General features: G+C 61.2%; 81 protein-coding genes, 5 pseudogenes and 2 riboswitches. Of the genes and pseudogenes, 49 read left to right on the top strand and 37 right to left on the bottom strand.

Annotated elements, in window-relative coordinates; all coding sequences use genetic code 11:
- Positions 1-8: 8 nt before the first annotated feature.
- Positions 9-479, bottom strand: coding sequence for a MarR family transcriptional regulator (locus tag MA07_RS19235; RefSeq protein WP_036345719.1), 471 nt, complete (start codon positions 477-479; stop codon positions 9-11).
- 142 nt (positions 480-621) lie between these two features.
- Between MA07_RS19235 and MA07_RS19230 the strand changes: the two genes are divergently transcribed.
- The 3 genes from MA07_RS19230 (at position 622) to MA07_RS19215 (ending at position 4,929) form a co-directional block, all read left to right on the top strand.
- Positions 622-894 carry a hypothetical protein gene (locus MA07_RS19230; protein WP_036345701.1) on the top strand — a complete coding sequence of 91 codons (273 nt, stop codon included), beginning with the start codon at positions 622-624 and terminating at the stop codon, positions 892-894.
- Between the two features lie 9 nt (positions 895-903).
- The gene (locus MA07_RS27980) at positions 904-1,596 is read left to right on the top strand and encodes a D-Ala-D-Ala carboxypeptidase family metallohydrolase (protein ID WP_052003333.1); all 693 of its coding nucleotides are present in this window, start codon (positions 904-906) and stop codon (positions 1,594-1,596) included.
- A 1,122-nt stretch (positions 1,597-2,718) separates the two neighbouring features.
- Positions 2,719-4,929: an alpha-glucosidase gene (locus MA07_RS19215; protein ID WP_052003332.1), complete on the top strand. Its 2,211-nt coding sequence runs from the start codon at positions 2,719-2,721 to the stop codon at positions 4,927-4,929.
- A 181-nt stretch (positions 4,930-5,110) separates the two neighbouring features.
- On the opposite strand, the pseudogene MA07_RS19210 reads toward MA07_RS19215, so the two are convergent.
- Positions 5,111-6,431 (bottom strand): annotated as a pseudogene (locus MA07_RS19210) (IS1182 family transposase); the annotation flags it as partial.
- A gap of 487 nt (positions 6,432-6,918) precedes the next feature.
- Here MA07_RS19210 and MA07_RS19205 point away from each other — a divergent pair.
- Entirely contained in the window at positions 6,919-9,975 is a 3,057-nt protein-coding gene (locus tag MA07_RS19205; protein WP_200879399.1) for an aminotransferase class III-fold pyridoxal phosphate-dependent enzyme, read from the top strand.
- Between the two features lie 33 nt (positions 9,976-10,008).
- Here MA07_RS19205 and MA07_RS19200 read toward each other — a convergent pair whose 3' ends face one another.
- Both MA07_RS19200 and MA07_RS19195 read right to left on the bottom strand, forming a co-directional pair.
- Positions 10,009-10,452, bottom strand: coding sequence for an Lrp/AsnC family transcriptional regulator (locus MA07_RS19200; RefSeq protein WP_036354915.1), 444 nt, complete (start codon positions 10,450-10,452; stop codon positions 10,009-10,011).
- A 580-nt stretch (positions 10,453-11,032) separates the two neighbouring features.
- The gene (locus tag MA07_RS19195) at positions 11,033-11,776 is read right to left on the bottom strand and encodes a GntR family transcriptional regulator (RefSeq protein WP_348270411.1); all 744 of its coding nucleotides are present in this window, start codon (positions 11,774-11,776) and stop codon (positions 11,033-11,035) included.
- 130 nt (positions 11,777-11,906) lie between these two features.
- Between MA07_RS19195 and MA07_RS19190 the strand changes: the two genes are divergently transcribed.
- From MA07_RS19190 to MA07_RS19170, 4 genes are all read left to right on the top strand, one after another.
- Positions 11,907-12,863: a ribokinase gene (locus MA07_RS19190; protein WP_244445291.1), complete on the top strand. Its 957-nt coding sequence runs from the start codon at positions 11,907-11,909 to the stop codon at positions 12,861-12,863.
- Positions 12,864-13,174: 311 nt separating this feature from the next.
- Positions 13,175-13,525, top strand: coding sequence for a hypothetical protein (locus MA07_RS19185; protein WP_036354909.1), 351 nt, complete (start codon positions 13,175-13,177; stop codon positions 13,523-13,525).
- Entirely contained in the window at positions 13,522-13,965 is a 444-nt protein-coding gene (locus MA07_RS19180) for a hypothetical protein (protein ID WP_152568930.1), read from the top strand. The genes MA07_RS19185 and MA07_RS19180 overlap by 4 nt, the downstream gene beginning before the upstream one ends.
- A gap of 582 nt (positions 13,966-14,547) precedes the next feature.
- Positions 14,548-15,030 carry a hypothetical protein gene (locus MA07_RS19170; RefSeq protein WP_152568929.1) on the top strand — a complete coding sequence of 161 codons (483 nt, stop codon included), beginning with the start codon at positions 14,548-14,550 and terminating at the stop codon, positions 15,028-15,030.
- Between the two features lie 706 nt (positions 15,031-15,736).
- Here the strand turns inward: MA07_RS19170 and MA07_RS19165 are convergent.
- The gene (locus MA07_RS19165; RefSeq protein WP_052003330.1) at positions 15,737-16,381 is read right to left on the bottom strand and encodes a LysE family transporter; all 645 of its coding nucleotides are present in this window, start codon (positions 16,379-16,381) and stop codon (positions 15,737-15,739) included.
- A 99-nt stretch (positions 16,382-16,480) separates the two neighbouring features.
- A complete protein-coding gene (locus tag MA07_RS29740; protein WP_152568928.1) occupies positions 16,481-16,759 on the bottom strand; it encodes a hypothetical protein in 279 nt (92 codons plus the stop codon).
- 690 nt (positions 16,760-17,449) lie between these two features.
- On the opposite strand from MA07_RS29740, the pseudogene MA07_RS19155 reads away from it, so the two are divergent.
- Positions 17,450-18,123, top strand: a pseudogene (locus MA07_RS19155) (IS6 family transposase).
- 162 nt (positions 18,124-18,285) lie between these two features.
- On the opposite strand, the gene MA07_RS30225 reads toward MA07_RS19155, so the two are convergent.
- From MA07_RS30225 to MA07_RS19140, 4 genes are all read right to left on the bottom strand, one after another.
- Complete coding sequence (locus tag MA07_RS30225; RefSeq protein ID WP_160195459.1) at positions 18,286-18,426, bottom strand: hypothetical protein; 141 nt, start codon at positions 18,424-18,426, stop codon at positions 18,286-18,288.
- 400 nt (positions 18,427-18,826) lie between these two features.
- Positions 18,827-18,961, bottom strand: a complete 135-nt coding sequence (locus tag MA07_RS31230) for a hypothetical protein (RefSeq protein ID WP_280114249.1) — start codon at positions 18,959-18,961, stop codon at positions 18,827-18,829.
- A 210-nt stretch (positions 18,962-19,171) separates the two neighbouring features.
- Positions 19,172-19,429 (bottom strand): hypothetical protein, encoded by a 258-nt coding sequence (locus MA07_RS19145; protein ID WP_036354895.1) that lies wholly within the window; start codon positions 19,427-19,429, stop codon positions 19,172-19,174.
- Positions 19,426-20,325 carry a DNA/RNA non-specific endonuclease gene (locus MA07_RS19140; protein WP_036354892.1) on the bottom strand — a complete coding sequence of 300 codons (900 nt, stop codon included), beginning with the start codon at positions 20,323-20,325 and terminating at the stop codon, positions 19,426-19,428. The genes MA07_RS19145 and MA07_RS19140 overlap by 4 nt, the downstream gene beginning before the upstream one ends.
- A gap of 542 nt (positions 20,326-20,867) precedes the next feature.
- Here MA07_RS19140 and MA07_RS19130 point away from each other — a divergent pair.
- Both MA07_RS19130 and MA07_RS19125 read left to right on the top strand, forming a co-directional pair.
- Positions 20,868-22,325, top strand: coding sequence for a serine protease (locus tag MA07_RS19130; RefSeq protein ID WP_036354885.1), 1,458 nt, complete (start codon positions 20,868-20,870; stop codon positions 22,323-22,325).
- 154 nt (positions 22,326-22,479) lie between these two features.
- A complete protein-coding gene (locus tag MA07_RS19125) occupies positions 22,480-23,064 on the top strand; it encodes a thermonuclease family protein (protein WP_244445290.1) in 585 nt (194 codons plus the stop codon).
- Between the two features lie 21 nt (positions 23,065-23,085).
- Here MA07_RS19125 and MA07_RS31225 read toward each other — a convergent pair whose 3' ends face one another.
- On the bottom strand, positions 23,086-23,208 hold the full coding sequence (locus tag MA07_RS31225; protein WP_280114248.1) for a hypothetical protein: 123 nt from the start codon (positions 23,206-23,208) through the stop codon (positions 23,086-23,088).
- 202 nt (positions 23,209-23,410) lie between these two features.
- On the opposite strand from MA07_RS31225, the gene MA07_RS19120 reads away from it, so the two are divergent.
- Positions 23,411-23,995: a hypothetical protein gene (locus tag MA07_RS19120; RefSeq protein WP_036354879.1), complete on the top strand. Its 585-nt coding sequence runs from the start codon at positions 23,411-23,413 to the stop codon at positions 23,993-23,995.
- A 9-nt stretch (positions 23,996-24,004) separates the two neighbouring features.
- On the opposite strand, the gene MA07_RS19115 is transcribed toward MA07_RS19120, so the two are convergent.
- Positions 24,005-24,766 carry an IclR family transcriptional regulator gene (locus MA07_RS19115; protein WP_244445292.1) on the bottom strand — a complete coding sequence of 254 codons (762 nt, stop codon included), beginning with the start codon at positions 24,764-24,766 and terminating at the stop codon, positions 24,005-24,007.
- Here MA07_RS19115 and MA07_RS30950 point away from each other — a divergent pair.
- The 12 genes from MA07_RS30950 to MA07_RS19060 all read left to right on the top strand — a co-directional run bounded on the left by MA07_RS30950 (position 24,704) and on the right by MA07_RS19060 (position 35,917).
- Complete coding sequence (locus MA07_RS30950) at positions 24,704-24,841, top strand: hypothetical protein (protein ID WP_244445293.1); 138 nt, start codon at positions 24,704-24,706, stop codon at positions 24,839-24,841. The two genes, MA07_RS19115 and MA07_RS30950, sit on opposite strands and share 63 nt — an antisense overlap.
- A 194-nt stretch (positions 24,842-25,035) precedes the next feature.
- On the top strand, positions 25,036-26,055 hold the full coding sequence (locus MA07_RS19110) for a TRAP transporter substrate-binding protein (protein WP_036354876.1): 1,020 nt from the start codon (positions 25,036-25,038) through the stop codon (positions 26,053-26,055).
- Positions 26,056-26,168: 113 nt separating this feature from the next.
- Positions 26,169-28,040, top strand: a complete 1,872-nt coding sequence (locus MA07_RS19105; RefSeq protein WP_036354873.1) for a TRAP transporter large permease subunit — start codon at positions 26,169-26,171, stop codon at positions 28,038-28,040.
- A 90-nt stretch (positions 28,041-28,130) separates the two neighbouring features.
- A complete protein-coding gene (locus MA07_RS19100; protein ID WP_036354870.1) occupies positions 28,131-29,300 on the top strand; it encodes an acetyl-CoA acetyltransferase in 1,170 nt (389 codons plus the stop codon).
- The gene (locus tag MA07_RS19095) at positions 29,297-30,934 is read left to right on the top strand and encodes an acyl-CoA synthetase (protein ID WP_036354867.1); all 1,638 of its coding nucleotides are present in this window, start codon (positions 29,297-29,299) and stop codon (positions 30,932-30,934) included. The genes MA07_RS19100 and MA07_RS19095 overlap by 4 nt, the downstream gene beginning before the upstream one ends.
- Before the next feature lie 55 nt (positions 30,935-30,989).
- Positions 30,990-31,784 carry an SDR family NAD(P)-dependent oxidoreductase gene (locus tag MA07_RS19090; protein WP_036354863.1) on the top strand — a complete coding sequence of 265 codons (795 nt, stop codon included), beginning with the start codon at positions 30,990-30,992 and terminating at the stop codon, positions 31,782-31,784.
- An 11-nt stretch (positions 31,785-31,795) separates the two neighbouring features.
- The gene (locus MA07_RS19085) at positions 31,796-32,338 is read left to right on the top strand and encodes a gamma carbonic anhydrase family protein (RefSeq protein WP_036354860.1); all 543 of its coding nucleotides are present in this window, start codon (positions 31,796-31,798) and stop codon (positions 32,336-32,338) included.
- A complete protein-coding gene (locus tag MA07_RS19080; RefSeq protein ID WP_036354857.1) occupies positions 32,338-32,892 on the top strand; it encodes a hypothetical protein in 555 nt (184 codons plus the stop codon). Before MA07_RS19085 ends, MA07_RS19080 begins: the two co-directional genes overlap by 1 nt.
- The gene (locus tag MA07_RS19075; protein WP_036354853.1) at positions 32,885-33,277 is read left to right on the top strand and encodes a PPC domain-containing DNA-binding protein; all 393 of its coding nucleotides are present in this window, start codon (positions 32,885-32,887) and stop codon (positions 33,275-33,277) included. Before MA07_RS19080 ends, MA07_RS19075 begins: the two co-directional genes overlap by 8 nt.
- A 61-nt stretch (positions 33,278-33,338) precedes the next feature.
- Positions 33,339-34,142 carry a glucose 1-dehydrogenase gene (locus MA07_RS19070; protein ID WP_036354850.1) on the top strand — a complete coding sequence of 268 codons (804 nt, stop codon included), beginning with the start codon at positions 33,339-33,341 and terminating at the stop codon, positions 34,140-34,142.
- Positions 34,143-34,154: 12 nt separating this feature from the next.
- Entirely contained in the window at positions 34,155-35,063 is a 909-nt protein-coding gene (locus tag MA07_RS19065; RefSeq protein WP_036354847.1) for an alpha/beta hydrolase, read from the top strand.
- On the top strand, positions 35,060-35,917 hold the full coding sequence (locus MA07_RS19060) for a DUF296 domain-containing protein (protein ID WP_036354845.1): 858 nt from the start codon (positions 35,060-35,062) through the stop codon (positions 35,915-35,917). The genes MA07_RS19065 and MA07_RS19060 overlap by 4 nt, the downstream gene beginning before the upstream one ends.
- A 193-nt stretch (positions 35,918-36,110) precedes the next feature.
- Here the strand turns inward: MA07_RS19060 and MA07_RS19055 are convergent, their stop codons facing one another.
- Both MA07_RS19055 and MA07_RS19050 read right to left on the bottom strand, forming a co-directional pair.
- On the bottom strand, positions 36,111-37,979 hold the full coding sequence (locus tag MA07_RS19055) for a TRAP transporter large permease subunit (protein WP_036354842.1): 1,869 nt from the start codon (positions 37,977-37,979) through the stop codon (positions 36,111-36,113).
- A 63-nt stretch (positions 37,980-38,042) separates the two neighbouring features.
- Positions 38,043-39,098, bottom strand: coding sequence for a LacI family DNA-binding transcriptional regulator (locus MA07_RS19050; protein ID WP_036354840.1), 1,056 nt, complete (start codon positions 39,096-39,098; stop codon positions 38,043-38,045).
- Between the two features lie 105 nt (positions 39,099-39,203).
- Here MA07_RS19050 and MA07_RS19045 point away from each other — a divergent pair, with 105 nt between their 5' ends.
- From MA07_RS19045 to MA07_RS19025, 5 genes are all read left to right on the top strand, one after another.
- Positions 39,204-40,220 carry a TRAP transporter substrate-binding protein gene (locus tag MA07_RS19045; RefSeq protein ID WP_036354838.1) on the top strand — a complete coding sequence of 339 codons (1,017 nt, stop codon included), beginning with the start codon at positions 39,204-39,206 and terminating at the stop codon, positions 40,218-40,220.
- A 94-nt stretch (positions 40,221-40,314) separates the two neighbouring features.
- Positions 40,315-40,854, top strand: a complete 540-nt coding sequence (locus MA07_RS19040; protein WP_036354835.1) for a VOC family protein — start codon at positions 40,315-40,317, stop codon at positions 40,852-40,854.
- Between the two features lie 68 nt (positions 40,855-40,922).
- Entirely contained in the window at positions 40,923-42,128 is a 1,206-nt protein-coding gene (locus tag MA07_RS19035; protein ID WP_348270410.1) for a RuBisCO large subunit C-terminal-like domain-containing protein, read from the top strand.
- A gap of 14 nt (positions 42,129-42,142) precedes the next feature.
- Entirely contained in the window at positions 42,143-43,429 is a 1,287-nt protein-coding gene (locus MA07_RS19030) for a four-carbon acid sugar kinase family protein (RefSeq protein ID WP_036354828.1), read from the top strand.
- 118 nt (positions 43,430-43,547) lie between these two features.
- Positions 43,548-44,244 (top strand): IS6 family transposase gene (locus MA07_RS19025; RefSeq protein WP_200879398.1). Its coding sequence is split into 2 segments (ribosomal slippage): positions 43,548-44,137 and positions 44,136-44,244, totalling 699 coding nucleotides; the frame shifts between segments, so codons are not numbered across the junction.
- A gap of 287 nt (positions 44,245-44,531) precedes the next feature.
- On the opposite strand, the gene MA07_RS19020 is transcribed toward MA07_RS19025, so the two are convergent.
- The 4 genes from MA07_RS19020 to MA07_RS19005 form a co-directional block, all read right to left on the bottom strand.
- Entirely contained in the window at positions 44,532-45,623 is a 1,092-nt protein-coding gene (locus MA07_RS19020) for a TRAP transporter substrate-binding protein (protein ID WP_244445289.1), read from the bottom strand.
- On the bottom strand, positions 45,607-46,407 hold the full coding sequence (gene thiD / locus MA07_RS19015; protein WP_036354825.1) for a bifunctional hydroxymethylpyrimidine kinase/phosphomethylpyrimidine kinase: 801 nt from the start codon (positions 46,405-46,407) through the stop codon (positions 45,607-45,609). The genes MA07_RS19020 and thiD overlap by 17 nt, the downstream gene beginning before the upstream one ends.
- Positions 46,404-47,069, bottom strand: coding sequence for a thiamine phosphate synthase (gene thiE, locus MA07_RS19010; RefSeq protein WP_152568925.1), 666 nt, complete (start codon positions 47,067-47,069; stop codon positions 46,404-46,406). The genes thiD and thiE overlap by 4 nt, the downstream gene beginning before the upstream one ends.
- Positions 47,066-47,854, bottom strand: a complete 789-nt coding sequence (locus MA07_RS19005; RefSeq protein WP_036354819.1) for a hydroxyethylthiazole kinase — start codon at positions 47,852-47,854, stop codon at positions 47,066-47,068. Before MA07_RS19005 ends, thiE begins: the two co-directional genes overlap by 4 nt.
- A riboswitch (TPP riboswitch) is annotated at positions 47,845-47,950 on the bottom strand. It overlaps the preceding gene by 10 nt.
- 93 nt (positions 47,951-48,043) lie before the next feature.
- A riboswitch (TPP riboswitch) is annotated at positions 48,044-48,151 on the top strand.
- A gap of 54 nt (positions 48,152-48,205) precedes the next feature.
- Here MA07_RS19005 and thiC point away from each other — a divergent pair.
- The 6 genes from thiC (at position 48,206) to MA07_RS18975 (ending at position 55,658) form a co-directional block, all read left to right on the top strand.
- A complete protein-coding gene (gene thiC / locus MA07_RS19000) occupies positions 48,206-50,053 on the top strand; it encodes a phosphomethylpyrimidine synthase ThiC (protein ID WP_036354812.1) in 1,848 nt (615 codons plus the stop codon).
- Positions 50,054-50,602: 549 nt separating this feature from the next.
- Positions 50,603-51,430: a metallophosphoesterase gene (locus tag MA07_RS18995; RefSeq protein WP_036354808.1), complete on the top strand. Its 828-nt coding sequence runs from the start codon at positions 50,603-50,605 to the stop codon at positions 51,428-51,430.
- Positions 51,427-52,581, top strand: coding sequence for an ABC transporter ATP-binding protein (locus tag MA07_RS18990; RefSeq protein WP_036354806.1), 1,155 nt, complete (start codon positions 51,427-51,429; stop codon positions 52,579-52,581). The genes MA07_RS18995 and MA07_RS18990 overlap by 4 nt, the downstream gene beginning before the upstream one ends.
- Complete coding sequence (locus MA07_RS18985) at positions 52,574-53,509, top strand: sugar ABC transporter permease (protein ID WP_036354803.1); 936 nt, start codon at positions 52,574-52,576, stop codon at positions 53,507-53,509. Before MA07_RS18990 ends, MA07_RS18985 begins: the two co-directional genes overlap by 8 nt.
- A complete protein-coding gene (locus MA07_RS18980) occupies positions 53,506-54,342 on the top strand; it encodes a carbohydrate ABC transporter permease (protein ID WP_036354800.1) in 837 nt (278 codons plus the stop codon). The genes MA07_RS18985 and MA07_RS18980 overlap by 4 nt, the downstream gene beginning before the upstream one ends.
- Positions 54,343-54,392: 50 nt before the next feature.
- On the top strand, positions 54,393-55,658 hold the full coding sequence (locus MA07_RS18975) for an ABC transporter substrate-binding protein (RefSeq protein WP_036354796.1): 1,266 nt from the start codon (positions 54,393-54,395) through the stop codon (positions 55,656-55,658).
- A gap of 259 nt (positions 55,659-55,917) precedes the next feature.
- On the opposite strand, the gene MA07_RS18970 is transcribed toward MA07_RS18975, so the two are convergent.
- The gene (locus MA07_RS18970; RefSeq protein WP_036354793.1) at positions 55,918-56,133 is read right to left on the bottom strand and encodes a 4-oxalocrotonate tautomerase family protein; all 216 of its coding nucleotides are present in this window, start codon (positions 56,131-56,133) and stop codon (positions 55,918-55,920) included.
- A 109-nt stretch (positions 56,134-56,242) separates the two neighbouring features.
- Entirely contained in the window at positions 56,243-56,983 is a 741-nt protein-coding gene (locus MA07_RS18965; protein ID WP_036354790.1) for an SDR family oxidoreductase, read from the bottom strand.
- Positions 56,984-57,084: 101 nt separating this feature from the next.
- On the opposite strand from MA07_RS18965, the gene MA07_RS18960 reads away from it, so the two are divergent.
- The 3 genes and pseudogenes from MA07_RS18960 to MA07_RS29075 all read left to right on the top strand — a co-directional run.
- Entirely contained in the window at positions 57,085-57,978 is an 894-nt protein-coding gene (locus tag MA07_RS18960; protein WP_036354937.1) for a LysR family transcriptional regulator, read from the top strand.
- A gap of 14 nt (positions 57,979-57,992) precedes the next feature.
- Positions 57,993-58,552 (top strand): annotated as a pseudogene (locus MA07_RS18955) (YggS family pyridoxal phosphate-dependent enzyme); the annotation flags it as partial.
- Between the two features lie 218 nt (positions 58,553-58,770).
- Positions 58,771-59,098, top strand: a pseudogene (locus MA07_RS29075) (MFS transporter); the annotation flags it as partial.
- Between the two features lie 11 nt (positions 59,099-59,109).
- Here MA07_RS29075 and MA07_RS18950 read toward each other — a convergent pair.
- From MA07_RS18950 to wrbA, 3 genes are all read right to left on the bottom strand, one after another.
- The gene (locus MA07_RS18950; RefSeq protein WP_036354787.1) at positions 59,110-59,499 is read right to left on the bottom strand and encodes a hypothetical protein; all 390 of its coding nucleotides are present in this window, start codon (positions 59,497-59,499) and stop codon (positions 59,110-59,112) included.
- A gap of 72 nt (positions 59,500-59,571) precedes the next feature.
- Entirely contained in the window at positions 59,572-60,771 is a 1,200-nt protein-coding gene (locus MA07_RS18945; RefSeq protein WP_052003327.1) for an MFS transporter, read from the bottom strand.
- Positions 60,771-61,397 carry an NAD(P)H:quinone oxidoreductase gene (wrbA, locus tag MA07_RS18940; RefSeq protein ID WP_036354784.1) on the bottom strand — a complete coding sequence of 209 codons (627 nt, stop codon included), beginning with the start codon at positions 61,395-61,397 and terminating at the stop codon, positions 60,771-60,773. The genes MA07_RS18945 and wrbA overlap by 1 nt, the downstream gene beginning before the upstream one ends.
- Positions 61,398-61,501: 104 nt before the next feature.
- On the opposite strand from wrbA, the gene MA07_RS18935 reads away from it, so the two are divergent.
- Positions 61,502-62,419 (top strand): LysR family transcriptional regulator, encoded by a 918-nt coding sequence (locus MA07_RS18935; protein ID WP_036354781.1) that lies wholly within the window; start codon positions 61,502-61,504, stop codon positions 62,417-62,419.
- A gap of 615 nt (positions 62,420-63,034) precedes the next feature.
- Here the strand turns inward: MA07_RS18935 and MA07_RS18930 are convergent.
- Positions 63,035-63,337 (bottom strand): annotated as a pseudogene (locus MA07_RS18930) (transposase); the annotation flags it as partial.
- Positions 63,338-63,389: 52 nt separating this feature from the next.
- Here MA07_RS18930 and MA07_RS18925 point away from each other — a divergent pair.
- The 4 genes from MA07_RS18925 (at position 63,390) to MA07_RS18910 (ending at position 66,856) form a co-directional block, all read left to right on the top strand.
- Positions 63,390-64,100 carry an IS6 family transposase gene (locus MA07_RS18925; protein ID WP_036354775.1) on the top strand — a complete coding sequence of 237 codons (711 nt, stop codon included), beginning with the start codon at positions 63,390-63,392 and terminating at the stop codon, positions 64,098-64,100.
- 154 nt (positions 64,101-64,254) lie between these two features.
- Positions 64,255-65,133, top strand: coding sequence for an ABC transporter permease (locus MA07_RS18920; RefSeq protein WP_036354931.1), 879 nt, complete (start codon positions 64,255-64,257; stop codon positions 65,131-65,133).
- Positions 65,130-65,951, top strand: a complete 822-nt coding sequence (locus MA07_RS18915; protein WP_036354773.1) for an ABC transporter ATP-binding protein — start codon at positions 65,130-65,132, stop codon at positions 65,949-65,951. Before MA07_RS18920 ends, MA07_RS18915 begins: the two co-directional genes overlap by 4 nt.
- A gap of 2 nt (positions 65,952-65,953) precedes the next feature.
- Complete coding sequence (locus MA07_RS18910) at positions 65,954-66,856, top strand: ATP-binding cassette domain-containing protein (RefSeq protein WP_036354928.1); 903 nt, start codon at positions 65,954-65,956, stop codon at positions 66,854-66,856.
- Positions 66,857-66,955: 99 nt separating this feature from the next.
- On the opposite strand, the gene MA07_RS18905 is transcribed toward MA07_RS18910, so the two are convergent.
- Positions 66,956-68,155, bottom strand: coding sequence for an aminotransferase class V-fold PLP-dependent enzyme (locus tag MA07_RS18905; RefSeq protein WP_036354769.1), 1,200 nt, complete (start codon positions 68,153-68,155; stop codon positions 66,956-66,958).
- A 127-nt stretch (positions 68,156-68,282) separates the two neighbouring features.
- Between MA07_RS18905 and MA07_RS18900 the strand changes: the two genes are divergently transcribed.
- Complete coding sequence (locus tag MA07_RS18900) at positions 68,283-69,089, top strand: IclR family transcriptional regulator (RefSeq protein WP_036354766.1); 807 nt, start codon at positions 68,283-68,285, stop codon at positions 69,087-69,089.
- A gap of 20 nt (positions 69,090-69,109) precedes the next feature.
- Here the strand turns inward: MA07_RS18900 and MA07_RS18895 are convergent, their stop codons facing one another.
- The 7 genes from MA07_RS18895 to MA07_RS18865 form a co-directional block, all read right to left on the bottom strand.
- On the bottom strand, positions 69,110-69,598 hold the full coding sequence (locus MA07_RS18895) for a RidA family protein (protein ID WP_036354763.1): 489 nt from the start codon (positions 69,596-69,598) through the stop codon (positions 69,110-69,112).
- Positions 69,595-70,578 (bottom strand): oligopeptide/dipeptide ABC transporter ATP-binding protein, encoded by a 984-nt coding sequence (locus MA07_RS18890; RefSeq protein WP_036354760.1) that lies wholly within the window; start codon positions 70,576-70,578, stop codon positions 69,595-69,597. Before MA07_RS18890 ends, MA07_RS18895 begins: the two co-directional genes overlap by 4 nt.
- Positions 70,575-71,588 (bottom strand): ABC transporter ATP-binding protein, encoded by a 1,014-nt coding sequence (locus MA07_RS18885; protein ID WP_036354757.1) that lies wholly within the window; start codon positions 71,586-71,588, stop codon positions 70,575-70,577. The genes MA07_RS18890 and MA07_RS18885 overlap by 4 nt, the downstream gene beginning before the upstream one ends.
- A complete protein-coding gene (locus MA07_RS18880; protein WP_036354754.1) occupies positions 71,585-72,805 on the bottom strand; it encodes an amidohydrolase/deacetylase family metallohydrolase in 1,221 nt (406 codons plus the stop codon). Before MA07_RS18880 ends, MA07_RS18885 begins: the two co-directional genes overlap by 4 nt.
- 4 nt (positions 72,806-72,809) lie before the next feature.
- Positions 72,810-73,673: an ABC transporter permease gene (locus MA07_RS18875; RefSeq protein ID WP_036354751.1), complete on the bottom strand. Its 864-nt coding sequence runs from the start codon at positions 73,671-73,673 to the stop codon at positions 72,810-72,812.
- Positions 73,673-74,614, bottom strand: a complete 942-nt coding sequence (locus MA07_RS18870) for an ABC transporter permease (protein ID WP_036354749.1) — start codon at positions 74,612-74,614, stop codon at positions 73,673-73,675. The genes MA07_RS18875 and MA07_RS18870 overlap by 1 nt, the downstream gene beginning before the upstream one ends.
- Positions 74,615-74,681: 67 nt before the next feature.
- Complete coding sequence (locus MA07_RS18865) at positions 74,682-76,205, bottom strand: ABC transporter substrate-binding protein (RefSeq protein WP_036354746.1); 1,524 nt, start codon at positions 76,203-76,205, stop codon at positions 74,682-74,684.
- Between the two features lie 296 nt (positions 76,206-76,501).
- Between MA07_RS18865 and MA07_RS18860 the strand changes: the two genes are divergently transcribed.
- Complete coding sequence (locus MA07_RS18860; protein ID WP_244445288.1) at positions 76,502-77,311, top strand: AraC family transcriptional regulator; 810 nt, start codon at positions 76,502-76,504, stop codon at positions 77,309-77,311.
- Positions 77,312-77,346: 35 nt separating this feature from the next.
- Positions 77,347-77,754: a DUF2000 domain-containing protein gene (locus MA07_RS18855; protein WP_036354737.1), complete on the top strand. Its 408-nt coding sequence runs from the start codon at positions 77,347-77,349 to the stop codon at positions 77,752-77,754.
- A gap of 203 nt (positions 77,755-77,957) precedes the next feature.
- On the opposite strand, the gene MA07_RS18850 is transcribed toward MA07_RS18855, so the two are convergent.
- The 3 genes from MA07_RS18850 to MA07_RS29735 all read right to left on the bottom strand — a co-directional run bounded on the left by MA07_RS18850 (position 77,958) and on the right by MA07_RS29735 (position 79,672).
- The gene (locus tag MA07_RS18850; RefSeq protein WP_036354735.1) at positions 77,958-78,512 is read right to left on the bottom strand and encodes a DNA-3-methyladenine glycosylase; all 555 of its coding nucleotides are present in this window, start codon (positions 78,510-78,512) and stop codon (positions 77,958-77,960) included.
- 46 nt (positions 78,513-78,558) lie between these two features.
- The gene (locus MA07_RS18845) at positions 78,559-79,050 is read right to left on the bottom strand and encodes a ferritin-like domain-containing protein (RefSeq protein ID WP_036354733.1); all 492 of its coding nucleotides are present in this window, start codon (positions 79,048-79,050) and stop codon (positions 78,559-78,561) included.
- A gap of 91 nt (positions 79,051-79,141) precedes the next feature.
- Positions 79,142-79,672 carry a hypothetical protein gene (locus tag MA07_RS29735; RefSeq protein ID WP_152568923.1) on the bottom strand — a complete coding sequence of 177 codons (531 nt, stop codon included), beginning with the start codon at positions 79,670-79,672 and terminating at the stop codon, positions 79,142-79,144.
- On the opposite strand from MA07_RS29735, the gene MA07_RS18840 reads away from it, so the two are divergent.
- Together MA07_RS18840 and MA07_RS18830 are read left to right on the top strand one after the other, a co-directional pair.
- A complete protein-coding gene (locus tag MA07_RS18840; protein ID WP_152568922.1) occupies positions 79,637-80,428 on the top strand; it encodes a hypothetical protein in 792 nt (263 codons plus the stop codon). The two genes, MA07_RS29735 and MA07_RS18840, sit on opposite strands and share 36 nt — an antisense overlap.
- Positions 80,429-81,198: 770 nt before the next feature.
- Positions 81,199-81,702: a MucR family transcriptional regulator gene (locus MA07_RS18830; protein ID WP_036354726.1), complete on the top strand. Its 504-nt coding sequence runs from the start codon at positions 81,199-81,201 to the stop codon at positions 81,700-81,702.
- Positions 81,703-81,766: 64 nt separating this feature from the next.
- Here the strand turns inward: MA07_RS18830 and MA07_RS18825 are convergent, their stop codons facing one another.
- Positions 81,767-81,955, bottom strand: coding sequence for a hypothetical protein (locus MA07_RS18825; protein WP_036354723.1), 189 nt, complete (start codon positions 81,953-81,955; stop codon positions 81,767-81,769).
- Positions 81,956-82,062: 107 nt separating this feature from the next.
- Complete coding sequence (locus MA07_RS27975) at positions 82,063-82,443, bottom strand: hypothetical protein (protein WP_052003326.1); 381 nt, start codon at positions 82,441-82,443, stop codon at positions 82,063-82,065.
- A 184-nt stretch (positions 82,444-82,627) separates the two neighbouring features.
- On the opposite strand from MA07_RS27975, the gene MA07_RS18815 reads away from it, so the two are divergent.
- Positions 82,628-82,939: a hypothetical protein gene (locus MA07_RS18815; RefSeq protein ID WP_036354720.1), complete on the top strand. Its 312-nt coding sequence runs from the start codon at positions 82,628-82,630 to the stop codon at positions 82,937-82,939.
- Positions 82,940-84,028 lie beyond the last annotated feature (1,089 nt).

Here is an 84,028-nt window from a genome sequence, read left to right as displayed (position 1 = left end):
GCGGAAGACTATTCTAGAAAGCTGTTGAGGCTGTCGCGCAGTCGGATGAGTTCATCCCTGAGCGCCTGGATCTCCTGGGCTGAGCGGCCACTGGCGCAGACCACGTTGTGCCGCGCCTTGGCGGCCTGCTCCTTCAGGCTGTGACCCTTAGGCGTGAGAATGATCCGCACTTGTCGCTCATCCTCAGGATCCCGCTGGCGGCGCACGATGCCGGCAGCTTCCAGTCGCTTCAACAGCGGGGTCAACGTGCCTGAGTCGAGATGAAGCCGCTCGCCAATGTGCTTCATCATCTGGTCGTCCTGCTCCCAAAGCACCAGCAGCACAAGGTACTGCGGGTAGGTGAGGCCGACCTGGTCCAGCCCCGGCTTGTACACGCGGTTGAAGGCCTGCGACAGGGAATAGGCGGCAAAACAAAGCTGCCGGTCGAGCTTAAGGCCATCTTCAAGGGTGGCAAGGTCAAGCGGCTGCGGTTTGGCCAAGGTGTACTCCTGGAGCAATGATGTTCGTTAGCGTACCACTGAATAGCCCGTTAGTATAGTTGCGCGTCATTCAATTGCTCGGTAATGAATTTGAACCTGCACACCAGGGCAGGCCTCCACCCCAGCTTCCTGAGAGCCTGCCATGACCCGCATCCCCGCTCCCTTCCTGAGAGGCGTCGCTGTTTTGACCATCGGTGTCGCATTCCTGATCAGCCACGCAGCTCTTGCAGCGCCTCAGACGGGTGCCAAACCTGAGGCATCGATGCAGATGGCTGCCGTGGAGAACCATGACGGCGAGGAGAGCCTGCAAGATGTGCAGGGCCTCGCGTTGGCCGAGAACTGCTACCTCGAAGTGCAGAAGCATCGCACGCCTCAGGGCAAGGTCGTGTCCCGCATCGTGCATGAATGCGACTGAGGTGATGCGATGAACCGGATCCTCACCATGCGCAACCGCACACGTCGACCTGCGAACTACTTCAGACCTCCGGAGCCGCCGGACAGGGTCGAGACCGCTGCTCGTGTTCTCAGCGCCTTACTGTTGCTGGGCACAGCGGTGAGTGGAGGAGCCTTGTTCCTCCAGACCGCTGCCGCCCACGCAGAGCGGGAGACCGTGCAGGCTTCAGCGGTGCCGCAGGCCAACCCAGGCAAGTTCATCAAGCCAAATGCTGTTGCGGCGAACCCCTCCAGCCCCCGCCGCGTGTGGGTGGATCCGCCGCCGCTGCCAAGCCCGGAGCAGACGGCGAGCACAGCCACCCCGGCTAAACTGGTGTCGGAATCTGCTCCTGTTGCTCAAGTGGCGTCTGGCGGAGCACCCGCAGCGCCAACCGACTGCCTGCCCGCTGGCCTGCGCTCCGTACTGAAAGACGTTGAGGCGCACTTTGGACCGGTGGCGCTGGTGTCCACGACCGTATTGCACACTGACAACCACAGCCGCGGCAACGTGCGTCACAAGCTGCATGGCGCCTGCCAGGCGGTAGACTTCAAGGTCCAAGGCAACAAGCAGGCCGTTGTCGCATACCTGCGCACCCGGCCGGAGGTCGCCGGAATCAACAGCTATGGCAACAACGGTGTGATCCACATCGATCATGCCACGCCGCGGCAAATCACCCAGCGCTAGGGAATGCCCCACATCGGGATGAGCAGTGCCGCAAACCCCAGCCAACGTTCATCTGACAGCAGGAAGGGGCTGGTGCGATGGAGTGGCGCGCAGTCAGTGCATCAGCAGTGCTCTGTTTCTTCCCTGGTGATTTCTACTCATGAGCTTCCCTGAGGGTTCAGGGCTGGCTGGGGCTTCCTGCCTCAACTGTCTCACGCCGCTGCGTCGCCTCAGTCGGTAACTTCGGCGTCGCTTGAGCCGCAGGCGGGCTCCTTCGAGGTGTCGAGTTCAGGATGATTACGGACCAGCTTTTCGCGATCCGCGGCTAGATTATCCCAGGTTCTGGCCATCTCCAGAAGCTGAACGCGCTGCTCCCCCGCTGGCACCTGTTGGGCGAGTGCTCGGCACTCTCGCGCGTGTTGTCTGTACTCTGATGCTGTCTTCATGATCCGCTTGGCACTCGTTACGCGGAGCATTTATGGGTGAGATCAACCGGATTACAAGCGCTTCCTGCCTCGTCCCTTCCTTCCGCATTCCGCGCACTCATGGCCGCCTTCTCAGGAGATCGCATTAATCGGCCGGCGGCCTTTTGGAAAGCAAGGTCTGCAAGATTGCAAGGACAACGGTGATGTAATCGATTACAAATATAAGATGAGCACCTACGACCGTAAACTGTCTGCGAAGATGCAGAAGTTGGAAAGCATTGAGGCTCGGCTGGCGCAGCACGGGCGGACGCCTCGCTACAGCGTGATCTGGCTTACCGCGCTTGCGTCCGTGATCCTCGCCATGTTGACGTACAATTTAGTCCGTTTGTAGCGCCACCAAAGTGGTCTCGGCTTTGTTCCTGACACCCACGTCCTTCTCAGGCTTGTGGGAGCACCTCCGAGCAGGTCCTCGCCAATCCATATGACCGATTTTTGGATAGATGCGATTGGCGCCTAGACTACGTGCTCGTCACCTTTAGACGTCGTGCAAAGGTCTGGTCCTGGCACTCCCCGGACCGAAGAGCTTGGTCCGCTTCAGCGCGTAAAAACCGACATTCATTGCGACGTCGGAACCGGATTGTTTGACCCGATGCAGTCATTCCTTGGGAGTTCGACACGTGAGATAGTGGCTGCCTGAAGACCTGAGAAAGGATATCGCATGAAGCGTCGTGATTTCCTCACGATAGGTGCGGGTGCGCTTGCCGTGACCACATTGCCCAACGCCGTCGCTGCGCAAGCCTCGGCCGTCGAGATGCATTCGCTCGGCAGCTTCCTTCTCACCCGGACAGCAACAGGCTTGCAGGTCGCGCACAAGAATGCACCAGACCGGGTCATCTGGGACACCGTGGCCGATGGTGACTTCCTGACCGCCGAAATTGCCACCGCAGACATCCGCGAATTTGGCACACCGGAAGGATCCTTCGAGATTATCGATGCCGTATCGACCTCCTTCACGCAGCCCACAATTGAGACCATCGCGGTCGATGGTAATACAGCGTTGGTGACAGGAAAGCTTAGAGGGGCCGCCCGAACCATCGGTTACCAGCTAGCCTTCGAGCCGGTGTCCACCGCTCACCTACGCTTCATCATCACCGTGGATGCGGCAGACGTGAACCGCATCCGGCTCGTTACTGGATCGGTCGCCGATGAGGCCGTCTTCGGCTTTGGCCAGCAGCTCACTCATTTCAATCAGAAGGGCTTTGTCCTACCCATCCTGGTGCAGGAGCACGGTGTCGGGCGTGGGCAGCCGATTCTGACCGAGATCATCGACCATATGGCCAATCGGGGCGGCGGCACTCCCTTCGTCACCGAAGCCCCGGCTCCCCATTACCTGACGAGCCGTCTGCGCTCGCTCTTCCTGGAGAACACCGAATACAGCACCTTCGACATGCGTCAGCCCGACCAGATCGCGATCAAGGTCTGGGCCGCGACTATGACTGGCCGCATCCTCTATGGACAAACACCGCTCGAGCTGATCGAGGCGTTCGCCGAGTACGCTGGCCGCATGCGTATCCTGCCAGACTGGATCCATGAGGGTCTCATCCTCGGAACACAGGGCGGCACCGAGGTGGTGCGCGGCAAGATTGACACGGTGAACAAGGCCGGCATTCCGCTCGCTGGCGTTTGGCTCCAGGATTGGCCAGGGGTGCGCGTGACCTCCACCGGCCGACAGCTCTGGTGGAATTGGCAGCTCGACGAGACCTACTATCCAGGCTGGAAGCAACTCGTTGCTGACCTCGAACGCCAGGGCGCGCGCATGCTGACCTACATCAACCCCTTCCTGTCGACAGAGGAGGGCCATAACAGCCTCTACACGGAGGCTCTCACCCGGGGATACCTCGTCCGGAAGGAAGACGGGACGCCATTCCTCAACCGGAACACCACCTTCTCCGCAGCGCTTGTCGACCTGAGCAACCCTGAGGCCCGCGCCTGGATCAAGGGCGTGATGAAGAAGGAGATGATCGAGAAGGCAGGTGCCTCGGGATGGATGAACGACTTCGGTGAGGCGCTACCCTTCAACGGCAAGCTCCATAACGGCGCCGATCCGGCGGTCTGGCACAACCGGTACGCCCAGGAATGGGCGCGCGTCGCCCGCGACGCAATCGAGGAGGCAGGGCGGGGCGACGACATCGTGTTCTTTGACCGCTCAGGCTTTACGCGAAGCCCGGGCGCGGCGACGCTCTTCTGGCTCGGTGACCAGATCCAGAACTGGAGCGAGTACGACGGCATCAAGACCGCCGTTGTCGGTATGCTGTCTGGAGGTATGTCGGGAGCCAGCCTGATCCACAGCGACACCGGCGGCTACAGCGCCTTCAAGTTCGATGTCGCCGGGCGGGAAATCCCGATCATCGCACGCTCGCCGGAGCTGCTGATGCGGTGGAGCGAGCTGAACGCCTTCACGGCCGTCCTGCGCAGCCATGAAGGTCTCATTCCGGCAATCGCGGCCCAGGTCGATTCAACTCCGGAACTGCTGGCGCACACTGCACGTTTTGCTAGGGTCTACAAGGGACTGGCGGCCTATCGCAAGCGCCATGTCGCGGCAGCGGCGGCGCATGGTTATCCGCTGACCCGTCACCTCTTCCTCCACTATCCCAATGACCGCAATACCTACGGCCTACGGTATCAGTACCTGCTTGGCCCTGACCTCATGATTGCACCGGTCGTGGACAAGGGCGCCACATCGGTGGAGGTCTACTGGCCGAAGGGTGCGGAGTGGACCGATCTCTGGACGGGTGCTGGTGCGGGCAAGGCCGGTGAGTGGACTCGGGCGCCTGCGCCCCTGGGCAGGCCCGCGGTGTTCCTGCGCAAGGGAGCCGAGTCGGCGAATGAAATCATCGGCGGGCTAAGAGGTACCAATGTTCTCAACTGACAGAGCTGATCCTTTGATTCATGCGGGTTGGAAGGGCAGCTTCTGGCAGATTTTTATTGATTTAGTCGGGCAGATGGGAGCGAAGACGGTCTGCTCCGAGCTTTTCAGAGCTGCGGGATAGCTGTGTTTGCCTGACCGCTCCGGCTCTGGAGCCGGGTTCGGGCTGGTTGAAGGCACATCGTCATGATCCTGCCCCGGCGAAGGTAGACATGGGCCGCAGCTTGGCAAGCCTCCTCGGGTTCTGTGCCGTGGCCGCCAGCAGGAACTCGTCTCTGGCTCCACTTGGCCCGCGTAGCCTAAGATGAGCCAGCTTCAAGACGCGTTTGAGGTGGGCAAACAGCATCTCGATCTTCTTGCGGGAATGACGAGAACGCTCGAAGGCTGGTGTGCCGGCCAAGGCACGGGCCACATCGCGTGCGTCCTCATCCTGGCTGCGTGGAATGCGGCGCCGGGGCGTATTGGGACAGCAGCGCGCCTTCAGGTCACACAGCTCTGGCAGTCGGATTGCTTGGCCCGGTAGAACCTGATGCCGTCTTTGGTGACGCCTGAGCGCTGGTTGGTGAGGTTGCGGCGGTACTGCACCAGACGTCTGCCACCCAGGCAGGTGTAGTGATCTTGCTCCCGATCATAGACAAAGTCAGATCGTGAGATTGTGCCGTCAGTACGGTCTGCCTTGTCGATGACCGGGACAAGGGGCGCGATCTTCTTTTCCTTGACCAGCCAGGTGAGGTTGTCAGCCGAGCCAAAGGCACTGTCAGCGGCCAGATGCTGCAACTTAAGACCGAAGCGCTCCGGCCGTGCGGGCAAGCATGGTGTTGGCAGCCCCGACCTCCGCCTGCCGGATGGCACGCGTCGCCTCCAAATCGAGGATCACCGCGCGCTGAGTGTCGATGGGGTAGTTCGTGGCATAGGCAAAGAAGGCTGGGCTCCGCATAGCGCCAGTCCATTGCGCCGCCGGATCAGAGGGTGAGACGAACTTTGGCTCAACGTCGGTGGCCGCACCCCAGGCAGCCTCATCAAGAGTGGCAAGATACTCCTGGACGGCGCGGCTGGCCTCTGGGCCATGATCCTGAGCCCTCCACGTGTCGCCTGGGATGGAGCGCTGCTTGTTGGCGTCAGCCGCGATCAGGCTGGCATCGACTGCGAACCCTTCGCCTCCGACCAGACCCTCCGCCAGGCACCGCTCGACCACGCCCTCAAAACAGGTGGCGCAGGATGTCGCTCTAGCGGAAGCGGTCGTGGCGGTTGCGTGAGAAGGTGGAGTGGTCCGACACCTTGCCGTCCAGGCCCAAGCGTCAGAACCAGTGATAGGCTAGGTTGAGGTGAACCTCCCCGCACAGGCGCCGCTCCGAGCGCAAGCCCATGCAGTAGCCGACAATCAGCATGCGCATCATGAGCTCGGGATCGACAGACGGGCGTCCGATGGAGCTGTAGAAGCGCTTGAGCGCTGTGCGGACGCTCCCCAGGTCAAGAAGGCGGTCGATGCGGCGCAGCAGGTGATCGTCCTGCCCTCCGCAAAGCGCCAGGAGAATGGAATCACGCCAGCACGGCTCAACCAATGCCAGACTAAATCAACACTATCGGCACGAGGCTGACCCTAGACGTACTTCCGCGATGCTCGGACGTGCGGACCTTCGCACGGACATACGCTACTACTCGGTTTGGCCCAGTTCAGACTTTCCCTCGTCGAATTCCCGCGCCCGGCTCACACCGGGATCATCTCCGGGATGTTCAAGAAAACCGTGTTCACCTCAAGCAGGGTGGGCCAAGCCGCAGTCCATCGCCTCCTGGTGATGTCGGTTTCGGGTTGAACTCGGCCGGCATAATGGCGGTCGAGTTCAGCAAAGTGACGGCCTGTCGGCGAATCCTGCTTGGCGACCGCCGCCTGGGAGGGGACTAATGTGCTCCGACCATGTCGCATCTGAGAACTCGGCCCGCGACGCCGGGGATGTCGGACCTGCGAGCAGGATCGTAAAGAAGGAAATGAACATGCCGGAGGCATCGTCGATGTGTCCCGTCCAGGCGGACAGCGCAACCTGGTGGGCGAATGTGCTCCTGGAGCATTATGGCATCCGGGCCTCCCTCACTCCCCTGGACGGGGAATACGACATGAATTTCGCCGTGCATCAGGACGGAGGGAGAACCCATGTCCTGAAGGTGATGCGGCCCGGATGCGAGAGCTCGCTCATCGAGGTGCAATGTCAAGCGCTCAACCACGTCGCGCAGCACGGTCCGGAGGTGGTCGTGCCTCGCGTTGTGAGGCCACGGGATGGTTCCCTGTTCGTGTCCGCTCCCGATCGGGACGGTCGGGAGCGGCTGGTTTGGCTCATCACGAACCTTCCCGGCCGGGTCTACGCGCAAACCAACCCGCAGCCGCTGTCGCTGCTGCGCGAGATCGGCGCGACCCTGGCGGCCATGGATCGGGCTCTCGAGGGCTTCGCCCATCCTGCTCTCGGACGGGAGATCAAATGGGATCTCCGCCGATCGGGATGGATCCGCGGTTCAATCGGCCTGATCGACGGTGCCGACAGGCGGGCGATCGTCGAACGGATCGTCGCCGAATTCGAGGGCGGCCTGATGGGGCGCCTGACCGCGCTTCCCAGCACCGCGATCCACAACGACATCAACGACTACAACATGCTCGTGGATGCGGGCACGGGAGAGCCGCGGCTCTCGGGCATCATCGACTTCGGCGACATGATCGCTGGCCCGGCGGTTGCGGAACTCGCGATCGCCGGAGCTTACGCGGTTCTCGGCCAGGAGCGGCCCATTGCGGCCCTTGCGGCGCTCGTCGCCGGGTACGACAGCGTCCGGCCGCTGAGCGATGAAGAACTCGCCTTGATCTATCCTCTCGTCCTGACGCGACTTGCTGTGAGCGTCACGAACTCAGCCATCGTCAAACGGGAGAAGCCCGACGACCCCTATGTCACGGTGTCCGAGCAACCGGCCTGGAACTTCCTGGAGACGAGCTCCGGCCTTCCGCGCGATTGGGTCCTGTCATGCCTTCGCGTCTCGTGCGGGCGCCCCGGACATCCCCGTGCCGACGCCGTGATGGGCTGGATCGCAAGCCGACGGGGCCGGTTCGCGCCGATGTTCGGGCGGAGCCTGGACGGGATTCCGGTCATCGACCTGAGCGTCGCCAGTCCCGCATCGCCGCGCAACCCGTTCGCGCTCGATCCCGACGACCTGGACGGCGCGGTCGCGGAAGCGATGAGGGGCGCGGAGGCAGGACTCGGCCGATATGGCGAGCCGCGTCTCATCTATACCGGGCCCGAGTTCAGGAAGACTCCCTATGCAGGATCCCACAGGCGCTCCGTTCACATCGCCGTCGATGTGTTCATCGACGCCGACACGGAAGTCCGAGCACCCTTGGACGGGATCGTCCACGCCGTAGAACTGCGGACCGCGCCGCTCGACTACGGCGGCGTCGCGGTCCTGGAGCATGCGACACCGGAGGGCGACAGGTTCTACACGCTCTACGGTCACCTGGCAGCGGACGTCACTGCGCGGCTTTGCCCTGGACAGGCCGTGGTCGCCGGGGAGGTCATCGCCCTCATCGGCGACCGGGCGGAGAACGGCGGCTGGACCCCTCACGTCCATTTCCAGCTCGGCCTGACCACGCTGGGTCGCGGTGCGGATTGGCCAGGCGTCGCTGATCCCGACGAGTCCGCCGGATGGATGGAGCTGTTCCCGAACGGGGCGGCCCTCCTAAACCTGGCCGACGAGGCGACCGCCGCCGTCACCATCGACTCTGGCGAGCTCCTGCCCCAGCGCACAAAGCGCTTCGCGGGAAACCTGAAGCTCTCCTATCGCGCGCCGCTCACCCTGCTTCGTGGATATCGACAGTTCCTGTTCGACCAGCATGGCCGGACTTACCTCGACGGGTACAACAACGTGCCGCATGTGGGTCACTGCCACCCGCGGATCGTCACCGCGGCAGAGCGGCAGAACCGACTGCTAAATACCAACACGCGGTATCTCCACCCGGCGCAGGTTGCGTATGCGGAGGCGCTGACGTCGCGGCTCCCCGATGAGCTGAGCGTCTGCTTTTTCGTGAACTCGGGAAGCGAGGCGAACGAACTCGCCCTGCGGCTTGCGCGGGCCCACACCGGGGCCATTGACACGATCGTCATGGAGGCCGGCTACCACGGCAACACCAACACGGCGATCGATATCAGTCCGTACAAGTTCGACGGTCCCGGGGGACGGGGCGCACCGGACTGGGTTGAGGTCGTGCCTGTCGCCGATCCCTACCGGGGTCCGTACAAGGGAAGCGATCCGGAGGCCGGGCGCAAATACGCCGATCACGTGCGCGCCGCCGTCGAACGGATCCACGCGCGTGACCGGAGGGTCGCAGCCTTCATCTGCGAAATCTTCCCGAGCGTCGGCGGCCAGCTCATCCCGCCGCCGGGCTACTACCTCCATGCCTACGAGGCCGTCCGGTCAGCGGGGGGCGTGTGCATCGCCGACGAGGTGCAGACCGGACTCGGCCGCATCGGCACCCACCAATGGGGTTTCGAGACGCAAGGCGTCGTGCCCGACATCGTCGTCCTGGGCAAGCCGATCGGAAATGGGCATCCGATCGGCGCCGTGATCACGACGCCGGCGATTGCGGCCTCATTCGCGAACGGGATGGAATTCTTCAGCACCTTCGGCGGAAGTACGCTTGCTTGCGTGATCGGCCGCGAGGTCCTTCGCGTCGTCGACGACGAGGGCCTCCAGGCACAGGCCCTGGACGTCGGCACGTTCATGCTGGATGGGCTGCGGGGGCTTCAGGCCGAGAGCGCGATTATCGGCGACGTCAGAGGGTCGGGGCTGTTCATCGGCGTGGAGCTGGTCCGGGATCACGTCTCCCTGGAGCCTGCGCAAAAGGAAACCTCCTACATCGTGAACCGCCTTCGCGAGCACCGGATCCTGATCGGGACCGATGGCCCGTTCGACAACGTGCTGAAGATCAGGCCTCCTCTCTGCTTTACCCAGGAGGACGCGTCCCATCTCCTGCATCGACTTGCAGCGGTGCTCAGGGAGGATCCCTGCCGCCTGTAGGAGAGGCAACGTCACGAGGTGGGGCCCCGTGTCTCAGGAGAATACGGTTCTAAAATTGGTGGCCAAGACCATGTGGGTCCGCACGTCGGCGACCCCGGACATGGTCGAAACCCGATCCCGAACCCTGTTTAGGGTCTCGACCGCGTCGGCGGCAATATCCAGGACGAGGTCGATGTCGCCGGCCACGGACCGGCATTGGATGACCTCGTCGATCTGCCTGATGGCATCGACGACGCCGTACGCGGGCGTCCTGTCGAGCTTCACGAGCAGGACGGCCTGGTTCGGCCTCGGCGAGACGCTGTCGGACAGGATGGCGCAATAGCCTTGAATGAATCCCTCCCGCTCTAGACGCCGAAGACGAGCCGTCAAGGTGCTGCGGGACAGGTCGACGGCTCTTGCCAGTTGCTTCAAGGGTTCGCGACCGGAACGTGCCAGGATCGCGAGGATCTGGCGGTCGGTTTCGTCGAGAGATTTCATGATGTTGCTCTAGCTCTGGTCATCGCACGAGAGGCGTTCAATGCAACTGCCAAGTCATTTGATCGAGCCGAACAAATCAAGGGTCATCGGCAGCCGGAGCGCGTCCAGACGCGATTTCCATAGGTTGGACAGACGCTCGGGCAGATCTTCGATTGTGCGGTCAAACCGACAATTATTATGGTAGCCCGAACCTCGACCACAATTGCGAAGTCGGGCTGCATGCCAGATTGGTTATGGGGCATTTGGCAAGCAACGGCTGCTAGGCGGCATCCTACCGGCGTTCGTTGATGTGTCTAGGAACGCTGCCGTTCCCAGACGTGCTCGATCCGAGGACCTGGGCATTCACCGACTGACCGAGGGATGTCGGCTCATGGCACCACGCTGACCTTGGCTGTATTTCTGCATTGCGTGGACAAGCGGACCTTTCATAGCCATCGGCGGCCTTTCTGGTTTGAGCCACAGCATTCATTGCCATCCTCGCGTAATAGTTGCACTCGCAACGGTTCAGACCGGTTTCGCTTGTTCATCTGGGGCATTGAACAAGCTCATGATAGCTGTGTTCCGGATGGGGAAGCAGCCGTTACGTGCCGAGCCTGAGCCGGTAGCTGTAGGTATCGCCTCGGAACAGCCCCTCCACATACTCCATCATAACTTCACCATGCGTGTAGCTGCGACGCTTGATCAGCAGGCACGGGAGTGGCTGGGCGAACCCGAAGATCTCGCACTCTTCCTCATTCGCCATCGTCGCCTCGACCGTCTGATCGCAGTAGGTGAGTGGGACCCCGCAGCGCTCGGCCAGATAGGCGTATACCGATCCAGACAAATCCCCGTGCTCCAGATCTGGCGCTGCTGACAGATTGTACCATGCGGTTTCCCGTGACAGCGGCACACCATCACCATAGCGCACCCGCACGAGCTTGAGAAAGCGGGCCGGGGACGGCAGGCCGAAGATCGACGCGATGGAGCGGTCACTCACCACCTTGCGCTCCAGAATGCGGGATGAAGGCACCTTCCCGAGAAGGCGCATCTCCTCCGTAAAGCCCTTGAGCCGGTCCATGCCTGGATGCAGCCGCGGACTAGCGCCCTGGATTAGAAAGCCCAGCCGGCCCTGTGCCGCCACTAGGTCGCGTTGCCGAAGAGTGTGGTAGGCGCGCTGGACAGTTGCCCGGCTCAGCCCCAAACTCTCTGCAAGCTGGCGCTCTGCCGGCAGGACCGTGCCGGCGGGCAAGGTCCCGTTCCTGATCAGATTCTCAAGCTGCTGTTCGAGTTGCTGGTACAGCGGCATCGCCGTGTCGCTCCGCAACTGCACAAGATCGGACAGCAACGGTCTTCCGATTGACCTCCTCGTCTGAGGGATCTGGGCGGAAGGTGCGGGCGCGTCTACACTGCGCGGTCCACCTGTCGCGCGTTGTTTTGGCGGCTGCTTCTGCTTTTTCACAATGGTTTATTCTACCATGGACCAACCTGCTTCACTCTTTGTCCTCGGCAGCTTTGTGGTCGCCTGCAGCGCCAAGGTCCCCCATCTCCCCCGGCCTGGCGAGTCCCTGCGAGCTGAAGCCTTCACAGCCGAGCCTGGAGGCAAGGGTCTCAACCTGATTCTTGGGGCACACCGTCTGGGGGCGAAAGTCGACGGAATATTTTCTATTGGAACTGACTTGTTCTCGCAACTGGCACACTCATCCTTTGCACAGGCGGGGCTCTCACCGTCCATGCTGCGCCAAGTAGACGCAAAAACGGGGAGCGGCATTGGCTTTACGGACTCGCACGGCGAGAACTGCCTTGCGGTCTGTCCTGGCGCGAACTTGCTCCTGTCTCCACAGGATATCCGCTCAGTGGAACAGGCGGTTCGAGGGGCGGGCCTCGTGCTGGCTCAGTTCGAGATCGGGGATGAGCCGATCCTTGAAGCCTTCTCTCTGGCACATGATGCTGGTGTTCAGACTTTGCTCAACCCTTCGCCCTTCCGCTATATCAATCAGCGCATGCTTGAACACACGTCGGTTCTGGTCCTCAACCGGGTTGAGGCCGCCCAACTTGCCGAGGCTTTTGGTTTTGGAGGTCAAGGGCCGCTAAAGAGCCTGGATGACATGGCCCCCACACTTCTGGAGCAAGGCCCTGAGCTGATTGTGGTGACGCTGGGCAGCGAAGGCGCGGTCGCCTACCGAAGAGGAGCCCCGCCGCTCCACCAGCCCGCTTTTCAGGTCAATGTGGTCGATACGCTCGGAGCAGGCGATGCTTTCACAGCAGGTCTCGCTGTCGGACTGCTTCAAGGTTGGCCCTTGCAGGAGTGTCTCAGGCAGGCCGCCGCCTGCGGGGCCATTATGTGCATGGATGTCGGCGTTTTCGATGTTCTGACGAATGTTGAGCAACTAGAATTCTTCTTAGCCGCTCAAGAAACTAGACGACAATGGTAGTCGGCCCCTTTTGGACTGTTTTTGGTATTGCCAACTCTAGACCAAAGGGTAAACTGAAGTCATTGGTTGAGTCGGCGTGGGCGCTGACGGGGATCACACCGTCAGATCGCCAACTGATCACTTTCTCCAAACCTCATCGTGCCTCCGCGCAGAGCCTAAGGTGCTCGGAGGCGAAGATAGCCTTGCGCGTAAAGTCACTCGTAGTGGATTAAAGACGCCGATCATCCCTGATCAGCAGGTCGACTTCTGCTCATACAAGCGGTCCTGAACATCGCTGCGTACTTGTGCATACATCAGAAGGAGCCGAACAAATGGAACGTGCGTTCATAGTTGCTGCTCTTGGTATGGGGATGTCGCTGTCGGGATTGCAGGCTGCCGAACCGGCGTTTGACAGCGAAGCGGAATGCAGAACAATCTCCGAGGCTGCCGTGCCCAGTTGTCGGTGCCAGGGATTGTACTTCGCAAACAAGTTCGGCACTGACGAAGGCGCCGCTGCGCTGCATCTTATTGGCCGCAGCTATGTATCGGAGCCTCAACTCCCCGTAGCTAATCTCTACGACCGCTTCCGGGCCGCCAAACTCGACAAAGTCGCACAGAAAATCCTCGAAACACGAGGCGAGGTCATCTCGTACTGTCCATTCAGCACGCACCTCGATGATTGATCATGCCGATCACACTATCCGATGCCGCTCTGGGCGTGTTCACCTTGTGCAACAGGGCTCGGATATTCGTCTACCTGCCGCAGATCTTTAAGATTGGCCGCGACACGCAAGGTGCGGCCGTCATCTTCTACACCACATGGGCTCTGTTCGGTGTGTCCCATCTCTCCACCGTCGCCTATGCAATCCTTGTGGTGGATGACTGGCGTATGGCGGCGGTCTTCGCCGCAAACACGCTCTGCTGCTTCGTCATTCTGGGCCTCACCGCCTGGAAGCGCGCTGTGTTCAAGGCAACCCTGAAGGTGCTCGAAGCTGCCGTGCCATCAACTGAGCATGCTGATCATGCTGATGCGCCGAGAAGGACTGGGACAACGCTGACTAACAGCTCCTTTTCTTATCCATTCCGGCTAGGAGTGGTGAGCGAGCGAAGCGGGCCATCATAGGATAGTCGCCGATCTCGTTGATCATTGAGAGTGAAGGAGATCCCAAATATGCATGGCACGCGGTGCACACATGGCACCTGAGCGAAAAGCGGGCGTCTGGAAAGGGAACACAGCGTTCAACTGACGAGGACAACAGCCATGATGCTGAGCTGGATTGACGTTATAGGCTATGCAGCCTCCGGTCTGACGCTTGCTACCTTCGCACAGCGATCGATGCTGCCCATGCGCATCCTCGCGCTCGGGGCTAACGTCTGCTTCATCGGATATGGAGCCATGGGCTGGTTCATGCCTGTCCTCGCTCTGCATCTCGTTCTTCTTCCGATTAATTTGGTTCGGCTCAGCACACTCCTTGGTCAGTCTGGCTCAGCAATGGCTCGGCCAAGTCAAGATTCGGGCGACGAAGTTACCACAGCAGGGTGTTCTAACGGATTGTTGTAAAACGCTTTCCGGCAGAGGAGAGCCTCGCTGACCGTTAGAAGAGATCAGTCTATGGGGGTCCATAAAGCTACATAATATGGAGGAACGCCTATGGCCTATGCTCCGCCTCACGTGGCAAGCAGGATCTTGCCTCAGCCGGTTCGCATGGCTGGGATTCTCTATAACATAGGCAATGTGCTGTTGCTTCTGACACCCCTAGTGATGGGACAGGAAGTTGCGCTTGCCGCTACCTTCGTCAACAACCCGCTGCCGCCCGTGGCTGCCTGCTTGTTCTTCATGTCAGGGATCATCTATTCCTTAAACAGCTTTCGCATTGGGAACCGATTGTCTGCGACGGCCGCTGTCCTGCTGGCAATTGACCTGTTCATGCGCGGGCAACTTGTAGCAGGAACAACGGTTTTGTTGCTTCATGCGGGCGGGAAATTCATTGGCTCCTTCCCTGAGTTCTTCAGCCGCTTGCTGGGAGATCGCACCCCAAGCCGCGCTTCCGGTTTTGGCCCCATGCTCAGCCGCATCCCAGTTGCAGCCGACGTGGCTTGGAGCGGAAATTGGCTACTGGGGATCGCGTGCATGTTGTGGCTTCTGGCAGACCTGTGCCTATCCAATTCCGACAATTCTGATAAATAGATTAGTTGTCAGAAGCGCCTTCTACATCAGTCCTAGCACTAAGCACTAAAGGTTCGAAGAGCGATGTAGATGAGATCTGGACGTCCTTTCTCGGCACTTCTCGGAAGTAGAGCGCACTTCAACATAGCGGCTGTGAGCGAACATTCGGAAAGCTGTAGCCTACCAGACGAACTGATAGAGCAGAGCCGATCGATCAAAACTGTGGATGGGATTAACCGCTCCGCATATGATAATAATGCGCAAGCAGCAGGCAAAGTACGCTCGGAATTCTACGCCATCATTTGCCGGGCAACCCAAGATGCTCACTGCCACGCCTAGGACAGGTCCAAGATCAGCTTCCCGCCCCGACTTGGATATGCGGCGCATCCTCTCCTCGATGGCTGATGTCGCAGTTGGGCGGAGTTGCCGCCGCTGATCAGCAGGACCGGTTTCGTTTGACAGCCAAGAACAGTGAGGTCGTGCACTTCACGGCATCGGGCAATGCACACAGGCTACCCATCTTATGAAAGCAGCAACCCAGGAGAAGATCCAGGACCTGCACACATGGGGGCTCGTGCAAGTGGGAATAGCTACCCTTGACAACGCCGATCCTCGCGCGCTCTGGACCAGAGCGCGCGAGGATCTTTCGCCATCTGCGTGAAGCTGCTGTCAAAAACGTGGGTCGCTGCATGCCGTAGTAGCAAGTAACAGGAGCAAGCTTAGATGTTCAGTTCGGCCGAAGGCCCAGTGCGTCGGCAATCATCAGGCACCCGAGAACCGCGAAGACACAGCCCGCTGCCTTGTTTGCAAGCGTCAGGCGATGTTCTGGCAGACGCGCCCGGAAAACCGCTACGGCGGCGCTAAGGATGAAGAACCAACCGGCAGCACCGGCAAAAATGCCGAACGTGAGGAACGGCAGCTCCAAGTGCTGATCGGCTGATGTGAGCGCTGGGAACGCCGCAAAGAACAACACAATCGTGAGGGGGTTTGTGAACCCACAGACCAGCGCGTCTCGATATGACTGCAGCAGACACAACGGCCACAACGGCTTGCCAGCATCAGCGCTTTCTAAGACGACCTTGCGTCGGAACGTACGCACCGCGAACCAGAACATAATGGCGGCGCACGCTAGGGACAGCACACTAGCACCCGCACTGATGTGGGCTGTGATCGTTTGGCTGTAGCCAAATCCGGCCAGGATCCCGTAGGTAACATGAACCGTGGCAGCCGCCATCCCGGTCGCCACGCCCGCAAGCAAGCCGAAGGCAAGCGTCTTCTGGATGCAGAGAACCCCTATGGGGCCTATCGGAACGGCCACCGTCAGACCGACCCCAACACCCGCCAGAAACGTGGCGACCGAGACACTCATCATGCGCAAGAACCCTCTACCTGAGGCACGGAGATTCGCCTCGGCCGAAACAGTTTGAATGTCATTCAGTCGACGTCTGGTTCTTGCCAGACTGCTCGCCTGCTAAGGGCTGCCGACCATCCGATACGCAAACGTATCTTTCTCGGCATCGCCCGTGCTGATGCCGATCATTGTCGCACGGGCCCGCGAGCGGCCGAAAATTGAGATTGGTTGCTCCGCGTCATCGGAAGCGCAGATCAGCCCGAAGGTGTCCTTCTCCGGCTCTCCGGTAGGAGTACCCATTTGCACCGACTGCTGCGCGGGGCCACAGCTTGCGATTGCCGGGTATCCCCCACACAGAAACAGTGCTGCAGTAGCAACTACGGTTGCAGGCACGCGCATGGTTCTTCTCCCTTGAAGCTGGAATGATCAGCCAACGGAAGATGCGCCCGTCGGCTACGGCTCGACGCAACACCGACTTAACGTTCGTTCTGCGGGAGGACCCACGGAACACTCGCACAAGGAGGACTTGAATTGAGGCTTCGGCTGATACAGTCCTTAGTCTCTCGCCTTAGTCCTCAGATTACTCCTGTCGGCTAACCAAAACAAGTCCATACACAGTCCAGAATAGCTCGGTCCGCCCAGGCGCTTGGTTGACGCGCCGCCAGTCTGCACCGATCGCTGCTTGGCTTCGCAGGCGAACGGGGGCACCTAGGGATCAGACTTGGCTCGCTGGCCAGCCGGGGGAGCTAAGGCTGGCGTCTGTCATCGCCGCCATGACCTATGCAACGCCGCTCTTCGCCTATCTGTTATGCTGTGGCGCCATTCGCTCTGACAAAGGACCGCTCACCCACGCCCGCCTGCTGTGGCGCTCCCCCGGGTTATCTCATGGACTTCGGTTCAGGGCTGCCGTCACTGTTGACGCCATACAAATCATCTAATGTCTCAGATCTAGGATGGGCCGCGGCTGGCACTAGGCGGTCCTTGCCCGAATTTCCGAAATGGCGGCGTGAGCGGACATTCATCTGATGATACCAGGGCACCGTATCCATCCAAATTCAGCCGAAGGATGATTATTCGGCAGAGTACTTCATCGATGCCGGATCATGTCAGCTACCAAAGCAGTGGTACTGCAAGTACGGGATCAGCTACCTTGATTTGGCTGAGATGATGCAGGAGCGCGGTGTCGAGGTCGACCCGTCCACGATCTTTCGATGGGTGCAGCGCTATGCGCCCGAGATCGAGAAGCGGACCCGTCAATTTCAGGAGCATCGCTCGGGCTCATGGCGCGTGGATGAAACTTATGTTCGAGTGAGTGGCCAGTGGAAGTACCTGTTCAGGGCGATCGACAAACATGGCCAGCTGATCGAGTTCATGCTGTCCGAACATCGCAACACCCGAGCGGCGTATCGTTTCCTGCGTAAAGCCCTGAAGATAATGAGCGAGTGTCCTCCATCAACGATCACCACCGACAAACTCGCCTCCTATCCGAGAGCAATCTGCCGGCTGAAACGGGAGGGCTGCCTGACGCACCACGTCGCGCATCGGACATCAGAATATTTGAACAACATCATCGAAGCGATCATGGGGCGCCTAAACGCGTGATTCGGCCGACGCGTGGCTTCCAGAATATGAGGACATCCTCCGTGACCCTGAAGGGCTTTGAGGTCATGCGCATGATCCGCCGCCGTTACTGCATCCTGACACAGCCCGGCGTGACAGGCGAAATCCGTCTCATCAATCAGCTCTTCGGCTTTGCGGCCTGAGTGACCCAGCCGAACAGGTTCATTGCGCCCTTTTCAGGTTAATGCAACAAAGCCAGACCAAGTCACAGGACTAGTTCAGGACCAGACATCCGCACGACGATACCAGAGACATCAGCGCTGCTGCCAGAAAGGAATACACGATCTCTGTGCTCGTTGCGACGATCAGGTCTCAGGGCTGCGACGTCCCGCAGTCACTCGAAGGGAGCCGTCGGCGCCGGCGATCTTGGGCTGAGCGAACTTGAGGTTGCCGAGCTTCCAGGATTTCAGCATCACCGAGGTGTCACCAACCGACTTTGGCTTCACCCCGCCTTCCGTGGTGCGCTCAATCGTGAGAGCCTTGCTGGTCCAGGCAAGCAGGAGGCGGTCGTCCGGCCCAAAGCCTGCCTGATCTCATAGCTCTCGCGGCAGGCGGATGGAGGTGTGGAACCGGTCTGAGCGCCTAACGTCCGCAATGGACTTCACCACCACCGCAGCGGATGCAATCGAACCCGCTTCCTCCTTGCTCTGGCGCTTAACCAGAGCCTGCAGGAGCGGTTCCTGCACGTTCGGCTCTGGTACAGACGCAGGCTCTGCATCAACGGGTCGCATCTGCTCGGGGCTGGCCTGAGCCTCCGCCGCAGGCTGCGGATCCTTCTGAGGGAGGGGCCGATGCGGGATCGCTTGGATTGCATTGGCAACCTGCCGGAGACCACCTGAGAGGCCCTCAGTCGATTGTAAGGAGGGCAGGGGCTAAGCCCGCGATTGCTTCGATCTGCTGGCCACCGAGCGCCACCAGCTTGCCCATCTGCTCCGCCATGAGCTTCATGGTCGAGCGGAGGTCCTTCAGTTCTGCGGCCATTCCCGTTAGCGCCAGTTCCACCTCGCGTGACAGGAATCGAACTCTACGAAAACCAATCACGAGTTGTGGAAGCTCTCGAACCCTAGCTCCAGCGAAAGCGGCAACGCGGCTATCTGCTGCGAAGCGGGTGGGAACAGGAGTGTCTCAGGGACGTTCAGTTCATTGGCCGCCTTCGAAGCGGAGCCCCTCTCCCACGCTACTTTGATAGACTTATGCAAACGGGTTCTTAACTTGCTGCGGTTCCTCTGTGGGACCGCTGTCATCAAGCAAGGCTTTATCCTGATCCAGGGCCCTCACGATCGCGTCAACCGCTGCTTTCAGCGCCCTTGCTTGTTTGAGGCCGCTCTTGTCGCGCGTCACGTCGAGTGAGCCATAGAGGACCACTTTGTCGGTGCCATTCTCAATAGTGAACCCGCCTACGCTGAGGGACGCGCTGTCATTTGAGAACGGCTGAAACTTCTTCGTCATGGGTTGCGTCCAAACTGATCAATGGCCTCAAGGATGCCTCCAACGAACCTATCCTGTGATGGGTCAGACGGCTGTTGTTGAACATCTGCTTGAGGGGGAGGTCTGCGGGTATTCCTTCCGGGTCCTTTCGACCTTCGGAGTTGGGGATGAGGCAGGTTCAGGATGGTTTGCTTGATGTCTGGTGACAGCTGAGGGAACGGGTCGATGCCCGACAACTGCTGCAGTTCAGCAAGCGAGATAATCCTGTATTCGTTACCCTCCTGGTTGGGCGTAAGATAGGCCGCTCCAGCGTTCAACCTCGGATCATAGACAGCCTTCGCGATGTGGGTTGGTACCAGCACACGTCCCTTGAGAGCCTGGAGATTTTCACCCTGGAAGATCGGGCCGGTCACTACATAGATTTCCTGCCGCTCTGAGTAATCACGCACGGCGCGTTCTATGCTCTCCCACAGATTACGGTTGTTGTCGGAGTTCTGCGGCACCATGTTGGCCAACGAGAAGGACTCATCCATTCCTTGGGGCGTGGTCATGTCTCCCGCTGGAGCCATGTGGCCGCGATCAAAACCACTGCGGACATAATCGGACAGTTCAGCTCTCTCGTCGGGAGGAAGGTTGGGGTCGGTGTGGAAGTTGTTGACCCGGTTCAGCGCACGAGCGCCGCTTGCTCGCCTAGGGGTGAGATGCTCAGCCACCCAAAGAGGTGTGCGGGTCAGCCCGGAGTGGAGCAACGCGAACTCCGTGTAGCAGATCTGCCGGGTCCTGGGCGTGAGCTTCGGATTGGCGAGAGCGGGAGCGGTGCCGCTGAAGAAATGCTGAGGGCAAGCTGCCACTGCGGCGTCGGGGGCGACGAGAAGCACCAGCAGAACAAGGGCAGGAAAGGGGTTGGGCAGTCTCACGGTACCCTCATGACGCGAGCGAGTCTGGACAGGAGCATCGCCGGCCCGTTCCACACGAGCAAAGCGTGCTTCTTGAGGCCAATGACGTCTCCGCCACTCTGTCCTGCAGGAGTGTTCCGCTTGGAGACAGGGATCCGGCGAAGCCCATAGCGCTGCAACTCAGCCTCGCTCAGGATCCGCTTAGGGCTCCGGCGTGAGCGCGGCCTCAGCGGGTTGTCCTTGCTCATCGAGGCACCTCTTTCGCAGGTGAATACCGTCTTCTTAGGTTCTCAATGCTCCACTTCAATGAGCGCAACCCTATTGATGCTAGGCTCGGGGCCAAATTAAGCCTAAAGCGGCCATCAAAACAATAGAACATAAGAGAGGTTTGCCGCTTCCTCGGTGAGCACAATTTCAACTGCTGCGGTGCCCGAATTAACCAGGATTCCTCAAATCAGACTCTGACCGCGGGTAAACAAGTGACTGTGCCACCAAAGCTATAGTGCCTCAAAGCCGAAATATGGCAATCTGGTGGCAAGTTTTGCCGGGCAAGGATGTTTGTGATGCGTTGGGTTCTTCTGGTGATCGCCTTCATTACCATGGCGGAACCAGCGGTTGCTCAACGTCGCCCTCCTGGATACCAGCAGGCCGAGCAGAGTTTCTCCCAACTGACGGTCGACGAGCGGATCAAAGTTCAGGTCCTGCTCACAGCCAACGGCTACTGGCCGGCCGTTCCGAACGTGAACTTCAGCAACCGGCTCTTCGAAGCCGTGTCGAACTATCAGCGGGACTACGGGCGCATTCAGAACGGTGCCGTTGATGCAGACCTGTTTGGGCAGGTGCTCAACAGCGCAATGCCTCTTCTCCAGACGTGGAACATCCGTGCCATCCCGCACCCGACCCAAGGCCATCCGATCTGGGTGCCGCTCGGCCTTGGACTGGTTGCCAAGAGAGACGAGAACGGCATTGCCTGGTCGGATCCCCAGGGCAGGGCATCCTTGGTCTACTCGTACTTCGGCGGCACGACCCTGGTGGCAAACTACCAGAGCATCCTCGACAAGGTTCTGTCCGAGGGCGGCAGGGTTCACTACAAGATCCTGAAGCCGGACTTCTTCGTCGTCTCGATGTCAACGGCCAATGGGCTTGATGCCTATATCCGGTTCCATGCGGATGGGCGTGGAGTGCTGGGCTTCTTCCTGTTCTGGAAGGGTAGCGAAACCCGCCTTCACATGGAGCGGGTGGCAACCCTCATCTCCGGGTCCTTCTGGGCAACCATGACGGGGGCTCCCTTCACCGAGCCCCCGACGATGACCTCACCTCAAGAGAAGGTGGCGGTCGCTCGCCTCGAAGAGCCCAAATCTCTCAGGCCAACTCCGAAGTCGGAGTCTGACGAAAAGGGGCCATCCTCCGGTACCGGCTTCTTCGTTTCCCCGGACGGACATGTGCTGACGAATGCCCATGTCGTGGATCGCTGCTCATCCATCAATGTGAAGGCTGATAACGGTGACGTGGTCTCCGGGAGGGTTCTGGCCAAAGACACCACCAATGACCTTGCTCTCCTCAGAACGCCACTCAGGCCCAGCAAGTTAGCAGGTGTTCGGTTGGGCATTCGGCTCGGCGAAGGAGTAGCCGCATTCGGTTTCCCACTGACTACGCTACTGTCCAGTTCAGGCAACTTCACCCTCGGGAATGTCACGGCCCTCTCTGGGCTCAAGGACGACAGCCGATACCTTCAGGTCTCCGCCCCGGTGCAGCCGGGGAACTCGGGCGGTCCGCTCTTTGATCAGAACGGCAATGTCGTGGGTGTCGTCTCAGCCAAACTCAACGCTCTCAACGTGATGGTCGCAACGAATGGGGACATTCCGCAGAACGTCAACTTCGCCATCAAGGGATCAATGGCAGCCAGCTTCCTGGAGAGCAATCAGGTCGCCATTGAGGAGGGCACCGCGAGCCAGGTCATGGCTCCTGCTGACCTTGCTGACCAGGCCAAGCAGGTCAGTGTGCTGATACGGTGCGAATAATCAGAAGCAGAAGATCAGTCGATCCACTCATTACAATTCAAAGATGCTATCTGGAGAAATAAATTTGCTTTGCGCTGTACTTGCTCTTGCCGTCATCGCTTTGGTAACACCGGTGATGGCTCAGTCCCTCTCGGGCCAAGCCGATGTTGTCGACGTGGACACCATTGCCATCCAAGGCGAGAAAACCCGCATCCGCCTGTATGGCGTTGACGGCCCGGAAAGCCAGCAGACCTGCAATGATGCTTCTGGAACTCGGTATCTCTGCGGCTCAAAAGCCGCTGATGCACTCGCGTCAATCATCGGGCGCAACGGGCGGGTGACATGCAAGGAGCAGGACCGGGATCGTTACAGCCGCATTGTCGCCACCTGCGAGGCCAATGGCCGGGACATTGCCGGTGCGCTGATCCGGCAGGGCTGGGCGGTCGAATACACTCAGTACTCCGACGGCCGCTACTCTGATGAGGAGGAAGAAGCCCGTCGGGCCAAGCGTGGTCTGTGGGCGGGCACCTTCGTCAAGCCGTGGGACTGGCGCCGTGGCGAAAGGCTGCCTAACGAGGCTTCAGTCGGTTCGGACCGCAAGTGCGCCATCAAAGGCAACATCTCCGGCTCGGAGCGGATCTACCATCTACCGGTCAGTCGCCACTATGCCCGCACGACCATCGATGAAGCAAAGGGCGAGCGCTGGTTCTGCTCTGAGGATGAAGCCAAAGCCGCCGGTTGGCGGGCACCAAGAGGGTAGGGGGAGAACGCAATGCTGAAATCACTTGTCCTTGGGCTGGTATTGGCAGGAAGCCAACTCGGATCCGCTCTCGCCTTCGATCACCCTGGCTCGTCGCCCCTCTTCGACAGGCTGGAGAACCTGCGACCCTTCCAGGTCGCTCAAGCAAGATCCTGCAAGGCAGCCAGCACATGCCGGGAAGCTGTTCAGATGTGGTGCGGCGGCTATAGGCGTGCCGATGGCGACAGTGACGGGATCCCTTGCGAGAACGTCTGTCGTTCACGCTCGGAAGTCGAGAGGATCAAAAGCGAGATCGGCTGCTAGGGTTTTTGTTCCAGTGCAAGCTGGACTAGAACACATACTGACCATGAGCGGTGCTGTATCGCCGGATCTCGGCCGCCAACCCAACCACATGCCGGAGGCTGAGGTGGCCCTGCGGCTGGCCGAGTTTATCCTATCGCTTCCCGGCTCGGGCGCGATGGCTAGCGTCGCGATCGATGGGGCCAGCATCAAGGTCGGGGACGCCGTCATCTTTGACATCGGCCGCTTCATGGCTGCCACTGGCTGGGAGCAGATTAAGGAGCCGCAGGTCGGCCGCAACGTCTGGACCGGCACCTACCGGCGTGGCGACAAGACAATCCGGGTGCACTCGCGGCCGGGCGAAGGCGACGTTGTCGCGCTAGTCGACGGCCGACGCATCGTCGCCGAATGCAAGAAGGGCCCGCTGGTCCGAAAGCCCGGAAATCCGGAGTACCCGCTGCTCAAGATGGCGCTCGGCCAGGCGCTCCTGTTCGACGTCTCCGCCGACGATATCGTGGTCACCGCGGTGCCGGACACGCCTGTTCTTCGCAAGCTCGCGGAGACCTGGCGGAGCCGTCCGCTCGTCCGGCGGGCCGGCATCAGGATCGCCCTCGTTGCCCATGACGGCTCGGTCTCCGGGCTCAACCTGTGACCGGCAAGGCTATCTGGCCTTCTTCCTCGACGGCTTGTCGGCGGTCCCGACCTCGCTCAGGCGCATCTCTATCCAGGTTGCTTCCTTCTTGAGGAGCGAGGCGATCTCTCGCTGGCGGGTTTCGCTCAAACGACTTTCGATCGCAGCAATAGAGAGCGCACCGACAGGTCGGCCATCCACTCCACGGATGGGAACGCCGACACCCCAGGAGCTCGGGAGTATATGGCCTGGATTGAGCGCGTAACCCTTCGCCCGGGTCTCCTGAACGAGCGTGCGGAGTACGGGTGGCGAATGATTGGGATATTTCTCAGCTAAGACGTCCGCGTTCGCGGCCAGGACTTCCTCCACCTCGTGGTCCTGAAAGGCAGACAACAGGGCAAGACTTCCGGCACCGACCCCCAAAGGGTGGCGGTCGCCGGCGTGAAGCGCATGGACACGGATCGGGTACGGCCCTTCCTCGCGATGGACGCAGATGGAGTAGATGCCTCGAGGGACCGAAAGGAAGGCTGTGTCGCCAGTCTCCTGGCTCAGCCGCACGAGAGAACGGAGCGATATCGGATGTATGCCGAAACGAGTGCTTGCGAGAGTGCCCAGAACGTAGATCTCAGGCCCGATGTAATAGCGTCGTGTTTCCGGATCTTGGTCGAGAAGGCCTGCTCTTACGAGGGCGAGAAGCATCCGCCGGACAGTCGGCTTAGGAAGATCGCATTGCTCGACAATCTCCGAGAGGCGAGCGCCGAACGGCCCCGCTCGACCTACGAGGAGGAGCAGGGTGGCGGCACGGTCGATGCTTTGAGCACCGCCGGCAGCGGCATCGCCGATCACCTGCACGGCCTTTCGGGCTGACGTGCTCCTTGGATGTTCCATTATGTGGACCCTTCAGGCTCGGCTAACGTGCTGTTCCTAGGGAGAACACTAACTGTTTGACAAACCGCAATCTAACGTTCCTGTTAACCCGAGAAAACAAGAAGGTCCATCTCATGGACCCTAAAAGATCTAAGGAAACGCAAAGGTCCCGTGAGACCTGCCAGGAGGTTTACATGATCATCTCTCGTCGCCGTCTGCTCATCGCCGGCTCAACCGCATTCGCAGGCGGGGTTGTAGGGGCGCCGTTCATCGCACGCGCGCAGCAGGCCGAGTTCACTTACAAATACGCCAATAACCTGCCCATAACCCATCCAATGAACTTGCGGGCTCAGGAAATGGCTGCGGCGATCAAGGCTGAGACCAATGGCCGTTTTGAACTGCAAATCTTTCCCAGCAGCCAGCTCGGCTCCGATACTGACACGCTTAGCCAGGTACGCTCGGGCGGCGTCGAGTTCTTCACTCTGTCGGGCCTGATTCTGTCGACGCTTGTGCCGGCCGCCTCCATCAACGGGGTGGGTTTCGCCTTCCCGGACTACGCATCGGTCTGGAAGGCCATGGACGGGGACCTGGGCGCTTATGTCCGCCAGCAGATCGCCAAGGTGAACCTCGTCGTCATGGACAAGATATGGGACAACGGCTTCCGCCAGACCACGTCGGCGACGAAGCCGATCAACACGCCGGAGGACCTGAAGGGCTTCAAGATCCGGGTACCGGTCTCACCGCTCTGGACGTCCATGTACAAGGCGTTCGAGTCTGCGCCCACCTCGATCAACTTCAACGAGACCTACACCGCGCTTCAGACCAAGGTCGTCGACGGTCAGGAGAACCCGCTGGCGATCATCTCGACCGCGAAGCTGTTCGAGGTGCAAAAACACCTCTCAATGACCAACCACATGTGGGACGGCTTCTGGTTCCTGGGCAACCGGCGCGCCTGGGAGCGGCTGCCCCAGGATGTCCGCACCATCGTGGCCAAGCACATCAATGCTGCGGCCGAGAAAGAGCGCGAGGACGTGGCCAAGCTCAATGCCAGCCTTCAGCAGGAGCTTGCCGCGAAGGGCATGGTGGTCAACCAGCCTGATCCGGCGGCATTCCGCGACAAGCTGCGCCAAGCCGGATTCTATGCCGAATGGAAGGGCAAGTACGGTGACGAGGCCTGGGCGATCCTCGAGAAGTCCGTCGGCACCCTGGCGTAAGGCGTCAGAGTCAGCGATCACGCCGCTGATTCAAAGGTCGCAGGGTCGTCCCGTCCGCGGATGACCCTCGCTCCACCGGACGTGATCACCACAAATCCGTAGGAACATTGGATATGGCTTCCTCTGCACACGTACTCGCCGCGCCGGAATCCTTGCCCGTCGCCGAAAGCGACGTCCGGCAGGGCTCCCGCCTTCTCAGGCCCTTCGAGATCGTTTCGTCGGCGCTGCTCGTGGCCATCATTGTCCTGCTGCTGGCAGGCGTCATCTCCCGCTATGTATTCTCGCTCCCGGTGGTGTGGATCGATGAGGTCGCATCGCTGTGCTTTCTGTGGCTTGCGATGCTCGGATCCGCGATTGCACTCGACCGCAACGAGCACCTCAGGCTGACGCTGTTCCTCAACATGATGCCGGAGCGGACACAGCGGTTCGTGGAGACCTTCGGGCTTCTGGTGATCGTCTCCTTTCTTCTGTCGCTGGTCGCCCCGGCCTTCGACTATGCGATGGAGGAGTGGTACATCACCACCGCCGCACTGGAAATTCCGAATACCTTCCGGGCGGCCGCCATTCCCTTCGGCATGATAGCGATGCTTGGTATCGTTCTCGCGTATGCCCTCCGGACTTCAACGTGGCGCGACTTGATCATCTCTGCTCTCGCAATTGCCGTGATCGCAGGCTTGCTGTGGTATTTCTCGCCTTCGCTCGTCAGACTTGGCAACGCCAAGATCGTTCTCTTCCTCGTCATATTCGTCGCCGCATGTCTCGTCGCCGGCGTTCCGATCGCGTTCTGCTTCGGCATCGGCACGCTGAGCTACCTTGCCTTCGCGACGCAGGTTCCGACCTTCGTCATGATCGGCCGTATGGATGAGGGCATGTCCGGCCTGATTCTGCTGTCGGTTCCGATCTTCGTCTTCCTGGGCTGCATCCTAGATGCCACCGGCATGGGCAAAGCCATCATCGATTTCCTGGCCTCCCTGCTCGGCCATGTCCGCGCCGGCATGTCCTACGTGCTGCTCGGCTCGCTGTTTGTGGTCTCCGGCATCTCCGGCTCGAAGGTCTCGGACATGGCCACGGTCGCTCCGGCGCTGTTCCCGGAGATGAAGCGGCGCGGCCACAGCCCGCGGGAGATGATCGCGCTGCTGGCTACCGGTGCCGCCATGGCCGACACCGTGCCGCCCTCGATCGTGCTGATCGTGCTGGGATCCGTCGCGGGGGTCTCAATTGCGGGCCTGTTCACCTCCGGCATCGTTGTCGCCATGGTCCTGCTCGCGGTCTTGGCGATCCTGGCTCGTTGGAAGAGCCGGCACGAAGACATGTCCAAGGTGCGCCGGGCGCCCGTCTCTTTGATGGGGCGCACCCTCCTCGTTGCCGCGCCTGCCCTCGTTCTGCCGTTCCTCATCCGCAGCACGGTGGCCGGCGGGGTAGCGACGGCAACCGAGGTGTCGACCATTGCGGTAATCTACGCATTGTTCGTCGGCATTGTCCTCTATGGGGGCATCGGCTGGCGCACGTTCTACGCCATGCTCGTGGAGACGGCGGCCCTCACCGGATCGATCCTGCTGATCCTCGGAACCGCCCTTGCAATGGCATGGGCGATCACGCAAGCCGGCGTTGCCCAGAGCCTCGCGACATTCATGACGGGACTGCCCGGCGGCTGGCTCTCGTTCATGGCCGTGACCATTGTGGTCTTCCTGATCTTGGGCAGCGTGCTCGAGGGCCTGCCGGCCATCGTGCTCATGGCTCCGCTCATGTTCCCGATCGCGAAGAACCTCGGAATCAATGACATCCACTACGCAATGGTCATTGTGACGGCGATGAACATCGGCCTCATGGCTCCGCCGATTGGGGTAGGCTTCTATCTCGCCTGCAAGATCGGCAGCGTCCCGCCGGATGAGGCCATCGGCGCTATCTGGCCGTACCTCGTCGCGCTGCTCGTGGGCCTCATCATCATTGCTACAGTGCCTTGGATCTCAGTCGGTCTCCTCTGACGATCACCGTCGGACAGTCCGCAAGGGCTGCCCAGCCAGGATAGTTACGACATCGCTTTCAAACGATCACACATTGAAGGAATTGCAGATATGGCACGTGCTTGCATCGTCGGTTGGGCCCATACGCCCTTCGGCAAATTGGAAGATCCCGATGTCGAAAGCCTGATGGCCAGAGTTTCGGGCGAGGCCCTCGCTCACGCTGGGGTTGGAGCTGAGGAAGTCGATGGGATCTATGTCGGCGTCATGAACAACGGCTTCTCGAAACAGGGATTTGAGGCTGCACAGGTTGCGCTCGATCAGCCGGTTCTCGCCCACGTCCCGTCGACCCGTCTGGAGAATGCTTGCGCGACCGGGTCGGCCGCGATCTACGCGGCTCTCGACTTTATCGAGAGCGGACGCGGGCGCATCGCTCTCGTCGTCGGGGCTGAGAAGATGACTGCCAAGCCCGTAGTCGAAACCAGCGATATCCTGCTGAGTGCCTCCTACAGAAAGGAAGAGGCCGATATCAACGGCGGCTTCGCCGGGGTGTTTGGCCGGATCGCTCAGACCTACTTCCAGCGTTACGGCGACCGCAGCGAGGAGCTTGCCCGCATCTCCGCCAAGAATCACAGGAATGGTGTCGCGAATCCCTATGCGCAGATGCGACGCGACTTTGGCTTCGAGTTCTGTAATGCGGTCTCCGACAAGAACCCCTATGTGGCGGCCCCGCTGCGGCGGACGGACTGCTCACTGATCTCGGATGGGGCAGCCGCGCTCGTCGTGGCCGACGAGGAGACGGCCGAACGGCTCCAGCAGGCAATCGCCTTCCGCACCCGCCAGCATGTCAATGACATTCTGCCCCTATCGCGACGCGACCCGACGGCCTTTGCCGGTGCACGTATGGCCTGGGACAAGGCACGGGCTCATGCAGGTGTAACACTGGACGACCTCGATCTGGTCGAGACCCATGACTGCTTCACCATCGCTGAGCTCATTGAATACGAGGCGATGGGATTGGCCTCGCCGGGCGATGGCTACCGTGTTGTGCGGGAGGGCATTGCCGAGAAAGACGGTCGCCTGCCGATCAATCCATCCGGCGGCCTCAAGTCGAAGGGCCACCCAATCGGCGCCACCGGCGTGTCGTTGCACATCATGGCCTGCCTCCAGCTCATGAACCAGGCTGGCGACATGCAGATCCCAGACGCCAATCTTGCGGGCGTATTCAACATGGGCGGCGCGGCCGTCGCCAATTACGTGTCCATCCTGGAACGGCGCAAATGACGAGTCCCGTTCAAGCTCCCATCGGCGGTGTTGCACCCGTCTCCAAGCGCGTCATGAACCTCTCCCACTTCCTGCGTCAGGTGGCGCGGCGGTACGGCGGCGAGATCGGCTTCGTCCGAGGGGAGGATACCTGGACCTGGGCCGAGCTCGATCGCCGTGTGGATGCCATGGCAGCGGCGCTGGCCGCCCGGGGCGTGAAAAAAGGCGACCGCATCCTGGTGCAGTCCAAGAATGGCAACCAGATGTTTGAGTCGATGTTCGCCAGCTTCCGGCTCGGTGCAGTCTGGGTGCCGACGAACTACCGTCAAACCCCGGGCGAGGTCGCCTACCTTGCCCGCTCGAGCGGTGCCTCCGCGATGATCTGCCATTGCGATTTCCCGGAGCATGCCGCAGCCGCCCGTGAGGCCGCTCCGGATATCCGCTTCGTCATCTCCATCGGGGCATCAGAATTGGGCGATGATTACGATGCCCTCGTCGCACAGCACTCCGGGCAGAGCGTACCGATGGCGTCCGTCGAGCACGATGATCCGTGCTGGTTCTTCTTCACGTCGGGCACAACGGGACGTCCCAAGGCCGCCGTTCTCACCCATGGCCAGATGGCCTTCGTGATCACGAACCATCTCTGCGACCTGATGCCGGGCACCACGCACCGGGACGCCTCTCTGGTCCTGGCGCCGCTCTCGCACGGGGCAGGCATTCATCAGCTCGTGCAAGTGGCGCGGGGTGTCAAGACCATTCTGCTCAAGAGCGATCGATTCGACGCCGACGAGGCCTGGGGGCTGGTCGCGCATTGGCGCGTCACCAACATGTTCACTGTCCCCACCATCGTTAAGATGCTGACGGAACATCCTTCGGTCGACGCGCATAATCACTCGTCGCTGCGCTACGTGATCTACGCAGGCGCACCCATGTACCGGGAAGACCAGAAGCACGCGCTGAAAAAGCTCGGAAAGGTCCTAGTCCAATACTTTGGGCTTGGCGAGGTCACCGGTAACATCACCGTGCTTCCGCCGGCGCTCCACGAAACCGAGGATGCACCCGGCGTGAAGGTGGGCACCTGCGGCTACGAGCGCACGGGGATGCAGGTCTCGATCCAGGACGACCAAGGCCGCGAGCTCAAGGCAGGCGAGACTGGCGAGATCTGCGTCTGCGGTCCGGCCGTGTTCGCCGGCTACTACGACAACCCGGAAGCCAACGCGAAGGCCTTCAGGGACGGCTGGTTCAGGACCGGCGATCTCGGCCACCTCGACGAGGAAGGATTCCTCTACATCACCGGACGTGCCTCCGACATGTACATCTCCGGCGGCTCGAACATCTACCCGCGCGAAACGGAGGAGAAAATCCTAACGCACTCGGCCATCGCGGAGGTCGCAATCCTCGGCGTGCCGGACAAGACCTGGGGTGAGGTTGGCGTGGCGGTCTGCGTGCTGCGGCCGAACGCAACGCTCAACGAGCCGGAACTCCTAGCATGGCTGGAGGGCAAGGTCGCCCGCTACAAGCTTCCAAAGCGGGTGTTCTTCTGGGATGCCCTGCCTAAGTCTGCCTACGGCAAGATCACCAAGAAGGATGTCCGGGCCGAACTCGAGGCGCGCGGCTGTCTACCCCTTGACCGACCCGCTCAGGCCTCCGCCTGAGCCGAGGCGGCATACTTCCCCGAAGGACGACTGGACCACAGCAGGAGAGGCGGACATGGTTCAAGTACAGACGGTACTGGTGACCGGAGGAGTGTCTGGCATCGGCCTTGCGATCGTCGAGGCGATGCTCGCCGAGGGTTGGCGCGTTGTCGTCGCGGACCTGGATCGGGAAAGCCTCAGTTGGTGCCGCGATGCGCTCGGGGCACCTGACGACCGCGTGCGGTACGAGCAGATGGACGTCGCGGATGAGGACGCTGTTGTGTCCAGGATCGCGGCCTGCGAGGCGGAGTTCGGCCCTCTTACCGGGGTCGTTAATTCCGCCGGCATCGGGCGCGACGTTCCGGCACTCGACACGAGCGTCGATCTCTTTCGGAAGATGCTGGAGGTCAACCTGATCGGCAGCTTCGTGGTCTCGCGGGAGGCGGCCAGGCACATGCGCGAGCGCGGCGCAGGCTCAATCGTTAACATCGCGTCCGTTTCGGGGGTCATGGGCAACAAGGGACGCGTCGCATACGGCGCCTCCAAGGGGGCCGTGATCACCATGACCAAGGTCATGGCGGTCGAGCTGGCGGCACTCGGCATTCGGGTGAATGCGATCGCTCCCGGTCCGATCGAGACGCCGCTCGTGCAGGAGATCCATACACCGGAGGTACGCGCCGCCTGGATGGCGACCGTGCCGCAACGGCGCTATGGATCGTCGGCTGAGATCGCTGGGGCAGCCACTTTCCTCCTCGACAATCGCAAGTCCAGCTACATCACTGGCCAGACGATTTGCGTCGATGGCGGGTTCACGGCCGCAGGCATCATCGGTAAGCCGTCTGCCGCTTTCGATTCGCCTGTCCAGCCATAGAAGGCTCAAACATGACTCATGTGTTCTCGCTTGCTGAAACGGCACCTGCCCTTCCTCCGGAGGGCGAGTACTGGATTGCCCCAGGTGCCGTTCTAATCGGCAACGTTCGCCTCAAGCGCGAGGTCAGCATCTGGTTCGGCACGGTGTTGCGAGCCGACGACGACATCATCGAGATCGGCGAACGCAGCAATGTCCAGGACGGCTGCGTGCTCCATGTCGATCCCGGGTTTCCGCTGACGATCGGTGAGGACTGCACGATCGGTCACAAGGTGATGCTACATGGCTGTACAATCGGGTCGAACACCTTGATCGGCATGAACTCGACCATCCTCAACGGTGCGCGGATCGGCCGGAACTGCCTGATCGGCGCGAACACGCTGATCACCGAGAACAAGGTCATCCCCGACAACTCCTTGGTCATGGGCGTCCCGGGCCGCGTTGTCCGGGAGGTCGATGACGCCGGCGTGCGGAACCTGACCGAGGGTGCGGCTCTCTACGTCAGGCGCTGGCGCCGGTACGTGTGTGAGCTGGCATCTGCCTCAGGAGGTTTCTGATGAAGCGGGTCGTCACGACGCAGCTGCCCCGGCCGCGTACCCTGATCCACCCCGGCCGGTTCAACCCGGTCCGCATCCAAAGCCTTCGCTCTTCCAAGGGGCGGCATGTCCGACTGGCCCTTTTGCCCGGCGTGAGCCTTTTCGATGGCCTCGTGAAGCCACTGGCGGATATCGGGATCACGTTTGCCTCGACGACGATCCTCGGAGGCTATTTTGAGGGTGTTCAGTATTGCGTCGCGCCTCCCGATCAGCAGGGGCGGGCCGTGATTGCCTATTCCAAACCGATCCCCGCCGGTCACACGTATATGATCTTCGGCAATGCGACGCTGGGGAAGAGCATCAATGGCTCGCCGCTCGTACATTGCCATGCCGCGATCTGCACCGAAAGCGGTGAGGTCAAGGGTGGTCACATCCTAACGGAGACCTGCATCGTCAGCCGCAATCCGATCCCGGTTCTCGTCACCTCGCTCGATGAATTCGAACTCCGGCAGGCCTACGATCCCGAGACGAACATTCCGCTTCTTCAACCATACAAGGAAACGATCAATGGGTGAGACGATCGCTGTCGAGAACGGCTCAATGGGTCGCGTGGCATACGCGAGGATCGCTCCCAACGAGGATCTCGTCCAGGGCGTGGAGAAGCTGTGTCTCGCCGAAGGTTTCAGAAATGCATTCGTGCGTGGTGCGCTGGGCAGCCTCGTGGATGCCTGCATGGGCACGATCGATGGCAAGTACCTCCAGATCCCGGGTCCCGCCGTGGAAATCGTCAGCTTGGCGGGTGAGGTTCGCCCGGGCGAGGACGGCTCACTCAGGGCAGCCCTCACGGGTGTCGTGGCGGACCCGGAGGGGAATGTCTACGGCGGACCTTTCGTCGCCGGCTTGAACCCGATCTGCATGACGTTCGAGGTCACCCTTGAGGAGTGGCTTCCTGTGAAGTGAACGACGAGCGCCGCGGCGGTAGCACCTGCGGCATTGATCCTGGGAAATGGAGCGGAGATCAATGGCTGATCGTCTGAAGGGCAGGACTGCCATCGTGTTCGGGGCAGGGTCCTCGGGGCCGGGATGGGGAAACGGCAAGGCCGCTGCCGCCGCCTATGCACGGGAAGGGGCTCAGGTTGCCTGCATCGACCTGGTCCAGGAAGCCGCGGAGGAAACCGCATCCATTATCGCGGGTGAAGGCGGCGGGGCCATAGCCGTTGCAGCGGACGTTACTGACACAGGCTCGGTTGAGAGAGCGGTAACGCAGGTCGTTGAGCGTCTCGGGGGCATCAGCATCCTGCACAACAACGTTGGCGTCACCCATATGGGCGGGCCGGTCGAGCTCAGCGAGGAGCAATTCGAGGCCGCGCTCAAGTTGAACATCGGCCCCATCTACCGCACGGCGAAGGCCGTCATCCCGCATATGCTGCGTCAGGGCGGCGGCGCCATCGTCAACATCTCCTCCCTCGCGGCGATCCGATGGACGGGCTATCCCTATTTCGTTTACTACGCCACCAAGGCGGCGGTGAACCAGGCCACCGTGGCGCTCGCCATGCAATATGCCCGCCAGGGCATCCGCGCCAACTGCATCATGCCTGGCCTAATCGACTCCCCGCTGATCTACCGGCAGATCTCCGGGCAGTATGCCTCGGTGGAGGAGATGGTGGCGGCGCGCAATGCCGCCGTTCCCCTAGGCCGAATGGGAACGGCCTGGGATGTGGCCAATGCTGCCGTGTTCCTGGCCTCCGATGAGGCGCAGTTCATCACGGGCGTCTGCCTGCCTGTGGATGGTGGGCAGAGCTGCGCCGTTTCCGAGTTTCGTTGAGGGTGACTTTCAATGGCCTTTGTGACCACGAGCGACGGTATCCAGCTCTTCTACGAATCCGCCGGAACGGGCACGCCCATCGTGTTCGTCCACGAGTTCGGCGGAAATTATTGGAGCTGGGAGCCTCAGGTCGGCTACTTCTCGCGCAGGCACCTTTGCGTCACCTTCTCGGCTCGCGGCTATCCGCCGTCGGACATTCCCGAGAATGTGGAGAAGTACTCCCAGGCCCACGCGGCCAATGACATCGTCGACGTCATGAACGCAGCCGGCATCGACAGGGCCCATGTAGTCGGTCTCTCGATGGGGGCTTTCGCCTGTCTGCACGCCGCTCTGCGCTATCCCGATCGCATTCGGTCCGCCGTCATCGCGGGAGCGGGATATGGCTCGGAGAGGGAACATCAGGAGTTTTTCCGCCGCAATTCCGAGCAGGTGGCGCGAGGCTTCGAAGAGCGTGGCGCGCGGGCGTTTGCTCCGGTCTACGGTGAGAGCGCCTCGCGGGTGCAGTTTCAGGAGAAGGACCCACGGGGCTGGCAACTCTTCGTAGAGCGGATGGCGCAGCATTCCGACAGGGGTGCCGCCAACACCATGCGCGGCGTCCAGATGCGACGGCCGTCGCTCTATGACCTAGAGGCCGAGTTGGCGGCTCTTGAGGTGCCGCTACTCATCCTGGTCGGCGACGAGGACGATCACTCGATCCAACCAGGTATCTTCCTGAAGCGGACGATCCCGCGCTCCGGTCTCGCCATGCTTCCGAAATCGGGCCACACCCTGAACCTTGAGGAGCCGGCGCTGTTCAACCAGCTCCTGACAGAATTTTTCACACGGGTGGAGGCGGGGCGCTGGGGCGCGCGGGATTCGCGAGCCGACCCAAACCAGATCATGCGGACCGATTTGGAGCTGCGGGAGGAGGACCAGTCATGAGACACATCGATCATCCTGGTCAGGCTGCTCCGGAGCGTTTTGCCGCCGTGCCCGGCGAGGCGGTGCCGATCCGGTTCGTGCTGGAGCCCGGTCTGACAATCGACGAGGCAGTTGGGGCAGGCATGAGGGGGAGTGGCTGCATCGGCGGCTTCGTGGAGTTCCGGGGCGGCCGTTGCGACCCGTTCCGATATGTAATGCCTGCCGCATCATCCGACCCGCGCTATGTGGCCTGGTACAGCGAGACCTTCGAACCGGACGGGCCGGTAAATGTGACGCGCGCCTGCGCTATAGTCGGCGTGCGGGACGGAAAGACCTTTCTCCATTGCCACGGCGTCTGGGACACGAGCGAGGTGCGGCGAATGGGCCACATGCTTGCTCCCTTGTCCAGAGCCGCGGAGCCCATCGAGGTGGCGGGCATCGGGTTCAGGGATGCGACCTTCGAGGCCATGCCCGACGGGGAGACGAACTTCACCCTCTTCGAACCGGTTCAATATGCTGGAAAGGGCTCCTCAATGACAGGCAGGCAAGTGCTGCTTGCGAAAGTGCGCCCCAATCAGGACGTCAGCCTTGCCATCGAGGAGATCTGCCTACGGCAGGGAATAGAAAGAGCCAATGTCTACGGGATTGGCAGTTTGAATGGCGTGCGCTTCGTCGACGGAACGCGGGTGGACTCACATGCCACCGAGGTCCAGATCCGCGACGGCCACTTCAACAGGGACGACGGGCGCGGGCAGGCGCGGCTGAACCTTGATGTCGTTGACATCAACGGAGTGATTACCTCTGGGCAGATCTCCCGTGGTGAAAATCCTGTATGCATCACTTTCGAGCTTGTGATTGAGGAAATCGGGCAGTGAAACAGCTGTTGGTGCTTTGAGTTCTCGCTTCTGAAAATTCTCGAGAATGACTTCTCCGGCTTGCAATGTGAGCAGAGATAATTGCTGCCTACCGGAAGATCTACGGAGTTCGATCCTGAGCGGATCTCTTACAAACACCCGCGCCAACATGCTGCTGCCAAGTGGCAGCAGCATGCGGCCTTTGCTTCAAACCTTAGAGATAGGCAGTCGACAGCGCCGGGATCATCGCGATGACGAGGAGCCCGACGAAGAGCGCGCCGATATAGGGCCAGATGGCGCCCATGGCTTCATCCGGCGAGACGTTGCCGATCTTGCAGGCGATGTAGAACCCGATGCCTATGGGCGGCGCCATCAGGCCGATATTCATGGCCGTCACCACGACCATCGAGTAGTGGATATCGTTGATCCCAAGGGTCTTCGCGATCGGGAACATGATGGGTGCCATCAAGACAATGGCCGGCAACCCCTCAAGCACGCAGCCGAGCACCATGAAGACGGCAATCGTCACGAGCATGTAGGTGACCCAGCCGCCCGGCAGGTCTGTGACCAGTGCGGCCATCTTGAAGGCGAAGCCAGTCTGGGTGAGTGCCCAGGCCATCGCAGAGGCCGTGCCCAGGATAATGAGGATCGCGCCCGAGAGAGCCGCCGTCTCGACCAGCATGTCATAGATCTTGCCGGGACGGATGCCACCATAAAGGACCATGCCTATGATCAGGGCGTAGAGGACTGCGATTGTGGAGACCTCCGTGGCCGTCGCCACGCCGCCGCCGACCGCGCTGCGGATCAGGAAGGGTAGCACGAGGGCCGGAGCGGCCACCGCCAGCGCCTTGCCAATAGCCCGAAGGGGAGCCCGACGGATCCCTTCCATGACTTCGCCGCGCGCCTTCCAGCGTGCGAGAATGGCGAGCACCGCGAGCAGCACCATGGCGATGACGAAGCCGCTCGTGAACAACCCGGCGATCGACACGCCGGCGACCGAGCCGAGCACGATCAGCACAATTGAGGGCGGCACGGTGTCGGCCATGGCCGCACCGGTGGCCAGGAGCGCGATCATCTCCTTGGGCTTGTGCCCGCGCCGCTTCATCTCCGGAAACAGCGCAGGAGCGACCGTGGCCATGTCCGAAACCTTCGAGCCGGAGATGCCGGAGACCAGAAAGAGCGAGCCGAGCAGCACGTAGGACATGCCTGCCTTCACATGCCCGAGCAGGGAGGCCAGGAACTCGACGATGGCCCGGCCCATGCCGGTGGCGTCCAGTATGCAGCCGAGGAGCACAAAAATCGGCACCGACAGCAGGATCAGGCTCGACATGCCCTCATCAATTCGACCGATCATCACCATGGTCGGGACCGAGCTAGTAAAGGTCAGAAAGGTGAGCGCACCGAGACCGAAGCAGAAAGCAATTGGCACGCCAATGGCGAGAAAGAAGGCAACAAAACCCACGAGGAAGATGAGAATATTGATATAGCCGAGCGAGGGCAGGGACGGGGAAGCAAGCCACAGTAGTGCACCTGCACCTGCGATGACAGCCGCGGCCAGCGAGATTTCAAACGCCTTGGCAGCACGCACCGTCTCTCTGAGGGCTAGGAGCGCCATCAGGCCGATGCCGACCGGAAGAGCGGCCACGCGCCAGCTCATGGGAATATTGAGTGCCGCCGAGGTGATGTAGGACTCCTCGATCACATACTCGATGGCAGGCCACAGCATGCCGATCAGAAAGACAGCAACGAGAAGCGGCCCAAGCGCACCGAAGAAGCCACGCAGCTTCTCTGGGAGCATATGAAGGAAGAGGGTCAGACGGAGGTGCTCATTGCGATCGATGGCGATGACTGCGCCGAGCATGGCAAGCCAGAGGAAGCAGAACGCGGCCGCCTCATCGATCCAGACGATGGGGAGCGAAAGGACATAGCGCGAGGTGACGCCCATCAAGAGAAGCCCGATGATCACCACCAAGATGACGGAAGCAATCATCTCAATGGGCTTAAGGAGCGCCGACCCGCTTTTCAGACCGGTCGGCATGTCCTCAATTTCACCGACGCCGATGCTTTCTGTTGCCATGGTCATTGTCTCCTCCGTCGCTCTTGGCTCAATTAAGCTATTTTTGTTCAATGTTGTGGGTGCTCGCTGTCAGGGCAGATTCTCCCTGAAGACGACTTCGACGCGCATCGGATCGGGCTGCTTGCCAGGCTTGTGCCCCTCCCGCAGGTCGCGGAACAGGGCAGCGCATTTGGCGATGGTGTCTTCGGCACTTTGGGTGATCACTGCATCCATTGTTCCATCGAGCAGGAACTCGCGGGTATCGCTGGTCAGCCCATGGCCGACGAACACGACGTCCTTCTCGCGCCGTGCATCCTTGAGCGCGCGGCCGATGCCGGAAGCGCCACCACCGATATTGTAGATCCCGTCCAGATCAGGATGATGGGAGAGAAGCGCCCGCATCTGCCGGTAGTTGAGCGCTTCGTCGTCATGTCCTTCGCGCAGGCCGACTACCTCAATGTCAGGATAGAGTTCCTGCAGGATGTCTAGGAAGCCCATCTCGCGCTCCCCATGAGCGCGGTAGCTGAGACTGCCGGCGATCATGGCAACCTTGGCCGGCCGTTTGGCAATGAAGCGTGCGAGAAGATAGCCTGCCATGCGCCCCGCAGCCCGATTGTCGAGGCCGAAATACGCGGTCCGCGTCGGACTGGCGACATCGGAGATCAGCGTCACCACGGGCTTCCCCGCAGCGGTGATGCGATTGACGGCTTCGCGTACCACGGGGTGCTCAATCGCCATGAAGGCAATACCGTCCGCATGTCTGGCATGGCGGTGCAGCGCCTTCGCGAGCAGGTCCGGATTGAAGCTGTCGATATACTCGACTGTAGGCTTGATCGAGAAGCGCTCCAGCTGTGGCGCCATCTCGCTGATCATGCGGCCGAGCATGGTGATGTAACGGTTCGTTCCCTGAGGTAGAATGAACGAGATCTGGGCGAGCGGCCGCACCTCGCGGATCCGCTCGTCGCTCTCGTCCACGTAGCCGAGTTCAGCTGCGGCCTTCATGACCCGTTTGACCGTCGCCGCCTTCACTCCCTGACGGCCGTTCAGAACCCGGTCGACAGTGGCGGTAGAAACATCGGCGAGGCGCGCGATGTCCACGATGGTGACACGCCGGTTGAAGGACGGAAGATCCGCGAAAATGCTCATGTTGTTACATCAAAGTACATCAAAATTATGATTTGACCGCATCATTTGTATGACGGATTTTTTCACTCGGAAAGAGCAAAACATCTTTTCGGGAGAAATGACGCCATGACCATCAGCCGAAGGACGCTTCTCAAAGGCATCGGAGCTGCTCCGGCCGCCGTTAGCCTCTTCTCGATTCCACGCTACGCTCATGCAGCCGAGATTACGCTGCGCTATGGCAACAACCTGCCGCTCAGCCATCCTCTGAACATCCGGGCCAAGGAAGCTGCTGACAGGATCGCCAAGGAGACGAACGGGCGCGTTGAGATGCTGATATTCCCTGCCAACCAGCTTGGCGGCGATACGGATATGCTCTCCCAGGTGCGCAACGGCGCTCTGACCTTCTTCACCCCTTCGGCGCTGGTGATCGCGACCCTTGTTCCGGTCGCGGCGATCAACGCTGTGGGCTTCGCGTTCAAAGACTACAATCAGGTCTGGGCTGCTATGGATGGCCCCGTTGGTGGCTTCGTACGCAAGGCGATTGCCGACTCCCGGTTGCACGCGCTGGAAACCATGTGGGACAACGGCTTCCGCCAGATGACCACGAGCGGTACGCCGATTCAGAGCGCCGATTCGATGAAGGGCTTGAAGATCCGGGTTCCGGTGAGCCCGATCAGCATCTCGATGTTCTCCGGTCTTGGCGCTGCGCCGGCCAGCCTGCAGTTCAGCGAGGTTTACACCGCCCTCCAGACCAAAGTGGTCGACGCACAGGAGAACCCGCTGCCGATTATCCAGGTGGCGAAGCTCTACGAGGTGCAATCCTCCTGCGCGCTCACCAACCACATCTGGGACGGCTACTGGTTCATCGCCAACGGGCGCCAGTGGGCGGGAATGCCGGGAGAGGTGCAGGAGATCGTCTCACGTGCCATCAACGAGGCGGGTCTGAAGCAGAGGCAAGACATCAAGACTCTCAACGAGTCAGTGCAGGCGGATCTCCAGAGCAAGGGGCTGTCGTTCAACCAGTGCGAGACGGAAAGCTTCCGTGCGAAACTGCGAGAAGCCGGGTTCTACAGGGAATGGAAGCAGAAGTTCGGCCCAGAAGCCTGGAGCCATCTTGAGAGCGTCGTTGGAACGCTCGCCTAACCCTTGTCGTGCGATCCGACGGAAAGCATCGGATCTTCATCTTCCTCGGGCGCGGATAAGTAAGCCGCGCCCTCATCAGATATGCAGGTAAGGTATGAGCCGATTTTTCGGAGAAATCAGGCAGGCCGGCTATGTCGTCGACGACATTGAGGCCGCCATGGACTATTGGTCGCGCGTTCTCGGCGTGGGACCTTTCTTCTATAAGGAACAAGTTCCGATCGAGAACTACATGTATAGGGGTGAGACCTATCGACCGCATAATTCCGTGGCGCTCGCCAATTCCGGCCCGCTCCAGATCGAGCTTATTCAGACCCGCAACGATGCTCCCTCTATGTACCGCGACTTCAAGCAAGCCGGTCACACAGGCCTGCAGCATGTAGCCTACTGGACCGAGAGTTACGATGCCGATCTGGAGCGGCTGATGACGCAGGGCTTCGTTCCAGTGATGAGCGGTGAGGTCGGCGAGCGCGGACGCTTCGTCTATTTCGACACCGAGTACCATCCCGGCACAGTCATCGAGCTGTCGGAAGTCGCCGGGCCGAAGGGCAAGATGTTTCAGCTGATCAGGGAGGCATCTGAAGGGTGGGACGGACGCGAACCGGTCCGGCCATTCCCTGATCTTTCCCGGCTTTGAGGTCCCTCATGGCGGAAGCACATTACGAGGCCACCTATCTGGTCGAAACGCCCCTGCCGCTTGAGGCTGTGGCCGAGGTGATGGCAGGCGAACAATCCTGCGGAACCTTCACCCGAGTCGAGGGCGAGACCGACGAACTGCGCGAGCGGGCCCGTGCTCATGTCATCGCGATCCGGGATCTGGGTGAGGTCGCACAGCCCTCCGTCCGCAGCTCCTGGCTTGACCGCAAGGGCTTATCGGCCCCCTCGCGCCGTGGCGAGGTGGTCGTGCGTTTTCCGGTCGCGAATGTCGGGGTTAATTTGTCGACGCTTGCCGCGACTGTAGCCGGCAACCTCTTCGATCTCGGCGAGGTGACCGGCCTGCGGCTCGAAGCCCTTAAGCTACCCGGCGCCTACCGAAAACAATATTCTCTGCCGAAGCATGGCGTCAAGGGAACACGACGCCTGACCGGGGTTGCTCATGGTGCACTGATTGGATCGATCGTCAAACCGAATGTTGGACTTCGTTCCGAGGAGATTGCGTCGCTGGTGGAACGCCTGTGCGACGCCGGGCTGGATTTCATCAAAGATGATGAGATTGCAGCCAATCCGGTCCACGCGCCCCTGTCGACCCGCATTCCAGCCGTCATGGCTGCTGTGCGTCGGCACCAGGATCGAACCGGGAAGCATGTCATCGTCGCCTTCAACATCACCGACGAGACGGATGCTATGCGACGGCATGCGGACTTGGTGGCGAGAGAGGGTGGAACATGTGTCATGGCCAGCCTGAACTGGTGCGGATTCTCTAGTATCGAGACCCTGCGGGGCAGCAGCGATCTGGTAATTCATGGCCACCGTAATGGCTATGGCGCGTTCTCGCGCCATCCAGCGCTGGGTATCGGCTTCCATGCTTACCAGACGCTCTGGCGCCTCGCCGGCGTCGATCACATGCATGTCCATGGCTTAGCGGGTAAGTTCGCTCAAGCCGATGATGAAGTGGTGGAGAGCGCGAAGGATTGTTTGACATCGCTCTGTGAGGTGGAGGATCGGGTCATGCCGGCTTTTTCTTCTGGTCAATGGGCTGGAACGGTCGAGCAGACCTATCGGGCCGTGAACACGTCCGACCTTCTCTTTATGGCAGGCGGTGGGATCATGGCTCATCCAGGCGGGCCAGCGGAAGGCGTCGCGAGCATTCGTGAGGCCTGGCGGGCTGCGGAGGCTGGCGAAAGCGTTGAGGGCGCACGTATCAAGCATCGCGCACTTGCGGATGCGCTCGGCTTCTTCTCAAAGCATTAAGGGATGCAGCTGCCATGACACCGTCCTATGGGTGGTATGGAGACGATTTTACTGGCGCGACGGATACCCTCGCGACTGTGGCACGCCTCGGTCATCGAGCCTTTCTCTTCCTGCGGGTTCCGGAGCCTCAGCAGCTGGCGCGCGTCAAAGATCTCGAAGCTGTTGGTATCGCGGGTGCAGGCCGCACGATGGCCCCCGCTGAAATGTACGCCGAACTAGCGCCCGTCGGGGCTTTTTTTCGCGATCTCGGCGTCCGCATCTTTCATTACAAGTGCTGCTCGACCTTCGATAGCGCGTCGGCGCGAGGCAACATCGCGGTGGCGACTGAGATCCTCCGTCAATACGCGGCCCATGAAACCGTTGCCATCATCGGCGGTCAACCATCCCTCGGTCGATACTGCGCATTCTCCAATCTGTTTGCGTCATTCGGCACCGATGGAGGCGTTTTCCGGCTCGATCGTCACCCGACCATGAGCGTTCATCCTGCAACACCCATGACTGAAGCCGATCTACGGCACCATCTCACCGCCCTCGGTTTGAAGGACATAGGAGCGATTCACTGGCCTGTGCTGGCTGGCAATCCAGAAGTCATTGCCGGCGAATGGCAGCGTCTGTCGAAAGCAGCATCCGCAATTCTACTCGATGTGCTGGATACAAGGCATATAGACGCCATCGGCCGCTTGCTTCGAACGGAAAGCCGGCAGCATCCCTTGTTGGCGGTGGGACCTAGCAGCGTCGCCCAAGCCTTCTTCGAGAATGGCGAAATGCAGGCGGGATCTCCGCTGAGGTCTATCGATGGGCCTGTGCTTGCCTTTGTGGGGAGCCTTTCTCCCACGACGAGAGTTCAGGTGGCAGCCGCGCGATCCTACTTGCGCTTGGCCGTGGATGCCGACGGTCTTCTTTCGAGTTCAGAAGCTCGAGAACAGATCATCGAGGAAGCCGCGGCTGCGTTGGCTCAGGGTAAGCATGTCATGCTCTCGACGGCTCCTGAGGCAGGCGAGGTTCCTCATTCGGTAACGGCCGATCTCGCAACCGCGAGCGCCTCCCTGGTCGACGAGGTCCTCAAACGTCATCCTGTTCGGAGACTGGCTGTTGCCGGCGGTGATACATCGAGCCGGATTGTCGATCATCTCGGCTACTGGGGTCTGGGCTATCATAGCCAGATCAGCAATGGAGTTGCGGTCAGCTTGGCGCGGAGCGATGACCCATCCCGTGATGGGATGCTTGTGATGCTCAAAGGTGGCCAAATGGGCCACGAGGATTTATTTGAGACATTCCTGGACGATGAAGCGGGTCCGTGAGCGATGGGACTCGGCCTCACCTTTGAGCAGGTGGAAGAGAAGATCTGCAGCTCTGTCGCAAATCCTTTGTTTCAGAGTTTCAGCTACAGCTCTACCGGCTTAAGGGACGGAGGGCGGCGTGTTCAAGGGTAGGCATGTTGATCGATCCGTCATCCTGGTGTGCGTGCGGTGGTACCTCGCTTATAGCCTGATTCTGCGGGATCTCGAAGAGATGATGGCTGAGCGAGGCATCTCGGTCGATCAGGCCACGGTGGGCCGCTGGGTGGTGCGCTACTCACCAGAGCTTCTCGAGCGGTTCATTCGACGCAAGCGACCTGTCAGCCGGAAATGGCACGTGGATGAGACTTATATCAAGGTGCGCGGCCGATGGACGTACCTTTACCGCGCTATCGCCAGCAATGGGGACTCCGTTGAACTCTGCTTTAGCGAGCGGCGCAATCTGGCTGCCGCCAAACGGTCCCGGAGCCGAGCCCTCAAGCGGCATGGCTGGTCTGAGCGGATCGTCATCGACGGCAGCCAGACGAACTGGGAGGCGATCCTATCCTTTGATACGACTAACCGGCTGCAGGAGCGATCACGACGGGAGTCGAAGCCGATCCGGATTCGGCAAAGTCGCTACTTGAACAATCGGATCGAAAAGGATCACCGTGCCGTCCAAAGACGTGTCCGGCCAATGCTCGGGTTCAAGTCAATGAACAGCGCTCGCGGTCTTGAGCGGCATGGAAATGGTGCACATGATGCGCAAAGGGCAACCGAAGTACCCCGGCAATCGGCACCCCTCAATCGCTGAGCAGTTCGAGCGACTCGGTGCATGACAGTCGTGGGAGATTCGCTTCTGTCCTGCTATTCCAGTTCCAGAGTTGCGACAGAACCAGATGTGCAACTGGTACATCTGCGATGTAAGACCTTGGTCAGCCTTGGCTGGTCAGAGCTGACATTCGTTGAGCGGCCGGAATGTGAACGTCTGGCACTTCTCGGAAGTAAGACGAATGTCGACTCAGGGCAGGAACAGCGGACGTTCCTGAGGGGGGAGGGGATCGTCAGTGCGTGACCCCAAGCTGGCCTTGCTGCTCTCCGATCCGGAAGCCATTGCCGCTCCCCATCACCGCGTCGGCGGCGATAAGCGCGTGTTGGCTCGCGCCATGTCGGCTGCGAGAGCCGACCAACCCCGCAGATCCTCCAGGGCGCTCCTGTAACTCCCGACAATTCGCTCCGCGAGAGGAGAGCTGGCTGAAATCTCGGTGAGAAGCTCGGACGAAGCTTTTTGAGCCGCTTCCAAGACAGAGCGGGGAAAAGCCTCCAGGGTCACCGGGTACTTACCGAGGATCTCGGTGAGGGCCGCCGCATTAGTTTGGTGCGCATCGGCCAAGCCAAGAGCATGCTCGGCCCGGCAGGCTTCCGTGACAACGCTGCGAAGGTCAGGGCTGAGTGTCTCCCAAACCCTCAGCGAGATCAGGAGTTCGCTTGCGCCATTTGGCTTGTTAAAGCCGGGAGCGTAATAGAAGGGGGCGTATTTGGGCAGACCCGTTTCCAGATCGGTCGCGGGTGCCAGAAACTCCGCCGCATCGATGGAGCCCTTTTCAAGGGCTGGAAGGAGATCCCCGGCAGAAACCGTCATCGGCACTGCCCCGAGCTTTGCATAAACCTCGGCTCCCAAGCCCTGAACACGCAATCGCATGCCGCGCAGATCGTCGAGGCCGTTCAGCTTGCGCCGAAACCATCCCCCCATTGAGGGACCCGTGTTGCCCGCGAGGAATGCGCGGATACCATGAGGCTTGTAAAGCTCGTCCCACAACGCCTGTCCATCCCGCAACTCGATCCAGGCCTGATGCTCGATAGGGCCGAGACCGAAAGGAACACTGGTGAAGAACCCAGCCGCTGGCATTCGGCCCTGCCAATAGAGTGATGCCGTGTGACCCATCTCAACGGTGCCGTTCGAGACGGCATCGAGTACAGCAAAGGGCGGCACGATCTCGCCTGCTGCGAAGAGGTCGATCTGGAGCCGCCCGCCGCTCATGGCAATGATGCGCTCAACGATCCTCTGGGCGGAGACGCCAGGACCAGTGCGGTTCTTCGGCCACGATGTGACCATGCGCCAGCGAACCGTCTGGGCCCGGCTGACGGTCGGCGCGGCAAGAGCAGCAGCCCCGACACCGAGCGCCGCGCGGCGCGAGAGCTTAGGACCAATGGGCATGGAAGTGATGCACGGGCCCATGCCCGTGTCCAATGTGAAGTTGAGTGGAAGCGTCGATCGCGGCGCTGATGAAGTCCTTGCCGGCCGCGACAGCATCCGTGGGCGTAAGGCCCTTGGCGAGGCCGGCGGCGATGGCGGACGACAGGGTGCACCCGGTGCCATGCGTGTTGCGCGTCTCAGTGCGGGGGGCTGAGAAAAATCGCACACCCTGCGCATCCATGAGAATGTCCGTGCTCTCACGGCCTGTGCCGTGGCCGCCCTTTACCAGAACCGCTTTAGGACCTAAGGCAAGGATCCGCTCGGCCTGTCGGCACATGGCTTGTTCATCCTCGGCTTGCGGCTCGTCGAGGAGGGCGGCGGCTTCGGGAAGGTTGGGTGTGACAAGCAGCGCCCTGGGAAGAAGCACATGGCGTAATGCGTCGACGGCCTCTGGTGCGAGCAGCCGGTCGCCACTGGCCGCGACCATCACGGGATCGAGGATAACCTTCGTTTGGCTATAGCGTTGGAGTCCCTCTGCCACAGCTTCAATGACGGCGGGTCGGGAGAGCATGCCGATCTTCACCGCCCTGACCTCCAGATCGGAGAAGACGCTATCGATCTGCTTTGTTACAAAATCAGGAGGCACATCGTGAATGCCCTGAACCCCCACGGTGTTCTGCGCGGTGAGTGCCGTGATGATGCTGGCGCCATAAACGCCCAGAGCCGAAAAGGTCTTGAGGTCCGCCTGGATTCCGGCTCCGCCGCCCGAGTCTGAGCCTGCGATGGTGACTGCAATCACCGTCATGCAACACCTCCTCGGACTGTCAGGGCCTGATCCACGATGCCTCGCAATCTTCGAGCTTCGGCCTGCGGATCGGTTGCCATGAAGAGAGCCGAAATCACCGCGATGCCGTCGGCACCGGCCGCGATCACAGCTTGCGCGTTCGATGCATCGATTCCGGCAATGGCGCCGACGGGCCCGCGGTATGCGAGCCTGGCGCGTGAGAGGATCTGGCGAAGCCCGTCGAGGCCAACGGACGGAGCGGGGTTGTTCTTGCTCTCAGTCGCAAAGACACCGCCAATGCAGCCGTAATCGACCGGCATGTTCGCCATTTGATAAGCCTGCTCCGGCATCTTCAGCGTCAATCCGATAATCGCACGTGGGCCGAGCAGCTCGCGTGCATCGTTGGGATGCATGTCGTCCTGGCCGAGGTGAACGCCGTCGGTGCCTGCGGCCAGCGCGATGTCGACGCGGTCGTTGATCAGGAGCGGTACGCCGGTTCCTTCCAGCGCCGCCTTCAGGGCGCGGGCCAGTTTCACAAGGCGGCGGCCCTCCCCAAGCTTGTCCCTGTACTGGATGAGAGTCGCGCCTCCGGCAACAGCTTGCCGGACTAGCTCGATGGGATCTCGGGCGCCGGTCCGCTCCGGATCGATGATGCCGTAGAGCCGAAGATCGACTGGGTTCATGAGACTCTCCCGCAGGTGACGAGGGTGGCCGAATCGAGATGAAAGAGCGCGTCGAGGAAGGCTGGTTGGAACGTGCCTGGCCCGTTTGCCTCATTCGCGGCGATTTCACCTGCCACGCCAGTGACGAGCAGAGCCGCGGCGGCAGCCTCAATGGCGCTGCCGTGCAGGGCCGCAAAGGCTGCAACGAGGGCGGTTCCGGCACATCCCATGGCGGTCACTCGGGTCATGAGCGGGTGTCCGTTCTCCACGCAGAGAACGTTGTTGCCGTCTGAGATCAGGTCCACCACACCAGTCAGAGCCACGACTGTCCCGTGATCTTTTGCGAATGCCTGAATGGAGCCTGGCGTTGGTTCATCCCCGGCAAGAGCGGTGAATTCCTTGGCATTGCAGCGCAGGACATGCGGCTTTCCCGCGAGGCAAACGCGGGCGAAGTCGAGACGGGTCGGGGAGGCTTCGACGAAGACGGGATCGAACACCCACGGCTTGGCGTTGGTGCGTGCGGTGGCGATAGCCTCAGGAACTGCAGCCCGGCGGTCGCTGTCGAGCGTGCCCAAGTTCACAAGCAGCGCAGCGGAGCGGCTTGTGAAGGCGGGAACCTCCTCTGGCGCAACGGTCAGGGACGGAATGCCGCCGGCGGCGAGCAGAAGATTGGCCGTGAAAGTCTGTGCTGCTGCGTTCGTGATTGCATGCACGCGGATGCGTTCAGCACGAAGGCGTTCAAGCAGAGAGCCAGCCAGAGCGGGAAGATTAGAAGCGTCCAGGATGGACGTTGGTGCACTCGTCATCTCGCAATCCCTCCGCCGGCATGATCCGGATCAGGTTCGATGGGTTGGTCTCACAAAAAGACCTCTCAGCCCGGACGGGCACCCCATGGAGATACGGATCAGATAATCCGCCGGCCTTCGCAAAGCAAGGACCGATCTCACCCGTTTGCTGAGCCAATTGACAGCGGCGGGGGTGTCGAACAGTATCGGCGCTGTTCCGAGGGGAGCCCTGTGAGGGGCTGAGAGTCGGCTGATCCGCCGTGACCCTTGAACCTGATCCGGGTCGTACCGGCGGAGGGACTGGAACTTTCGAGCATAGAATCCCTCAGCTCGCTTTGCCCGGATCTCCCTTTGTCACAGAGGAGAGATCCATTGACCGTCCACGTCGACAAGCCCAAAGGCCTTCCCCAATCTGTCACCACCGGCCCCATCCAGGGCTCGCGTAAGGTCTATGCCACTCCGGAAGGGCGGCCGGATATCCAGGTGCCTTTCCGTGAGATCGTTCTGACGGATCCCGATGAGCCTCCGGTCCGCGTCTACGATCCGTCAGGGCCCTACACGGACGCCGATACGGCCATTGATCTCGGCAAGGGACTTCCTCTTGTGCGTGAGCGCTGGATTGGTGCCCACAGGTATGAGGTGATTGAAGCCCGGCCGGTGAAACCGGAAGACAACGGGCACGTTCCCGCGGACAAGCTAGTCGCACCATGCCCGGCCGAGCGGGTGGTGCGCCGCGCTGCACCAGGCCAGATGGTGACTCAATACGAATTCGCGCGGGCAGGGATCATTACCGATGAAATGATCTACGTCGCGCATCGCGAGAACCTCTGTCGCGAGGCCCTCCTGGCCCAAGCCGGGGCGAAGATCGCCGACGGCGAGAGCTTTGGGGCCTCGATTCCGCCCTTCATCACGCCGGAGTTCGTGCGCCAGGAGGTGGCCCGTGGGCGCGCCATTATCCCGGCTAACATCAACCATCCCGAGCTTGAGCCCATGGCGATCGGACGCAACTTCCTGGTCAAGATCAACGCCAATATCGGCAACTCGGCGGTGGTCTCGACAGCGGCAGACGAGGTGGAAAAGCTCGTCTGGGCGATCCGCTGGGGCGCCGATACGGTGATGGATCTGTCCACTGGTCGGAACATCCACAACATCCGCTCCTGGATCATGCGCAACTCGCCTGTCCCTATCGGCACTGTTCCAATCTACCAGGCACTGGAGAAGGTGGGCGGAGACCCGATTAAACTTGATTGGGAGGTGTTCAAGGACACGCTCATTGAGCAGGCCGAGCAGGGGGTCGACTACTTCACCATTCATGCCGGCGTGCGGTTGCCCTATGTGCCGCTCACAGCCAACCGTGTCACCGGCATCGTCTCCCGCGGCGGCTCGATCATGGCGCGCTGGTGCCTCGCGCATCACAAGGAGAGCTTCCTCTACGAGCGCTTCGACGAGATCTGCGACATCATGCGAGGCTACGATGTGTCGTTCTCGTTGGGCGACGGGCTGCGCCCCGGCTCGATTGCCGACGCCAACGATGCTGCTCAATTCGCGGAACTGGAGACACTGGGCGAGCTCACCAAGCTTGCGTGGAACAAGGGCTGCCAGGTGATGATTGAGGGACCTGGCCATGTGCCGATGCACAAGATCAAGGTGAACATGGACAAGCAACTCCGTGAATGCGGGGAGGCGCCCTTCTATACCCTCGGCCCGCTCACCACAGACATTGCACCCGGGTACGACCACATCACCTCCGGCATCGGCGCGGCGATGATCGGCTGGTTTGGCACCGCGATGCTCTGCTACGTGACGCCCAAGGAGCACCTGGGGCTCCCGAACCGCGATGATGTCAAGACAGGTGTCATCACCTATAAGATTGCCGCCCATGCGGCGGACCTTGCCAAGGGGCACCCGGCGGCACAGATGCGGGACGATGCCCTGTCCCGGGCGCGCTTTGACTTCCGCTGGGAGGATCAGTTCAACCTCTCCCTCGATCCGGACACGGCTCGCGCCTACCATGACGAAACCCTGCCGAAGGATGCGCACAAGGTAGCGCATTTCTGCTCAATGTGCGGGCCGAAGTTCTGCTCGATGAAGATCACGCAGGATCTGCGGGCGGAGGTTGCGGCGATGAGCCCTGAGGCTCAGGAGCGATTGGCTGGCATGCGCGTCAAGAGCCAGGAGTTCTTGGAAAGCGGCGGCAAGCTCTACATCGACCAACCCTGAAGTTGTGCATGTGGTGGACAAAGCCGCTTGTGTAAAGAGTTCGTGTCCACCACGGAGGGATGCAGTCTTGCCTGAATGGGCTGGAAGCTTACGCTCGTGCGCTTCCTCCCATAGAAGCCTAAGGGCAGGAGCGCTGATCTAATGGCAGCTCTTGGCACTTCTGAGACTTGTGCCCGAGGGCAGAAACCCTGCCCTAACAATACATTCCGGGATAGCACGCGAACTTCACAGCACGACCCGCAGCGGCCCCCGGTTTCTTTTTGTCGACGGTGTTTGGGTCGATTGCATCAACGTTGCCGTACCGACTTGTTCGACCGGCGCAGCAACATTCAGCATTCAAGAGACAAAGCTGAGATGATTATCCAACCAATTGAAACGCCGGGCAGTCGATCCTGTGTTCACCGCCCCGCTAGCTAACGTATTGACCGCGGAAGATGCAGGACCCTTCTATCGATGCACAACCATCATAAAACCGTAGGGTGACTGTCACAATGGACGCCTAAGCCACCGGCATCAAGGCCCAAGCATGGTTCCTGGAGGCAGGCGAGCGTGAAGATCATCCAGATCACCGATACACATCTTAGTCATTTGAAGCCCCATTTCCAGAAGAACTGGAAGCCTCTGGTGGAGTGGGTTGACGCGATGGAACCGGATCTGGTCATCCACACGGGTGATCTAACGGTCGACGGTGCCGATTTTGAGGAGGACCTTGTCCACGGCCGCGAGATGTTGCGCGATCTCCGCTGCCCGACGCTGTGTGTTCCGGGCAACCACGACATCGGAGACATGCCGGGCACACGGCAGCCCGTCAACGATGAACGCCTGGCACGATGGCGCCGGGTCATCGGCCCTGACCGCTGGGTGCACGATCTCGGCGAATGGCGGCTGGTCGGGCTGAATAGCCTGATCTGTGGATCGGGATCTTCCGAGGAAATCGAGCAACTCACCTGGCTCGAGGACACTCTCCGCACGCGCGAGGGGCGACGGTTGCTTGTATTCAAGCACAAGCCGCTCTTTGTCGAAAATCCAGAGGAGGGCGAGACCGGCTACTGGGGGCTGCGTCCCGAAGCACGGCGCCGGCTGCTCGCGCTGTTTGCGGAGCATGGGGTGGAGTTAGTCGCCAGCGGCCATCTGCACCGGGCGCGGATTGTCGATGGCGCCCGCTTCCGCTGCGTGTGGGGACCGTCCTCCGGATTCACCGTTGGCCCGATGGTGACCATGCCAGTCGGTGAGGCAATCCTGGGTGCTGCCGTACACATCCTTGGCCCGACTATTGAGAGCCGCATCGTCCCCTTGGAGACCTTGAAGCCGTTTGTCATCGACGACGTGCTCCACGAGGTCTACCCGCCAGCGCCTACGGAGGCTTCTGCATCATGAGCGGGCTGGCTCTTCGTGGAATCTCCAAGGCGTACGGCGACAACCACATCCTGCGCGACGTGACCATTGAGGCACAGCCAGGTGAGTTCGTCGCACTCGTCGGCCCCTCAGGGTGCGGGAAGACCACTCTCCTGCGCATCGCCGCCGGACTGGATCACGCGGACCGTGGGAGCGTCTGGCTGGGCGAGCGGGACATGACGGCCATGCGTCCGTCCGAGCGGGACATCGCCATGGTGTTCCAGTCCTATGCCCTGTACCCGCACCTGACGGCGGGGCAGAACATCGCCGTTCCTCTCGCGATGCGCGACCTCACGATTTGGCAGCGCCTGCCCGGGATCGGGAACCTCATGCCGAGCCAGCGGGGGATCCGTGCCGATATCCAGCGGAGGGTGCTCGAGACGGCCCGCAGCCTTAGAATCGACCACCTGCTCGACCGCAAGCCGGGTCAGATGTCGGGGGGACAAAGGCAGCGCGTTGCTCTCGGGCGAGCCCTCGTCCGTAGCCCGGCCGCGTTCCTGATGGACGAGCCGCTCTCGAACCTCGACGCCAACCTGCGGGTCCACACCCGCGCGGAGATTGTCGAGCTGCACCGGCGAGCGGGGGTCACCACGCTCTACGTCACCCACGATCAGGCGGAGGCCCTGAGCATGGCCGATCGCGTCGCGGTCATGATAGGCGGCCGCCTTCTTCAGTTCGACACACCCGAAGGGATCTACAGTAACCCGGCGCATATCGAGGTCGCCCGCTTCATCGGCAGCCCGCAGATCAATCTCCTCAATGGAGAGGTCGACGCCGCCCACGGCGTGCGCATCGGCGGCAGGCTCCTCGCTGAAGGGGTTAATGCGCGCCCTGGCACGTCCGTGACCGTCGGCTTCCGTCCCGAGGCAATCAAGCTGGGCGCCCCGGAGCAGGCGGGCCTCATCGCCTCCCTCCGGCGCATTGAGTTCCTCGGCTCCGAGACCCTCGTCTTCATTGATCTGGCAGGGGGAGGGGACACGCTAGTCGCGAAGCTCGCGCCCAGCGATGCGACGGCGTTCGCCCTGGGGCAGGCGGTTACCATTATGGCGGCTTCCAGGGACGTACTCGTCTTCGGAGGCGACGGCGCGCGCCTGTCGGTCTCCCCTCCTATGAGGATGGTCGCCAATGGATAGCATCGCGCTTCCCGCAGGTGGCCGGGCCGGGACGTCCAATCCGGCGGCGGCCGCCCGCCGCTCGGAGGCCTTCGCCGGCTGGCGGCTGGCCGGCCCCGCCGTGGCCCTTCTGGCCCTGCTTATCCTGCTGCCCACCATCGCCGTGGTCGCATTGAGCCTCACCGACTTCGAGCTGGGGTATGACGAGATCCGGTTCGTCGGCCTCGACAACTACCTTGAGCTGCTTGACGACCGCACGTTCCTGATCTCTCTCGGCAACACACTGACCTACACCCTGATCGTGACGCCGCTGTCCGTAGCCCTCGGCCTCGGCGCGGCGCTTCTCATAGAGGCGGATGTACGTGGGCGGGCGCTGTTCCGCACGGTCTACTTCCTGCCCGTGGTGTCATTGCTCGTGGCGATGGCAACCGTCTGGCAGTACCTCCTCCATCCCACCATCGGTCCCGTGAACGCGCTCCTGCGCCTCGTCGGGATCGCCGGACCCAACTGGCTGGGCGGCAGCGACACTGTCCTCCTGAGCCTCGCCTTCATTGGCGTCTGGCAGGCGGTCGGCTTCAACATGGTGCTGTTCCTGGCAGGGCTCACCGCGATCCCGCGGGAACTGTACGCGGCGGCGGAAGTTGATCGGGCCGCCACGGCCTGGGACAGGTTCTGGCTTGTCACCTGGCCGATGCTCGGGCCTACGACCCTCTTCGTCGTGACCATCAGCGTGATCAATGCGGTCAAGGTATTCGAGACCGTCTCAACAATCACGCAGGGTGGTCCGAACCGTGCCTCCGAGGTGCTGCTTTGGACGATCTACCAGGAAGGGTTCGTGTACCTGCGCGTTGGCTACGCGTCTGCGATGACGGTCGTCTTCCTGGGCATCCTCATGGTCCTCATGGTGCTTCAGTACCGCGCCCTCGATCAAAGGGTTCACTACACATGACACCTCAAGCCTGGACTCTCGCCCGCGCGCTGCGTCTGGCGATCCTGTCGGTCGGCGCGCTGGTATTCCTCGCGCCCTACGTCTGGATGCTGTCCACTGCCATGAAGCCGCGCGAGGAGATTTTCTCCTCGTCGCTGACTCTCATCCCGGAGCGGTTGGCCGTCGTGGAGAACTTCTCGAAGGCCTTCACGCGGGTGCCGATGCTGCAACTCCTGATGAATGGGGTGATCGTCTGCACCATCATTCTCGTCGTGCAGGTCCTAGTCGCGCTGCCGTGCGCCTATGCCCTCGCGAAGCTGCGCTTCCCGGGCGCCCGCACCTTGATCGCCGCGATTATGCTCGGTCTCCTCGTGCCGATCCACGCAACCGCGCTGCCGATCTACGTGGCGTTGAGCGGAGCAGGAGTGCTGAACACCTACTTCGCACTGGCGGCGCCGTTCATGATCTCCGTCTTTGCGATCTTCCTGTTCCTGCAATTCTTTCGGGCCATGCCAGACGACCTGATCAATGCGGCGCGGCTCGACGGCATGTCGGAGCTTGGCATTGTGCTGCGGGTCATCGTCCCGAACGCCTGGCCCGCCATCACGGCCTTCTCGATCTTCTCCGTGGTGGCACACTGGAACGATCTGTTCTGGCCGCAGATCGTGGTGACCGAGACCGCGATGGCGCCCCCGCCGCTCGGTCTGATCTTCTTCCGCGCCGCTGAGGCCGGGGATGACTACGGCGCGCTGATGGCGGCCACGGTGGTGGTCACGGTGCCGCTGCTCGCTGCGTTCCTGCTCGCCCAACGGCGATTCATTGAGGGCATCACCCTCACCGGGCTGAAGGGCTGAGGCCAGGCCCATAACAACACGCAACCGCGATCTACGCACAAGGAGAAGACATGACCAGGATCAAGACGATGCTTGCGGGGGTGGCCCTATCCGCCTCGCTCGCCAGCGGCGCGCTGGCCGAAACAACCCTCAATGTCCACTACCCGATGCCGGGCTTCTTCAAGGACGTGATGGACAACATCTCGAAGAAGTTCATGGAGGAGAACCCCGGGATCAAGATCAACTTCGTCAGCCCGTCGCCCACCTACGAGGAGGGGCTGCAATTGATCCTGCGCCAGGCGGGGACCGCCGAGATGCCAGATGTGACCTTCATCGGCCTCAACCGCCTGCGTGTGGTCGCCGAGCGCGAGATCTCGGTCGACCTGAAGCCGTTCGTCGCAAAGGACGGCAAGATGGCCGAGCAGGGCTTCAGCGACAACATCCTGAAGCTTGCACAGTTCGGTAACCAGCAGGCGGGGCTGGCGTTCGCGACTTCGAACCCGATCATGTACTACAATGCTGATCTCTTCCGCCGCGTCGGCGCCAATCCCGACGTTCCGCCAAAGACCTGGGACGAGGTGATCGAGATCGCGTCCAAGATCAAAACGCTGGGCGACGGAATCCAGAGCATCGATTTCCGCTGGCAGGGTGACGACTGGATGTTCAGCGCGCTCCTCTTCGGTGCCGGCGGAACCATGCTGACAACTGACGAGAAGAAGGTTGCCTTCGACGGCCCCGAGGGGGTCGTGGCCATCCGGCTCCTCGACCGCATGGTGAAAGAAGGCGGGATGCCTGTTCTCACCAAGAGCAACGGCGAGCAGGCGTTCGTGGCGGGCAAGATCGGCTTCGCGTTCCAGACCACGGGCGCGCTGCGCAACGTGATCAACAACGTCGGCGAGAAGTTCGACCTGCGCACGGCCCCTATCCCGCTGCTGTCGCCCGAGAAGGGACGCCTGCCCACGGGCGGCAACGCCGCCGTCATGCTGACGAAGGATCCCGCTAAGCAGGAGGCGGCCTGGACGTTCATCAAGTTCGCCGCCGGCCCCTATGGCGCGTCCGTCGTCGTTCCCGGCACGGGCTATGTCCCTAACAATGAACTCGCGGCGAAATCCTCCGAGTACCTCGGAGAGTTCTACCAGAAGAACCCGCTCTTCACGGCCGGCCTTGAGCAGATGCCAAAGATGATCCCCTGGTATGCCTTCCCAGGTTCCAATGGCGTGAAGGTCACCCAGACAATCGTAGATAACCTCTCACGCGTGGTGGAGCAGAAGGCGGCTCCCGAGGATGCCCTCGCCGATGCAGCGCGGGAAGTCCAGCGCCTGCTGCCTCGCAAGTAGTGCAATCTGGATCTACTCAATCGCGCGCTTGATCCTTGAGCGGGTCAGGCGCGCGAAGTATCGAGTCGTTCGCAGACGCAGGCTCACCTAGTGCGGCTTCTTACAAGGACTGCTCCTGGCACGCTCCGGAAGTAGAGCGTACGTCCGCAGTTGAGCGGAAGAACGGGCATTCACGAAGGGCAGGGGATCGTCAGTGCGTGCCCCACAACAGACAAAGCGCACGTGGTCGAGGCACGTGCGCTGATGTAGTGCTCAGTCATCACTCTTCGTTAGCTCGATAGTCCTGCGGGATGATGAAGATTTCATCGGCTCGCCCATATCCTCCATCCTTCACTTCTTCAATGAGCACCATCGTGTGAGGCCGTGCCGCCTCGGAGAAATACTCGACCAGCATACTCGTCGTCCGATGCATGATCTCCTCTTTCTGGGTCCGGCTCAGGGCGCCTTCAGGGGTCTTGATGTTCACAAACGGCATTGCGTTGTCCTTTCATGGTTGAGTTGTGTTGATGCAGAAGAGGTCCAGCCAGTGAACTCCTAGAAAGTGAAAGAGCTTCAGGTCACAGTGTCCTCTTCATGGCACCTCGTCAGATCACGCCGCCATTGGCACGTATCGTCTGCCCGTTGATCCAGCCGCCCTCGGGGCTCACCAGGAAGGCCACGACGGATGCGATGTCCTCTGGCTGACCAAGCCGCCGCATGGGATTCATCCCGACAATGGCCTTCACCTGCTCGTCCGACTTGCCTGTCAGGAACAGGTCGGTTTCCACTGGGCCCGGAGCGACTGCATTGACCGTGACCCTGCGCGGCCCAAGCTCCTTGGCAAAGACGTGGGTTAGCGCCTCGACGGCAGCCTTCGTGGCCGCGTAGACACCATAAGTCGGCTGGTAGAGCCCGACGACGCTCGACGAGAAGCTGACGATGCGCCCACCATCCCTTAGACGTCGTCCCGCTTCCCGCAGGCCGCGGAAGACGCCGCCGAGATTGGTGTCGACCTGCACCTGGAAGCTCTCATCGTCGACCCCAATGAGCGGCGAGAGAGTCATCACGGCCGCGTTGTTGACGAGGATGTCGACGCCGCCAAGGGCGGCTTCTGCCGCATCGAATAGGTTGGTCATCCCCTTCGGACTGCCGATATCGGCCTGGACGGCCAAGGCCGTGCCTCCCTCGGCGGAAATGGCCGATACGACCTCGTCCGCAGCCTCTGGGTTCATTGCGTAATTGACGATGATGGCGATGCCGTCACGGGCTAGCCGTCGAGCGATGGCCGCTCCGATGCCCCTCGAGGCTCCTGTGACGATAGCGACCCGCTGAGTTTGGCTGGTCATGACATGCTCCTACCTTCTGACGGGATAGGTGTAGAACCACGGTCTGGCCTAAACAATCAGGCGAAAATTGACATCACAATTCGGGTATGCTGAACAATCGCATGGATCGCCTTGACCGCATGCAGCTTTTCGTTCGCGTGGTGGAACGCCGCAGCTTCGCGGCGGCCGCCGCCGACCTGACACTTGCCCGCTCGACGGCGACCGAGGCGATCAAACAGCTCGAGAAGGATCTCGGCGTACGGCTTCTTGAGCGAACCACACGCCACGTGACGCCGACCCTGGACGGCAAGGCTTTCTATGAGAGATGCCTTGCGATCCTGGCAGAGGTTGACGAAGCCGAGAATGTGTTTCGCGACGCCCAGCCCCGGGGGCTGCTGCGCGTCGATGCTCATGGCCTGCTGACACGGACCTTCCTTCTGCCGCGACTGCAGGAGTTCCTCGACCGCTATCCCCTGCTAGATCTACAACTCGGGCAGGGTGACAGATTGGTCGATCTCGTTCGCGAGGGTGTTGACTGCGTGATCCGCGCGGGGGAGGTGGACGACAGTGGTCTGATCATGCGCCGTCTTGGTATAATCAGCGAGATCACGTGCGCCAGTCCGGCCTATTTGGAACGACACGGCATCCCTCGGTCGCTGAGCGACCTTGTTGGGCACACGGCTGTGGGCTTCGTCTCGTCTCGGACCGGGCAAGTCATACCATTGGAATTCATGGCTGACAGCAGAGTCCGGTACATCAGCCTGCCCTGCAGGATTACAGTCAATAATTCCGACACGATGGCCGAACTCGCCCGAATGGGGTTCGGCCTGATCCAAGCCCCACGATACCGTCTGAAACAAGATCTGGACAACGGGACCCTGGTGGAGGTGTTGTCGGACTGTCCGCCGACACCGACGCCGCTATCTGCCCTTTATCCGCAGAACCGCCATACGGCCCCGAGATTGCGCGTGTTTCTCGACTGGATCGGCGGGATATTCGCGGAGGCAGATCTTTAGACGAGCTCTGATCGCTCGCCTTGAGCCGCTCCTGCGGTGAAGACGAGATCCAGGAGGCGACCGCCAAGCGTGCGGCACTGAGCGATCTCGCCGTTGGCTGGAGCATTGTCGGACATCTCCAAACCAACAAGGTCAAATACCTGACCCGTTTTGCCTCGGAGTTCCATGCCCTGGACAGCCTCCGACTCGCCGATTTGCTCAATAGGCGGCTCGAGCGAGAGGATCGCTTTCTCGACGTCTATGTCCAGGTCAACACCTCGAGCGAGCACAGCAAGTTAGGGCTCGACCCTGACGCATTAATGCCTTTTGTCGATACTCTTGAACAGTTCCCGCGTCTGAAGCCCCCAGGGTGATGACGCTCGCGCTGTTCCGCTCTGACACGGCGAGGGTGCGATGCTGCTTTGCGCTGCTGCGCAGCTTGCGCGATGAAACCGTCAGACGGCACCCCGGCCTGACGGGGCTGTCGATGGGCATGACCGGCGATTTCGAAGAGGCGATCGAGGAAGGCGCCACCATTGTTCGGGTGGACCAGGCCATTTTCGGTAAACGTCCGACGCTCGACCGCCATTACTAGCCCGTAGCCGGACGCAACTGACGATGCGTGTGACCTCTACAAAGTCAGGCCGTCTACAGCCAAGTTGGCGGCGAGGCCCTGAAGGTCTCTTGATGGCACTGGGCTGACCTTATCCCAAGTTCTGCGATTGCGCGCTGACCGGACCTTCATTTGATCCGCTTAACGTTACACTTAGACCCAATCCGGACCTTCCCGAATCCGTTTTCCCGTCCAATGGTCCCATCGTTTCGGCTATGCCCGGCATTCTCGGTGTTAGTCCCGGCCATCGTCCAGCTCAAGTTGAGCATCTACATGGTAATGCTCGGCCTGGGCCAGATCATCTTCTGGCCGATCTCCGATCGTACAGGACGGCGGCCGGTTCTTATCGGAGGCGCGATCCTATTCGCAGCAACATCGTTTAATCTGGCAACGTCATCGGCCGCCATACCCTTTGTCGCGCTTCGCTTCTTGCAAGCCTTTGGTCCTTTGGCAGTCATGGTGGCCACCTTCGCGGCCGTCCGGGACGTCTATGCCCATCGTTCCGAAAGTGTGGTCATCTACAGCCTGTTGATAATGCTCTACAGCCGAAGAAAGCCTGCAAGGCGCGGCGTCAGGGTTGCCCGACCGTCATTGAGCATTGGGCGCATCCGTTCCAGTACCGCCGCGCTTGGGTCGCCGTGAATCTGAAATTCCGCAACCACACAATGTTCCATGACCTTGGCGATGTATGGATCGGCAAGCCGCCAGTGCTCGAGGACAGCCTCGGAGTCCGGATAGAGCTGATAGCTGGTCGCGAGCATGCGTTGCTCGTCGATGAAGGTCTGTACCATCAACTGCGGGCCGTTTTTCTCCACGAATTCAACCGCCTCGATAATGGCTCGCTTGAAGGCGTGAAGATGGCCCTCCGTAATCCGCATTGTATTGCGGAACAGGATCATTTCGTCGAATTTTAGCAGACTAGGATTCATCCTGGCCTCCGCCCCAATGGCATAGAGATGATCAAACAGACGCTCTATCGATTGGCTTCCTCTGAGGGACTCTTAGGGGGGCAGCTCGTCACTGAAGCTGACGACCAGCACGGCTATGGTGGCAATCAAACCGGAGATCAGGATGATCCCGGCTGCCGCTTTCCACCCGTAAGACGCGATTGCACCACCGATTGTGACAGGACCGATCACCTGGCCGAGATTGCTGCCTTGCATGACAAGCCCGATGACCACAGGGGCGAGCGCAGCGGAGGGCGCCACGAGTGGGGCTGATGAGATCAGAGTGGCCGGGATCAAGCCGCCAACTCCGGAGAACAGAATGCAGAGAGTGAGAGTTGGCGTACCGCCAAAAACCTGCAGGAAGATGCCGATCCCGGTGAGACCCATGATCAGGTACGCCCCAGAGAGGAGCGCAAAGCGACTGGTGCCACGCGCCAGCAGGTAGCCCGCCGCGAGATTGCCGATGATGTTCGCGCCGGTGGCAACGGAACTGAGCAATCCGGCGGTACCATGCGCAATCTCCATCTGCTCCATCAGCAGCACCGGGAGAAAGCTGAACAGGGCAAAGAACATTAGGCTGTAGGAGCCAAAACACACCGCCAGGAGAACGGGCTCTCTGCTTGTCAGCACCTGCAGCGCATCGGACGCCGCGCTCCTCCAGGAGACTGACACGCGTGCTGGTGCAGCCGGGACAATCGCCAGACCTGCCACGATGGCTGCTGCCGCCAGACCCGCATTGCCCCACCAGAGCGTCCGCCAGTCGCTGAACAGCGGCCCGGCGAGCATGGCAAGCGCCATGCCGGCTGGCATGAAACAACTCCACAGGGCAAAGGCGAGGTCACGCTGCCCGGGCTGCACCACCCGATGGAGGATGGCAGGACCGGCGACGGTGACTAGAAGAAAGCCGAAGCCTTCCAAGGCCCGCGAGGCCAGAAGTACGGGGACCCCTAGCGCCGTTGCGCCGATGACCGTACCCAGAGCGATCACACCAAGACCGAGGATCAGCATCCGGCGATCCCCAACGCGAGCGACGAACGTGCCGGCGGGAATCCCGCCGACGAGACCAAGAACAGCGAAGATCCCGGTCAGCCAACCGGCAGCCGCGAGATCAAGGCCCAGGTCTGTCTGCAACAAAGGCGTGGCAATGGCCGCCTTGCCGACCTGCATTGCGGTGACGATGCCAGACCCCACCACCACACTGACAACACCCCAGTGGGTGTTCCGCGGGATCGCTGCGTACGCTGCGGTCGTCATCACGCCGCCTCTTTCAGCCGAGCAGCGGCCAGGGCGCGAGCGATCTCGGCGACGTGATAGCCCTGAAAGCTTGCTCCCTCTAACTCGTTGGCGCTGGGCTGGCGATCCCCGCCCTTTCCATCATCAGCCAGGGTCGAGGCGCCGTAGGGGGAGCCACCGGTGATCTCGTCCATTCGGCCCTGGCCTTTGAAGGTGTACGGCAGCCCAACCACCACCATGCCAAGATGGAACAGAACAGTATGGACGGAGAGGATTGTGCTTTCCTGGCCACCATGCTGGCTGCCGGTGGAGGTAAAGACGCTGCCCACCTTGCCCACCAGCTTGTCCTCGAACCAGAGGCCGCCGCACTGGTCGAGGAAGTTCTTCATCTGCGAGGCCATGTTGCCGAAGCGCGTGGGCGTGCCAAAGATGATTGCGTCGTAGTCGGGCAGTTCGGCAATGGTCGCGATCTCAGCCGGCTGATCGCGCTTGTATCCCGCCTTCTGAGCGATGTGGTCGGGAACAAGTTCCGGAACGCGCTTGATCACAGCGACGGCTCCCGCATCCCGAGCACCTTGGGCAACGGCTTGGGCCATGGTCTCGATATGGCCGTAGGACGAGTAGTACAGCACCAGCACCTTCGTCATTGATCTTCCTCTGCTGCTTCTTCGATGAGTTGCAGGGAGGATACGCCTATGCTTGATATGCGGGAGTGAGATAAGATCGATGGGTTTGATCGACGGAATAGATCATGCTGGATGTGCTGACGCTAGATCAACTGCGAACCTTCGTGACGGTGGCGGACAGTGGCAGCTTCCGCTCAGGCGCCGCGCGGCTGTCCCGGGTCCAGTCTGCGGTCAGCCACGCCATCGCCAACCTGGAGGCTGAACTTGGGGTGGCATTGTTCGACCGGACCGGGCACCGCCCGGTGCTGACCCCTGAGGGACAGGCACTACTGGCCAATGCTCGAGATATCCTTCTCAGGGTCGACGCCATGCGGGCACGAGCCCGTGATCTTGGTGAAGGTGTCGAGCTCGAGCTTTCGCTCACGGTTGACACACTGTTTCCAATCGCAGCCATCGGTGCGGCGTTGACGGAGATGCGCGTGGTCTATCCCTCAGTGTCGATTCGACTGGCGGTCGAGCCGCTGGGCGGGCCGATCACGTCGCTGATCGAGAAGCGCAGCGCGCTTGCCATTGTCGTGGGCGAGGATTTCCGTGATCCGCGGATTGCACTCGAAGCTATCTCCTCCATAGAACAGGTCGCTGTGGTCTCACCAGGGCATCCGCTCGGCCTGCGCTCAAAGAGTGGGGATGTCGACTTGCCCGATCTTGCCGACCATCTTCAGATTGTTCTGGGCGATCCCACGCCCCTGTCGGAAGGGCGGAGTTTCGGTATTCTGTCACCCCAAACCTGTCGTGTCAGCAGCCAGGACACCAAGCATGCTATGATCCTGGCGGGCTTGGGCTGGGGGCGCCTGCCATTCTGGCAGGTGGAGCGTGATCTGTATGAAGGCCGCTTGGTGCGTGTGGCCACAACAGCGCTCGGCCGGAAGGGGCAGGTGTCGTCTGAGGCGTATATCGCCCACCGCCTGGATGAGCCGCTTGGCCCTGCCGCTCATGTATTCCGCACAGCATTGGCACAAATGACGGCGGCTCCAGCCAACTAGATGCACACGCGTCCTGATCGTGTGCGTAGCGGTTCCCAGTTGTCGGTGGCTCATTGCCCCAGGCGTTTTGACAATCCACCACGGTGATCTCGACCCGGGCGGCGCTAACGAGTTCCGCATCGATGACGGATTCGCCGGGGCTTGGCTGTGAAGAACCGCGTGGCGAGGTGATGCCTGTATCCGCTTTGGAGTCCCCGCGCGTCTGGTCTAGACGGCCGAAATGGGCGCAACGCAGGCGCAACCCTGGCGTGCTCACAACGTCGGTTCCTGGCACGAGGCAGACGAAGGCCGAACTTCTGTAGTCATAGGGTAAGCTGACCTTCACGAGGCCATGCTCAATAGCTCAGTTTGGCCCAGATGTATGGACCGGCCGTGCGTCGCAAGAGGCTTTGGAGTTGGTGAGGTTGGTCTTACGCAAATGTATCCGGCCTTTTGTGGAGCAAAGCTCCTGGCCATCATGGATATCCGCGCACATTGGTTCTCATTAGCGGATCGGCCCGTTGTGGCCATTTGGGTCACCAGAGCCCCAATGTGACGGCGCGACCGTTCTCCATCTCCTCATCCTCTCGCAGACCTCGGCAAGTTCAGAGCGACGACTGATGCGGACAGAGGCTTTCAGCCTCCGCCTGTCACAGCCGCGGCTCGTGGTTCATAGGTGCGGTTCTGGCTCAGCACGCTCCAGGCGATGCGCGCCAGCTTGTTAGCCAGAGCCGCGGCCAGGACATTGTGGTGCAGGCGCATCGAGGCGGCGGCCAGCCGCTCCCCAAAGCCGTGTTGGTGCCACTTCGTCGGCCAGAGCAGCAGAACCTTGGCCGCCTGGATCAGCAGGGATCGCAGGTAGCTGTTGCCGCGCTTCGACAGCCGGCCCAGCACGGTTCTGTCACCGGTGGAGATCTGGCGCGGAACCAAGCCGAGCCAGGGGCACCGTCAAATTAACCGGAGGGTGACCGGATCCAGGCATATGGGAGGAATGAACCCGACCCGTCATCCTCGCTACGCCCGCCACCGCTTCCCCGCCGAAGTGATCAGCCACGCCGTGTGGCTCTACTTTCGATTCCCACTCAGCTTACGCATGGTTGAGGAGATGCTCGCAGCTCGCGGCATCCTGGTCAGCCATGAGACAGTGCGGCAGTGGGCCCTGAAGTTTGGTCAGAGCTTTGCCAACCAGATCCGCAGGCGTCTTCCGGCTCCTGGGGACAAATGGCACCTCGACGAGGTTGTCATCAGCATCGCTGGGGAGAAGCATTGGTTGTGGCGGGCTGTGGACCAGCATGGTGTCGTACTCGACATTCTGGTTCAGAGCCGTCGCAACGCGAAGGCTGCCAAGCGCTCGCTCCGCAAGCTTCTCAAGAAGCAGGGCATCGCCCCGCGTGTGATGATTACGGACAAGCTGGCCAGCTATGCCGTCGCAAAGAGGTCAGTGATGCCCAGCGTCGAGCATCGGCAGCACAAGGGCTTAAACAATCGCGCCGAGAACAGCCATCAACCGACCCGACGACGCGAATGCATCATGAAGCGCTTCAAATCAGCCGGACAGGCTCAGCGCTTCCTGTCGGCTCACGATCAGGTTGCCAATCTCTTCCGCCGTCCTGCAAACACCAACGCCGTTGATCATCGCCGGGCTCGTGCTCGGGCCTTTCAGGTCTGGGCCGAGGTGACAGGTATTGCGAGTGCCGCCTGATCCAGACCTAAGCCCAGGATAGACTCGTCCTTCTCCGATAACTTGACGGTGCCGCTGATCATGACGCTTGCCATGCTCACAGCCAACTTCATCGTGGATATCAGCTATGTCCTGCTGGATCCGCGCCTGCGGAGCGCCTGACATGGGAGCCGTTCTGAAAAGCTTCGCTCACAACAGGAAGGCTCTGACCGGGCTCGTCATCGTAGCCATCATCGTGGCGCTGGCGGTCGCGGCTCCATTGCTGACCGAGTACGATCCGACCCGGCGCGTCGGCAGGCCTCACCAGCCGCCGAGCTGGGATCACTGGCTCGGGACGACGCGCATCGGGCAGGATGTGTTCGCCCGTCTCCTTTACGGCGCCCGCACCTCGCTGGCAGTCGGCTTCGGCGCCGGTCTGCTGATCACGGCCGTGGGAACCATCCTGGGGATTGTCGCAGGCTATAAGGGCGGGCGCACCGACGAGGTCATCGGCTTTTTCACGAACATGGTGCTGGTGGTGCCCAACCTGCCGCTGCTCCTCGTTCTCGCGGCCTTCATCGGGCAGGCGAGCCCCTGGGTGATCGCCCTGATCCTCGGTGCCACATCCTGGGCCTGGGGGGCGCGCGTCACCCGCGCCGAGACCTTGTCCGTGAAGCAAAAGGACTTTGTCAAGTCGGCCGAGATGCTGGGTGAGCCGTCCTGGCGCATCATGCTGTTCGAGATTTTCCCGAACGTGATCTCCATCGTGGGGATCAACTTCGTGGGCAGCGTGATCTTTGCGGTCATCACGGAGGCCACGCTCGAATTCCTTGGGCTCGGCGATCCTAAAACCGTTTCGTGGGGGATGATGCTCTTCAACGCACAGAACGCATCCGCGCTGCAGGTGGGCGCCTGGTGGGACATCCTGAGCCCGTGCTTTGCCCTGATCGCCTTAGGAGCCGGCCTGTCGCTGCTGAACTTTGCAGTCGACGAGGTCGCCAATCCACGCCTGCGCACAGGCAATACGCTGTCGCGTTGGTCTCTGCTGATGCGGCGCGGGGAGGGCCGACTGTGACAGCCACTCCTCTGCTTTCCGTACAAAATCTCACCATCGACTATATCGGCGCGAAGTTCGACTTCCGGGCCGTCGACGATGTTAGTTTCGATATTGCCTCCGGGGAAGTCTTCGGGCTTGCGGGAGAGTCGGGTTGCGGCAAAAGCACGATCGCCTATGCGATCAACCGCCTGCACAAGCCGCCTGCTCTCATTCGTCAAGGCAGGATCCTGTTCGAAGGGAAGGACGTTCTCGATCTCGACGACAAGGCCCTGAGGGAGTTCCGCTGGCACAAGGTTGCCATGGTGTTCCAAAGCGCCATGAACTCCCTCAATCCGGTCCTGCGCGTGGAAGCGCAGTTCCATGACCTGTTGAAGAGGCATCGCGGTTATTCGAAGGCGCAGTCGCGGGAGCGCGCGGCCGAAATGCTGAGGCTCGTCGATATCCCACCCGAGCGCATGCGTGATTACCCGCATCAGTTCTCGGGCGGCATGCGCCAGCGCATCGTTATCGCCATCTGCATGACCTTGGACCCAAAGCTAGTGGTAATGGACGAGCCGACGACCGCGCTCGATGTGGTGGTCCAGCGCGAGATCCTGCAGAGGATCGACGAGTTGCGCCGCAGCCGTGGATTCTCGGTTCTGTTTATCACCCATGATCTGGGGTTGATGGTGCAGTTCTGTGATCGGATCGGCATCATGCTGCGCGGGAACCTGGTCGAGCAGGGCACGTCCGACCAGATCTACCACCGACCCCAGCACGATTACACGAAGCAGCTCTGGGCTTCGTTCCCATCTTTGCACGGAGACCCGTTCAGGTTGGAAAGGGCATCAAGATGATGGTGCAAGAGCCGATCATCGCACTCGATCACGTGAGCAAGAGCTTCGGGCGTGGCGACAAGGTGGTACGGGCAGCTCACGATATCACCTTTGCGCTGCATCCCAGCCGGACCGTAGCGCTGGTCGGCGAGTCCGGCAGCGGCAAGACTACCTGCGCACGACTCGTCATGCGCGAGCATCAGCCGGACAGCGGAAGGATCCTGTTTCGCGGCAGGGACCTGAGCGACACGGGAGCCGTCGGTCTCAAGGAGTACCGGCGTGCCGTCCAGATGATCTTTCAAGATCCATTCGCATCACTCAATCCCGCTCACACGGTGGACTTCATCCTCAGGCGCCCGCTCACGCTCGGCCAGCCGCACCTTAAGGGCAGGGCGGTGGACGAGACGATCGCCGATCTCCTGCGCCGCGTGGAACTCGATCCCGGGGCCGTGGTGCACAAACACCCGCATGAGTTGTCCGGCGGGCAGCGCCAGCGCATCAACATCGCTAGGACGCTGGCCATGGGCGCTCAGGTGATCGTCGCCGACGAGCCGACATCCATGCTGGACGTGTCAGTGCGCCTAGGCGTCCTGAACCTGCTCAACGAGATGAAGCGGGATCTCGGCGTCGCGCTGCTCTACATCACCCACGATCTCGCGACCGCCCGCTATATCGCCGAAGACATCCTCGTGATGTATGCGGGTCAAATCGTCGAGTGGGGCGATGTTCACCAAGTCCTGACCAATCCGCAGCACGCGTATACGCGCCTTCTGCTATCGGCCGTACCTGATCCTGGAATCCGCTTCGACGATCCGGGCGCGCGACTGGATCCCCGCGCGGTCGACGTCATCCGCAGAGAAGCCAGGCTCCTGCAGGATCGCGTCGTCGAAATCGGGCCGAACCATTTCACACGTCAGGCGGCCTGATCCTGAAGGACGATGTCAGACGTACGCAGGGCTCCGTGGGGGACAGCCGGTTCAAGGGGGGCTCCGGTTACCGGCTGCCGCCTGCTTCCGCTCTCCCGCTCAGTCGGGCCAGCGCATAATAGCCTGAGCCGACCGGTTGCGGCGCGCCTCAAGAGGCGTTGCAATGATCTCGTTGGACTGACGGGCCTTCTCCAGTTCCTCGACGAGTCGTTCGGCCACGATCGTTTCCTGACCGGGATGGAGATTGCATGCGTCGAGATAGAAGTAGCCGTGCTCGACCTCGTGGTCGCGGACGATGATCGGCGTGCGCCCGGAGGCGAGGGCATCGGCCAAGTCCCAGGCCGTGATGTGGGCCCCCTTGGGCTCGATGGCGACCTTCAGACGATCAAGTGGATTGTTGGTTGGGTCCGCCTCGCGGATCGGCGTAACGCCGGGACGGCCGGACAGGGTCTGTTCCCACAGCTCCAAGTAGCGCGTCTCGCGCTCGCGGATGCCTGCGTGGTCCCGCTTCTCCCAGGCCTCGAGTGCGGCAATCGTGCCGAGAATGCCTTCCTTGCCGACCTTCATGCCACGGCCGATGCCCATGTTCTGCATGTACGTGGCACGCACCAATTCGGTGCGGCCTGCCACGATGCCAGCAGTCAGACCGCCCAGGAACTTGTGGGAAGAGTAGAGCGCGACATCGGCCCCAGTCGCCAGGAACCCTTTCAGGTCATATTCCGAGGCTGCATCGACGATCACCGGCACACCGCGCGCATGGCAGACCTCGACAAACTCCTTGAGCGGGATCAAGCCGTACTGCACCGTATGATGCGAGACGACGTATACCGCCGCGGCCGTGCGCTCGTTGATGGCGCCGTCGAGCTGGTATCCGTAAGCCGAGGTGGCCTGACCGACCGGAACGACCTTCGCACCCGCAAGACGGATGCCCTGCTCGACAGGGGCCCCGTAGCTGACCATGTGGCCGGTCATGAGCAGCACTTCGTTCTTGAGGCCGGTCGTCTCGGGAAGCCGCTCGACTGCGGCAAGGTCGCAACCGGTCATGGCGCCGGCAACGGCAAGCGTGATTCCCGCCGAGCAGGAAGCCGTCACAAAGCCGGCCTCGGTGCCGCACAGGCGCGCAATCACGCGGCTGGCCTTCTTCTGCAGGTCGCCGATCTCGACGAATTGCGGAAGGATCGCCGAGACGGCCGCGACGGCTTCGGGCACGACGATGGAGGCGCCGAGCGACGTCATCGTGCCCGACACGTTGATAATGGGGCGAAGACCGAGGTCCGGGCGAATGTCTTTCTGGGTCATGGGGCTGTTTGTCTCTATGTTTTATGTTGCCGGAATGGCTTATATTCCATTATTGGGGAATTGCCTGACGGGATGCTGCCAGTCGTGACGGTGGACCGCAGTTTCTGAAGATCCGGGGGAAGATCCAGTGGATACCAAGTTTTCCGAGGCTGCCGAGGCGCCCGTTTCTGAGAAGCGCAGCCGCGGCGCCCGCGTTAGTGGCATCGATCGTGCCTTGCAGATCCTGGACTTTCTTCAAGCGGAAATGAAGCCTGCAGGCGCTTATGCTGTAGCCAAGGCGGTCGGAGCGCCTCTCTCGACGGTCTACGTGATCATCGAAGATCTGGTCGAGAAAAGGCTTCTGCAGCGGCGCACCGACGGCACGGTCTGGCTCGGGCCACGCCTGTATCACTACGGCTTGGCTTATGCCGAATCCCTCGATTTCCTGAATGTCGCCACGCACGAGATGCAGGACCTGTGCCGGGAGGTGGAGGAAACCGTCCAGATCTGCGGTCGGGACGGGGACCACATGGTCGTGATGGCTATGGCCGACGGACCCGGGCACTTCCGCGTCACGTCCAAGGTCGGCTCGCGGGTGCCACTGAACTGGACGGCCTCGGGACGGCTTCTTCTCGGTCATCTTCCCGACAAGGAGCGACTCGAAATCTTCCGCCATGCCTCGAAAGTGTCGCCGACGGGGCGCGCCAACACGAACCCGGAGACGCTGTCGGAGGCCTCCGCGGCTGCGCTCAGGGAGCGCCTGTCGATCCAGATCAACGAGTCGGACTTCTCCGTCGCCTGCATCGCCTCGCCGGTCTGCCAGCCTTCGAGCGAGTGCGTTGCGACGATTTCCATCGTGCTGCCGGAACATCGGGTCGTGCAGGATCGCGACCGCTATACCAACGCGGTCCGCAGGGCGGCCGAGCGGATCGAGGCGACGTTGGGCTGGCGCTGATCCAGGCATGAAGGAACGCCTCATTCCCCGATGGCGACGATGGCTTCGATCTCGACCGTGATGTTGTTGGGTAGAGACCCGAAGCCCACCGCCGAGCGGGCGTGACGGCCCGCCTCCCCGAAAACGGCCATCATGAGGTCGGAGCATCCGTTGATCACCCGAGGGTGCTCGCCGAAATCGGGCGCCGCGTTGACCATGCCGAGAAGCTTCACGACGCGCTTTACGCGCGACAGATCGCCAAGTGCGTCCTGCATGACGGCGAGCAGGTTGATCCCCGTGAGCTTGGCGTGCTCATAGGCTTCGTCCGCCTCGACGTCGACGCCCACCTTGCCGGTGTGAAGATAGCCATCGGCTTCCTGCGGTCCCTGGCCCGACAGGAACAGGAGACTGCCCTCCTGAACATGCGTCACGAAATTGGCGATCGGGTTTGGAGCCTTCGGCAGCGCAATACCTAGTTCCTTGAGGCGCTCGTAAGGATTCGACGCAGTCAGATATTGAACTTGGTTCACAATGTCAGTCCTTGAGAAATCACTTCAGAATCGCCGTGACGGATGCAGGCCACATGATGGTTCGAGCCGATGTCCTCCAAAGGCGGGACGATCTCGGCACAGGCCTCAATGGCATATTGGCATCGCGTCCTGAACACGCAGCCGGATGGCGGATTGAGTGGACTTGGGATGTCGCCTTTCAGCACGATTCGCTGGCGGCTTACCTTCGGATCCGGCAAAGGAGCTGCGGAGAGCAGCGCCTGTGTGTAGGGATGACGCGGCATCGCATAGATCTCGCGGCTCGGGCCGCGTTCCATGACCCGGCCGAGATACATCACCACGACTTCGTCGCAGAGATACTCCACGACGGACAGGTCGTGCGCGATGAAGAGCATCGTCAGACCGAAATCCTGCTGCAGGTCCTGGATCAGGTTGAGGACCTGAGCCTGTACAGAGACGTCGAGGGCCGAGACCGGCTCGTCCGCCACGATAAAGTCAGGCTCCACGGCCAAAGCACGGGCGATGCCGATGCGCTGCCGCTGGCCGCCAGAGAATTCATGCGGGAAGCGGCGCGCCGCATCGGGATTGAGGCCCACGCGCTGGAGGAGTTCGGCAATCCGGTCGCGCCGGGCGCTGCCCCTGACGGGCCGGTGAATATCGACGGCTTCGCCGATGATCTGATCGATCCGAAGGCGGGGATTGAGGCTCGAATAGGGATCCTGGAAGATGATCTGCAGTCGGCTGCGATACGCTCGCATATCCCGTTCTGACAATGTGCGCAGGTCGATACCGTCGAAGACGATCCGCCCCTCGTTGGGCTCGACGAGGCGAAGCGTGCAGCGGCCCGCCGTGGTCTTGCCCGATCCGGATTCGCCAACGAGGCCGACGATCGTGCCGCGTTTCACGTCGAAGCTGACGCCGTCGACGGCCTTGACCGTACCGCTGCGGGTCTCGAAACGCTTGGTGAGCCCCTGAACGCTCAGGAGGGTGTCTCTGCTCATAGGGCTTCATGCCTCCAGCATCGGCTGAGATGCGAGGGTGCGGCCATCATCAGCGGCGGCGCCTCATCACAGCGCGGGATGCGGTATGAGCAGCGCGGGGCGAAGCTGCATCCCGACGGGAGCGCGGTCACGCTGGGCACGTTGCCCGGAATGGGTTTGAGGCGCAGCCTCTCACCGGCGGCGTCGCGATCCCGCGATGCATTCGGGATGCAGGCCAGGAGGCCGCGCGTATAAGGATGCTTCTGGTGCTCGAAGAGGCTCGCGACCGGGCTCTTCTCGACCACGCGGCCCGTATACATGACCACGACGTCATGGGCGATCTCCGCCACCACCCCGAGATTGTGCGTGATGAACAGGATACTCATGCCGATCTCGCGCTGCAGCCTGCGGAGCAAATCGAGGATCTGCGCCTGGATAGTCACATCGAGGGCGGTCGTGGGTTCGTCGGCGATCAGGAGGTTGGGATTGCAGGACAGGGCGAGGGCGATCATGACGCGCTGGCGCATGCCGCCCGACATCTGATGCGGGTATTCATCCAGCCTGCGGTCGGCTGCGGGAATCTCGACCAGTTCAAGCATCCGCTTCGCGCGCTGGCGGGCTTCGGCTGTCGAGACCGGCTGGTGCAGCCGGATCATCTCCACGATCTGATCGCCGACTGTATAGAGAGGGTTCAGGCTCGTCATCGGCTCCTGGAAGATCATCGCGATCTCCCGGCCGCGGATGGCGCGCATCTTCCGCTCCGGCAGGGTCGCAATGTCGACCACCTGACCCTGGCTTGTGCGGTAGAGGATGTTGCCTCCCACGATCCGGCCCGGCGACGATAGAAGGCGCATGACCGACAGGCTGGTGACGGATTTTCCCGAGCCGGATTCCCCGACAACCGCGACCGTTTGGCCACGCTTCACATCGAAGCTCACGCCATCGACCGACTTGGCGACACGGCTGCCGAGTTCGAAATGCGTGTGCAGGTCCGAGACCTTGAGAACGGTATCGTCAGGAAGCTCTATCATCGAGCGTTGATCCACCCGCAATGCGGACAAGCGGAACTTTCCAGCGCCGATCTCTGAGGGACGTAGCGACTTGCCTTGACGGCTTCCTGCCCGAGAATGGTCCAGATCGGCTCGATCAGTCGCCGAAGGTGCGCGTTGTAGCCCATGGAATCGACGATCCGAAGGTCGCTGTCGTTGACCTCGAACACCGTGAACTCGGCCCGCGTCCCGGGGGAGAGAAGGTTCTCAGTCGGGAGCCCGATCACTTCCATGGGGGCCCGGGTCGAGGCGTCGATGACGGCCTCGAAAGGCATGCCGACCGACAGAAGCTTCGACATGGTGGTGCCCATGTCCCAGACCGGGCTGTCGAGGGAACGCGCATGCAGGTCGGTCGAGATCGAGAAGGGCAGAAGACCTCGCTCGATGGCGAGCTCGGCCACCTTGAACGAGAACGAGGCGCCGCCATGACCGACGTCGAGGCGGATCCCGTCCCTGGCGCAGCGTTCCGCCAGCAGGAACAGATCCTCGTCCTCCATGATGTTTGCCGCGGCCTTGCCGTTGAAGCAGTGGGTCACCACGTCGCCAGGGCCGAGGACCTCGAGAACCTCGTCGAAGACCGGAGGTGGCTCGCCCACATGCACCATCAGCGGCAGCTTGAGGATCTTGGCTACCTTCTTGGCGATCTTCACGGGCGTGATGCCCCAGGCGCCAACGATCACCCCGCTTGCCCGCACCTTTATGCCGATGATGATGTCGCGGTTAGCCTCGACGCATGCGATGGTGCGGTCGATGTCGATCGACCGCATGTCGATGAGTTCGCTCACGCGGTTGCACGCCACGAGGCCGATCGACCCGATGTTGAGGAAGGCTTTAATGCGCTCCCTAGCCGGCTCGATGATGTACTCTCGGAAGCCGTGGAAATTGGCTTCGCCGGCCGATCCGGCATCCACGATGGTCGTGACGCCCCGCTCAATGCCGCAGACCTGCGGCTTGATGGAGATATCTGTGCCGCCGTGCCAGACATGGGCATGGAGATCGACCCAGCCCGGCGAAACGTAAGCTCCCTTGGCATCAATGCGGCGAGCACCTTCCGGCGTCTGGAGCGAGCTGCCGACGCTAGCAATATTTCCGTCGCCACCAATCAGGATGTCCGTGACTTCCTGAGGTACGCCCCTACCGAAGCCAACCGGTCTCACGCCCGAGATCAGGAGAGGCGACGTGTCTTGGTGGAAAGTCATGAGATCAAAGATCCTTTCTCAGGCGTGGATCGAGAAGATCCCGGAATCCGTCGCCAACCATTTGAAGGGAAAGAACGGACAGGATGATCGCGATGCCGGGGAACAGCGTCATCCAGTCGGCCTGTCCGATATACTGCCGCCCGGCCGCGATCATGGTGCCCCAGGTCGGCACCTCGGGGCTCACGCCGAGGCCGAGGAAGGAAAGGCCGGCCTCGGCCAGCATCGCGTAGGCGAAGATGAAGGTGCCCTGCACGAGGATGGGCGACACGAGGTTGCGCAGCACATGCCGGGACATGATGCGCCAGGTCGGCACCCCAAGCGCACGAGCCGCTTCAACATAGGGCAGTTCGCGGATGACCAGCGTGGAGGCCCGCACAATCCGGGCCAGGCGCGGCGTATAGACGATCCCGAGCGCCACGATCACGGTAAAAAGGGAGGGGCCGAGGGCGGCGACGAGCGCGATCGCGAGGAGGATGTCGGGGAAGGCCATCATGGCGTCGATGATGCGGGCGATCGGCGTGTCAAGGCGACGGAAGAAGCCGGCCACAAGGCCGAGCGTCACCCCGAAAACGGCCGCGAATGTCACGACCGAGGCGCCGACGAGGAGCGAGAGCCGACCGGCATAGATCGTCCGGCTGAACACGTCGCGGCCGAACTCGTCCGTTCCGAACCAGTAGATGCCGCTCGGCGACTTGAGGCGGTTCACCACGGAGAGGCGGCTCGGCGAATAGGGCGCAATCAACGGCGCAAGGATCGCCAACGTGGCGACGATAACGAGGATGAGGAGACCGACCATGACGGTCTTGCGGGTCACCAGACGCGAGACGAAGCTCGCCTCAGTGATGGCGGGAGAGCTGACGGCGGCCATCAGTAGCGCACCCGCGGGTCGACGAGCAGGTAGAGCATGTCGATCAGGAAGTTGATGAGAACGTAGAGCGCAGCAACAATCAGGAGCGCGCCTTGGATGACAGGATAATCGCGCCGCAGCACAGCTGAGACGACGAGGTTGCCGACGCCGGGAAGACCAAATACAGTCTCCGTCACGACGGCGCCGGACACGAGAAGCGCAGCCGTCAGCCCGATCACCGTCAGGACCGGAATGAGCGCGTTCTTGAAGGCGTGCTTCATGACAACTCGGAACTCGCCCATACCCTTGGAGCGGGCGGTGCGCACGTAGTCGTCATTGAGAACGTCGAGCATGCTGGCGCGTGTGAAGCGCAGGATCAGGGCCGAAGATACGATACCGAGTGACAAAGCAGGAAGCACGAGATGAGAAAGTCTCGTGCCGAGCCCGGCGCCCGGCCCGCCATACCCCGAGACTGGAAACAAGCCGAGGCGCACGGCGAAGAACTGGATCAGCAACAGGCCGAGCCAGAAGCTCGGAACGGAGGCCGCGAGCATGGCAAGCGTCGTGGCGGCCTGATCGAACAGCGAGCCGCGCCAGTAGGCTGACAGGATGCCGACCGGAATGGCGATCAGCCCGGCGATGACGATGGAGAACAGCGTGAGAAAGAAGGTCGGCTCAGCTCGATCCGCCAAGGCTGAGAGGACAGGGCGATTAAGAAAGATGGATTCGCCGAGATCGCCCTGCAGCAGCCGACCGAAGAAGATGCCGTATTGAACGATGAGCGGCTGGTCGAGGCCGAGGCGGGTGCGCAGGGCCGCCACGTCCTGGGCCGTCGCGTCGGGGCCGAGCATGACGGCGGCCGGATCGCCGGGCGCGATGCGCACGATGATGAACACGATCGTGACGACCACGAACATCACGGCCATCATGCCGAGCAAGCGTTGGAGGATGTAGCGGCTCATACGTCGATCTGCATCAAGTGAATGTTTGGGGAGCGCAGAGGGAGGCGCTCCCCAGCTTGCCGTGCGCTTACTTCTTCAACGAGACGTTCCAGAAGTACGGCCATGGCGCGGGCACGACGCCTTCCAGCTTCGGCGACTGGGCCGAGAGGGCGTTGAAGTCGCCGATCTTGATGCTGGGCGTTTCGTCGTAGATGACCTTCTGGACCTCGGACCAGAGGGCCGGGCGCTTGGCCGGATCGCTTTCCGTATTGAAGGCGTCGACCACCTTCTTTCGCGCAGGGCTGGACCACCAGCCGGGCGAGCTCTCGGAGAGCTGGCCGATGAGGGCCGGTTCCGGCAGGAACGGGCTGTGGGTGATGTAGATGTCCCACAGCGCCGGATCGCCGCGCCGCTGGGTCAGGGTCGCCCAATCGACCACCTGCAGGTCGACCGTGAAGCCGGCCTGCTTCAGGTACTCGGCCGCTACCTGGGCCATCTTGTAGTGGAACTCATATTGGCGGCTGGTGAGGATGCGCAGCGGCGCGGCGCTGTAATTGGCCTTCTTCAGGAGCGCCTTCGCCTTGTCGGGATCGGCGACGTTGTACCGGCCTTCGACGCCGGCATCCGTGTTCCACACGTAGCCCTTGGGATACATGGCTCCGTCGAGCGAGTAGAACTCAGGATTGCCGAAGGCCGCCGCCAGCATGTCCTCCATGCTGAGAGACAGGCGCACGGCCATGCGGGCGTCGGTGTTGGCCATCACGCCCTGCTTGGTGTTCATCACGAAGACGGGCCAGCCGAAGGGCTTGAGAATGACGGGCTTTGATGTCTGGAGGTTCTTGATCCGGTCATAGGATTCGACCGGAATGGAATCCACGTAGTCGAACTGCCCGGAAATGGCCCCTTCGACGCGGGTGTTGGGATCCGGCACGGGCACGAAGCGGATCTCGTCAAGGATAGGTTTGCGCGCTCCGCCATAACCGTTTCCAGTGCCTTCGAGAGGTTTGTAGGAGTCGTTGCGAACGAGCTGGATGTACTGGTCGGGCTTGCGCTCCTTCAACTTGTAGGGGCCCGTGCCGACCGGCTCCTTCATTGGCACGTCCATCTTCTCCGACGGCATGATCACCGCGGCGGAGTTGTTGAAGGACAGGAGCGCCAGGAGAGGGGCGTACGGCGTCTTCAGGGTAATGCGCACGGTCAAGGGGTCGACGGCCTCAAGCTTGTCGACATTGCCGGCGACCTGCTTGCCGCGCGAGCCCTGTTCCATCCAACGCTTGAGCGAGGCAATGACGTCCTCGGACGTCATGTCCGAGCCGTCATGAAATTTGATCCCTTGGCGCAGCTTGATCGTATAGACCTTGCCGGCCTCTGTGACCTCCGGAAGCGAAGCCGCCAGAAGAGGCGTGACCTTCCAGTCCTTGTCGAAGGTGAACAGCGTCTCGAAGAAGTGCTGGGTCACGATTCCGACCAGGTCCGCTGTGGAGACCATGGGGTCGAGCGTTGGCGGCTCGCCGATCGTCGCCACGTTGATGACGCCGCCACCTGTCTGAGCCAAAACCGGACCTGATGCGAGTATCGCCAAGCCGGACAACAATGCTTCTTTGATCCTCATGGTCACCCTCTTGCTCTATAATTATGTATTATTAGCTTTAGTTATGTCATAGTGAGCGAATGCAAGATTGAGGTCAATAGGAATGGAGATGCCCAGTTCACTGCAAAATGGGTATGTGTCCCCCATCCTAGAGCCTCGATGGCGACCGCCTTCCGCAGAGATTATGATCAGCGTCACAGACTGAAGAGACTGGCGGATTTCCATTGGACGACAACGGCACTTGCTTCCCACAAACTCAGGGTTCTCAGGGCCAGCGGCAGACCTGGGATCTTATTCGTCATGATTTCGTGCATCTTGTGCGCGACTGGCACAGCGGGATCGAGGCCGTGGCGGCGCAGTTCCATGGCCACGCCTATGACATGCACCATCACGACGAGTGGCTGGTCGGCGTGACCCATGCCGGCGTCCAGGATTTCTACTGCCGCGGGCAGCGCCGCCAGAGCACTGCTGGACGCGTGATTCTGATCGAGCCGGGCGAGCGGCACGACGGCCAAGCCGTGCACGAAGAGGGCTTCCGCTACAGCATGCTCTATCTGCCTCAAGCCTGGCTCCGCGAAGAGATGGGCGGCCGGGATGCCGACATCGGGTTCAGGAAGACATTGGCCGACGACCGGCGGCTCGGCGATGCCATTGCAGCGGCTTGCCGTGCCATCATCTCCGGCGCCCCACGGCTCGTCATCGACGCAACTCAGGATCGGGTGTTGGAACTGCTGCGCCATCACCTCGGAAAGGAAGAAAGGCCGACGCCCAACGTCGGTTCGTCGGTGGCAGAGCGAGCGATGGACTACATCCAAGCCCATTACGACGAGCCGTTCAGCCTTGATGACCTCGCCCGTGCAGCCGGGGCAAGGGACCGGTATCAGCTTTCCCGCGGCTTCCGCCGGCGCTTCGGCACCTCGCCACATGCCTGCCTTGTTGAAATCAGGCTTATCAAGGCCCGTGCAATGCTGCGGTCAGCAGTCCCGCCGGTGGAAGCGGCCATGGCCAGCGGATTTGCCGATCAGAGCCATCTCGGCCGCTGGTTTCGGCGCGCCTACGGCCTCACCCCGGCGGCCTACCGTCTCGGACGCACGAACGTTCCAGACATGGACGGCCTCGCTGGATAACTCTCCCGATCGCATCTACAGGGAGAATTCAATCAATGTTCGACACGAAGGTAGCGGTCCTCGTTCATGAGGGTCTGGCCGTGTGGCAGAAGCTGAATGTCACGGCCTTTCTCGCAACCGGCATTGCAGGCGCGGTTCCCGAGGCCATGGGCCAGCCCTACGAGGACGCTGCGGGGCGCTTTCATGGGCGCCTGCTCGGCCAACCGATTCTGATCTTTGCAGCGTCGACTGAGGTTCTGCAGCGGGCTTGGCAGCAGTCGCTCCAGCGCAATCTCACGCGCAGCGCCTATGTCCGCGCCATGTTTGAGACTGGGCATGATGCCGCCAACCGTGCGGTCTTTCGTGCCGAGCCGGCTGACATGCCGGATCTTGTCGGCCTTGCGCTCCTTGGTCCGAAGAAGGAGATCGACAAGGCTACGAAGGGGGCGCGCCTGCATCCCTAAGACGCGGCTCTCCGTCTGCGAAGGACGGACGAGCCTTTGGGCAACAATCGCCAGGGGATGTGGCGCGAAATTGTGCACTGGCCGGACGCGCCGCGGCACTCCCGCCGTGGTGAGCCCTATGGCGCTCCGCCAGACTTCGCCGATGACCCACGCCAGGGCGAACAGCGGCACGGATGGTAAGATCATCCTGTTCTTGGGTAGCATCAGATCTTTCGGCTCAGAAAGCGCGAACCTGCGAGAGCAAACCGCCAGGGCAAGTCAGTGGCTCGGGTGATCCCGATCCGTATTCCTGTCACAACCTCAACTGGGCTCCCCTGGCCGAGGAGTTGGAAGGGTGTTTGGTCCAGCGGCAACTCATTGTGGATGATTGTCACGCCCAGAGCCTGGCACAGACGACCAGGACCTGAGCAGAGAAGGCGTAAGTCCTCGACACCTCGCCGCACCCTCATGACCTCAATGCCCCTGGTTGGCTCAATGGCCCTGACGAGAACCGCACTGCCTGACAAACAGACGAGGTTCAGGCACCAATGCATGCCGTAGGACCGGTACACATAGGCGTGGCCCGGAGGACCAAACATGGCTGCGTTCCGAGGCGTCGGACCACGAAAGCTATGGGAGGCAGGATCATCGTCGGTGTAGGCTTCAGTCTCAACAATCCGGCCGCCGATACAGTCCACAAGCAGGATGGCTCCGATCAGATCGCGGGCGACCGTCACCGGATCACGAGCGAAGAAGAACTGCGACAGTGTTGTTGCCATTGGCCCATCAGGCTCAGCGATCGGATCAGGTCCTCCTCAAGGCCACCTAAGCGGCAGCGGCAGGATTGATGGCATCCTCGGCGAGTTCGGAGAGGATCTGATCAGTGTTCTCTTCCTCGATCAGGGTCTCCTGGATGAGCCCCTCCGCCTCCGAGAGGCCAAGCTGCTTAGCCCACGCGAGCAAGGTGCCGTAGCGGGTAATCTCATAGTGCTCCACCGCCTGGGCAGCCGCGATCAGCCCGGCATCCAGAGCCTCGCCGCCGCTGAAATCCTGCAGGATTTCCTGGCCTTCCTCGATGATGCCCTGAATGGCTTTGCACTCAACACCCGCAGGCTTCTCGCCTAACAGCTGGAATACCTGCTCCAGACGTTTCACCTGCCCTTCTGTCTCCTTCAGGTGAACGGCGAAGGCACCTTTGAGCTCCTCGGCGTGCGCGGCTTCCGCCATCTGCGGCAGGGCTTTGAGGATAGCATTCTCAGCGAAATACGTGTCCTTGAGCTGATGCAAAAAGAGCGCCTTCAGATCCTTATCAGCCATGGTCGGTCTCCTAGCCAGGTGGTGCAACGATACGGACAATCCTTAGGACAGCCTGGCGTTCCGCAGTTGATGCTAGGCCGAACAGAAGGGTTCATTCGGGGTACCGGAACGGGCAACGCTCGTGACGGTCCTGCGTTAGATCGTGCAGCCCACGCGCTGGAGGACAATGATGCCCATCGATTACCGCTCTGAGCTGAAGCGGCCTGTGTCTCTGGCGCTGGCTGGGGCTGCCATCCTGGGCTGGCTTCTGGCCCTTGGCGTTGGGCTCTCCTCTTCTGACCAGCAGCAGGAAGCCCAAACGGAGATAACCCGTGTTCAACAGGCCGAAGCTACCCTGCGACGGCAGCTCGACGAGCAGCAGCGCACCGGAGGGACCCTGGCGGACCTGCAGGCTCAGGTAGTTGGCGCCGAGCAGCGGCTGGCCCAGATAACACAGGCACGGGAGCAGACGCAGACTGAGCTTACAACCTTGCAGCGAACCACGCAGGCTTCCCAACAGCAGCTCACGGAGGCAGCTCAGTCCCGTGACCAGCTTCAGGCTCAGCTCGGGACCCTGCAGCAGTCGCTTCAGACAACCCAGCAACAGATGGCCCAGGTCACACAAGCGCGCGAGCAAGCCCAAGCGCAGCTCACCGCTACTCTGCAGGACCTGCAGGCTCAACAACAGCAGCTGACGCAACTCACCCAGGCCCGAACCGAGGTTCAGACCCAGACCTCTGCTGCTCGACAAGCCCTGCAGGCCAATGAGCAAAGAGCCGCTGAGCTGGATCGCAGCGTCACGGCACTGTCGCACCGCCTGCCGGACATCCAAAACCAGCTACAGCAGGCGGAACAGCGGCTCGCTTCTGTGATGGAGGAGATGGCGACAAGCGAACAGACCGTTGTGGCACGCCGGCAGGAATTAACGGACCTGAGCCGTCAGATTGAGAACGCTCGCCGTGAGGCGACAGCGGCCCACGAGTCGGTAGCCCAGGCTGCTCAGGAGATGTCGTCCCGCAGAGCGGAACTCACAGAGGTTGAGCAACGTCTCCAGCAGGTGCGAAACGCGCAAGCATCCACTCAGACAGATCTTGCCAACCTTCGTTCGGAGCGGGAGCGCCTGACGAGGGAGCAGGTTGATTTTCAAGATAAAGCAACCCAGCAACGGTCTGAGCTTCAGGCTCAGCTGGCGAGGGCAACAGACGACCTGGCCGCCCGCAACCGGGAGGTTGCAGAGCTGGAGGGGCGGCTTCAGGCGACCCGTCAGGGACTCGCTGATGCTCAAAGCCAACTTGCCGAAGCACGTCAGCAACTCGCCACGCCACCGACTAGCGGGAACACATCCGGAGCAGGTGCTCCAGCCGATGCAGTTCCCATGTCGCCTGAAACACCTAAGTGACATGCTCGCGTATGCGGGTCTGCTGTTGTTCTAAGATGAGATGGCTCACACTGTAACCACGTAAGCTGACGCACCAAAAGCCTCCCAGACGCAGTGGGGCATGGCTTGACGCAGAAACACAGCTTTGCTCAGGTTTTCAACGAAGTTCGCAAGCAGAACGGCCCATGAGCTCATCGTCACAATGGACCCTCTTCATCGCCCGCCCCGGACGAGATCGGCAGCACGTCATTCGGGATCACAAAGGCGAGCCGCGGATCATCTTTGGCCAGGATGATGGCACGAGGATCAACGATCGTCTGGCCAAGTATATTGTCGAGAGCCTCAATGCAGGTCTTGAGGTAGAAGACTCTAATCCGGATGAGGGCTGGTTCTTGGACAGGCCGGGGACGGTGACGAGCAGGATCCGGTCATTCTCATTTGTGACCCTGATTTCGAAGTCAGGCTCGAGATCATCGACAGGGACAACATTGAAGAGGATTAGGCGCTGAGCCGAAAGGTTGTGGCTCTGATCAATACCTACTTCGTCCAAACCGAAGCTTCACATCCAAGCGCTTCTTCTGCCAATTTCCCGACAGAAAGGCAGCAGCCCAGATCCAAAGGTTGAACGGTGGAGCAGATGGACCACTGCGCCAAGCAATCATAGAATGGCGTAGAGCGTCCTCTCGGAAAATCCCTCAGTTGGTTTGCTCCCGCACCCGCCCGGGCGGCTTGACGCCGCAATGAAATCGGCTAACTGATCGCGCATTACCTTACCCAATATAGGATGAGTTATGGATCAGCCTGAACAGCAGCTAGATTTCGCCAGCATCACCGCCGACATCGTTTCGTCTTACGTTGCAAACAACTCGGTTCATCGGGGCGATTTGCCTAACGTGATTGCATCAGTGCACGCTGCCTTGCAAGGTCTCGCTGCTCCGAGGCAGGCAGAGCCTGAGAAGCCAGAGCCACGTATTTCGATCAAGAAGTCCATCACGTCAGACTTCCTGATCAGTCTTGAGGACGGCAAGCAGTACAAGACGCTCAAGCGCCACTTGGGCAAGCTCGGGCTGACGGCCGAGGAGTATCGGGCGAAGTGGGGCCTCCCAGCCGATTACCCGATGGTTGCACCCAGCTATGCTGCGAAGCGATCCGAGCTCGCCAAGAGCAGCGGCCTCGGCCAGATGCGGAGGAAGAATGCCTCGAAAGCAGCTACCGCGGATGAGAAAGTCGCGGCACCGGCTGAGGCGGCAAAGCCGAAGCGCCGTACACCTTCGAAGAAAGCGGCTGGCAAGTAAGCACGCTCTCAGGCCAGGCTCGTTGTCTCCTAACACTACCTGAGATGAGGGTCGTGAATTGCCTCTATGCGGGAACGATAGGCTTCTGAGGCTGAAACTCCTTTGCAATAAAGTTCAACGGAAATATGCCTTCTTTGACTGCAGCTCCCTCGAACCATCTGCAGGTGATCTCACAGCCATCGACCTCAACAACCGTCATCCGGTGAGAAGGATAAGCAATCAGATGCACGACATCGCCAACGCTGAACTGCATAGTTCGCTCCTGCTCCACATCACGAGAGGGTAGCCAGCCGATGGGCAGCCGGTAAGGCTACCTGGCTTATTGCCCTATATCGCCTGGAGCAACTCAGGCTGGGTCTCCTATTCGACAGCAATGGCTTTGAGGGCACGCCTGACAGCAACGCGAGCCGCCTCAACGTGCCCTCCGGCCAAGAGTTCGTCGACAATCCTAAGCGCCATCACCGCATCGGCCCGTTGTATAGGGTCTGAAGCCGATACCATGGTACCGCGCGCTGTTGATGCTCCAGCGAGGTCATCGCTTTGGCCAGCAAGATAGGCCGGGCTGCACTTGAGCACGGAAGCAAGGCTCGCCAAGGCATCTTCTCCTGGATGCTGCGAACGACCCGTAATGATGTCCTGGATGAACCCCGCTTCAAAGCCTGCTTCCAGGGAAGCCCTGCGCCACGAGATCTTGAGAGCGCTTACCCGTTCTCCGATGCGCTCTTTCAGGATCGCGTTCACGCTTGGCTCCTTGAGGTGACGACGCTGCCAAAGGCGAGGAGGCGGTACATCCTCGCACTGCCCGCCTGCCTTTCAGCTCCGGCCATCTTCCGCCCGGGATGGTTAATAAGAAAATAATGAACGCTGTCGACCACGCCGATTGGATTATTCTGCTTTCTAGCTGAGGGACAGAGGCGCGTCCTTCATGATCCAGAAAACTGACTATAGAGCCCAAGCGTTCACTCCCTACACGGTGGCGAAGGTCGCCCCTTGGGTCGGCCAAGCGATGGCTTATCTCGAAGGAAAGATTGAGAAGCTCATGTCACTCAAAGGATCTGAGCCGGAGATCGCCACCGTGATTGGGAAGACACACGAGGTCTTCGGGAATCTGGGATTGTTGTGGCTCCTCGAGCCCAATAAGGTGCTGCAGGCCGCTCCTGTGGACCTGATCTCCCAAGGTAAAATCGACCTAGTCCTCCAGCTTTTCCTCCAGATCGAACACGGAGTTTACCTGTGAGAATCGAGGCAGAGTAGAAGTAGAGGGCTGACTGAGCATGAGCGACGTTCGAGCAGTCTGTTTTGATGCCTTCGGGACCTTGGTCGAGATAACCGACAAGCGGCAACCGTTCGAACTCTGCTACGGGAAGGCGTGAAGGGGATCACTGCTGACGAGGTCCTGAGGCGGCCGCTCAGCCTGCGGGAGGTCGCAGCGAGGGTCAGCCAAGAGCTCGGGGAGGACAGGCTAACAGAGCTGGAAAAGGATCTGCAGGCAGAGTGTGCCTCCATTCGCCTCAGGCCCGGGATCGCGGCAATCTGGTAAGCCCTACGCGCCAGGAGTCTGCGGATCGGCGTCTGTTCGAACCTGGCACTTCCTTATGGGTTCCCGCTTCTCTCCACTCTGCCCAATCCTCCGGATGCCGTGATCCATTCTTATGAGGTGGGTCTGGTGAAACCAGATCCCGCTATATTCCGTCTTATGTGTTATCGGCTTGAGTTTGGGCCGGCTGAGATCCTGTTGGTGGGGGATACGCCGTCCGCCGATATTGAGGGGCCACGGGCGATCGGGACGCCGGCGATGCTCATCTCAGAGTTCGAAGAATTCACCAAACGCGGTGCCCATGAGTCTGGACATCCGTCTGAAGTCCTCCCCGCCGCAGTTCAGGGAGCGGGAACGGCTCGGGCCCTTTGGGTAAGCCGGCCCTTGAGACTGGAAAGAGGGCCCGGTCATCTAAGGCTCAGGCCTCGGGCCCCTAGTCAGCCTGATAGAGGGTAAAGCGCTGCTGGACGACATCACAGTCGATGATGACTCAACAGACCGGACGGCATCCGAGATCCTTGGAGTTGCCAGCATCGCGGAGAAGCTCGGTATCTCCCCCGCGACCCTCGATCTGTGGCGAGATAATGGGACGCTCATTGCCGTCCGCAAGGACGCCCATGAGTTCGTCTACCGGAGCGTCAGTTTGAGCCCTCCCGACCTCTCCAAGGACTCGACCGTGTTGCGGGGTACTTCCCGTCCCCTGAGGAGGCGTGGGAGTGGTTGGCCACGCCCAATCAGTACACTGATAGCGCGGCACTGATTGACCGGCTGCAGTCAGGGTACATCGGA

Origin of the sequence: Microvirga sp. BSC39, from assembly GCF_000739015.1 — a bacterium.
Lineage (GTDB): Bacteria > Pseudomonadota > Alphaproteobacteria > Rhizobiales > Beijerinckiaceae > Microvirga.
Note: the sequence above shows the minus strand (reverse complement) of the source record. Positions and strands in the feature narration are given on the sequence as shown.

What these genes read in the sequence shown, in the direction of transcription:
- MA07_RS19230 (WP_036345701.1), top strand. Translation starts at nt 622, where the DNA reads ATGACCCGCATCCCCGCTCCCTTCCTGAGAGGCGTCGCTGTTTTGACC.
- MA07_RS27980 (WP_052003333.1), top strand. Translation starts at nt 904, where the DNA reads ATGAACCGGATCCTCACCATGCGCAACCGCACACGTCGACCTGCGAAC.
- MA07_RS19215 (WP_052003332.1), top strand. Translation starts at nt 2,719, where the DNA reads ATGAAGCGTCGTGATTTCCTCACGATAGGTGCGGGTGCGCTTGCCGTG.
- MA07_RS19205 (WP_200879399.1), top strand. Translation starts at nt 6,919, where the DNA reads ATGCCGGAGGCATCGTCGATGTGTCCCGTCCAGGCGGACAGCGCAACC.
- MA07_RS19200 (WP_036354915.1), bottom strand. Translation starts at nt 10,452, where the DNA reads ATGAAATCTCTCGACGAAACCGACCGCCAGATCCTCGCGATCCTGGCA.
- MA07_RS19190 (WP_244445291.1), top strand. Translation starts at nt 11,907, where the DNA reads ATGGACCAACCTGCTTCACTCTTTGTCCTCGGCAGCTTTGTGGTCGCC.
- MA07_RS19185 (WP_036354909.1), top strand. Translation starts at nt 13,175, where the DNA reads ATGGAACGTGCGTTCATAGTTGCTGCTCTTGGTATGGGGATGTCGCTG.
- MA07_RS19170 (WP_152568929.1), top strand. Translation starts at nt 14,548, where the DNA reads ATGGCTGGGATTCTCTATAACATAGGCAATGTGCTGTTGCTTCTGACA.
- MA07_RS19165 (WP_052003330.1), bottom strand. Translation starts at nt 16,381, where the DNA reads ATGATGAGTGTCTCGGTCGCCACGTTTCTGGCGGGTGTTGGGGTCGGT.
- MA07_RS29740 (WP_152568928.1), bottom strand. Translation starts at nt 16,759, where the DNA reads ATGCGCGTGCCTGCAACCGTAGTTGCTACTGCAGCACTGTTTCTGTGT.
- MA07_RS31230 (WP_280114249.1), bottom strand. Translation starts at nt 18,961, where the DNA reads ATGGCCGCAGAACTGAAGGACCTCCGCTCGACCATGAAGCTCATGGCG.
- MA07_RS19145 (WP_036354895.1), bottom strand. Translation starts at nt 19,429, where the DNA reads ATGACGAAGAAGTTTCAGCCGTTCTCAAATGACAGCGCGTCCCTCAGC.
- MA07_RS19130 (WP_036354885.1), top strand. Translation starts at nt 20,868, where the DNA reads ATGCGTTGGGTTCTTCTGGTGATCGCCTTCATTACCATGGCGGAACCA.
- MA07_RS19120 (WP_036354879.1), top strand. Translation starts at nt 23,411, where the DNA reads ATGAGCGGTGCTGTATCGCCGGATCTCGGCCGCCAACCCAACCACATG.
- MA07_RS19110 (WP_036354876.1), top strand. Translation starts at nt 25,036, where the DNA reads ATGATCATCTCTCGTCGCCGTCTGCTCATCGCCGGCTCAACCGCATTC.
- MA07_RS19105 (WP_036354873.1), top strand. Translation starts at nt 26,169, where the DNA reads ATGGCTTCCTCTGCACACGTACTCGCCGCGCCGGAATCCTTGCCCGTC.
- MA07_RS19100 (WP_036354870.1), top strand. Translation starts at nt 28,131, where the DNA reads ATGGCACGTGCTTGCATCGTCGGTTGGGCCCATACGCCCTTCGGCAAA.
- MA07_RS19095 (WP_036354867.1), top strand. Translation starts at nt 29,297, where the DNA reads ATGACGAGTCCCGTTCAAGCTCCCATCGGCGGTGTTGCACCCGTCTCC.
- MA07_RS19090 (WP_036354863.1), top strand. Translation starts at nt 30,990, where the DNA reads ATGGTTCAAGTACAGACGGTACTGGTGACCGGAGGAGTGTCTGGCATC.
- MA07_RS19085 (WP_036354860.1), top strand. Translation starts at nt 31,796, where the DNA reads ATGACTCATGTGTTCTCGCTTGCTGAAACGGCACCTGCCCTTCCTCCG.
- MA07_RS19080 (WP_036354857.1), top strand. Translation starts at nt 32,338, where the DNA reads ATGAAGCGGGTCGTCACGACGCAGCTGCCCCGGCCGCGTACCCTGATC.
- MA07_RS19075 (WP_036354853.1), top strand. Translation starts at nt 32,885, where the DNA reads ATGGGTGAGACGATCGCTGTCGAGAACGGCTCAATGGGTCGCGTGGCA.
- MA07_RS19070 (WP_036354850.1), top strand. Translation starts at nt 33,339, where the DNA reads ATGGCTGATCGTCTGAAGGGCAGGACTGCCATCGTGTTCGGGGCAGGG.
- MA07_RS19065 (WP_036354847.1), top strand. Translation starts at nt 34,155, where the DNA reads ATGGCCTTTGTGACCACGAGCGACGGTATCCAGCTCTTCTACGAATCC.
- MA07_RS19060 (WP_036354845.1), top strand. Translation starts at nt 35,060, where the DNA reads ATGAGACACATCGATCATCCTGGTCAGGCTGCTCCGGAGCGTTTTGCC.
- MA07_RS19055 (WP_036354842.1), bottom strand. Translation starts at nt 37,979, where the DNA reads ATGACCATGGCAACAGAAAGCATCGGCGTCGGTGAAATTGAGGACATG.
- MA07_RS19050 (WP_036354840.1), bottom strand. Translation starts at nt 39,098, where the DNA reads ATGAGCATTTTCGCGGATCTTCCGTCCTTCAACCGGCGTGTCACCATC.
- MA07_RS19045 (WP_036354838.1), top strand. Translation starts at nt 39,204, where the DNA reads ATGACCATCAGCCGAAGGACGCTTCTCAAAGGCATCGGAGCTGCTCCG.
- MA07_RS19040 (WP_036354835.1), top strand. Translation starts at nt 40,315, where the DNA reads ATGAGCCGATTTTTCGGAGAAATCAGGCAGGCCGGCTATGTCGTCGAC.
- MA07_RS19030 (WP_036354828.1), top strand. Translation starts at nt 42,143, where the DNA reads ATGACACCGTCCTATGGGTGGTATGGAGACGATTTTACTGGCGCGACG.
- MA07_RS19020 (WP_244445289.1), bottom strand. Translation starts at nt 45,623, where the DNA reads ATGCCCATTGGTCCTAAGCTCTCGCGCCGCGCGGCGCTCGGTGTCGGG.
- thiD (WP_036354825.1), bottom strand. Translation starts at nt 46,407, where the DNA reads ATGACGGTGATTGCAGTCACCATCGCAGGCTCAGACTCGGGCGGCGGA.
- thiE (WP_152568925.1), bottom strand. Translation starts at nt 47,069, where the DNA reads ATGAACCCAGTCGATCTTCGGCTCTACGGCATCATCGATCCGGAGCGG.
- MA07_RS19005 (WP_036354819.1), bottom strand. Translation starts at nt 47,854, where the DNA reads ATGACGAGTGCACCAACGTCCATCCTGGACGCTTCTAATCTTCCCGCT.
- MA07_RS18990 (WP_036354806.1), top strand. Translation starts at nt 51,427, where the DNA reads ATGAGCGGGCTGGCTCTTCGTGGAATCTCCAAGGCGTACGGCGACAAC.
- MA07_RS18985 (WP_036354803.1), top strand. Translation starts at nt 52,574, where the DNA reads ATGGATAGCATCGCGCTTCCCGCAGGTGGCCGGGCCGGGACGTCCAAT.
- MA07_RS18980 (WP_036354800.1), top strand. Translation starts at nt 53,506, where the DNA reads ATGACACCTCAAGCCTGGACTCTCGCCCGCGCGCTGCGTCTGGCGATC.
- MA07_RS18975 (WP_036354796.1), top strand. Translation starts at nt 54,393, where the DNA reads ATGACCAGGATCAAGACGATGCTTGCGGGGGTGGCCCTATCCGCCTCG.
- MA07_RS18970 (WP_036354793.1), bottom strand. Translation starts at nt 56,133, where the DNA reads ATGCCGTTTGTGAACATCAAGACCCCTGAAGGCGCCCTGAGCCGGACC.
- MA07_RS18965 (WP_036354790.1), bottom strand. Translation starts at nt 56,983, where the DNA reads ATGACCAGCCAAACTCAGCGGGTCGCTATCGTCACAGGAGCCTCGAGG.
- MA07_RS18960 (WP_036354937.1), top strand. Translation starts at nt 57,085, where the DNA reads ATGGATCGCCTTGACCGCATGCAGCTTTTCGTTCGCGTGGTGGAACGC.
- MA07_RS18950 (WP_036354787.1), bottom strand. Translation starts at nt 59,499, where the DNA reads ATGAATCCTAGTCTGCTAAAATTCGACGAAATGATCCTGTTCCGCAAT.
- MA07_RS18945 (WP_052003327.1), bottom strand. Translation starts at nt 60,771, where the DNA reads ATGACGACCGCAGCGTACGCAGCGATCCCGCGGAACACCCACTGGGGT.
- wrbA (WP_036354784.1), bottom strand. Translation starts at nt 61,397, where the DNA reads ATGACGAAGGTGCTGGTGCTGTACTACTCGTCCTACGGCCATATCGAG.
- MA07_RS18935 (WP_036354781.1), top strand. Translation starts at nt 61,502, where the DNA reads ATGCTGGATGTGCTGACGCTAGATCAACTGCGAACCTTCGTGACGGTG.
- MA07_RS18925 (WP_036354775.1), top strand. Translation starts at nt 63,390, where the DNA reads ATGAACCCGACCCGTCATCCTCGCTACGCCCGCCACCGCTTCCCCGCC.
- MA07_RS18905 (WP_036354769.1), bottom strand. Translation starts at nt 68,155, where the DNA reads ATGACCCAGAAAGACATTCGCCCGGACCTCGGTCTTCGCCCCATTATC.
- MA07_RS18890 (WP_036354760.1), bottom strand. Translation starts at nt 70,578, where the DNA reads ATGAGCAGAGACACCCTCCTGAGCGTTCAGGGGCTCACCAAGCGTTTC.
- MA07_RS18885 (WP_036354757.1), bottom strand. Translation starts at nt 71,588, where the DNA reads ATGATAGAGCTTCCTGACGATACCGTTCTCAAGGTCTCGGACCTGCAC.
- MA07_RS18880 (WP_036354754.1), bottom strand. Translation starts at nt 72,805, where the DNA reads ATGACTTTCCACCAAGACACGTCGCCTCTCCTGATCTCGGGCGTGAGA.
- MA07_RS18875 (WP_036354751.1), bottom strand. Translation starts at nt 73,673, where the DNA reads ATGGCCGCCGTCAGCTCTCCCGCCATCACTGAGGCGAGCTTCGTCTCG.
- MA07_RS18870 (WP_036354749.1), bottom strand. Translation starts at nt 74,614, where the DNA reads ATGAGCCGCTACATCCTCCAACGCTTGCTCGGCATGATGGCCGTGATG.
- MA07_RS18865 (WP_036354746.1), bottom strand. Translation starts at nt 76,205, where the DNA reads ATGAGGATCAAAGAAGCATTGTTGTCCGGCTTGGCGATACTCGCATCA.
- MA07_RS18855 (WP_036354737.1), top strand. Translation starts at nt 77,347, where the DNA reads ATGTTCGACACGAAGGTAGCGGTCCTCGTTCATGAGGGTCTGGCCGTG.
- MA07_RS18850 (WP_036354735.1), bottom strand. Translation starts at nt 78,512, where the DNA reads ATGGCAACAACACTGTCGCAGTTCTTCTTCGCTCGTGATCCGGTGACG.
- MA07_RS18845 (WP_036354733.1), bottom strand. Translation starts at nt 79,050, where the DNA reads ATGGCTGATAAGGATCTGAAGGCGCTCTTTTTGCATCAGCTCAAGGAC.
- MA07_RS18840 (WP_152568922.1), top strand. Translation starts at nt 79,637, where the DNA reads ATGGCCCAGGTCACACAAGCGCGCGAGCAAGCCCAAGCGCAGCTCACC.
- MA07_RS18830 (WP_036354726.1), top strand. Translation starts at nt 81,199, where the DNA reads ATGGATCAGCCTGAACAGCAGCTAGATTTCGCCAGCATCACCGCCGAC.
- MA07_RS18825 (WP_036354723.1), bottom strand. Translation starts at nt 81,955, where the DNA reads ATGCAGTTCAGCGTTGGCGATGTCGTGCATCTGATTGCTTATCCTTCT.
- MA07_RS18815 (WP_036354720.1), top strand. Translation starts at nt 82,628, where the DNA reads ATGATCCAGAAAACTGACTATAGAGCCCAAGCGTTCACTCCCTACACG.